Annotated in this window: 105 protein-coding genes; 54 read left to right on the plus strand and 51 right to left on the minus strand. The window is 63.1% G+C overall.

Annotation, left to right across the window (positions count from 1 at the left end; all coding sequences use genetic code 11):
* The first annotated feature begins 110 nt into the window (after positions 1-110).
* From LCH97_RS13235 to LCH97_RS13245, 3 genes are all read left to right on the plus strand, one after another.
* The gene (locus LCH97_RS13235) at positions 111-4241 is read left to right on the plus strand and encodes a DEAD/DEAH box helicase (protein WP_227302103.1); all 4131 of its coding nucleotides are present in this window, start codon (positions 111-113) and stop codon (positions 4239-4241) included.
* Positions 4242-4753: 512 nt separating this feature from the next.
* The gene (locus tag LCH97_RS13240; protein ID WP_227302104.1) at positions 4754-5152 is read left to right on the plus strand and encodes a helix-turn-helix transcriptional regulator; all 399 of its coding nucleotides are present in this window, start codon (positions 4754-4756) and stop codon (positions 5150-5152) included.
* Between the two features lie 235 nt (positions 5153-5387).
* Complete coding sequence (locus tag LCH97_RS13245; RefSeq protein WP_227302105.1) at positions 5388-7025, plus strand: diguanylate cyclase; 1638 nt, start codon at positions 5388-5390, stop codon at positions 7023-7025.
* A gap of 63 nt (positions 7026-7088) precedes the next feature.
* On the opposite strand, the gene LCH97_RS13250 is transcribed toward LCH97_RS13245, so the two are convergent.
* The 6 genes from LCH97_RS13250 to LCH97_RS13275 are packed head-to-tail and all read right to left on the minus strand — an operon-like array spanning position 7089 to position 9733.
* The gene (locus LCH97_RS13250; RefSeq protein ID WP_227302106.1) at positions 7089-7496 is read right to left on the minus strand and encodes a VOC family protein; all 408 of its coding nucleotides are present in this window, start codon (positions 7494-7496) and stop codon (positions 7089-7091) included.
* A gap of 58 nt (positions 7497-7554) precedes the next feature.
* A complete protein-coding gene (locus tag LCH97_RS13255) occupies positions 7555-8277 on the minus strand; it encodes a YafY family protein (RefSeq protein ID WP_227302107.1) in 723 nt (240 codons plus the stop codon).
* Positions 8264-8506, minus strand: coding sequence for a recombinase RecA (locus tag LCH97_RS13260; RefSeq protein ID WP_227302108.1), 243 nt, complete (start codon positions 8504-8506; stop codon positions 8264-8266). The genes LCH97_RS13255 and LCH97_RS13260 overlap by 14 nt, the downstream gene beginning before the upstream one ends.
* Positions 8507-8515: 9 nt before the next feature.
* Positions 8516-8995, minus strand: a complete 480-nt coding sequence (locus tag LCH97_RS13265; RefSeq protein WP_227302109.1) for an EVE domain-containing protein — start codon at positions 8993-8995, stop codon at positions 8516-8518.
* On the minus strand, positions 8992-9354 hold the full coding sequence (locus LCH97_RS13270) for a DUF1801 domain-containing protein (protein WP_227302110.1): 363 nt from the start codon (positions 9352-9354) through the stop codon (positions 8992-8994). The genes LCH97_RS13265 and LCH97_RS13270 overlap by 4 nt, the downstream gene beginning before the upstream one ends.
* A gap of 22 nt (positions 9355-9376) precedes the next feature.
* A complete protein-coding gene (locus LCH97_RS13275; protein WP_227302111.1) occupies positions 9377-9733 on the minus strand; it encodes a VOC family protein in 357 nt (118 codons plus the stop codon).
* Positions 9734-10027: 294 nt separating this feature from the next.
* Here LCH97_RS13275 and LCH97_RS13280 point away from each other — a divergent pair, with 294 nt between their 5' ends.
* Positions 10028-11746 (plus strand): GGDEF domain-containing protein, encoded by a 1719-nt coding sequence (locus LCH97_RS13280; RefSeq protein WP_227302112.1) that lies wholly within the window; start codon positions 10028-10030, stop codon positions 11744-11746.
* A 68-nt stretch (positions 11747-11814) separates the two neighbouring features.
* Here the strand turns inward: LCH97_RS13280 and LCH97_RS13285 are convergent, their stop codons facing one another.
* The 3 genes from LCH97_RS13285 to LCH97_RS13295 are packed head-to-tail and all read right to left on the minus strand — an operon-like array spanning position 11815 to position 14913.
* Complete coding sequence (locus LCH97_RS13285; RefSeq protein ID WP_227302113.1) at positions 11815-12993, minus strand: hypothetical protein; 1179 nt, start codon at positions 12991-12993, stop codon at positions 11815-11817.
* Positions 12938-14107, minus strand: coding sequence for a methanobactin export MATE transporter MbnM (locus LCH97_RS13290; protein WP_227302114.1), 1170 nt, complete (start codon positions 14105-14107; stop codon positions 12938-12940). Before LCH97_RS13290 ends, LCH97_RS13285 begins: the two co-directional genes overlap by 56 nt.
* The gene (locus LCH97_RS13295) at positions 14107-14913 is read right to left on the minus strand and encodes an MbnP family copper-binding protein (RefSeq protein WP_227302115.1); all 807 of its coding nucleotides are present in this window, start codon (positions 14911-14913) and stop codon (positions 14107-14109) included. Before LCH97_RS13295 ends, LCH97_RS13290 begins: the two co-directional genes overlap by 1 nt.
* Between LCH97_RS13295 and LCH97_RS13300 the strand changes: the two genes are divergently transcribed.
* Positions 14900-15229 (plus strand): hypothetical protein, encoded by a 330-nt coding sequence (locus LCH97_RS13300; protein WP_227302116.1) that lies wholly within the window; start codon positions 14900-14902, stop codon positions 15227-15229. The two genes, LCH97_RS13295 and LCH97_RS13300, sit on opposite strands and share 14 nt — an antisense overlap.
* Positions 15230-15244: 15 nt before the next feature.
* Here the strand turns inward: LCH97_RS13300 and LCH97_RS13305 are convergent, their stop codons facing one another.
* On the minus strand, positions 15245-15733 hold the full coding sequence (locus LCH97_RS13305) for a GNAT family N-acetyltransferase (protein ID WP_227302117.1): 489 nt from the start codon (positions 15731-15733) through the stop codon (positions 15245-15247).
* Positions 15730-15846 carry a lipoprotein gene (locus LCH97_RS13310; protein ID WP_227302118.1) on the minus strand — a complete coding sequence of 39 codons (117 nt, stop codon included), beginning with the start codon at positions 15844-15846 and terminating at the stop codon, positions 15730-15732. Before LCH97_RS13310 ends, LCH97_RS13305 begins: the two co-directional genes overlap by 4 nt.
* A 99-nt stretch (positions 15847-15945) precedes the next feature.
* Between LCH97_RS13310 and cyaY the strand changes: the two genes are divergently transcribed.
* The 9 genes from cyaY to LCH97_RS13355 all read left to right on the plus strand — a co-directional run bounded on the left by cyaY (position 15946) and on the right by LCH97_RS13355 (position 23322).
* Entirely contained in the window at positions 15946-16266 is a 321-nt protein-coding gene (cyaY, locus tag LCH97_RS13315) for an iron donor protein CyaY (RefSeq protein WP_227302119.1), read from the plus strand.
* A complete protein-coding gene (locus tag LCH97_RS13320; RefSeq protein ID WP_227302120.1) occupies positions 16267-16674 on the plus strand; it encodes a YqaA family protein in 408 nt (135 codons plus the stop codon).
* A gap of 213 nt (positions 16675-16887) precedes the next feature.
* On the plus strand, positions 16888-17667 hold the full coding sequence (gene rsmA, locus LCH97_RS13325; RefSeq protein WP_147693175.1) for a 16S rRNA (adenine(1518)-N(6)/adenine(1519)-N(6))-dimethyltransferase RsmA: 780 nt from the start codon (positions 16888-16890) through the stop codon (positions 17665-17667).
* 125 nt (positions 17668-17792) lie between these two features.
* Positions 17793-18527: an amino acid ABC transporter ATP-binding protein gene (locus LCH97_RS13330; protein ID WP_227302121.1), complete on the plus strand. Its 735-nt coding sequence runs from the start codon at positions 17793-17795 to the stop codon at positions 18525-18527.
* 72 nt (positions 18528-18599) lie between these two features.
* Positions 18600-19496, plus strand: a complete 897-nt coding sequence (locus LCH97_RS13335) for a glutamate/aspartate ABC transporter substrate-binding protein (protein WP_227302122.1) — start codon at positions 18600-18602, stop codon at positions 19494-19496.
* Positions 19497-19617: 121 nt separating this feature from the next.
* On the plus strand, positions 19618-20361 hold the full coding sequence (locus LCH97_RS13340; protein WP_017507793.1) for an amino acid ABC transporter permease: 744 nt from the start codon (positions 19618-19620) through the stop codon (positions 20359-20361).
* Complete coding sequence (locus LCH97_RS13345) at positions 20361-21026, plus strand: amino acid ABC transporter permease (protein ID WP_370630698.1); 666 nt, start codon at positions 20361-20363, stop codon at positions 21024-21026. Before LCH97_RS13340 ends, LCH97_RS13345 begins: the two co-directional genes overlap by 1 nt.
* Before the next feature lie 2 nt (positions 21027-21028).
* A complete protein-coding gene (locus LCH97_RS13350; RefSeq protein WP_026107760.1) occupies positions 21029-21763 on the plus strand; it encodes an amino acid ABC transporter ATP-binding protein in 735 nt (244 codons plus the stop codon).
* A 347-nt stretch (positions 21764-22110) separates the two neighbouring features.
* Positions 22111-23322: an EAL and HDOD domain-containing protein gene (locus tag LCH97_RS13355; RefSeq protein ID WP_227302123.1), complete on the plus strand. Its 1212-nt coding sequence runs from the start codon at positions 22111-22113 to the stop codon at positions 23320-23322.
* Positions 23323-23390: 68 nt separating this feature from the next.
* Here LCH97_RS13355 and LCH97_RS13360 read toward each other — a convergent pair whose 3' ends face one another.
* Both LCH97_RS13360 and LCH97_RS13365 read right to left on the minus strand, forming a co-directional pair.
* The gene (locus LCH97_RS13360) at positions 23391-24527 is read right to left on the minus strand and encodes a PilT/PilU family type 4a pilus ATPase (RefSeq protein WP_017507797.1); all 1137 of its coding nucleotides are present in this window, start codon (positions 24525-24527) and stop codon (positions 23391-23393) included.
* A 12-nt stretch (positions 24528-24539) separates the two neighbouring features.
* Positions 24540-25577 (minus strand): type IV pilus twitching motility protein PilT, encoded by a 1038-nt coding sequence (locus LCH97_RS13365; RefSeq protein WP_017507798.1) that lies wholly within the window; start codon positions 25575-25577, stop codon positions 24540-24542.
* Positions 25578-25695: 118 nt separating this feature from the next.
* On the opposite strand from LCH97_RS13365, the gene LCH97_RS13370 reads away from it, so the two are divergent.
* From LCH97_RS13370 to aroG, 6 genes are all read left to right on the plus strand, one after another.
* Positions 25696-26388, plus strand: a complete 693-nt coding sequence (locus LCH97_RS13370) for a YggS family pyridoxal phosphate-dependent enzyme (protein ID WP_227302124.1) — start codon at positions 25696-25698, stop codon at positions 26386-26388.
* Positions 26389-26439: 51 nt separating this feature from the next.
* Positions 26440-27240: a pyrroline-5-carboxylate reductase gene (gene proC / locus LCH97_RS13375; RefSeq protein WP_227302125.1), complete on the plus strand. Its 801-nt coding sequence runs from the start codon at positions 26440-26442 to the stop codon at positions 27238-27240.
* 2 nt (positions 27241-27242) lie between these two features.
* Complete coding sequence (locus LCH97_RS13380; protein ID WP_227302126.1) at positions 27243-27824, plus strand: YggT family protein; 582 nt, start codon at positions 27243-27245, stop codon at positions 27822-27824.
* Between the two features lie 66 nt (positions 27825-27890).
* Positions 27891-28196, plus strand: a complete 306-nt coding sequence (locus LCH97_RS13385) for a c-type cytochrome (protein WP_227302127.1) — start codon at positions 27891-27893, stop codon at positions 28194-28196.
* A 215-nt stretch (positions 28197-28411) separates the two neighbouring features.
* Complete coding sequence (dksA, locus tag LCH97_RS13390) at positions 28412-28822, plus strand: RNA polymerase-binding protein DksA (protein WP_026107763.1); 411 nt, start codon at positions 28412-28414, stop codon at positions 28820-28822.
* Positions 28823-28954: 132 nt separating this feature from the next.
* Positions 28955-30028: a 3-deoxy-7-phosphoheptulonate synthase AroG gene (aroG, locus tag LCH97_RS13395; RefSeq protein WP_017507804.1), complete on the plus strand. Its 1074-nt coding sequence runs from the start codon at positions 28955-28957 to the stop codon at positions 30026-30028.
* Between the two features lie 89 nt (positions 30029-30117).
* Here aroG and LCH97_RS13400 read toward each other — a convergent pair whose 3' ends face one another.
* The 7 genes from LCH97_RS13400 to tkt all read right to left on the minus strand — a co-directional run bounded on the left by LCH97_RS13400 (position 30118) and on the right by tkt (position 37705).
* Positions 30118-30912 carry a TIGR00266 family protein gene (locus tag LCH97_RS13400; RefSeq protein WP_227302128.1) on the minus strand — a complete coding sequence of 265 codons (795 nt, stop codon included), beginning with the start codon at positions 30910-30912 and terminating at the stop codon, positions 30118-30120.
* Between the two features lie 56 nt (positions 30913-30968).
* The gene (locus tag LCH97_RS13405; protein ID WP_170253684.1) at positions 30969-31127 is read right to left on the minus strand and encodes a hypothetical protein; all 159 of its coding nucleotides are present in this window, start codon (positions 31125-31127) and stop codon (positions 30969-30971) included.
* Positions 31128-31213: 86 nt separating this feature from the next.
* Complete coding sequence (gene fba, locus LCH97_RS13410; RefSeq protein ID WP_026107765.1) at positions 31214-32278, minus strand: class II fructose-bisphosphate aldolase; 1065 nt, start codon at positions 32276-32278, stop codon at positions 31214-31216.
* Between the two features lie 82 nt (positions 32279-32360).
* Positions 32361-32993, minus strand: coding sequence for a LysE family translocator (locus tag LCH97_RS13415; RefSeq protein WP_227302129.1), 633 nt, complete (start codon positions 32991-32993; stop codon positions 32361-32363).
* A gap of 95 nt (positions 32994-33088) precedes the next feature.
* Positions 33089-34261: a phosphoglycerate kinase gene (locus tag LCH97_RS13420; RefSeq protein WP_227302130.1), complete on the minus strand. Its 1173-nt coding sequence runs from the start codon at positions 34259-34261 to the stop codon at positions 33089-33091.
* 227 nt (positions 34262-34488) lie between these two features.
* Positions 34489-35502 (minus strand): type I glyceraldehyde-3-phosphate dehydrogenase, encoded by a 1014-nt coding sequence (gene gap / locus LCH97_RS13425; RefSeq protein WP_147686332.1) that lies wholly within the window; start codon positions 35500-35502, stop codon positions 34489-34491.
* A 211-nt stretch (positions 35503-35713) separates the two neighbouring features.
* The gene (gene tkt, locus LCH97_RS13430; protein ID WP_227302131.1) at positions 35714-37705 is read right to left on the minus strand and encodes a transketolase; all 1992 of its coding nucleotides are present in this window, start codon (positions 37703-37705) and stop codon (positions 35714-35716) included.
* Positions 37706-38016: 311 nt separating this feature from the next.
* Between tkt and LCH97_RS13435 the strand changes: the two genes are divergently transcribed.
* Positions 38017-38751, plus strand: a complete 735-nt coding sequence (locus LCH97_RS13435; RefSeq protein WP_227302132.1) for a BPSS1780 family membrane protein — start codon at positions 38017-38019, stop codon at positions 38749-38751.
* Positions 38752-38820: 69 nt separating this feature from the next.
* On the opposite strand, the gene LCH97_RS13440 is transcribed toward LCH97_RS13435, so the two are convergent.
* Positions 38821-39279, minus strand: coding sequence for a GNAT family N-acetyltransferase (locus tag LCH97_RS13440; RefSeq protein ID WP_227302133.1), 459 nt, complete (start codon positions 39277-39279; stop codon positions 38821-38823).
* A gap of 130 nt (positions 39280-39409) precedes the next feature.
* Here LCH97_RS13440 and parC point away from each other — a divergent pair, with 130 nt between their 5' ends.
* Genes parC through LCH97_RS13455 form a run of 3 tightly spaced genes read left to right on the plus strand, consistent with a single transcriptional unit; the run spans position 39410 to position 44566 of the window.
* The gene (gene parC / locus LCH97_RS13445) at positions 39410-41704 is read left to right on the plus strand and encodes a DNA topoisomerase IV subunit A (RefSeq protein ID WP_370630735.1); all 2295 of its coding nucleotides are present in this window, start codon (positions 39410-39412) and stop codon (positions 41702-41704) included.
* A gap of 4 nt (positions 41705-41708) precedes the next feature.
* The gene (locus LCH97_RS13450; RefSeq protein ID WP_227302135.1) at positions 41709-43238 is read left to right on the plus strand and encodes a nitrogen regulation protein NR(II); all 1530 of its coding nucleotides are present in this window, start codon (positions 41709-41711) and stop codon (positions 43236-43238) included.
* Positions 43235-44566, plus strand: a complete 1332-nt coding sequence (locus LCH97_RS13455) for a sigma-54 dependent transcriptional regulator (protein WP_227302136.1) — start codon at positions 43235-43237, stop codon at positions 44564-44566. The genes LCH97_RS13450 and LCH97_RS13455 overlap by 4 nt, the downstream gene beginning before the upstream one ends.
* 83 nt (positions 44567-44649) lie before the next feature.
* On the opposite strand, the gene LCH97_RS13460 is transcribed toward LCH97_RS13455, so the two are convergent.
* Both LCH97_RS13460 and LCH97_RS13465 read right to left on the minus strand, forming a co-directional pair.
* Positions 44650-46686, minus strand: a complete 2037-nt coding sequence (locus LCH97_RS13460) for a methyl-accepting chemotaxis protein (RefSeq protein WP_227302137.1) — start codon at positions 46684-46686, stop codon at positions 44650-44652.
* A gap of 204 nt (positions 46687-46890) precedes the next feature.
* A complete protein-coding gene (locus LCH97_RS13465) occupies positions 46891-47745 on the minus strand; it encodes a LysR family transcriptional regulator (RefSeq protein ID WP_227302138.1) in 855 nt (284 codons plus the stop codon).
* A 99-nt stretch (positions 47746-47844) separates the two neighbouring features.
* On the opposite strand from LCH97_RS13465, the gene LCH97_RS13470 reads away from it, so the two are divergent.
* The gene (locus tag LCH97_RS13470) at positions 47845-48759 is read left to right on the plus strand and encodes a DMT family transporter (RefSeq protein ID WP_227302139.1); all 915 of its coding nucleotides are present in this window, start codon (positions 47845-47847) and stop codon (positions 48757-48759) included.
* A gap of 21 nt (positions 48760-48780) precedes the next feature.
* Complete coding sequence (locus LCH97_RS13475) at positions 48781-48984, plus strand: 2-hydroxymuconate tautomerase family protein (protein ID WP_144370732.1); 204 nt, start codon at positions 48781-48783, stop codon at positions 48982-48984.
* Between the two features lie 69 nt (positions 48985-49053).
* Here the strand turns inward: LCH97_RS13475 and LCH97_RS13480 are convergent, their stop codons facing one another.
* From LCH97_RS13480 to LCH97_RS13495, 4 genes are all read right to left on the minus strand, one after another.
* On the minus strand, positions 49054-49314 hold the full coding sequence (locus LCH97_RS13480; protein WP_017507822.1) for a hypothetical protein: 261 nt from the start codon (positions 49312-49314) through the stop codon (positions 49054-49056).
* Positions 49315-49477: 163 nt separating this feature from the next.
* Positions 49478-50860 (minus strand): argininosuccinate lyase, encoded by a 1383-nt coding sequence (gene argH / locus LCH97_RS13485; protein ID WP_227302140.1) that lies wholly within the window; start codon positions 50858-50860, stop codon positions 49478-49480.
* A gap of 120 nt (positions 50861-50980) precedes the next feature.
* Positions 50981-51532 carry a YaeQ family protein gene (locus LCH97_RS13490; protein ID WP_227302141.1) on the minus strand — a complete coding sequence of 184 codons (552 nt, stop codon included), beginning with the start codon at positions 51530-51532 and terminating at the stop codon, positions 50981-50983.
* A gap of 55 nt (positions 51533-51587) precedes the next feature.
* Positions 51588-52211: an FMN-binding negative transcriptional regulator gene (locus tag LCH97_RS13495; RefSeq protein ID WP_227302142.1), complete on the minus strand. Its 624-nt coding sequence runs from the start codon at positions 52209-52211 to the stop codon at positions 51588-51590.
* 128 nt (positions 52212-52339) lie between these two features.
* On the opposite strand from LCH97_RS13495, the gene LCH97_RS13500 reads away from it, so the two are divergent.
* The 3 genes from LCH97_RS13500 (at position 52340) to LCH97_RS13510 (ending at position 55349) form a co-directional block, all read left to right on the plus strand.
* A complete protein-coding gene (locus tag LCH97_RS13500; protein ID WP_227302143.1) occupies positions 52340-53113 on the plus strand; it encodes an ABC transporter substrate-binding protein in 774 nt (257 codons plus the stop codon).
* A 106-nt stretch (positions 53114-53219) separates the two neighbouring features.
* A complete protein-coding gene (locus tag LCH97_RS13505; protein ID WP_227305363.1) occupies positions 53220-53975 on the plus strand; it encodes an ABC transporter substrate-binding protein in 756 nt (251 codons plus the stop codon).
* Positions 53976-54029: 54 nt separating this feature from the next.
* Positions 54030-55349, plus strand: coding sequence for a PLP-dependent aminotransferase family protein (locus LCH97_RS13510; RefSeq protein ID WP_227302144.1), 1320 nt, complete (start codon positions 54030-54032; stop codon positions 55347-55349).
* Between the two features lie 5 nt (positions 55350-55354).
* Here LCH97_RS13510 and ccoG read toward each other — a convergent pair whose 3' ends face one another.
* The 5 genes from ccoG to LCH97_RS13535 all read right to left on the minus strand — a co-directional run bounded on the left by ccoG (position 55355) and on the right by LCH97_RS13535 (position 61966).
* Complete coding sequence (ccoG, locus tag LCH97_RS13515; protein ID WP_227302145.1) at positions 55355-56710, minus strand: cytochrome c oxidase accessory protein CcoG; 1356 nt, start codon at positions 56708-56710, stop codon at positions 55355-55357.
* A 164-nt stretch (positions 56711-56874) separates the two neighbouring features.
* Positions 56875-58710, minus strand: a complete 1836-nt coding sequence (locus LCH97_RS13520; protein ID WP_227302146.1) for a diguanylate cyclase — start codon at positions 58708-58710, stop codon at positions 56875-56877.
* A gap of 125 nt (positions 58711-58835) precedes the next feature.
* Entirely contained in the window at positions 58836-59456 is a 621-nt protein-coding gene (locus LCH97_RS13525; protein ID WP_227302147.1) for a LysE family translocator, read from the minus strand.
* A gap of 38 nt (positions 59457-59494) precedes the next feature.
* Positions 59495-59992, minus strand: coding sequence for a GNAT family N-acetyltransferase (locus tag LCH97_RS13530; RefSeq protein WP_227302148.1), 498 nt, complete (start codon positions 59990-59992; stop codon positions 59495-59497).
* Between the two features lie 366 nt (positions 59993-60358).
* Positions 60359-61966, minus strand: a complete 1608-nt coding sequence (locus LCH97_RS13535) for a response regulator (protein ID WP_227302149.1) — start codon at positions 61964-61966, stop codon at positions 60359-60361.
* Between the two features lie 172 nt (positions 61967-62138).
* Between LCH97_RS13535 and LCH97_RS13540 the strand changes: the two genes are divergently transcribed.
* Positions 62139-62426, plus strand: a complete 288-nt coding sequence (locus LCH97_RS13540; protein WP_017507834.1) for a hypothetical protein — start codon at positions 62139-62141, stop codon at positions 62424-62426.
* A 47-nt stretch (positions 62427-62473) separates the two neighbouring features.
* On the opposite strand, the gene LCH97_RS13545 is transcribed toward LCH97_RS13540, so the two are convergent.
* The 3 genes from LCH97_RS13545 to LCH97_RS13555 all read right to left on the minus strand — a co-directional run bounded on the left by LCH97_RS13545 (position 62474) and on the right by LCH97_RS13555 (position 64135).
* On the minus strand, positions 62474-62935 hold the full coding sequence (locus LCH97_RS13545) for a hypothetical protein (protein WP_227302150.1): 462 nt from the start codon (positions 62933-62935) through the stop codon (positions 62474-62476).
* A gap of 36 nt (positions 62936-62971) precedes the next feature.
* Positions 62972-63325, minus strand: a complete 354-nt coding sequence (locus tag LCH97_RS13550; RefSeq protein ID WP_227302151.1) for a hypothetical protein — start codon at positions 63323-63325, stop codon at positions 62972-62974.
* A gap of 120 nt (positions 63326-63445) precedes the next feature.
* Positions 63446-64135, minus strand: coding sequence for a hypothetical protein (locus tag LCH97_RS13555; protein ID WP_227302152.1), 690 nt, complete (start codon positions 64133-64135; stop codon positions 63446-63448).
* Positions 64136-64351: 216 nt separating this feature from the next.
* Between LCH97_RS13555 and ompR the strand changes: the two genes are divergently transcribed.
* Both ompR and LCH97_RS13565 read left to right on the plus strand, forming a co-directional pair.
* Entirely contained in the window at positions 64352-65083 is a 732-nt protein-coding gene (gene ompR, locus LCH97_RS13560; RefSeq protein ID WP_227302153.1) for a two-component system response regulator OmpR, read from the plus strand.
* Complete coding sequence (locus LCH97_RS13565; RefSeq protein WP_227302154.1) at positions 65080-66387, plus strand: ATP-binding protein; 1308 nt, start codon at positions 65080-65082, stop codon at positions 66385-66387. The genes ompR and LCH97_RS13565 overlap by 4 nt, the downstream gene beginning before the upstream one ends.
* Before the next feature lie 48 nt (positions 66388-66435).
* Here the strand turns inward: LCH97_RS13565 and LCH97_RS13570 are convergent, their stop codons facing one another.
* Both LCH97_RS13570 and yihA read right to left on the minus strand, forming a co-directional pair.
* Positions 66436-67341 (minus strand): methylated-DNA--[protein]-cysteine S-methyltransferase, encoded by a 906-nt coding sequence (locus tag LCH97_RS13570; RefSeq protein ID WP_227302155.1) that lies wholly within the window; start codon positions 67339-67341, stop codon positions 66436-66438.
* Positions 67342-67523: 182 nt separating this feature from the next.
* The gene (yihA, locus tag LCH97_RS13575; RefSeq protein ID WP_147686280.1) at positions 67524-68165 is read right to left on the minus strand and encodes a ribosome biogenesis GTP-binding protein YihA/YsxC; all 642 of its coding nucleotides are present in this window, start codon (positions 68163-68165) and stop codon (positions 67524-67526) included.
* Between the two features lie 91 nt (positions 68166-68256).
* Between yihA and LCH97_RS13580 the strand changes: the two genes are divergently transcribed.
* The 3 genes from LCH97_RS13580 (at position 68257) to ccsB (ending at position 72101) form a co-directional block, all read left to right on the plus strand.
* Positions 68257-68877 carry a cytochrome c gene (locus tag LCH97_RS13580; protein ID WP_227302156.1) on the plus strand — a complete coding sequence of 207 codons (621 nt, stop codon included), beginning with the start codon at positions 68257-68259 and terminating at the stop codon, positions 68875-68877.
* Positions 68878-68946: 69 nt separating this feature from the next.
* Positions 68947-70968 (plus strand): cytochrome c biogenesis protein ResB, encoded by a 2022-nt coding sequence (locus LCH97_RS13585; RefSeq protein WP_227302157.1) that lies wholly within the window; start codon positions 68947-68949, stop codon positions 70966-70968.
* The gene (gene ccsB, locus LCH97_RS13590) at positions 70968-72101 is read left to right on the plus strand and encodes a c-type cytochrome biogenesis protein CcsB (RefSeq protein ID WP_227305366.1); all 1134 of its coding nucleotides are present in this window, start codon (positions 70968-70970) and stop codon (positions 72099-72101) included. The genes LCH97_RS13585 and ccsB overlap by 1 nt, the downstream gene beginning before the upstream one ends.
* A gap of 68 nt (positions 72102-72169) precedes the next feature.
* On the opposite strand, the gene LCH97_RS13595 is transcribed toward ccsB, so the two are convergent.
* Positions 72170-72529 carry a GrlR family regulatory protein gene (locus LCH97_RS13595; protein ID WP_227302158.1) on the minus strand — a complete coding sequence of 120 codons (360 nt, stop codon included), beginning with the start codon at positions 72527-72529 and terminating at the stop codon, positions 72170-72172.
* Positions 72530-72719: 190 nt separating this feature from the next.
* Between LCH97_RS13595 and LCH97_RS13600 the strand changes: the two genes are divergently transcribed.
* The gene (locus LCH97_RS13600; RefSeq protein ID WP_227302159.1) at positions 72720-72944 is read left to right on the plus strand and encodes a YdcH family protein; all 225 of its coding nucleotides are present in this window, start codon (positions 72720-72722) and stop codon (positions 72942-72944) included.
* Positions 72945-73001: 57 nt separating this feature from the next.
* Here the strand turns inward: LCH97_RS13600 and LCH97_RS13605 are convergent, their stop codons facing one another.
* Positions 73002-74153: a GGDEF domain-containing protein gene (locus LCH97_RS13605; protein ID WP_227302160.1), complete on the minus strand. Its 1152-nt coding sequence runs from the start codon at positions 74151-74153 to the stop codon at positions 73002-73004.
* A gap of 144 nt (positions 74154-74297) precedes the next feature.
* On the opposite strand from LCH97_RS13605, the gene LCH97_RS13610 reads away from it, so the two are divergent.
* On the plus strand, positions 74298-75017 hold the full coding sequence (locus LCH97_RS13610) for a pseudouridine synthase (RefSeq protein WP_227302161.1): 720 nt from the start codon (positions 74298-74300) through the stop codon (positions 75015-75017).
* A 68-nt stretch (positions 75018-75085) separates the two neighbouring features.
* On the opposite strand, the gene LCH97_RS13615 is transcribed toward LCH97_RS13610, so the two are convergent.
* From LCH97_RS13615 to LCH97_RS13640, 6 genes are all read right to left on the minus strand, one after another.
* On the minus strand, positions 75086-75454 hold the full coding sequence (locus tag LCH97_RS13615) for a rhodanese-like domain-containing protein (RefSeq protein ID WP_227302162.1): 369 nt from the start codon (positions 75452-75454) through the stop codon (positions 75086-75088).
* A gap of 2 nt (positions 75455-75456) precedes the next feature.
* Entirely contained in the window at positions 75457-76665 is a 1209-nt protein-coding gene (locus LCH97_RS13620) for a heme biosynthesis HemY N-terminal domain-containing protein (RefSeq protein ID WP_227302163.1), read from the minus strand.
* Positions 76666-76668: 3 nt separating this feature from the next.
* A complete protein-coding gene (locus LCH97_RS13625) occupies positions 76669-77694 on the minus strand; it encodes a uroporphyrinogen-III C-methyltransferase (protein WP_227302164.1) in 1026 nt (341 codons plus the stop codon).
* Between the two features lie 117 nt (positions 77695-77811).
* Positions 77812-78540, minus strand: coding sequence for a uroporphyrinogen-III synthase (locus LCH97_RS13630; protein WP_227302165.1), 729 nt, complete (start codon positions 78538-78540; stop codon positions 77812-77814).
* A 3-nt stretch (positions 78541-78543) separates the two neighbouring features.
* Positions 78544-79479 (minus strand): hydroxymethylbilane synthase, encoded by a 936-nt coding sequence (gene hemC, locus LCH97_RS13635; protein WP_227302166.1) that lies wholly within the window; start codon positions 79477-79479, stop codon positions 78544-78546.
* 140 nt (positions 79480-79619) lie between these two features.
* Positions 79620-80513: an AEC family transporter gene (locus LCH97_RS13640; protein WP_227302167.1), complete on the minus strand. Its 894-nt coding sequence runs from the start codon at positions 80511-80513 to the stop codon at positions 79620-79622.
* Positions 80514-80564: 51 nt separating this feature from the next.
* Between LCH97_RS13640 and ppc the strand changes: the two genes are divergently transcribed.
* Together ppc and LCH97_RS13650 are read left to right on the plus strand one after the other, a co-directional pair.
* Positions 80565-83273, plus strand: coding sequence for a phosphoenolpyruvate carboxylase (gene ppc / locus LCH97_RS13645; RefSeq protein WP_227302168.1), 2709 nt, complete (start codon positions 80565-80567; stop codon positions 83271-83273).
* Between the two features lie 162 nt (positions 83274-83435).
* Positions 83436-84035, plus strand: coding sequence for a DUF1003 domain-containing protein (locus LCH97_RS13650; RefSeq protein WP_227302169.1), 600 nt, complete (start codon positions 83436-83438; stop codon positions 84033-84035).
* Here the strand turns inward: LCH97_RS13650 and LCH97_RS13655 are convergent.
* A complete protein-coding gene (locus LCH97_RS13655; protein WP_227302170.1) occupies positions 84032-84367 on the minus strand; it encodes a DOPA 4,5-dioxygenase family protein in 336 nt (111 codons plus the stop codon). The two genes, LCH97_RS13650 and LCH97_RS13655, sit on opposite strands and share 4 nt — an antisense overlap.
* Positions 84368-84537: 170 nt before the next feature.
* On the opposite strand from LCH97_RS13655, the gene rarD reads away from it, so the two are divergent.
* Together rarD and LCH97_RS13665 are read left to right on the plus strand one after the other, a co-directional pair.
* Complete coding sequence (gene rarD / locus LCH97_RS13660; protein ID WP_227302171.1) at positions 84538-85458, plus strand: EamA family transporter RarD; 921 nt, start codon at positions 84538-84540, stop codon at positions 85456-85458.
* Positions 85455-85973, plus strand: a complete 519-nt coding sequence (locus tag LCH97_RS13665) for a hypothetical protein (protein WP_227302172.1) — start codon at positions 85455-85457, stop codon at positions 85971-85973. Before rarD ends, LCH97_RS13665 begins: the two co-directional genes overlap by 4 nt.
* A 48-nt stretch (positions 85974-86021) precedes the next feature.
* On the opposite strand, the gene LCH97_RS13670 is transcribed toward LCH97_RS13665, so the two are convergent.
* Both LCH97_RS13670 and LCH97_RS13675 read right to left on the minus strand, forming a co-directional pair.
* Positions 86022-88196: a TonB-dependent receptor domain-containing protein gene (locus LCH97_RS13670; RefSeq protein ID WP_227302173.1), complete on the minus strand. Its 2175-nt coding sequence runs from the start codon at positions 88194-88196 to the stop codon at positions 86022-86024.
* A gap of 98 nt (positions 88197-88294) precedes the next feature.
* Positions 88295-89494: a winged helix-turn-helix domain-containing protein gene (locus LCH97_RS13675; RefSeq protein WP_227302174.1), complete on the minus strand. Its 1200-nt coding sequence runs from the start codon at positions 89492-89494 to the stop codon at positions 88295-88297.
* A 277-nt stretch (positions 89495-89771) separates the two neighbouring features.
* Between LCH97_RS13675 and LCH97_RS13680 the strand changes: the two genes are divergently transcribed.
* Together LCH97_RS13680 and LCH97_RS13685 are read left to right on the plus strand one after the other, a co-directional pair.
* Positions 89772-91637 (plus strand): ABC transporter ATP-binding protein, encoded by a 1866-nt coding sequence (locus LCH97_RS13680; protein WP_227302175.1) that lies wholly within the window; start codon positions 89772-89774, stop codon positions 91635-91637.
* 318 nt (positions 91638-91955) lie between these two features.
* Positions 91956-93779, plus strand: a complete 1824-nt coding sequence (locus tag LCH97_RS13685) for a phosphoenolpyruvate carboxykinase (GTP) (RefSeq protein ID WP_227302176.1) — start codon at positions 91956-91958, stop codon at positions 93777-93779.
* Between the two features lie 85 nt (positions 93780-93864).
* On the opposite strand, the gene LCH97_RS13690 is transcribed toward LCH97_RS13685, so the two are convergent.
* On the minus strand, positions 93865-94839 hold the full coding sequence (locus LCH97_RS13690) for a quinone oxidoreductase (protein ID WP_227302177.1): 975 nt from the start codon (positions 94837-94839) through the stop codon (positions 93865-93867).
* 112 nt (positions 94840-94951) lie between these two features.
* On the opposite strand from LCH97_RS13690, the gene LCH97_RS13695 reads away from it, so the two are divergent.
* Positions 94952-95497, plus strand: coding sequence for a heme NO-binding domain-containing protein (locus LCH97_RS13695; RefSeq protein ID WP_227302178.1), 546 nt, complete (start codon positions 94952-94954; stop codon positions 95495-95497).
* Positions 95494-96855 carry an ATP-binding protein gene (locus LCH97_RS13700; RefSeq protein ID WP_227302179.1) on the plus strand — a complete coding sequence of 454 codons (1362 nt, stop codon included), beginning with the start codon at positions 95494-95496 and terminating at the stop codon, positions 96853-96855. The genes LCH97_RS13695 and LCH97_RS13700 overlap by 4 nt, the downstream gene beginning before the upstream one ends.
* 35 nt (positions 96856-96890) lie before the next feature.
* Here LCH97_RS13700 and LCH97_RS13705 read toward each other — a convergent pair whose 3' ends face one another.
* On the minus strand, positions 96891-97514 hold the full coding sequence (locus tag LCH97_RS13705) for a YqiA/YcfP family alpha/beta fold hydrolase (RefSeq protein ID WP_227302180.1): 624 nt from the start codon (positions 97512-97514) through the stop codon (positions 96891-96893).
* A gap of 30 nt (positions 97515-97544) precedes the next feature.
* On the minus strand, positions 97545-98300 hold the full coding sequence (locus LCH97_RS13710) for an ABC transporter substrate-binding protein (protein ID WP_227302181.1): 756 nt from the start codon (positions 98298-98300) through the stop codon (positions 97545-97547).
* 124 nt (positions 98301-98424) lie between these two features.
* On the opposite strand from LCH97_RS13710, the gene metH reads away from it, so the two are divergent.
* The 9 genes from metH (at position 98425) to nagE (ending at position 112138) form a co-directional block, all read left to right on the plus strand.
* Positions 98425-102153: a methionine synthase gene (gene metH / locus LCH97_RS13715; protein WP_227302182.1), complete on the plus strand. Its 3729-nt coding sequence runs from the start codon at positions 98425-98427 to the stop codon at positions 102151-102153.
* A gap of 203 nt (positions 102154-102356) precedes the next feature.
* A complete protein-coding gene (locus LCH97_RS13720; RefSeq protein ID WP_227302183.1) occupies positions 102357-102995 on the plus strand; it encodes a glycoside hydrolase family 75 protein in 639 nt (212 codons plus the stop codon).
* 86 nt (positions 102996-103081) lie between these two features.
* Positions 103082-103474 carry a DUF2306 domain-containing protein gene (locus tag LCH97_RS13725; RefSeq protein ID WP_227302184.1) on the plus strand — a complete coding sequence of 131 codons (393 nt, stop codon included), beginning with the start codon at positions 103082-103084 and terminating at the stop codon, positions 103472-103474.
* Between the two features lie 243 nt (positions 103475-103717).
* Positions 103718-104599 carry a drug/metabolite exporter YedA gene (gene yedA, locus LCH97_RS13730; RefSeq protein ID WP_227302185.1) on the plus strand — a complete coding sequence of 294 codons (882 nt, stop codon included), beginning with the start codon at positions 103718-103720 and terminating at the stop codon, positions 104597-104599.
* A gap of 295 nt (positions 104600-104894) precedes the next feature.
* A complete protein-coding gene (locus LCH97_RS13735; RefSeq protein WP_081600575.1) occupies positions 104895-105665 on the plus strand; it encodes a GntR family transcriptional regulator in 771 nt (256 codons plus the stop codon).
* A 26-nt stretch (positions 105666-105691) separates the two neighbouring features.
* Positions 105692-106783 (plus strand): N-acetylglucosamine-6-phosphate deacetylase, encoded by a 1092-nt coding sequence (gene nagA / locus LCH97_RS13740; protein ID WP_227302186.1) that lies wholly within the window; start codon positions 105692-105694, stop codon positions 106781-106783.
* Complete coding sequence (locus tag LCH97_RS13745) at positions 106764-107786, plus strand: SIS domain-containing protein (protein ID WP_227302187.1); 1023 nt, start codon at positions 106764-106766, stop codon at positions 107784-107786. Before nagA ends, LCH97_RS13745 begins: the two co-directional genes overlap by 20 nt.
* 149 nt (positions 107787-107935) lie before the next feature.
* Positions 107936-110437, plus strand: coding sequence for a phosphoenolpyruvate--protein phosphotransferase (gene ptsP, locus LCH97_RS13750; protein ID WP_227302188.1), 2502 nt, complete (start codon positions 107936-107938; stop codon positions 110435-110437).
* Positions 110438-110500: 63 nt separating this feature from the next.
* On the plus strand, positions 110501-112138 hold the full coding sequence (gene nagE / locus LCH97_RS13755) for an N-acetylglucosamine-specific PTS transporter subunit IIBC (protein WP_227302189.1): 1638 nt from the start codon (positions 110501-110503) through the stop codon (positions 112136-112138).
* Positions 112139-112239: the final 101 nt, after the last annotated feature.

The raw sequence follows: 112239 nt of genomic DNA on the forward strand, positions 1-112239 counted from the left end.
CTTGGCCGCCGTGCCTGTTTAATTTGAATAATGGCTGATAAAACAACGCTGCCCGGATACGGCCTTTACGGGCGGGCAGCTGCTTGTCAGCCATTGTTTATCAGGCTTACATGACCGCGCTTTCCATCGACTTTACGCTGGACACCCTGCCCGCCCACACCATGGCCGTGCTGCACGCGCTGGCCCTGCTGCCCTCGGGTGAGTCCAAGGCCGCCCTGCTGGCGCTGCTGCAGCTGAACCTGATCCGCGACGAACACGGCAAGGCCGTGAACGGCGACAAACTGGGTGTGATTCTGGGCGACCTGGAACACCGTGGTGCCATTGTGCGCACCGCCGGCCTGCCCTACCGCATTGCCCCGCCTGCCCGCAACGCCGTATTGCTGCAGCTGATGGGCGAACAGGGCGAGCTGTCTGCCTGGGCCGAGTTGCTGTGCGAACACCTGCCGCTGCCGCGTAACCAGTGGGACGTCCCCGGCGCCACCGCCATCCAGCTGCGCTTGTGGCTGGCCATTTTGCAGGGCAAGGCCGAGCCTACCCAGCAGTGGCTGGCGCAGTACCAGCAGCTGATGCAGGCCGGTGGCGCCACGCCGCAGCCGCCGTTCAAGCGCCTGTTCGCCAACGCCGCCGGCCGCCAGCTGTTCGACCGCCTGGACGACGACATCCAGGTATTGCTGCTGCAAGATTACCTGCCCGATGCCAACTGGCGGCTGGACCACTTTGCCGAAGGCTACCGCTACGCGCTGTCGCGGCTGGACGATGGCTACCGCGACTGGGACGACCTCACCGCCCAGCTGTTGTTGCAAGGTATCTGGCGGGCCGATTTCGAGCTGGTGCGCCAGCCCGGTGCCGAAGGCGACGGCCTGCCGGTAGCGCGGCTGTGCTACCTGCCGGTACTGCAAGGCCGCTTTGCCGAGGCGCTGTCCATGCTGGACGACTGGCTGGCCGACATCCGCGCGCAAACCAAAAAGCGCACGGTAGACCTGCCCGCGCCGCTCAACGCCTTTTACTGCCTGGCGCTGATCGGCAGCCAGGACAAAGCCCGCCAGCCGCAGCTCAAGCAGGCCATCGCCAGCGCCATCAAGCAGCGCTACGGCCATAGCTATTATGTGTTGCAGCACTTGCTGCTGCTGCAGGAGGGAACCGCGCTATCGGCCAAGCTGCAGCTGCCGGATGCCAGCGCCCTGTCGGGCATGGATGGCCTGCTGCTGGCGCTTGCCGCGTTCTGGCTGGACGTGAACCAGGCGCGTACCCCGGCCTGGCAGGCGGCGCTGGCCAGCTTCCGCGACCAGATGTTTGAAGAAGGCTATGTCTGGGTGGCCGAAGAGCTGGCCGCCCTGCTGGAGCGCCAGTTTGCCGAACGCCGCGCCCACCCGCGCTGGCACGCCGAGCGAGGCCTGATCCCGCTGGTAGCCGCCTACCAGCGCCAGGAAGCCTGGCAACACGCGCTCAATGCGCTGAAGCTGCTGGGTGCCGGAAAATCCCCCGAAGGCAAGGCAAACGTGGATAGCAAACAAACCCGGCTGGCGTGGCTGCTCACGCTGGCCCCGCACGGCGCCCTGCTGGAGCCGCGCGAACAGAAGCTGGGTGCCAAGAGCCAGTGGAGCAAAGGCCGTGCCGTGGCGCTGCGCCGCCTGCTGGACGAGCCGGAAAGCTTTGATTACCTGCAAGAGCAGGACCGCCAGCTGCTGCGCTACATCCGCAGCCATCACGACCAGCATCATTACTCCAGCAACAGTGCCTGGGAGCTGGACGCCGAAAAGGCGCTGCCCTTCCTGGTAGGCCACCCGGCCATGTTCTGGGGTGATGCGCCGGATGTGCACATCGACGTGGTGGCCGGCAGCGTGGCGCTGCAGCTGCAAGAGCGCGACGGGCAGATCCGCCTGCGCCTGTCGCCAGCCAAGATCACCGCCGATAGCGAAGTGGTGTGGGAAAAAGACACCCCTACCCGGCTGATGGTGTACAGCGTCAGCCGCGAGGTGCGCCAGATCGCTGCCATTCTGGGGCGCGAGCTTACCGTGCCGGTGGCGGCCAAGGCGCAGCTGGTGGAGGCCGTCACCAGCATCGCCCCGCTGGTGCCCATCCACTCCGACTTGCCCGAGTTGGCCGCCAATGTGGACGCGGTACCGGCCGATGGCACGCTGTACGCCCACCTGCTACCGCTGGCGCAGGGCCTGCGCATGCAGCTGTTGGTACGCCCGCTGCCAGGTGGCAGCTGGAGCCGCCCGGGCCAGGGCCTGGAAACCATCGTGGGCGAGCTGGATGGCCGCACGGTACAGACCCAGCGCCGTCTGAAAGCCGAAAAAGCGGCGCTACAAAAAGTACTGGACGCCTGCCCTGGCCTGGCTGCGGCCGAAAGCGACGGCCAGGAATGGCAGCTGCCGGACCCGCAAAGCGCGCTGCAAGTGCTGTCCGAGCTGCAAGCGCTGGACGCCAGCCTGCTGGCCTGTGTGTGGCCGGAAGGCGAACGCATGCGCATCAAGGGCCGCCGTGGCCTGCCGCAGCTGGCCATGGGCCTGAAACAGCAAGGCGACTGGTTTGTGCTGAATGGCCAGCTCAAGCTGGACGACGGCCGCGTGCTGCAACTCAAGGAGCTGCTGGCGCTGGTGCAAAACCAGCCGGGGCGCTTCCTGCAGCTGGGCGACGAAGACTGGCTGGCGCTGACCGACGTCATGAAAAAGCGCCTGGACGAGCTGGCCCTGTTGGCCGACCACGTGGGCAAGGACGGCGTTTACCTGTCGGCCCTGAACGCCCCGCTGCTGGCCGAGCTGGCCGGCGAGGTGGGCGAATTCGACGCCGACGACGCCTGGCAGCAACAGTTGGCCGCACTGGAAAGCCTGCGTGATTACCAGCCGCAGGTGCCGTCCACGCTGCAAGCCACGCTGCGCGACTACCAGCAGGAAGGCTACGCCTGGATGTCGCGCCTGGCGCGCTGGGGTGTGGGTGCCTGTCTGGCCGACGATATGGGCCTGGGCAAGACCGTGCAAACTCTGGCCCTGTTGCTGGAGCGCGCACCGGATGGCCCGCAGCTGGTGGTGGCACCGACCTCGGTAGCGCTGAACTGGATCGCCGAAGCCGCGCGCTTTGCCCCCACGCTGAAAGTGCGCGCCTACCAGCAGCAGCGCACGCTGGTGGGGCTGGACGCCATGGATCTGGTGATCGTCAGCTACGGCCTGCTGCAGCAAGACGCCGACGCCTTTGCCACCGTGCCGTGGCAAACCGTGGTGCTGGACGAGGCGCAAGCCATCAAGAACGCCGGCACCAAGCGCTCGCAAGCCGCCATGAACCTGCAGGCCGGCTTCCGTCTGGCTGCCAGCGGCACCCCGGTAGAAAACCACCTGGGCGAGCTGTGGAACCTGTTCCGCTTTGTGAACCCCGGCCTGCTGGGCAGCCAGGAACGCTTTGCGCAGCGCTTTGCCACCCCTATCGAGCGCGGCGACAAGAACGCCCGCCGCGCGCTGAAGCAGCTGATCCAGCCGTTTATCCTGCGCCGTACCAAAACCCAGGTGCTGGACGAGTTGCCGCCGCGTACCGAAATCACCCGCAAGGTACCGCTGTCGGCAGACGAGCTGCACCTGTACGAAGCCATGCGCCAGCAAGCGGTAGAAAAGCTGGACGAGCTGCAGGGCGAGGACGGCAAGCAGATGCAGGTACTGGCCGAGATCACCCGCCTGCGCCGCTTCTGTTGCCACCCCAAGCTGGCCTTGCCGGATTCCACGCTGTCCGGCAGCAAGTTGGCGGCCTTTGCCGATATCGCCGACGAGCTGCTGGAAAACGGCCACAAGGCGCTGGTGTTCAGCCAGTTCGTTGACCATCTGGCCATCGTGCGCCAGCTGCTGGACGAGCGCGGCGTGCGCTACCAGTACCTGGACGGTGCCACCCCGGCGCGCGAGCGCAAGGCACGGGTCGACGCGTTCCAGAAAGGTGACGGCGACATTTTCCTGATCAGCCTGAAAGCCGGCGGCACCGGCCTGAACCTGACGGCGGCCGACTACGTGATCCATCTGGACCCGTGGTGGAACCCGGCAGTGGAAGACCAGGCCAGCGACCGCGCTTACCGCATGGGTCAACAGCGCCCGGTGACCATCTACCGCCTGGTGGCCGAGCACACCATCGAAGAACAGATCGTGGAGCTACACCACGCCAAACGTGACCTGGCCGACAGCCTGCTGTCCGGTGGTGACATCAGCGCCAAGCTGGACGCCGAAGCCCTGCTGGCGCTGCTGAAGGGGGACGCCGCGTAGGCGCCCTATCCACACGCCGCGTTCGCAAGCCATACCGCCCCACGCCGGGGCGGTATTTTTTTGTCGGCTGCTTTGGGGTATGAACATACCGGATTGTGCGTCACGAAATGGGCGGCGTGGCGCAATGGCAGGAGTGTGCGCAGGCGCATAGTGTGACGCCATGGCGCGTGCATTGTGGTGGGGATACCGCTGCCAGGCTAGGTCTGCGCGCTCGGATTGCATGTGTTTGATTGTGTGATTTAAGTGTGAATTAATACATGGGCAGTATTAATCCACTTGGTGGGTGTGTGAATTTGTATGTATGATTGTTTTTTTGTATTAATACAGTAATCCGGCGCGAGCCAATGCCTGCTTTGTCATTGTTATATATAGATTAAAAGGGTGGCTTTCCGTCGTGACTGTATGGTTTGTTGTAAATCTAATACATACACGCATACGCCTTGTGTGTATTCGTTGTATTAATACTGCTCCGCCTGTATGATTGCTGTTTTCGCTACCTGCCGGAGCCTGCCATGCCTGTGTTGCCTGACTTTGAAAGTGCCGAATTTGCCCCTGCGCTAAAAGCCATCCGCAAGCAGCTACAGCTGTCCCGCACCGCACTGGCCGCCCAGGTAGGCTTGTCTACTGCTGCCATCCAGCGTTACGAGGCACAGGATGGCAGCAACATCAAACCCAGCCGCGATGCTTACGAACGCCTCAGCAAAGTACTGGCTGAATTACTGCAGAACAGCAGCTCGCCCGCAGCCCCCGCGCCGCGCCCTGTGCCGCAGACTTTGCCTGCCCTTGCTGCCGCGCCAGTACGCAGCGAGCCGGTATTGGCGCCGGGTATTCTGCTTGCCGATGCCACGCTGGAGCAGCTGATCGCACGAGCCAAGTCCATGGGCGCCAAAAAGGTCACCATAGAGTTCTGATAAGCCGTTTGTGTGGTGTGCGCACCAGATAGCCAGCCCATATTATTGCGTGACGCAATGTGTGACATTTGTGTGTTTTCAGTGTCTTGTATGATTTTGTGACGGCCTGTGTCACGAAATAAATCAGCCCCGCCACCGCCTGTTTACCCTGAATGGGCACTCTCACTATGTCTGCCCGAAGCCGGAGGGTAGACTGTCGTACTTCGATAAGCCTGTCTGCACGATACCCTGCCCGATGATTGACCCTTTGCTATCAACTGAAGACTTGATCCAGCGGGCTAACGCGCTGCGTCTGAACGATTTGTTGCAAGCGCAGCAATACGCCGAGCTGGCGGTAGCACGTGCCGAGGGGCAGGTGCAGCTGTTGGCGCAGGCCTTGCAGATACGTGGCCGCATTTATAGTGCGCGCGGTTTGCTGGGGCAGGCGCTGGAGGATGCGCTGGCGGCGCGCCAGCTGTTTGGCCAGCTGGGTGACCACTTCAGCGTAGCAGTACAAGATGCCCTGATTGGCAACGTCTACGTGCACGAGGGCTTGTTTACCGACGCGCTCACGCTCTACCTGCAGGCTTTGCCGCACATCGAGCAGTCACAGTCCAGCGAGTGGTATGCCAGGTTATTGAACAACCTGGGTTACGCCTATGTGCAGATCAAGATGGCGGACAAGGCCGCGCCCTTTATCGAGCGTTGCGTGGCGCTGGCGCGGCAGAATGGCCACAACCACACGCTGGCCATGGCGCTGGACAGCCTGGCGCGGGCGTATATGCAACAGGGCAAATTTGCCGAAGCGCGTCAGCTGCTGGGCGAGGCGCTGTTCCTGTTCAGCGCCACCGATACCAAGGGCTATGAATCCCTGTGCGAGCTGTACCTGAGCTACGCCAGCAGCGAGGCAGGCCTGGGCAACCTGCCCGAGGCATTGCGGCTGCTTGACAAGGTACAGGCGCTGGCGCGCGAACACGGCCGTCTGCGCCAGGAGGCCGACGCGCTATACCGTGCCGGTGCCTTGTACCGCCAGCACGGCCGCTGCGAGGCGGCGCTGGGCAAGCTGATGCAGGCGCTGGCCTTGCTGTCGCTGCACGACATGCGCAGTGCCTTGCACGAGTGCGATTACGAAGCCGCCATGTGTTACCAGGCGCTGGGCGATTACCAGCTGGCGTTCGAGCACTTCCAGCGCTTTCATCAGGGCCGCGAGCGTGTGTTTACCCAGCAGTTCGAGGCACGCATGAAGCACGTGGAGCTGATGTTCCGCCTGCATCAGGCCGAGCGCGAACGCGAGTATTACCGTGAAACCAGCAATAACCTGGCGCGGGAGGTAGAGCGGCGTAGCGCGCGGCTGCAGGCGGCCGAGCAGCAGGCTAATACCGATATGCTCACCGGCCTGCCCAACCGCCACCACTTCTGGCCTCGTGCCGACGCCTTGCTGGGTGTGGACGCGCGCTGGAGCAGCCTGGTGCTGGTGGATGCCGACCACTTCAAGCGGGTCAATGACACCTTTGGCCACCTGGCGGGGGATCAGGTATTGCGCGGCATCGGCGAGCTGTTGGCGGCGCTGGCGCGGCCGCAGGACCTGTACTGCCGTTTTGGCGGCGAAGAGTTTGTGCTGCTGATGCCCGATACCCGTGCGGCAGAGGCTGCATTACTGGCAGAGCAGTTGCTGCAACAGTTGGCCTCAAGCGCATTCAGCCTGCTACCCGGCCATCAGGTGACGCTGAGCGCCGGCGTGGCCGAGTTGTATGCCGATGGTAGCTCGGGTGGCAAGCAGCGTTTGCGTGCCTTGCTGGGTGCAGCCGACCAGGCACTGTACCGTGCCAAGGATGGTGGCCGCCGCCAGGTGTGCCTGGCCAGTGTGCAGGGTGCCGGCTCGGCGCAGGACTAGCCCCGAGCCGGACTAGCCCTGCGCCGGTGGCGCTGCGGCAACGGGGTGGATACCGCCTGGCTGTCAGGCGTGCGGAAAGCCCGGGTTCCACGCCACTTCCCATAAAAAACCGTCCGGGTCGCGAAAATAGCCGCTACGCCCGCCCCAGAACACATCCTGCGCCGGTTTTACGATGCTGGCGCCGCGTGCGGCCAGGCCGGCCAGTACCTCGTCTACTTGGTGCTTTTCACGCACATTGTGCGCTAGCGTAAAGCCCGGAAACGCCGCTGGCGGGCTGTCTGCCACGGTGGCATCCTCGGCCAGCGCCGCGCGCGGGTACAGCGATAACCAGGTTTTGCCCAGCTCGAAAAACGCCACACCGGCGCCGTCCGGCATCGGCACCTGCGGCAGCTGCAGCACGTCGCGATAAAAGGCGGTAGCGCGGGCCAGGTCGGCCACGCCCAGGGTGACAAAGCTCAGTCTTGCTTCCATGAAAAGTCTCCGTTGCGCAGCGCACACCGCTTGGGCGTTCGCCGCTGCGGCTTGGCCATTAGCCCGTATTGCGGCGGTGCCAGGGTTGGTGGGTTTGGCGGTACAGCCGTTCGCGCGCGCTGTCGCCGGCGTCACTTTGTTGCAGGAAGGTGTCCAGCGAGATGGTATCCGGCCAGCTTTGCGCGCTGCTTGCCAGGCTCAGGATGCGGTCGATGCGAAAGTGGCGGTAGTCGCGGCGCAGCAGGCACCAGGCCGCCAGCGTCCAGCGGTCGCCCCAGAAGAACAGCCCCAGCGGTGCCACCTCGCGCTGCGTGGCGTTACCGGCTTCGTCGCGGTAGTGCAGCAGCAGGCAGTGCTGTTGTTCGCAGGCGGCGCGCAGCACGGGCAAGGTGTGCAGCGGGTAGTGGCCGCCGGGCGGGACAAATAGCGGTGCCGGCGTCAGGCCGGCGCTGCCCAGCACGCCGTGGATCTTGCCCACCGCGCTAGCGGCGGCGCCTGCGGTGTCACCGTCTGCCCAGCTGGCCAGCATGCGGGCACCTACTTCCAGTGCGGCCAACTCTTCGGCGCTGAAGCTCAGCGGTGGTGGCGTAAAGCCGGCCTCCAGCCAGTAGCCTTCTCCTGCCTCGCCATTCACCGGCGCACCGCTGGTAAGCAAGTCTGCCATGTCGCGATACACGGTACGCTGCGATACCTCCAGCCACTGCGCCAGCTGCGCGGCGGTAGTACGCCGCCGCCCGCGTAGCAGCAGCAGGATCTGCATCAGGCGGTCAGCCCGGCGCATATTGCTCTGCCAGTGTCAGTATGGCTGCGATGCTGGCGCGCGCTTGCGGGCTGTTCTGCCAGCAGCTGCTACGCAGTAGCCCGGCTATTTGTCGGCAGAGTGTTTGCGCATCGGCCCCGGCCAGCTGTGCCAGCGAGCTATAGCCCAGCTGTTCCAGCCGGCTGATGACGGTGGGGCCGACGCCTTTGAGCGCCAGCATGGCGGCGTGTTCGTGTGCGGGAAACGGCATGGCGGCCTCTTATGTCTCTGTAGTATCCGGCAGTGTCGCGCCCATGGCCCGGGCGATCAAGGCAAAATCACTGGCGCTGATCTCCAGGTGGCCATAGCGGAAAGGGTAGCCCCAGCGTGCCGGGTTCTCTATAAATGAAAGCTGGGGCAGCAAGGGGCGGATGGCCGCCGGCTGGCTGGGTAGCCAGAGGATGTCGCGCCGCCATGGCACAAAGCCTTCGTGCATGGCCACCTGATACGCGTAAGCGTCGGCCACGTAGCCCACGGCGGTGAACTGCTGGCAAGGCTCGCGGCCCTGCAGGGTCAGCACTGGCGAGTAGTACACCAGGCCGTCACCGGGCTGCATGCGCGCCAGCGGCGCTTGTTTGCCGTGGCAGAGCTGGGCAAAGCCGCCAGCAAGGCCGCGGCCAACGTGCTCTTTGCAGGCTACACCCACCCAGTAGCGCGGCGGGCGCGGGGCGATGCCGCCGAGTACGCTCTGGCGGCTCATGTGGCTTGCTGCTGCCACGCAGCTTGCAGGTAGGCCGCTACCTGTTTGCGGCCAACCTCTTCCACGCTGTGCAGTTTGATGTGGCGCCGCAGTTTGCCCTTGCCTTCCAGCACCCGGTGCGGGTCGGCCAGCTGCGCCCCGGCGCTGAACTCCAGCGATACGTGGGCCTGGTAGGCAAACAGCCCGCAAAACGGCGCATTATCGGCAAACAGGATGCCGCCGTATTTGACCTCTTCCTGTATGCCGGGGGCTAGCGCCAGCACGTGCTGGCGTACCGCCTGCAAGATGGCGTGTTGCAGTGGCTGCTGCTGGCTGATATCGAGTAGCCACTGTTGTGTGCGGGCAATCGGGGGCGACATGGCTGATACCTCGCGGTTGTGCTCAGGGTTCGGTGTGCAAGCCGATGATATTGCCTTCGCTGTCGGCAAACAGGCCGATCTGGCCATTGCCGTCCGGCAAGGACATCTCGGGCAATAGTACCTGGCCGCCGTGTTGTGCTGCACGGCTGAGTACCGTGCTGACATTCGGGCTGCCATCCAGATAAATGCGTGTGCCCTGAGCCGCAGGCTGCAGGCGCGGGCTGGCCATGATGCAGCCACTGCTGTCGGGAAATACGGCAATGCGGTCGTCCATAAAGTGCTCCACCTTCAGTTCCACGTGGAACACCTGCTGGTAGAACGCGACGGCACGGTCAAAGTCGGTAGCGGGGATTTCAAACCAGTGAATCATGCTGCTCATGATGTTGTCTCCTGACGGGGTTAGCGGCTTGCTGCTGCCACTATGCCGTCACCCTGCTGACAGCATTCTGTCAGCAGGGGCAGCTTGGCTGTTGTGCAGTGGCAAAACGGCAACAACGCGAGCCACCGTGCTTTGCTATTTACCGGCGTGTTTTTTGCTTTTGTACTAAAGCGCGGCGTACTGGGTATGATCACCCGCTACGCACGGGGCGCTAGCGCCTGTGAGGCGTGCCGCTGGCAGGTAGTGCAAATGGCTGAAAGGAAAACGTTTTCTGAATATGTGCGGTAACCAGACATGCTCACCGAAATGAGTAAACCGGCCCCGACGCGCCCGAATCTGGCGCTAAAACGGCGCATCGCCCTGGCTTTGCGCCGCTCCCGGCGTAGCCAGGACACGGGCCAGCACCAGCTTGGCGTGCAGGCAGCCGAGGAGGCGCTACGGCTCTGCGAGCTGCCGCAGCATCGCCCGCAGTGGCAGCAGGCCATGGCGCAGCTGGCCCTGCATCAGTTTCGCATGGGCCATTTTGCGGATGCGGTGCGTAGCGGGCTGGAAGTGGCGGCCACCCTGGATTTTGGCCCCGATGCCGCCTTGCGTGCCGAAGTCTTGTGCGTGGTGGCGATTGCCTGCAACGAAATGGGCTTGATGCAGGATGGTCTCAAATACGCACTGGAAGCCCTGGCCGCCGCCCGTAGCAGTAATGACCCGGTACAGATCATCAACGCCTTGAACCGCGCCGGCGTGTGCACCTACGGCGCCCTGGGCGATCTGGAGCAAGGCGTGCAGCTCTTGCACCAGGCCGGCGAGCAGGCACGCTTGGCCGGCGAGCGCGTACTGCTGTTTGCGGCCTTGAACAATATCGGCACGCTATACAGCAGCGAGGCCCGCAAGCATCTGAAGCTAGGCCGGCAGGCAGAGGCGCCCGCCCTGCTGCAGCGTGCGCTGGCGCATTACCACGACGCCTGGCAAAGCGCGGGCACCGAGGGCAACCGCCACCAGTGGGCCATGCTGCAAACCAATCTGGCCGAGGCGTATGTCGATCTGGGCGAGTTTGACCATGCACGGGCGGCGCTGGCCGAGCTGCGCCACGTGCTGGCCGGCAGCGACTTTTACTCCTTGCAGCGTAATGCAGACCTGATAGAAGCCACGCTGCTGCAGCGTAGCGGCCTGGTAAGCGAAGCCGTGGCCGCCTTGCAGCAGATGCTGGCATTGCCGGGCCATATGATCGAATTCGAAATGCGCCACTTTGCACAGGAAGAGTTGTACCGCCTGTACAAATCCACCGGGCAGTTCGAGCTGGCCTTGGCCCAGCTGGAGGCGCTACGCCACAGCGAGCAAGAGCAAAACGAGCAGCGCAGCAGCACCCAGGGCTGGGCTATCCGCAAGGAGCTGGAAATCACCAGCGTGCAGTTGGCCGCCGAGCGCGAGCGCCTGTATGCCGAGCGCGAACGCTTGCGTGCAGCCCAGCTGGAGGCGGAAAAAGTGGTGACCGAAGCGCGCATGAGCGAGCTGGAGCAGGCGGTGCTGATCGACCCGTTGACCGGTGTGGGCAACCGCCGTTGCCTGGATCTGGAAGGCCCGGCTAGGTTGGCCGCACTGGGCCAGCAGCTGCACGGCATGGCGGTGGTGGTGGTAGATCTGGATCATTTCAAATCCATTAACGACCGTTTTGGCCATGTGGTTGGCGACGAGGTGCTGAAAAAAGTGGCGCAGCTGATGGCGCTCAGTACCCGTGGCAGCGACCTGACCGTGCGCTTTGGCGGCGAGGAGTTTGTGCTGCTGCTGATGGAGCAGTCGCAGGACAGCGCACTGCGCTGCTGCGAGCGTTTGCGGCTCGCCATCCTGAATTACAGCTGGGCCGAGGTGCACCCGCAGCTGCAGGTCACGGCCAGCTTTGGCATGCATTGGTGCCAGTCGCCGCAGCCGTGGGAGCTCGCTTTACGCCAGGCCGACCTGGCTTTGTATCAGGCCAAGCGTCTGGGGCGTAACCGCTTGCAGTTATCCAGCCCGGGCTAGGTTTGCCGCGCAGTATCAGCAGAAAGCCGCCTGTTGAAGGCGGCTTTCTGTTTTTTACAGCGCAGACATCAGGGCAGCAGGCTGAACTGATGTTGCCAGCGCAGTAACCAGCGCTCGCGCGAGCGCGGGTCGGTCTGGTCTTCTTGCCATTCCAGCGACCACTGCTGGTTTTTGGCCGCTTGCCAGCGCAGGCGCACGCCCAGGACTTCGGGCTGATGCTGGCTGCTGGTGATGCCGGCTTCCTTGGCCAGGATGGCGGCATTGGCACCGGTGAGCGTGTGCTGCAGGCGCAGGCGTTCGTAGCGCACACTGCCATCTACACCCGCGACCAGCGGCGCGCTGGCTTCCAGTGCCAGCCAGTCGGCACGGCCATCGTAGTCTACCTTGCCGGTAGGGCTGCTCAGCTTGCCTTGTTCGCGGCGGCTGCCCGCCGCGCCACGCAGGGTGACGCCGTATAGTTGGCCGCGTGCGGCCAACTCCAGCCACTGGCCATCGCCATTCAGGCAGGCCAGCGTGGTCTGGCAACCGCTGGCACCACCGTGGCTATGGCTGTGGCCGTCGCCAGCCAGCGCATTCTGCCGGGTGACGCGCGGGGTATCGGCCGCGGTCAGGCCTAGTTGCAGCGGGCCGATATCTTGTTCCAGCGCCAGCAGCCACAGGCCGGTTTGTGCGCCGCTACGGCGTGTACCGGGGTTGCTTTCGCCGCGCAGCGCCGACACGGTCAGGCGGCGGCCAGGCTGTTGCAGCTGCAATGCCAGGCCGCTGTCGTGCCAGTGGTCGTGGCCGCCGGTAAGCAGGGTGTCGCGCAGGCTGCTGCGCCCCCACTCGTCGGCAGCCAGGGCTTGCGCCGGGCTGAAGCGGCCTGCTTGCAGCGCAAGCGTGCCGGGGATGGCAGCCCAGCGCAGCCAGGCCTGGTCGTTGGCTAGCTGCTCGCGCTCGCGGTCGTAGCTGAGGGCCCATTGCGTCTGCAGGCCGGGTAGCCAGCGTGCTTGCCAGCCCAGGGTGCTGCGGTCGGCGTTCAGCTCGCGCAGGCTGGCCGCGGCAGGGTGGTCGATCTGCGTGAGTGCCGCCGGCGTGGTGTGGCTGCCGCGGCCCTGGCGCAGGTCCAGGTCCAGCGTGAGCTGCTGTGCCGGGGCGGCGCTGTCGGCATCGTCATCGTGCACAACGCCGTCGTGCGCCCAGCTACCGCTGCTACTGGCCAGCAGGGAAAGGATTGCTAAAGCGCGGGTTGGTAAGAAGTGTGTCATCGGTGAGGGTCTTCAAAAAGGCAATGATGTCCTGCTTGTCCTGCGCGCTCAGGTTGATGCGCGCGATCAGGTCGCTCTTGTACGGGTTCAGGCGGCCGTCACCGGCGTGCGGGCCGCTGGTGATGTTGCGCCCGCCTGCTGCGTAGAAATCCAGTACTTCTTCCAGCGTGGCAATGCTGCCGTCGTGCATATAGGGCGCTGTGTTGGCGATGTTGCGCAGGCTGGAGGCGCGGAAGGCACCCATATCGGCCGGCAGGCTGGTGAACTCGAACAGGCCACGGTTGGGGAAGGGAAAGCCACCCTTGCCATCGATGTTGTACAGGCCGGTGTTGTGGAAGGCACGGTTGACTTCCGGGCTACCCAGGTGATTGGTCTGGTCGTTGAAGTTGAAGCTGCCGTGGCAATGGAAACACTCGGCTTTTTCGCCCATGAAGAGCTGCATGCCGCGCAGCTCTTCGGCGCTGAGGACGGCTTTTTTCTGCTGGTAGCGGTCGTATTTGCTGTCAAAGCTCAACAGGCCACGCTGGAAGGTGGCAATGGCTTTGATGATGTTGCCAAAGGTGATGGTATCCCCTGCACTGCCAAAGACATCGGCAAAGCGCTGGCGGTAATCGGTGTCGGCCTTAATACGCGCCAGCACGATGTCTTTATTGCTGTCGTTGACGCCCATTTCTACCGGGTTTTCGCCGAACAGCGGCACTTCCATCTGTCGCTCCAGCGTAGTGAGCGAGGGGTTGGCCCAGGTATAGGTGCTGTGCCAGGCGCTGTTGGCCAGGTGCTGGGCATTGCGATGGGTCAGCTCGCCGGTACTGCCGGGCGATACCGCCAGGCCGTCGGTAAAAGCTTTGTTCTGGTGGTGGCAGCTGGCGCAGCTTTGCGTGCCATTGCCAGACAAGCGCTTGTCGTAGAACAGCTGGCGGCCCAGCTGGAACTTGGCTTCGCTCATCGGGTTGTCAGCCGGGACCACCGGGGTGGGCACGTCCACTGGCAGGTTCCATTGCCAGCTGCTGGTGCTGCGCGAGGTGTCGACAACGGTGGTGCCGCCGGCACCACCGCCGCCCAGGCAGCCGGCCAGCAGCGCACTGCTGGCCAGGGTGATCAGCAGTGCTCGCATTATTTGCTTTCTACACGGAAGGCCGGCACGTTGCTGCCGTCACCTTTGGCCTGGCCTGCCGGGCTGGTAGCCAGGTTCAGGTCGAGCTTGTCAAAGATAGCCGGGCATTCCGGGTCGGTGGTGCCACTCATGCAGCCGACAGCGCCGCCCGCGTCTTGCGACAGGTTACTGCCGGCCAGCAGCTGCTGGATGTCCAGCACCACTTGCTGGCTGGACGGGTTGAAGGCGGCAAACTTCACCGGCAGGCGGTTCGGGTTGCTGCAGGTCACCCCCAGGCCGGTAAGACTGTCGCCACCCGTGCAGTTGGTGGAGCCCAGGTGGATGTTAAAGGTGGTGGACGTAGACGGTGGCGTGGTGGGGCGGGCGACGCCGCCTACCGGGTTGAGCTCGACTTTCATGAACTTGCGGCCAACCTGCCAGCTCCAGGCCATGGCGGCGATATTCAGCGGGGCCGGGGCGGTGGCATACGGCAGATGGTTCATGCCCACGCTGTTGCCGCTGCTGTTGGTGGCGGTGTAAGGCACGCCTACCTGGAAGCTCAGGCCGACATAATTGCCGCTGTCTATGGTGCCTTGAATCAAACTGTTTGTGGCGGCAGTGCCCGCAGAGCAGGTGCCGCTTGCGTTTTCAAAGTCCAGCAGGGCGGTATTCAGGTATTGCCACTGGTTGTCCTGGGTCAGTTTTACCGGGACAGCATTGCCCTGGGCCGTGATCAGCTTCACGTCGTGAACGTAAAAGCGCGCGTCTTTCAGGTCGGCACTGACGGCACTGGTCCCCAGGCTGCTGACGGTGGTGCCACAGCTCACGCTGTTGCTGCCGGATTTCAACGCAAACTGGATGCTGACGGGGCTGCTGCTAGGGGTATTTGTGGCAGTGCTGGTGCTTGTCGAGCTGGTAGCGGTTGTGGCTGCCGGAGAGGCATTGCCGCCACCGCCGCCACCCAGGCAAGCGGTCAACATGAAGGGCAAGGCGGCCAAAGGCAGGAGTGCAGTGCGCATGGGGTGGTTCTCTCTTGTGTCGGTATTGAAACAAAAGAGAATTATCCAGATGCATGACGTGTTGATAGTGCGGCAAATTGTCGCATTGCTGCGGCGATTTGCCGCAAAAGCAGCCGGTATTTGACAAATATCAGGTGGATTACACCCCGGTAATCCGCTTTTCCATCATCAGGTAGGGGGTGCCACCCAGACCGGACTGGGCAAAGCCTTCACCCTGATACAGGCTGCGGCCAACGTGGTTGTCGGCGCGTACTTCCAGGGTGACTTTGGCGCAGCCTCGCGCTAGCGCCGCGGCCTCTACCGCCTGCATCAGCGCCCTGCCCAGCCCCAGGCCGCGCGCCGCGGGCAGTACCGACAAGTCGTGCAGATTGCACACCGGTGCGGCGTAAAAACTGGAAAAGCCCAGCACACACAGCGCGTGGCCGACCGCTTCGCCGTCACGTTCGGCAATCAGGGCAAACAGGCCAGGGTGCTGCCCCAGCGCGGCGGGCAGGTGTTGCCGGGCGTGTTCGCTTAGCCCCTCGCCACCGCCCATGGCATCGCGGGCGTAGGCGTCGGTCAGCTGCATCAGCAGCTGGCAATCGGCGGGGTCGGCCAGGTTGGCCGCACGGATAGCCAGGGTGCTCATTGGGCGCTGCTGGCGGCAGGCGCGGTGGTATTTTTGGGCAGATACAGCGGGCCTTTGTAGCCGCAGGCTGTCACGGACAGGGATAGCAGGGCAAAGAGGAGTGCGGTACGCATACGGAATCCGGGTGCTATGGCAAAATGGCAGTCTATCAGGCCGCTGCCGTACTGCCCATGCAGTGCTGCCTGCGGCCAACCTTGAGACAGGATGACACCATGACCGAAAGTGATTTTCTGGGCCTGACCGATGGCCTTTTCCGCCGCATTGAAGACGCGCTGGAAGACGCCGGGCTGGATACCGACTGCCTGATCAACGGCAATGTAATGGAAATCGAGTTTGAGGACGGCGCCAAGATCGTGGTGAACCGCCACGTACCGAACCGTGAAATGTGGATTGCTGCCAAAAGTGGCGGCTTCCACTTTGCCCTGCGTGAAGACGGCCAGTGGCTGGCCGCGCGCGATGGCGCCGAGTTTGGCGCCACGTTGTCGCAAGTCGTGAGCGCGGCCAGCGGCGAAGCCTTCCGCTTTGTCGTATAAATGACTGAGCTGGCCCTGCTGGCGGGCCTGGCCGCGTCGGCCTTTCTGTCGGCTACGGTCTTGCCGGGTAATTCCGAGCTGGCCTTGTCTGCCCTGCTCTACCAGCAACCGTCGCTACTGTGGCCTGCTGTGCTGGTCGCCAGCGTGGCCAATACGGCAGGCAGTGCCACCAGCCTGTGGCTGGGGCGGCGCGCACCGGCCAAGGCCTTGCCGGCGCGCACGGCCGGCTGGTTTGCCCGCTTTGGCCCCGCTACCTTGTTGTTAAGCTGGGTACCGTTGCTGGGCGATGCCTTGCCGCTGGCTGCCGGCTGGCTGCGGCTGCCGTGGTGGCCTTGCCTGCTATGGTTGGCCGCAGGCAAAACGCTGCGTTATCTGCTGCTGGTGTGGGGGCTGCAGTGGTGGCGCTAAGCGCTACTGGACGGCATGGCGTACGCCGCCAGCCGCCGTGTACGGAAATCCGGACGCCCGCCGCGGCTGCGACACCGATACAATAGCGTTTTGCTGGCCTGCCCTACCGTGCCGATTACCTGGCGGGTAGTGTGCGGGGCAACACCGATTTTGCAAGCTGCCACACCCTGGCCGGTGCGGGCGGCTTTCGTTTTTTGAAGAACTGAGCGTGCCATGAGCAAACATATTCCGCGCAAGCGTTTCGGGCAGAACTTTCTGCAGGATCAGCGCGTCATCGAAGACATCGTCAATGCCGTTGGCGCCCAGCGCAGTGATGTGGTGGTGGAGATCGGCCCCGGCCTGGGTGCGCTGACACGCCCGCTGTTACAGCGTCTAGACCACCTGCATGTGGTGGAGATCGACCGCGACATCATCAGCCGCCTGCGTGGCGAGATCTCGCCCAAGCGCTTGACCATCCACGAAGGCGACGCGCTGGCGTTTGATTTTGGCAGTGTGTGCGAGGGCCAGTTCAAGCTGGTAGGCAACCTGCCGTACAACATTTCCACCCCGCTGCTGTTCCATCTGGCTTGCTATGGCAACCGTGTGATCGACATGCACTTCATGCTGCAAAAAGAAGTGATCGACCGCATGGTGGCCGAGCCGTCCACCCCGGATTACGGCCGTTTGACGGTCATGTTGCAGTACCGTTTTGATATGGAACAGATCTTGCTGGTACCACCGGGTGCGTTCTACCCGCCACCGAAAGTAGACTCGGCGGTAGTACGTATGATTCCGGATGCGGGCCGTTGTGGCATAGCCGATAACGAAACCCTGCTGGAAGAGTTGGTGGCCCAGGCGTTTGCCCAGCGTCGCAAGACACTGCGCAATAACCTGAAAGGCCTGGTGAGCGACGAGGAGCTGGCGTCGGTAGGCATCGATGCTGGCTGGCGCGCCGAGAATGTCAGCGTGGCACAGTATGTGTCGCTGGCCAACCTGGTAGCCCGTCGCGGCTAAGCCGTGTTGCAGTGCGCCTTGTGCGCGCCGCCCGGCATGGACACAATCCGGAACATACCGGCCTGGCACAAGACTGCGACACGCAGCGGCCGGGCCAACGCCAACTGGTGGAAAAGAGAGAAACCATGATTCGTTTCAGTAATGTACACAAGTGGTTCAAAGACCTGCACGTGCTCAATGGCGTCAATCTGCAGGTGCAGCAAGGTGAAGTCGTGGTGGTGTGCGGGCCGTCCGGCTCGGGCAAGTCCACGCTGATTCGTACCGTGAACCAGCTGGAAAGCATTAACGAAGGGGAAATCTGGGTAGACGGCAAAAACGTGGCCGACCCCAAGACCGACCTGAATGCCCTGCGCGCCGAAGTCGGCTTTGTGTTTCAGCATTTCAATCTCTACCCCCACCTGTCGGTACTGGACAACATCACGCTGTCGCCTATGAAGGTAAAGGGCATGGACCGTGCGGCCGCCGACAAGCTGGCCGTCACGCTGCTGGAGCGTGTTGGCCTGGCGCACAAGAAAGACGCCTTCCCTGCCATGCTGTCCGGTGGCCAGCAACAGCGTGTGGCCATTGCCCGCGGCCTGGCCATGGAACCGCGCGTGATGCTGTTTGACGAACCTACCTCGGCACTGGACCCGGAAATGATCGGCGAAGTGCTGAAGGTGATGAAGGATTTGGCCGAGTCCGGCATGACCATGATGGTGGTCACCCACGAGATGGGCTTTGCCCGCGAAGTGGCCGACCGCGTGGTCTTTGTCGATCACGGCCAGATAATCGAAGAAGCGCACCCCGAGCACTTCTTTACCAACCCTCAGCACGATCGCGCCAAGCAGTTCCTGCGCCAGCTGCTGACACCGATGAACTGAATCGCAGTAAGCCGCACCGGTGTCGGCGCGGCCTGAATAAAAGCAACATCACTTGAGAAAATGGAGAAACATATGCGTTTTACTACCCGTCTGCTGACCACTGCCGTCATCGCTTCCGCTGTTGCCGCCCCGGCCATGGCCGAAGGCACACTGGACAAGATCAAGGAATCCGGCGTGATCGTGCTGGGCCACCGCGATGCATCCATCCCGTTCAGCTACCTGGCTGACGGCCCGAACCCTATCGGCTACTCGCACGACCTGCAGCTGAAAGTGGTAGAAGCCGTGAAAAAACAGCTGAAGCTGCCGAACCTGCAAGTGAAGTACAACCTGGTAACGTCGCAGACCCGTATCCCGCTGGTACAGAACGGTACCGTGGATCTGGAATGTGGTTCCACCACCAACAACCTGGAGCGTCAGAAACAGGTGGCTTTCTCGGTAGGTATCTTTGAAATCGGTACCCGCCTGATGACTGCCAAGACCTCCGGCGTGAAAGACTTCCCGGACCTGAAAGGCAAGAACGTGGTGACCACCGCCGGTACCACTTCCGAGCGCCTGCTCAAAGCCATGAACGCCGAGAAGCAGATGGGCATGAACATCATTTCCGCCAAAGACCACGGCGAATCGTTCCTGATGCTGGAATCCGGCCGTGCCATCGCTTTCATGATGGATGACGCCCTGCTGTACGGCGAAATGGCCAAGGCCAAGAACCCGGCCAACTGGGTAGTTACCGGCAAGCCGCAGTCCTTCGAGATCTACGGTTGCATGCTGCGCAAAGACGACCCGGCCTTCAAGAAAGTGGTAGACGACGCCATCAAGGCCACCTTCAAGTCCGGCGAAGTGAACAAGATCTACAGCAAGTGGTTCATGAGCCCGGTACCGCCAAAAGGCCTGAACCTGAACTTCCCGATGTCCGACGAGTTCAAGGAACTGGTTGCCAAGCCGACCGACAAGTCCGCCGAGCAAATGTAATACCTGCATGAACGCCCAAGCGGGTTTGTTCGGGTTGCGGCCAACGTAACCGGGCCGGGGGCTTGCCCCCACCCGCTTGCGAAGGGGCGCGGCTTGCGCCCCTTTTTCTTTGGAGAAGTGTATGAATTACAACTGGGACTGGAACGTCTTTTTCAAGTCCACCGGTATCGGCAGCGAGATCTATCTGGACTGGTTCGTGTCCGGCCTGGGCTGGACCATTGCCGTGGCGCTGGTAGCCTGGATCGTGGCGCTGATCATCGGTAGCGTGCTGGGCGTGATGCGCACCCTGCCGAACAAGCTGTTGTCCGGCGTGGCCACGGCCTACGTGGAGCTGTTCCGTAACGTGCCGCTGCTGGTACAGCTGTTTATCTGGTATTTCATGGTGCCCGACTACCTGCCCGAATCGACCCAGGTATGGTTCAAGCAGGAGCTGAACCCGGCCACCTCCGCCTATATCTCGGTGGTGGTGTGTCTGGCGCTGTTTACCGCCGCCCGCGTGTGCGAGCAGGTGCGTACCGGTATCCAGGCCTTGCCCAAGGGCCAGAGCGCTGCCGCACTGGCGGTGGGTTTCACCTTGCCGCAAATGTACCGCCATGTGCTGCTGCCACAGGCTTTCCGCATCATCATCCCGCCACTCACCAGCGAATTTTTGAACATCTTCAAAAACTCCTCGGTGGCGTCGCTGATCGGCCTGATGGAGCTGCTGGCGCAAACCAAGCAGACCGCCGAATTTACCGCCAATATGTTTGAAGCCTTTACCCTGGCCACCCTGATCTACTTCGTGCTGAACATGAGCCTGATGACGTTCATGAGCTGGGTAGAGAAGAAAGTGCGTATTCCCGGCATGATGGGAGGAGCGAAATAATGGATTTCAGCCAGATTATTCCTTCGATGCCGGGCCTGGTGGACGGCATGCTGATGACGCTGAAGCTGCTGGCCCTGTCGGTAGTGGGCGGCGTGGCACTGGGTACGGTACTGGCGCTGCTGCGCCTGTCCAGCAACCCGCTGCTGTCCGGCTTTGCCAAAGCCTACGTGAACTATTTCCGTTCCATTCCGCTGCTGCTGGTGATCACCTGGTTCTACCTGGCGGTACCGATGCTGCTGAACTGGATTACCGGTACCTTCGTATCGGTGGGCGCTTTCACGTCTTGCCTGGTGGCCTTCATGATGTTCGAAGCGGCCTACTACTGCGAAATCGTGCGCGCCGGTATCCAGTCCATTTCCAAGGGCCAGGAAAACGCCGCCTACGCGCTGGGTATGAGCTACGGCCAGGCCATGCGCCTGATCATCCTGCCGCAGGCCTTCCGCAAGATGATGCCGCTGCTGCTGCAGCAGTCCATCATCCTGTTCCAGGATACCTCGCTGGTGTACGCCGTGGGTCTGATGGACTTCCTGAACGCTGCCCGCTCCAAGGGCGATATCGTTGGTTTGCCGCATGAGTTCCTGATTTTTGCCGGTGCGGTGTACTTTGTGATCAGTTTCGGCGCGTCCCTGTCGGTGAAGCGCCTGCAAAAGAGGTTTGCGGTATGAGCATGATTTCCATCAAGAACGTCAGCAAATGGTACGGTGACTTCCAGGTGCTCACCGATTGCACCACCGACGTGAAAAAAGGCGAAGTGGTCGTGGTGTGCGGCCCGTCCGGCTCCGGCAAATCCACGCTGATCAAAACCGTTAACGCGCTGGAACCGTTCCAGAAGGGCGAGATCATTGTGGACGGCACCTCGGTTGGCGACGCCAAAACCGACCTGCCCAAACTGCGCAGCCGCGTGGGCATGGTGTTCCAGCATTTCGAGCTGTTCCCGCACCTGTCCATTACCGAAAACCTCACCATCGCGCAGGAGCGCGTGCTGGGCCGCAGCAAAGACGAAGCCATGCAAAAAGGCCTGCACTATCTGGACCGCGTCGGCCTGAAAGCGCACGCGCACAAGTTCCCCGGCCAGCTGTCCGGCGGCCAGCAGCAGCGTGTGGCCATCGCCCGCGCACTGGCGATGGACCCGATCGCCATGCTGTTCGATGAGCCAACCTCCGCGCTGGACCCGGAAATGGTGAACGAAGTACTGGACGTGATGGTAGAGCTGGCGCAGGAAGGCATGACCATGATGTGTGTAACGCACGAAATGGGCTTTGCGCGCAAAGTGGCCAACCGCGTGATCTTCATGGATCGTGGCAGCATCGTGGAAGACTGCGCCAAGGAAGAGTTCTTCGGCAATATCGAAGCCCGTTCCGAGCGCGCCCGCCAGTTCCTGTCCAAGATTCTGCAGCACTAAGCAGCGAAGCTTGGCCGCCAGCGTGCGGCCAACGTTTCACATGAAACGCTGCCCGCTGTCAGCCAACCCAGCCCCCCGCTTTGCGAGGGGCTTTTTTTATAGAATCTTTGAAGCAAGCCGCGGTGCTTCCCCCGCGGCGTTCCGCCCCCAGGGGGCTCTGGTGCGCCCCACCGGGCAATGATGCTGTGATTTTCAAACGGCAAACGCAGTGTTTTTCTATTGAATGCCACAAGAGAGATAAAGCGGTAAAACGATATCGCGAGGGAGTACGATAAATGTGCTACCGGATGGTTTTGTTCGGTCTGGGCTTGGGCTACCATCGACCCGTTATTACCAGAATGCCTGCCATGTATTCCACGATCTATCTTGGCCGCCAGCCTATTGTCGATGCCCAGCAAAAGCGTGTGGCCTATGAACTGCTGTTTCGCTCGGGCCCGGAAAACCGTGCCCTGTTCCAGGACGATGTCAACGCCACCGCATCGGTGATTCGCCACGCCTTTATCGACCTGGGCTTGTCGCGGGTGCTGGAAGGCTGCCCGGGGTTCGTGAATGTCAGCGAGAAGCTCTTGTTCAGCCCGGTGCTGGACTTATTGCCACCGGACACCATCATTCTGGAGATCCTGGAAAGCGTGGAACTGACGCAGTCGGTATACGAGCGCTGCCTCCAGCTGAAAGCGCGGGGCTACCAGTTGGCGCTGGATGATGTGTGCGATATCACGCCGGCGATGCAGAAACTATTGCCGCTGGTGGATTACCTGAAATTCGACCTGCAGCAAGTGCCACTTTCGGCTTTGCCCGCACTACTACAGAAGCTGCAGGGCTTTCGCGGCCAACTGCTGGCCGAAAAAGTGGATACCTTCGAACAATACGAAGCGTGCAAGCAGCTGGGTATCCGGCTGTTCCAGGGCTATTTCTTTGCCCGTCCTACCGTGATGAGCCATAACCGCGCGCACCCGCATCGAGCGCTGCTGCTGCGCCTTTTGGGCCTGGTGATGAAAGACGCCGATGTCGCCGAGCTGGAAAGCGTGTTCAAGGCGGCACCGGACATGGTGGTGGGCTTGCTGAAGCTGGTGAACGCTGCCGAGTCCTACCGCCAGCCGGTGGGTTCGATACGCGAGGCCATCATTACCCTGGGCTCGTCCAAGCTCAAGCGCTGGGCGCTGATCATCCTGTTTGCCGCCGACTGCCGCCCATCGCAGGGCCCCAGCCCGCTACTGGAAATGGCGGTAGTGCGCGGGCGCATGATGGAGTTGCTGGCGGACGATGCCGGCATCGACCCGGACGAGGCGTTCATGACGGGTGTGCTGTCGTTGGCAGATACCTTGCTGGCCACGCCGATGGCGGACCTGGTGAGCGGTCTGGCATTGAGCCAGGACGTTCAGCAGGCGCTACTGGCGCGAAGCGGGCCCTTGGGCCAGCTGCTGGCACTGGTGGCGCTAGGCGAGTGTCAGGAGCAAGCCTCGCCCCTGCCGGATATGGATGCCGAACGTTTCAATGCCTTGCAGCTGTCTGCGCTGGCCTGGGTACGCGAAACCTGGCGTGACGATTTTCTTGGCTGAAGGTTGGCCGCAGGTGGTGATAAACAGAAAAGCCGGCGCTTGCCGGCTTTTTGCATGGGTATCGCGCCTTACACGATGTCCAGATGGTCCAGCCCGTCCAGCGGGTTGTGCTGCTTGGCTTTTTCGCTGTACAGCTTGATCTGCAGGCGCAGGTCGTTGATGGAGTCGGCGTTGCGCAGCGCGTCTTCGTAGCTCACCAGGCCGGCTTCGAACAGCTGGAATAGCGCCTGGTCGAATGTCTGCATACCAGACTCCTTCGAGCGGCCCATGACTTCCTTGATGCCGCTGATTTCGCCTTTGAAGATCATGTCGGAGATCAGCGGGCTGTTCAGCAGGATTTCGATGGCAGCCGTGCGGCCCTTGCTGCCTTTGAGCGGAACCAGGCGCTGCGAGATGATGGCGCGCATGTTCAGCGACAAGTCCATCAGCACTTGCTGGTGACGCTCTTCCGGGAAGAAGTTCAGGATGCGGTCCAGCGCCTGGTTGGCGTTGTTGGCGTGTAGCGTGGCCAGGCACAGGTGGCCGGTTTCGGCAAACTGCAGGCCGTACATCATGGATTCGCGGTCGCGGATTTCGCCCATCAGGATCACGTCCGGCGCCTGGCGCAGCGTGTTTTTCAGCGCTATTTCCCAGCTTTCGGTATCCACGCCGATCTCGCGCTGCGTAATGATGCTCTTCTTGTGGTTGTGGACGTACTCGATCGGGTCTTCGATGGTGATGATGTGGTCGGCTGTGGTGCTGTTGCGCCAGTCCACCAGGGCGGCCAGCGAGGTGGATTTACCCGAGCCGGTACCGCCCACAAAGATCACCAGGCCGCGTTTGATCAGTGCGATGTCTTTCAGCACGTCCGGCAGGCCCAGGCCGTCCAGGGTGGGGATTTCGGTGTTGATCTTGCGCAGCACCATGCCGGCACTGCCTTGCTGCACGTAGGCGCTGACGCGGAAGCGGCCGATACCCGGCGGGCTGATGGCAAAGTTGGCTTCGCGGGTGGATTCAAACTCTTCGGTCTGGCGGTCGTTCATCACCGAGCGCACCAGCTCTTTGGTGTGCTGGGCAGTCAGTGGCTGGGGCGCTACCGGGGTAATCTTGCCGTCTATCTTCATGGCCGGCGGGAAGTCGGCGCTGATGAAAATATCGGAAGCGTTCTTGCTGATGGCGTGCTTCAGCAGGTCGTGAATGAATTTTGATGCCTGGTCTTTTTCCATGGCCTACCCCGCTCAGAAAGCGTCCTTGTTACTGGCTTTGCTTCGTGCTTCCTGCACCGAAACATGGCCGTGGCGTACCAGCTCCTGCAGGCACTGGTCCAGCGTCTGCATGCCGTGCTGCTGGCCGGTCTGGATCATGGAGTTGATCTGCGCGATCTTGTTTTCGCGGATCAGGTTACGGATGGCCGGGGTACCGATCATGATCTCGTGCGCGGCAATACGGGCGCTTTCGTCCTTGGTTTTCAGCAGGCTTTGCGAAATCACCGCGCGCAGGCTTTCCGACAGCATGGAGCGCACCATTTCCTTTTCGCCGGCCGGGAACACGTCCACGATACGGTCAATGGTTTTGGCCGCACTGCTGGTGTGCAGGGTGCCGAATACCAGGTGGCCGGTTTCTGCGGCCGACAGCGCCAGGCGGATGGTTTCCAGGTCGCGCATTTCACCGATCAGGATCACGTCCGGGTCTTCGCGCAGTGCGCTACGCAGCGCCGCCGAAAAGCTGCGCGTCTGCGAGCCCAGTTCACGCTGGTTTACCAGCGACTTCTTGCTCTCGTGCACGAATTCGATCGGGTCTTCTACCGTCAGGATGTGCGAGTAGTGGTTGGCGTTGATGTAGTCGATCATCGCCGCCAGCGTGGTGGATTTACCCGAGCCGGTGGGGCCGGTCACCAGCACGATGCCGCGCGGGTAGTCGGAAATTTCCTTGAAGATGCGCGGCGCGCCCAGGTCTTCCAGCGTCAGTACGCGGGAGGGAATCACGCGGAATACCGCGCCGATACCACGGTTCTGCACGAAGACGTTTACCCGGAAACGCGCCACGCCCGGCACTTCGAAAGAGAAGTCTGCTTCGTAGGTGTCTTCAAAAATCTTGCGCTGGTAGTCGTTCATGATGTCGTACACCATGTCGTGCACATCGTGGTGCGCCAGCGGTGGCAGGTTGATGCGGCGGATATCGCCATGCACGCGTATCATCGGCGGCAGGCCGGCCGATAAATGCAGGTCAGAGGCTTTGTTCTTGACCGTAAAGGCCAGAAGATCAGATATTTCCATATATTTCTCCGGGGGTGTACGGCATCCGCAAGCATGTCGGGCGCATTGTACTCCCACCTATTGCTGCTGCCCACGCGGGCGCTGGCCCGGGCTTGGGCAGCAATGTCGGAAACGCACCATGTCCCAATTGACTCTAGCCTTGCACGCCGTGCAGGCGCAACTGGCCGAGGCCACCGGCCTGTCCGGCCGCGAGGCGGGCGCAGTACAGCTGCTGGCCGTCAGTAAAACCTTCCCCGCCGCTGCCGTGCGCGAGGTTTACGCTGCCGGGCAGCGTGCCTTTGGCGAAAACTATGTGCAGGAGCTGCAAGCCAAGGCGGCCGAGCTGGCTGACCTGGCCATTGCATGGCACTTCATTGGCCCCTTGCAATCCAACAAGACCCGCATCGTGGCAGAAACCGCCCATTGGGTACACTCCATCGAGCGGCTGAAAATCGCCGAGCGCTTGTCCGCACAGCGCCCCGCACACTTGCCACCGCTGAACGTGTGCGTGCAGGTGAATGTATCGGGAGAGGATAGCAAGAGTGGCTGCGCCCCGGCCGAGGCGCCGGCGTTGTTGCGGGCTGTGGCTGCCTTGCCACAGCTACAGCTGCGCGGCTTGATGTGCATCCCGGAGCCGACGCCGGACGCGGCCACGTTGGCCGCACGTTTTGCCGTGCTGCGCCAGCTGCAGGCCCAGATGGCGGCAGAGGGGCTGGTGCTGGATACGCTGTCCATGGGTATGTCGTCCGACATGGCCGCAGCAGTGGCGGCAGGCAGTACCATGGTGCGGGTGGGCACCGCCATTTTCGGGGCCCGCCAGTACCCGGCTTAGGCTAAGATCGTGGCACAGCCTTCGCTGTATACAATCTACAAAGAGAGAAGCATGAACATAACCTTCATCGGCGGCGGCAATATGGCTACCGCCATCATTGGTGGCCTGGCAGGCGGCGCGCACCAGATTCAGGTCGTTGAGCCCGGTAGCGAAAAGCGCGCACAGCTGGCGGCTGATTTTGGTGTGGTTGCCCTGCCCGCCCTGCCTGCAGCGTTTGGCCCGGAAGACATCATCGTTCTGGCGGTAAAACCGCAGGTATTGCGCGAAGTGTGTCTGCAGCTGGCACCGGCGCTGGGCGGTGCCTTGGTGATTTCCATCGCGGCCGGTATCGGCATTGGCGCCATGGCAGGCTGGCTGGGCAGCGAGCGCATTATCCGCGTGATGCCGAACACCCCGGCCATGGTGGGCAAGGGCGTATCCGGCTTGTTCGCTGCGGCCAATGTGGCACAGGCCGACCGTGACAACGCCACCGCCATCATGGCTGCAGTAGGCATCACCACCTGGCTGACTACCGAGAGTGGTATCGACGACATCACCAGCGTGTCGGGCAGTGGCCCGGCTTACGTGTTTTACTTCATCGAAAGTATGATCGAAGGTGCAGTACAGGCCGGCTTCGCCGAAGACGAGGCGCGCCGGCTGGTATTGGCTACCTTCGATGGCGCGGTAGAGCTGGCGCGCCAGAGCCCGCTGCCGGTGGCCACATTGCGCCAGAATGTGATGAGCAAAGGCGGTACGACCGAGCGGGCCATCTTCCGTTTTGAAGCCGACGGCGTGAAAACCGCCATTGTGGCGGGCATGGAAGACTGCCGCGCCCGTTCGGTGGCGCTGGGTATTGAACTTTCCAAGGACTAGGCATGCTGCTGCAGACCCTGCAATTTTTGCTGCAAACCGTAGGCGGGTTGTTCTCGCTGGTGTTGTTGATGCGTTTTTACCTGCAACTGGCACGGGCGCCACACAAGCACCCGCTCACCCAGTTCGTGATGGCCATGACCAACTTTGCGGTCTTGCGCCTGCGCCGCCTGGTGCCGGCATGGCACGGTTACGATAGTGCCTCCTTGCTGGCTGCCTTTCTGGTGACGCTGGTGGTAAGCACGCTGGTGCTGGCCACCAACCTGCTGCCGTACGACTTTGCCCACCCGCAAACCTGGCTGGGTCTGTGCCTGCTGTCCTTGCTGGAGTTGTTCCGCCAGTCGCTGAACCTGCTGGCAGGTGCGGTGATTGTGCAGGCTATCCTGAGCTGGGTAAGCCCTTATAACGCCATTACGCCGATTCTGGACGCGCTGACCCGCCCTTACCTCAAGCCGTTCCGTGCGGCCAACGTAGGCGGTGTGGACTTGTCGCCGCTGATCGTCATCCTGATCATCCAGGTGATACAGATGCTGCCACTACGCGTGCTGGAGCAGCTATTCTTGATGCAACTCAAGATGGCCGTTTAAAAGAGCCAGTATTAACTACCCTGCTTGCCGCCCAGAATGCGGCTTCAACCCTGTGGAGATGCTTCAATGAAAAAAATGCTGTTTGCCGCGCTGGCCATCAGCGCCTTTGCTGCCCCGGCTTTTGCCAACCTGCAGCTGGCACAAAAGAACAACTGCACCGCCTGTCATGCCGTTGACAAAAAGGTAGTTGGCCCGGCTTACAAAGACGTTGCTAAAAAATACGCTGGCGACAAAGGCGCCGAAGCCAAACTGGTTGCCAAAGTGAAAGCCGGTGGGGCTGGTGTATGGGGTGCGGTGCCAATGCCTCCTAACGCCCAAGTGAGCGATGCCGACGTGAAAACGCTGGTGAAATGGGTACTGTCGCTGAAGTAATGCGCCGGATGCCACACAGGCGGCCTGCGGGCCGCTTTTTTGTTTTTTCATCGAATACCGTGGTCATTGCGGCTTTGCTGCTTGTTATCTGTGTCGGCGGGCACTATATACAAACATAAATCTCGCTTTGTGCCGCTGTGGCTGTTGCACTTTCCGTATGCCGTCGGTAATCTCTCACGCCTGTCTGCCACACTACCTTGCTGGAACACATCATCATGGCCAAGCTGACTGAACAAGACATCATCAACTGGTCCGGCGACGACTACATGAACGCCGACCACCTTGAGTTCTTCAAGGAGCGCTTGTTGCAGATGCAGCAGGAGCTGCTGAGCAACGCCACTGCCACCGCCAGCCACCTGCAAGAGCAGGAGGCCACACCGGACCCGGCTGACCGCGCCACACTGGAAGAAGAGTACGCCCTGGAGCTGCGTACCCGAGACCGTGAGCGCAAACTGCTGCAAAAAATCCAGTCCACCCTTCGTCTGATCGAAGATGGTAGCTACGGCTACTGCGAAGACACGGGTGAACCTATCGGCCTGAAACGCCTGCTGGCCCGCCCTACCGCTTCGCTGTCCGTGGAAGCCCAGGAGCGCCGCGAGCGTATGAAGCGCCAGTACGCCGACTGATCCTGGCCGGCTTGCTACACCACAAGGCACCCTGCGGGGTGCCTTTTGTTTTTGCACACAAGGCTTGGCAGGCGGGGTGAGTCAGGTTAATGTTGCTGTGCAAACAAACAGATAAAGTGCAAGGACAAAGCAATGCATCGCCAGACCGACGACGTCAGAATCCGCGGCATCAAGGAACTGCTTCCCCCGATCGCCCACCTGTACGAGCTGCCGATCAACGAATCGGCCGCCGAGCTCATTTACCATACCCGCCGTGATATCGCGCGCCTGCTGCGCTCGGAGGACGACCGCCTGCTGGTGGTGATCGGCCCCTGTTCCATTCACGACCCGGAAGCCGCCGAAGAGTACGCCCGCCGCCTGCTGCCGCTACGCGAAAAATACGCTGGCGAGCTGCTGGTGGTAATGCGTGTGTATTTCGAAAAACCGCGTACCACCGTGGGCTGGAAGGGTCTGATCAACGACCCGCACCTGAACGAAACCTTCGATATCAACACCGGCCTGCGCATGGGCCGCCGCCTGCTGCTGAACCTGAACAGCATGGGCATGCCGGCTGCGACCGAATTCCTGGACATGATCACCCCGCAATACCTGGCCGACCTGATCAGCTGGGGCGCCATCGGCGCGCGGACTACAGAGTCGCAAGTGCACCGCGAGCTGGCTTCCGGCTTGTCTTGCCCGGTAGGCTTCAAGAACGGTACCGACGGTAACCTCAAGATCGCGGTGGATGCCATCCGCTCTGCCAGCGTGTCGCACCATTTCCTGTCGGTGACCAAAACCGGCCATTCCGCTATCGTGGAAACCGGCGGCAACCCGGATTGCCACGTGATCCTGCGCGGTGGCAAAGAGCCGAACTACGAAGCGCGCTTTGTACAAGCTGCTGCCGCCGAGCTGGCTGCCGTGGGCTTGTCGCAAAAACTGATGGTGGACTTCAGCCATGCCAACAGCCGCAAGGACTACCGCCGCCAGATGGAAGTGTGCGACGACGTGGCGCAGCAAATGGCCGCCGGCGACACCCATATCTTTGGCGTGATGGTGGAAAGCCACCTGGTAGAAGGCCGCCAGGACCTGAAACCGGGCTGCGAGCTGACCTACGGCCAGAGCATTACCGACGCCTGCATCAGCTGGAACGACACGGAAAAGCTGCTGGAAACGCTGGCCAATGCCGTGAGCGCCCGCCGCCTGAAACAGGGCAGCGCCGGCAAGTAAGCTTGCCCCCGCGCCATGCAAAACCCCCGCTGCGTAGCGGGGGTTTTTGTTTGCTTGCGGCCAACGTTGGCCGCATGGCGGTAGATGGCTCAGTCCTTGCCGTCCAGGATATTGCCGATGCTGCCCAGAATGGAGCCCTGCTCGCTGCTGCTGCCACCCGCACGCGGGCTGGCTGCCACGATGCGGTCGGCCAGGCGCGACAGCGGCAGCGACTGCAGCCATACCTTGCCAGGGCCGGTCAGGCGGGCAAAGAACACGCCTTCGCCGCCAAACAGTGCGCTCTTGAGTTTGCCCACGTATTCGATATCAAAGTCTACCGTGGGCTGATACGCCACCACGCAGCCGGTATCCACGCGCAGGATTTCACCCGCGTGCAGCTGGCGGCAGGTCAGCGTGCCGCCAGCGTGCAGGAACACGTAGCCGTCGCCTTCCAGCTTTTGCATGATGAAGCCTTCGCCACCAAACAGGCCGGTACCGATTTTCTTTTGCAGCGCCAGCCCTAGGCTCACACCCTTGGCGCCCGCCAGAAAGCTGTCTTTCTGCGCGTACAGCAGGCCGCCCAGCTCCAGCAGGTGTACCGGCACGATCTTGCCAGGGTAGCTGGCTGCAAAGGCGACCTTGCGTTTTACCTGGCTCTGGTTGTAGTACACGGTAGTAAATAGCGACTCGCCAGTCACCAGGCGTTTGCCTGCCCCTAGCAGCTTGCCGAACAGCCCGCCCTGGCTGGCCGAGCCGTCGCCGAAGACGGTATCCATGGTGATGCCGTCTTCCATGTAGTACAGCGCGCCAGCTTCGCCCACGGCCGCTTCGCCCGGGTCCAGCTCCACTTCTACGTACTGCATGTCGTCGCCAAATACTTCGTAATCGATTACGTCCATTGCCATCGTGTGGCTCCTTGGGTTGGGGGTGGGTCAATACCAGCGCGGGTACTCAGACCATGCTAGCGTGGTTTAGTGTCCTGCGTTTGCCCATCACCGCTGTCTTTGGGCGGGCGCAGCAGCATGATCCACAGATGCAGCACGATGCCGGCCAGTGGCACCAGGCCCAGAATGATGACAAACACCCACTCCAGCGGGGTGAACAGCTCGCTTAGCGCCATACATTTCTCCACGCTCGCTTAATAAAAAAGGGCTGCCCGCAGACAGCCCCTTACCATAGGCGGCCAAGCCTGGCCGCCGCGATGTATTACTTCACGATCTGGGCCAGCTGGCCTTTCATGTACAGGTTGGCCATGGCGTCCAGGCTTACCGGCTTGATCTTGCTGGCCATGCCGGCCGCGCCAAAGGCTTCGTAGCGGGCGATCACGATGTCACGCATGGCCACGGTGCTGGCGGCCAGGTATTTGCGCGGGTCGAACTCTTTCGGGTTCTGCGCCATGAAGCGGCGGATGGCACCGGTAGACGCCAGACGCAGGTCGGTGTCGATGTTCACCTTGCGCACGCCGTGCTTGATGCCTTCCACGATTTCTTCTACCGGCACGCCGTAGGTCTCGCCCAGGTCACCGCCGAACTCGTTGATGATGGCCAGCCACTCTTGCGGCACGCTGGACGAACCGTGCATCACCAGGTGGGTGTTAGGAATGCGCGCGTGGATTTCCTTGATGCGGTCGATACGCAGCACGTCGCCGGTAGGCTTCTTGGTGAATTTGTAGGCGCCGTGGCTGGTGCCGATGGCGATGGCCAGTGCGTCCACGCCGGTGTCTTTCACGAACTGGGCGGCTTCTTCCGGGTCGGTCAGCAGCTGGCTGTGGTCCAGCACGCCTTCTGCGCCTACGCCGTCTTCTTCGCCGGCCATGCCGGTTTCCAGGCTACCCAGGCAGCCGATCTCGCCTTCTACCGATACACCGCAGGCGTGGGCAAAGTTCACCACGGTGCGGGTGACGTCTACGTTGTAGGCGTAGTCGGCCGGGGTCTTGCCGTCGGACTTCAGCGAGCCGTCCATCATCACCGAGCTGAAGCCCAGCTGGATGGAGCGCTGGCACACGTCCGGGCTGGTGCCGTGGTCCTGGTGCATCACCACCGGGATATGCGGAAACTCTTCCACGGCGGCCAGGATCAGGTGGCGCAGGAACGGCGCACCAGCGTATTTGCGGGCACCAGCCGACGCTTGCACGATCACCGGGGCGTTGACCTTGTCAGCGGCTTCCATGATGGCGCGCATCTGTTCCAGGTTGTTCACGTTGAAGGCCGGCAGGCCGTAGCTGAATTCTGCTGCGTGGTCCAGCAGTTGACGCATCGAAACGAGTGCCATGTAAAAGTCTCCAGTATTGTGGTGCAGCCAGCTTGTGGCAGGCTGCGGAAAAGGTTGGCCGCAGGGGGCCGTTTTGCGCGCTTTACGCGCGGCTTACCGTGCTCAGCGCTACGCCAGCTGCCATGAACGAGCCGCCGGCAAAGCGGTTCATCAGGCGCAGGCGGCGCGGGCTGGTCAGCCAGTGTTTCAGGCGTGCGCCGCCAAAGGCGTAAACCAGCTGCCAGCTCACCTCAATCACGAAAAACGTGGCAGAGAGCACCACCAGCTGCGGTAGCTGCGGCACGTCGGCGCGCATGAACTGTGGAAACAGCGCGGTAAAAAATACAAAAGCCTTCGGGTTGCTCATGGATACCAGAAAGCCGGTACGGAAACGTTGGCCGCGGCTGCTCTCTCCTGCCGCCACGACGTCGTTGGTTTCTGCCTGCTCTGCCACCGGCGCGCGCCAGGCCTGGTAACCCAGCCACACCAGATACGCCGCACCGGCGTACTTGACGATAGAGAATAGCAGCTCGGAGGTGGCCAGTACCGCACCCAGCCCGGCCACAGAGCCGGCCATGATCAGCGCCAGCGCCACCAGCAGCCCCGCCAGCGTGGGCAGCGCGCCACCCAGGCCATAGCGGATACCGTGGCTCATCGCCAGCAGCATATTGGGGCCCGGCGTGGCCGATACGAAAAACACCGTTACCACGAACAACAGCCAGGTTTGCATCGCCATGGGCACCTCCTTGTGTCTTGCTTGCCGAGTCTAGGCGCTGGGCCTGTACCCGGCAAGTTTCAGCGGGGCAATCATGATCATGCCCCGCAGTACCATCAGGCGCGTTCGCCCAGGATGGCTACGGCTGGCAGGGTTTTGCCTTCCAGGAATTCCAGGAACGCGCCGCCGCCGGTGGAGATGTAGCTGATCTTGTCGGTCAGCTCGTACTTGGCGATAGCGGCCAGCGTGTCACCGCCGCCGGCGATGGAGAAGCCTTCCGCGTTGGCGATGGCTTCGCCCAGTACGCGGGTACCTTCGGCAAACTGGGCAAACTCGAATACGCCTACCGGGCCGTTCCATACCACGGTGCCGGCCTTGGCCACGATGGCGGCCAGTGCCTGGGCAGAATCCGGGCCGATGTCCAGGATCATGTCGTCGGCAGCCACGTCGGCCACGGTTTTCAGCGTAGCCGTGGCGCTTTCGGCAAACTCGGTGGCGCAGACTACATCGCTCGGCAGTGGCACGTCGCCACCACGGGCGCGGATCTTGGCGATAACGCGTTTGGCGTCTTCTACCAGGTCGGCTTCGGCCAGCGATTTGCCGATGGCGTGGCCCTCAGCCAGCAGGAAGGTGTTGGCGATGCCGCCGCCTACGATCAGCTGGTCTACCTTGTCGGCCAGGCTTTCCAGAATGGTGAGCTTGGTAGACACCTTGGAGCCTGCCACGATGGCCACCAGCGGGCGTGCCGGGGCCAGCAGGGCTTTGCCCAGCGCGTCCAGCTCGGCAGCCAGCAGGATGCCGGCGCAGGCTACCGGAGCGTATTGCGCCACGGCGTGGGTAGAGGCTTCGGCGCGGTGGGCAGTACCGAAGGCGTCGTTAACAAACACGTCGCACAGGCTGGCGTAAGCCTGGCCCAGCTCGGCGTTGTTCTTTTTCTCGCCCTTGTTCAGGCGTACGTTTTCCAGCATCACCACATCACCGGCGGCCAGGGTCAGGCCGGCTTGCCAAGTGTCGGTGACGGTGACGGTTTTGCCCAGCAGCTCGGACAGGCGGGCGGCCACCGGGGCCAGGCTGTCTTCCGGCTTCGGTTCGCCTTCGGTGGGGCGGCCCAGGTGGGTCATCAGGATCACGCTGGCGCCGGCTTGCAGGCAGTGCAGGATGGACGGCAGGCTGGCGCGGATACGGGTGTCGTCACCGATCACGCCGTTTTTTACCGGCACGTTCATGTCCACGCGGATCAGCACGCGTTGGCCTGCCAGGGCGAGGTCGGTCAGTTTCTTGAATTGCATGGTTGTGGCCTTCTTGAAAACAAGTAAAGAAACAGGCTGCTTGCTTGTGTGCAGGGCCGCCCGGTGGCAGCTAGGCGCCGGGCTGTGTTGTATTGCCAGGCCCGGTGGAGCGGGCCTGCACGCCTGGATATCGGCGCCATTATGCCACTCGCCTGTGTGGCGGTGGCCGGTGGCGCTACCCGGCAAGCAGCGTGCGGCCAACCTGTGGGGTTGGCCGCAGGGCTTGCTTACTTGGCGGCGAACATTGCACGAGCGGTTTTCAGCATCTGCTGGCAGAAGCCCCACTCGTTGTCGTACCAGGCCAGCACTTTCACCATATTGCCGCCGGTTACCTTGGTGAGGGTGGCGTCGAAGAAAGAGCCTTCGGTGGTGTGGTTAAAGTCGCTGGAAACCAGCGGCAGGGTGTTGTAACCCAGGGTGCCCTTCATGCTGCCTTCGGACGCCTTTTTGACGATTTCGTTGATTTCGTCCTTGGTGGTGTCGCGCATGGCGGTAAAGGTGAGGTCAACCAGCGACACGTTGATGGTCGGTACGCGTACCGCAAAGCCGTCCAGCTTGCCTTTCAGTTCCGGCAGCACCAGGCCGACCGCTTTGGCAGCGCCGGTCTTGGTGGGGATCATGTTGTCGGTGGCGGAGCGGGCGCGGCGCAGGTCTTTGTGACGCACGTCGGTCAGCACCTGGTCGTTGGTGAAGGCGTGGATGGTGGTCATCAGGCCTTTTTTGATGCCGATGGCGTCGTTCAGTGCCTTGGCTACCGGGGCCAGACAGTTGGTGGTGCAGGACGCGTTGGACACGACGGTCATGTCGGCAGTCAGGATGTCGTGGTTCACGCCGTACACGATGGTGGCGTCCACGTCGTCACCACCCGGGGCGGAGATCAGCACCTTCTTGGCGCCGGCGTCCAGGTGCAGCTTGCACTTTTCCTTGGTGGTGAACGAGCCGGTGCATTCCAGCACCAGGTCCACGTTCAGCGCGGCCCATGGCAGCTCGGCCGGGTTGCGGGTGCTGAAGAACGGGATGCGGTCGCCGTTCACGATCAGGGCTTCTTCATCGTGGCTGACATCGGCAGCAAAACGGCCGTGCACGGTATCGAACTTGGTCAGGTGCGCGTTGGTGGCCAGGTCGCCGGAGGCGTTCACGGCAACGATCTCGAAATCGCCACGCAGGTTGTATTCGTAGATGGAACGCAGGGCCTGACGGCCGATACGGCCGTAGCCGTTGATTGCGATGCGGATGGACATGGTTTTCTCTCCCAGAAATGAAAACCCTGCAAGCCGGATGCAGCCTGTTGCGGCCAACGCTAGCGTGGGCGGGCTGTGGAACCCGCCGGGGCCGGACACCCTGCCGTACTTTTGTACTGTTCTGGGTGCGGGCGCATTGTCGTTTCAGGCTGTGCCCTGGCTTGCGGGCGAATAAAAAGCCGCCCCTCGTTGGCACGGGGGCGGCTGCTTGTTATGCGCGGATCACGCTCTTGGTCTTGGCAACCACGTTTTCCACGGTAAAGCCGAATTCCTTGAACAGCACGCCGGCCGGGGCGGATTCGCCAAAGTGGTCGATACCGATCACTTCGCCTTCCAGACCCACGTACTTGCGCCAGCCGTCGGTCACGCCGGCTTCGATCGCCACGCGCGGCAGGCCTGCCGGCAGTACGCTGGCGATGTAGGCCTTGTCTTGCTGGTCGAAGGCGCGGGTGCACGGTACGGAAACCACGCGTACGGCGATGCCTTCTGCCGCCAGGGCTTCCTGGGCTTTCAGCGCCAGCTCCACTTCGGAGCCGGTAGCCATCAGCACAGCCTGGGCGCCAGCGGCGTCACGCAGTACATAGCCACCTTTCTTGATGCCTTCGATCTGCGCAGCGTCACGTGCCACGAACGGCAGGTTCTGGCGGCTGAAGATCAGGCAGGACGGGTGGTCTTTGGCGGCCAGTGCCTCGGCCCAGGCCACCAGCGACTCGACGGTGTCGCACGGGCGCCATACGGCCATGTTCGGGATCAGGCGCAGGGTAGCGATCTGCTCTACCGGCTGGTGAGTCGGGCCATCTTCGCCCAGACCGATGGAGTCGTGGGTGAACACGAATACCGGGTTGATCTTCATCAGCGCGGCCATGCGCAGGGCGTTACGGGCGTATTCGCTGAACATCAGGAAGGTGGCGCCGAACGGTTTTACGCCGCCGTGCAGGGTCAGACCGTTCATGATGGCGGCCATGCCGAACTCGCGTACGCCGTAGTGCACGTAGTTGCCGCCGGTTTCACGTGAAACCGGGGTGCTGCTAGGCCAGTTGGTGAGGTTGGACGGGGTCAGGTCGGCGGAGCCGCCTACCAGTTCCGGCAATACCTCGGCCAGCGCGGCAATGGCGTTTTGCGAGGCCTTGCGGGTGGCGATGGTTTCGCCTTTTTCGTTCACGGCAGCGATCTTGGCGGCTACGTGGGCGTCCCAGTTGGCCGGCAGTTCGCCTGCCATGCGGCGGGTGTACTCTGCGGCCAACTCTGGGTAGGCAGCGGCGTAGCCGGCAAACAGCGCGTCCCAGGCAGACTCGGCGGCGGCGCCTTTGGTTTTGGCGTCCCACGCGTCGTAGATGGTTTGCGGGATCACGAAAGGCTCGTAGCCCCACTGCAGGCTGGCGCGGGCCGCGGCGATTTCGGCAGCGCCCAGCGGCGCGCCGTGTACATCGTGGCCGCCTTGCTTGTTGGGCGCGCCTTTACCGATCACGGTCTTGCAGCAGATCAGTGTCGGGCGGGTGCTTTCTTTCTTGGCGGTATCGATGGCAATCTGCAACTCTTCGGCGTCGTGGCCGTCTACGTTGCGGATTACTTGCCAGCCGTAGGCTTCAAAGCGTGCCGGGGTGTCGTCGGTGAACCAGCCTTCCACATCGCCGTCGATGGAAATGCCGTTGTCGTCGTAGAAGGCGATCAGCTTGGACAGGCCCCAGGTGCCGGCCAGGCTGCAGGCTTCGTGGCTGATGCCTTCCATCATGCAACCGTCGCCCAGGAAGGCGTAGGTGTAGTGGTTGACCACCGGGAAGCCGTCGCGGTTGAATTCGGCAGCCAGGATTTTTTCAGCCAGTGCCATGCCTACCGCGTTGGTAATACCCTGGCCCAGCGGGCCGGTAGTGGTTTCCACGCCAGGTGCGTAGCCGTATTCCGGGTGGCCCGGGGTTTTGCTGTGCAGCTGACGGAAATTTTTCAGGTCGTCGATCGAGAGGTCGTAGCCGGTGAGGTGCAGCAGGCTGTACAGCAGCATGGAACCGTGCCCGTTGGAGAGCACGAAGCGGTCGCGGTTGGACCAGGCCGGGTTGGCGGGATTATGCTGCAGATGATCGCGCCACAGTACTTCGGCGATGTCTGCCATGCCCATCGGGGCGCCGGGGTGACCGGATTTGGCCTTTTCCACGGCATCCATAGACAGGAAACGCACGGCATTGGCTAGCTCGGTTCGGGTGACCATTCGGGGAAAACCTCAACTTGTAGGGAACCGGAACAACGGTTGCACCATCGCTTTTGCCGACGGCCTAACCGTTGCGAAATCATGAAATTATCGCCGATTTTGCCGCACCGCGGCAACCGCGCTGCAATGCCAGGCCTTTGTTTTTACGCGTAATAAAACTACGCACCGCGCTTTGCCCTGCCCTTGTGGCGGCACGGGGCGTGCAGCGTGTCACGGATTCAAACAGATAAGGCTGTGCGCTCAACGACTTAAGCGGGCAGCCAGCGGCGCAGCAAGCTGCCGCCTAACCGATAGCGGAAAGAAGGAATACGATGGAACAGCGACAAACCCACGCCCTCCGGCCACGCAAGGTGCCCGCCGCGCAGGGCTGGCAGTGGATAAGGCAGGCATTTTTTCTGGTGCGCGAGCAGCCGCTGACCTGGGTACTGTTTGCCGTGTGCTACCTGCTGCTGCAAACGCTGCTGGGTAACCTGGGGCAGTTTGGCCAGCTGTTGGGCATGGTGACGGTGCCGGTGTTTGCCGGAAGCTTCGTACTGGCCGCCGTGCGGGCGGCGCGGGGGGAAACCCTGCGCCCGCTGGACGTGTTTGCGGCGTTTGGCAGCCATGCCCGCAAGCTGGTAGGGCTGGGGCTGGCGTATTGTTGCCTGCTGGTGGCGGCCATGCTGGTGGTGGTGCTGCTTTTGCTGGCGCTGGCCGGGGGAAAGGCCGGTAACGAGGCGCTGACGGCCATGCCGCTGGGCAAGCAGATCGTCGGCCTGGTGCTGTTTGCCGCGGGGATGTTCATTGCCTCGCTGCTGTACTGGTTTGCCCCGGCAGCGGTAGTGCTGGGTGGGTGTGACCCCTTGGCGGCCATGCGGCGCAGCCTGGCCGGTGGCTGGCTGAACTGGCCAGCGGTGCTGTTGTGCGGCGTGATGCTGGCGGTGTTGCTGTTTCTGGCGCTGCTGCCCTTTGGCCTGGGGCTGTTGCTGTGGCTGCCGGTGATGTTCGTGTCGGTCTACGTGGCATGGCAGGATGTTTTTGGCGACGGCTTGCCACCGCGCGGCTGAGTCTGGCGGCCAACACGACAAGGCCCGCCGCTATTGCGGCGGGCCTTGTCGTGTTGGCCGCAGGCGTGCCTAGCCGCGGCGCATGTCGACATGCAGGATGCCGCCGTCGTCGTAGGGTGCTGATACCGGCTCAAAGCCGAACAAGGTGTAAAAACCCTGCTTTTCCTGCTGTGCCGACAACATGATGGCGCGGCCGGGAAACAGCTTCTCGCAGTGGCTGACAGCGTGCTGCATCAGCGGTTTGGCCAGGCCGCTGCCGCGCGCATACGGCGGGATCACCACGCGGCCGATGGCGGCGGCGTCGGGGTATTTCACACCCGGTTCGATCAGCCGGGCGTAGGCCATCAGGCGGCCGCCGGCATCGCGTGCCGACAGGTGCCAGCAGTCCAGGTCGACACCATCGATATCGCCGTAGATGGACTGCTGTTCCACCACGAATACCTGGTCGCGCAGTTGCAATACCTGATACAGGCCATGCGGGGTAAAGTCGGTAAAACCGTGGCATTGCCACTGTAGCGGGTTGGGCATAGTACAATCCTTGCAATTTCACTCTTCGTGATCCGAACATAACACGCTGCACGCTCTGTGTAGCGCGTACTACCCCACTATGAGCCAGAACGATTTGTTTGCTGAAAGCGGTACCCCCGCCCAGCCCCCCGTGCCCGTTGCGGCCAACTTGCCCGATCAGGACGACGGCAGCCTGGCGCTGGACCTGTACGCCGAACGCGCCTACCTGGAATACGCCATGAGCGTGGTAAAGGGCCGCGCCCTGCCGGAAGTGGCCGACGGCCAGAAGCCGGTACAGCGCCGCATCCTGTACGCCATGCGCGACATGGGCCTGACCCACGGCGCCAAGCCGGTGAAATCTGCCCGCGTGGTGGGTGAAATCCTGGGTAAATACCACCCGCACGGCGACAGCTCCGCTTACGAGGCGCTGGTGCGCATGGCGCAGGACTTTACCCTGCGCTACCCGCTGATCGACGGCCAGGGCAACTTTGGTAGCCGCGACGGCGACGGCGCCGCCGCCATGCGTTACACCGAAGCACGCCTGACCCCCATCGCCGAGTTGCTGCTGTCCGAAATCGATATGGGCACCGTGGATTTCGTGCCCAACTACGACGGCGCGTTTGACGAGCCGGCGCTGCTGCCGGCGCGCCTGCCCATGGTACTGCTCAATGGCGCCTCCGGTATTGCTGTGGGCATGGCTACCGAGATCCCGCCGCACAACCTGTCCGAAGTGGCCGCCGCCTCGCTGGCGCTGCTGGCCAACCCGGACCTGACCACCGCCGAGCTGATGCAACACGTGCCCGGCCCGGACTTCCCCGGCGGCGGCCAGATCATCACCCCGTACGAAGACATCCTGGCCGCCTACGAAGTTGGCCGCGGCAGCGTGCGCGTGCGTGCCAAATGGGAAGTGGAAAAACTGGCCCGTGGCCAGTGGCGCGTGATCGTGTCCGAGCTGCCACCTGGCTCCAGCGCGCAGAAAGTGCTGGCCGAGATCGAAGAAGCCACCAACCCCAAGGTGAAATCCGGCAAGAAGGCGCTGACGCAAGACCAGCAAAACCTGAAGAGCCTGATGCTGTCGCTGCTGGACCGCGTGCGCGACGAGTCCGACAGCGAGCAGCCGGTACGCCTGGTGTTCGAACCCAAGTCCAGCCGCCAGGACCCGGACGAGTTCATGAACATCCTGCTGGCGCAAACCAGCCTGGAAGGCAACGCCTCGCTCAATCTGGTGATGATAGGCATGGACGGCCGCCCCGGGCAGAAAGGCCTGAAAGCCATCCTGGCCGAATGGCTGGCCTTCCGCCAGCACACCATTACCCGCCGGCTGAACCACCGCCTGGGCCAGGTAGACAAGCGCATCCATATCCTGGAAGGCCGCATGATTGCCTTCATCCACATCGATGAAGTCATCCGTGTTATCCGCGAGTCGGACGAGCCCAAGCCAGACCTGATGCGCGCCTTTGGCCTGTCCGAGGCGCAAGCCGAAGATATTCTGGAAATCCGCCTGCGCCAGTTGGCGCGGCTGGAAGGCTTCAAGCTGGAAAAAGAGCTGGGCGAGCTGCGCAAAGAGCGCGACAACCTGCGCCACCTGCTGTCCAGCGAAGCCGCCCTGCGCGGCAAGATGGCCGAGGAAATCCGCGAGGACGCCGCCAAGTACGGCGACGCCCGCCGCAGCGAGATCAAGGCTGCCGAGCGTGCGGTGCTGACGCAAACCGTGGCCGACGAGCCGGTCACCATCATCCTGTCGCAAAAAGGCTGGGTGCGCGCCCGCGTGGGCCACAACGTGGACCTGTCGGCGCTGGCGTTCAAGGACGGCGACGCGCTGCACACGGTAGTGGAAACGCGCACCGTGTGGTCGCTCATCGTGCTCGATAGCCGTGGCCGCGCCTATACGCTGGACCCGGCCGACGTGCCCACCGGCCGTGGCGACGGCGTGCCGGTGGCATCGCTGGTGGAGCTGCAGGACGGCGCCAAACCGGCGCAGATGATCTCCGGCCGCGACGACGCCCGCTTTGTGGTGGCCGGCAGTGGCGGTTACGGCTTTGTTGCCAAAATCAGCGACATGGCCGGCCGCGTCAAAGCCGGCAAGGCCTTCCTCACGCTGGACGCGGGCGAAACCGTGCTGGCGCCGGTGCCGGCTGCGGCCAACCTTGATGGCGTGCGCCTGGTGGCTGCCAGCGACGGTGGCCGCCTGCTGGCCTTCCCGGCCAGCGAGCTCAAAGACCTGGCCAAGGGCCGTGGCCTGATGCTGATGGCGCTGGACGACGGCGAAGCACTCACCGCCATAGGTCTGGTGGCGGGCGACAAAGCGCTGCTGGCTACGGTGTCGGTACGCGGCAAGGTGGCCGACGAGAAGCTGGCTCTGGCCGAGTTCGACGGCAAGCGTGGCCGCAAAGGCAAGCTGATGCCGAAGAAGTGGACGGTTGGCCGCATCGGTAACCCGGACTAAGCCTGTGTCCAGCCCGGCGCCCTCTACGTCACCGCTCACCCCGCCGCGCGCGCTGCGCTACTACAATATTTTCCGGGTAGCCAGCGTGGCGGCGCTGCTGATCATGACGCAGTGGGCCATGCCGGCGCCGTTTGGCGGCAATGCCTGGCTCAGCGGCTGGCTGCTGATGTACGGCGGGCTGGTGGTGCTGGGCGTGCTGCTGCCACGGCTGCGCATCCCGCTGGAGTGGGGCGTAACCGTGAGCCTGGCGGGCGATATTGCCCTGCTGGTGGTGTACATGCACGAGTACGGTGGCGTGCAAAGCGGCTTTGGCATGTTGCTGCTGCCCTTCCTGGCGGTAGCCGGCATGCTGGTTACCGGCCGTCTGGCGCTGTTTCACGCCGCCATGGCGACGCTGGCCGTGTTTGCCAGCGTGCTGGTGTATGCGCTGAATGGCCTGAGTATTCCGCGCGAGTTGTTCCAGGCCGCGCTGCTGGCTATTGCCTGCTTTGTGACCAGTAGTACCACCTGGCTGCTGGCGCGCAAGGCGCGCGAATCGGAAAGGTTGGCCGCAGAGCGTGGCGGCCAGCTGGCCAGCCTGAACCGCGTCAACGCGCTGGTGCTGCAAGCGCTGCGCGAGGGCGTGGTGGTGCTGGATGGCCACGGTGTGGTGCGCCACTACAATAGCCGCGCCGAGCGCCTGCTGGGCCGCATCCAGCGCGAGGCCACCCTGCCCGAGCTGATGCCGGTGATACAGCGCTGGCGGCGCGGTGGCTGCCAGCCCTACGCCCAGACCATAGAAAGCAATGTGCGTGGCCAGCAGCTGATCGGCCGCATGGTGCCGCTGGAGGAAAACGGCGCCCCCTTGCTGGTGCTGTTCCTGCAAAACGTGGCCGAGCTGGCCGCCGAGGCGCAGCAGCTCAAACTCACCGCGCTGGGCCGCCTTACTGCCAATATTGCCCATGAAATCCGCAACCCGCTGGCCGCCATCAGCCACGCCAGCGAGCTGTTGGCCGAAGACGCCGCCGACCCGGCCACCCAGCGCCTGGCCGCCATGGTGCAAGACAATACCCGCCGCATCAACCGGTTGGTAGAGGAAGTACTGCAGCTAAACCGCCGCGACCGTGTGCGCAGCGAAACACTGGAGCTGAGCCGCTTTTTGCCCGAGCTCATCGACAGCTTTGTGCTGGCCCACCCCGACACTGCCGGGCGCATCCTGACCCGCTATCTGGCGCCGGCAAGCGTGCGCTTTGACCGTGGCCACCTGCAGCAAATACTGGGCAACCTGCTCAGCAATGGCTGGCGTCACAGCAGCCGCACTACCGGCGCACTACGCATGGAAATCGACCACGATTGCATCCGCGTGATCGACGATGGCCCCGGTATCGCCCCCGATACGCAGAGCCACTTGTTCGAACCCTTTTTCACCACTGAAAGCAGCGGTACCGGCCTGGGCTTGTACATCGCCCGCGAGCTGGCCGAGGCCAACGGTGCCCGGCTGGACTACCAGCCGCCCGGTGGCTGCTTTCGCCTGAGCCTGCCCAAGGAACCATGAGCCGCGTACTGATCGTTGACGACGAACCCGATATCCGCGAACTGCTGCAACTGACCCTGTTGAAGATGGGGCTGGAAGTAGACAGCGCCGCCTCGGTAGGCGACGCCTGCAGCAAGCTGGCCCGCCAGCGTTTCGAGCTGGTACTCACCGATATGCGTCTGCCCGACGGCGAAGGCCTGCAGGTGGTGCAGTACATTGCCGAACAGCAGCTGGATATTCCGGTGGCGGTGATTACCGCTTTTGGCAGTACCGAAAACGCCGTAGCCGCCATGAAGGCCGGCGCGTTTGACTACCTGGCCAAGCCGCTGAGCCTGGCCGCGCTGCGCGCCCTGGTGAAGTCGGCCATCCGCCTGCCTGCCGCTGCGGCCAACCCTGCCATGGCGGGTGAACGCCTGCTGGGCGAGGCCCCGGCCATGCAAGAGGTACGCAAGCTGATTGCCAAGCTGGCGCGCAGCCAGGCGGCGGTGCATATCAGCGGTGAATCGGGTACCGGTAAAGAGCAGGCTGCCCGCCAGATACACGAACAAAGCCCCCGCGCCGGCAAACCCTTTGTGGCGGTGAACTGCGGTGCCATTCCGGAAAACCTGATGGAGAGCGAGTTTTTCGGCAGCAAGAAAGGCGCGTATACCGGTGCGGATGCCGACCGAGAAGGCTTCTTTCAGCAGGCACACGGCGGTACGCTGTTTCTGGACGAGGTGGCCGACCTGCCGCTGGCCATGCAGGTCAAGCTGCTGCGCGTGATCCAGGAAAAAACCGTGCGTCGCCTGGGGGCCACGCAAGAAGAAGCCATCGATGTACGCATCCTGTCGGCCACGCACCGCAACCTGCCCCAGGCAGTAAGCGATGGCTTGTTCCGCCAGGATCTGTTCTACCGGCTGAACGTCATCAGCCTGGCCATGCCGGCGCTGCGCGAGCTGCGCGACGATATTCCGCGCTTTGTCGGCGCCCTGCTCGACCGCTTTGCCGGCAGCAGCGAGGTGCGCCCGCGCCTGACCCCCGACGCGGTAAAAGCCCTGCTGGCCTACCATTACCCGGGCAATTTCCGCGAGCTGGAAAACATTCTGGAACGCGCGGTGGCGTTGTGTAGCGACGATCGTATCGAGCCGGAAGACCTGCAGCTGGGTGCCTGCCCGGATAGCCTGGCCGAGGGTGACACGCTGGTGCCGGGCAGCAGCGAAACCCTGCAAGACTACCTGGACCGCGTGGAGCGGGTGGCGATAGAAGCGGCTTTGCAGCAAAGCGAGGGCAACCGTACCCAGGCGGCCAAGCTGCTGGGGGTAAGCTTCCGCTCGCTGCGCTACCGGCTGGAGAGGCTGGGGATGAAGTAAGCCCTGGCGGGCGGAGGGTGGTACCCGCATAAAACAAAACCCCGGTCTGCAGCAGGCCGGGGTTTTGTGTCACTGGCGGGTCGTCAGATCTTGAAGCGCGATACCGACTGGCGCAGCTGCTGCGCCATGGCAGTCATTTCGCAGGCAGCCAGCGAGGCGTCGTGCGCCTTGTGGTGGTTCTGGTCGGCTTGCTGCGCCACTCGTTCCACGTTGTGGGCGATGTCCATGCTGGCAGTGCTTTGTTCGCGCAGTGCGTCGGCAATGCCGACGACCGATTCTTCTACCTTGCGCGCGCCGTCGCGGATGCTTTGCAGGCTGTCGCCGGCTTCGCTGGCCGATTTCACGCCGGCTTCTACCTGCAGCACGCCGCTATTCATGCTCTCTACCGCTTCGCGCGATTCGGACTGGATGCGGCCAACCGTCTCGCTGATTTCCAGCGTGGATTGCGTGGTGCGCTCGGCCAGCTTGCGTACTTCGTCGGCCACCACGGCAAAACCGCGGCCCATTTCACCGGCGCGGGCGGCTTCGATGGCAGCGTTCAGCGCCAGCAGGTTGGTCTGGTCGGCAATGTCGCGGATCACGGTGACCACGCGGCTGATCTGCTCGGAGCGCTCGCCCAGCTGGGTGACGGTGGCGGCGGTGCTGCCGCTGGCGGCAGCGATTTCGCGCATGGTCTGCACGGTGCGGCCAACAATCACTTCGCCGGTTTTGGACACCTGGTCGGACTGGATGGCCAGCTCGCGCGCGTCGCTGGCGTACTGGCTGACCTGGCTGATGCTTTGTGTCATCTCCTCGACACAGGCGGCCATGGCGGCCACGGCCCGGCTTTGCTCCTGCGAGCTGCCGGACACGTCTTCCGACAGCGCGGCCAGGCCCTGCGCGTTGCGTGCCAGGCCATCCACGCTCTGGTTCACTTCGCTGATCAGCTGGCGCAGCTCTTTGCACATCAGGTTATTGGCTTGCAGCACTTCGCCGATTTCATCGTGGCGGTCTACGGCAATACTCACGGTCAGGTCGCCAGCGGCCACGCGGCGGGTGGTGTCTACCAGGCGTGCCAGCGGGGCGCTGACCCAACGGCGCATGGCCACGAAGACCAGCGCTACCAGCAGTACGATGACCAGCAGGGTGCCCAGCAGCATCTTGACCTGCATTTCGTGCGGCTCACGCACCAGCTCGTCCTGGTAGGCGCTGGTGGCAACCAGCCAGCCCCACTGCGGGTAAGGCACGAAGGTAGCCAGTTTCAGACGTGGCTTGGTGGCGCCGGCGTCCAGCCAGTTGTAACGGATTTGCCCTTGCTGCTGCGAGATCATGGTCTTGATAAAAGGCTGGCCGTCGGCATCGGTGCTGTCCAGCAGGTTTTTGCCTTCTTTATTGGGGTGGATGACCAGCTCGCCCGGGCGTGTTTTGGCGTCCAGCACGTATACGTAGCCGCTATCACCGATCTTGAGCGACAGGATCTTCTGCTTCAGTGCTTTCAGCCCGTCGGTGTAATCGATACCGGCAAAGACCACGGCAACAACCTGGCCGGCGGCATCCTTCAGCGGTATGTAGTGTGTCATGTAGTCACGGCCAAACAGGTTGGCCGGGCCGGTATAGCGCTCGCCGCTTTTCAGCAGGCTATACGCCGGGTGGGCGTGGTCCAGCGAGGTGCCCACGGCGCGGGTGCCGTCTTCTTTTTTCAGCGACGATGCAATGCGGATGAAATCATCGCCCTGGCGTACAAACAGGGTGGCTACGCCGCGGGTCGCCTGGGTAAAACGGTCTACCTGGATTTCGTTGCCGTTCAGCAGTGTGTCGCCGCTATACAGTGCCGGGGCACTGTTGCCGCTGATAGTGACAGGGTTGGCCGCATCCACGCGTAGCGCCCCCGGCAGGCTGGCGGCCAGCTGTGCGGCACTATTGTGGGCGCTGCTTTCCAGCACGCTGGCGTAGGCAGCAATACTGTCTACGACTTGCTGGTTGGTTTGTTGCATGGTGTCGACCGCGCGCTGTTCTACGCGGTTGCCCAGCCACTGGCTAACAACCAGGCCGGCAATACCCAGAATGATAAACAGCGCGATGCTGAGCACCAGGCTGAGTTTTTGCGCCAATGACAGGCGCGAGATGGTGAGTTTGGACATGGCTCTTTTTACGCATAGGTGGGTGGTTTTGCGCGTGTTTAATTTATATATTTATTAAATGAAAATGATTTTTTATATAAAATCACGCGTAGATATCGTATGTCCTAATGCGCACCACGCTGTTGATAATGGTCAAATCCTGTTGGCTAGGTGGCTGATTTTTAAAAACTTTCTACATTATATCTGCGGAATACCTTTGGCATTTTATTGCTGAAATGCAAACAAACTTGCAGCAAATGCATCAATAGCCGGGGCGCGTACGCCGCGACGGCGAATCAACACGGTAGGGGCGAGCGCGAGCTGCGCGGGTAGCGGGTGGGTAGCCACATGGCCGGCGGCCGGGGTCAGCGCCAGCAGCGCTTCGGGCACCAGCGCAATACCCATGCCGCTGGCGGCGCAGCTGATCATGGCATGGTAGGAGTCCAGCTCTACCAGCCGGTCCACCACGCAGCCGCTTTCATCCAGCCAGCGCTCCAGCCGCTGCCGGTAGGCGCAGCCGTGGTCGAAAGCCAGCAGGGTGAGCGGCCCGTGTTCCGGCCCTACCCTGGCGCCCAGTGCGCTGATCAGCAGCAGGTTTTCCTGGCAAAACGGCTGGCTTTCCAGCCTGGGTTCGTTTACCGGCCCGCATACCAGCGCGCAGTCCAGCTCCCCTGCCAGTACGGCGCCGATCATGCTGGCGGTAGGGCCGGTGCGCAGCTCCAGCCGCACATCCGGGTGTTGCTGATGAAAGTGGGCCAGCAAGGGTGGCAGGCGCACGGCGGCAGTGTTTTCCATGGCGCCCAGGCGCAGCGTGCCGCGTGGCGTATCGCTGGCCACCGCGGCGCGTGCTTCGTCGGCCAGCGCCAGCAAGCGCGCGCTATAGTCGGCCAGCACGTGGGCGGCTGCGGTTGGCCGCACGCCGCGGCCGTCGCGTTCGAACAGCGCGACACCCAGGCTGTCTTCCAGCTGCTTGATGCGGGTGGTGATGTTGGATTGCACGCGGTGCAGGCGGCGCGCGGCGGCGGTAATGCCGCCTTCCTTGAGTACCGCCTGAAAGATAGCCAGGTCGCCTAGGTCCATATTGTTCTCCATATGGGATGCTTTTCATCATATTAATTCATTTTTCAGGATGAAAAACGGCGCGCATAGTGACAGCCTGTTTCCCTGCCGAGATCTGTCATGTCCCAACGCGCCAGCCGTCACGGCTACCTGTACCTGTTTGCCTGCCTGTTGCTGTGGAGCAGCTTCATGTTGATGGCGCGCCTGGGTGGCAAGACGCCGCTCACCGCCTACGACCTGCTGGCGCTGCGGCTGGGCACCGCCAGCCTAGTGCTACTGTGTTTGCCGCGCCCGCCGTTGGCCGCGTGGCGCGATGCGCGGCTGTGGTTGCTAGCGCTGATAGGCTGCATCGGTTTCTGCCTGCTGTGCTACAGCGCGGTACGCTGGGTGCCGGCCGCGCACCTGGCCTTGCTGGTGGCCGGCATCCAGCCTTTCCTGATGGCGCTGCTGCTGTTGCTGCTGGGCCAGGGTTGGCCGCAGCGTGCCGCCCGCCCCGGTTATGCGGTGATGGCGCTGGGGCTGGGTTTGCTGGCTTGGCCGCTGTTTGCCGGTCAGGCGCTGCCGGGGCAATGGCTGGGCGATGGCATGCTGCTGACCGCTGGTGTGCTGTGGGCGCTCTATGCCTTGCTGGCCAAACGCTGGGGCTACGCGCCGTGGCTGCTCACCAGCTTTGTGACACTGGCGTCCACCCTGCTCTACCTGCCTGTTTATCTGTTGTGGCTGCCCAAAGGCCTGGCGGCAACGCCGTGGCCGATGATCGTGAGCCAGGCGCTGTTTCACGGCATCAGCCCGGCCATCGTCGCCATGCTGTGTTACCTGCGGGCTGTCGATTTACTAGGCCCGTCACGCGTGGCGGCGCTGATGGCGCTGATCCCGGTGCTGACCGGTATCGCCGCCGTACCGCTATTGCACGAGCCGCTCACTGCCACGCTGGCGTCGGCGCTGTTGTGTGTATCGCTGGGTGCCTGGTGGGTGTCGCGCCCGGCGCCGGCACCGGCCCAGCTCCGCCCGGCGGCGGCTTGCGGCCAACCCTGAACCTGAAACCCTGGAGTCATCATGCCCTACGTCAATATCAAGATTACCCGTGAAGGCGCGACCGCCGAGCAAAAAGCCGAGCTGATTGCCGGTGTGACACAGCTGCTGCAGACAGTGCTGAACAAGAACCCGGCCACCACCGTGGTGGTGATCGACGAGGTGGACACCGATAACTGGGGCATCGGCGGCGAGAGCGTCACCGTGCGCCGCGCGCGCGGCAGCTAGGCGCTGCAGTCTGTTGTAGCCAGCAAAAAGCCCCGCTCAGGCGGGGCTTTGTGTTGAGGCAGGAGCGGATCAGGCGGCGCCGGCGTCTTTCACGCATTTCTTCACAAAGCTGTTTTTGGCTGCGCCGGCCAGTTTCTTCTCGGCGGCTTTGGCGTCGCAGCTGGCTTGCGCACCAGCGGCTTTGCTGTCTTTTTCACACTTCTTCACGAAGCTGTTCTTGGCGGCGCCGGCCAGTTTTTTCTCGGTGGCTTTGGCTTCGCAGCTGGCGTCAGCGGCAAAGGTGGCGGTAGAAACACAGGCCAGCAGGGCCAGGGCAAGCAGTTTGCGCATGGTAGTCGTCCTTTGGGTTGGCGATAAGGCGTCATCAGTATTGCCCTGCCTGATGGTGGCTGGCAAGGTTGGCCGCAGGGCAAACGGTAACAGTGTGTCATGCGTGGATGACAATATAAAAACCCCCGGTAGATACCGGGGGTTTTCTATGGAAATTGCTTGCCTAACCGGCCAGGCGGGCGCGGTGGCGGGCAATCTGGAAGCGTACCTGGTTCGGTGCGGTGCCGCCCACGTGGTCGCGTTGCGCCAGGCTGCCTTCCGGGGTCAGTACGCTGTACACGTCTTGCTCGATCAGGGTACTGAACTGGCGCAGCGTGTCCAGGCTCAGCTCGGCAATGTCCACGCCCTGCTGCTCGGCGTGGCGTACGGTCAGCGCCACCACTTCGTGGCTGTCGCGGAATGGCATGCCCTTTTTCACCAGGTAGTCGGCCAGGTCGGTGGCGGTGGCAAAGCCCTGCAGCACGGCAGCACGCATGGCGTCCGGCTTCACGGTGATGCCGCGCATCATGTCGGCGTAGATGCGCAGGGTGTCGATCAGGGTGTCGGCGGTGTCAAACAGCGGCTCTTTGTCTTCCTGATTGTCCTTGTTGTAGGCCAGTGGCTGCGCCTTCATCAGGGTGACCAGGGCGATCAGGTGGCCAACAACACGGCCGGATTTGCCGCGTACCAGCTCCGGTACGTCCGGGTTTTTCTTTTGCGGCATGATGGAGCTGCCGGTGCAGAAGCGGTCGGCGATATCGATAAAGCCGACGCGCGGGCTCATCCACAGGATCAGCTCTTCGGACAGGCGGCTCAGGTGCACCATCACCAGGCTGGCGGCGGCGGTGAATTCGATGGCGAAGTCACGGTCGGACACGGCGTCCAGCGAGTTGTGGCACACGTCGTCAAAGCCCAGCAGCTGCGCGGTGTAGTGGCGGTCGATGGGGAAGGTGGTGCCGGCCAGTGCGGCGGCGCCCAGCGGCAGGCGGTTCACGCGCTTGCGGCAGTCGCTCATGCGCTCGGCGTCGCGGCCCAGCATTTCCACGTAGGCCAGCATGTGGTGGCCAAAGGTTACCGGCTGTGCCACCTGCAGGTGGGTGAAGCCCGGCATCACGGTGTCGGCGTGCTGTTCGGCCAGGTCCAGCAGGCTGGTTTGCAGCTCGGCGATCAGCACCACGATGGCGTCGATCTGCGCGCGCAGCCACAGGCGGATGTCGGTGGCGACCTGGTCGTTACGGCTGCGGCCGGTGTGCAGGCGCTTGCCGGCGTCGCCGATCTTGTCGGTGAGGCGGCGCTCCACGTTCATGTGCACGTCTTCCAGGTCCACGCTCCAGTCGAAGTTACCGGCGCGGATGTCGGCGATGATCTGCGCCATGCCGTCGCGGATGGCGGCCAGGTCGGCGTCGGACAGCACGCCGGACTTGTTCAGCATGGCGGCGTGCGCCAGCGAGCCTTCGATGTCGAACTCGGCCAGGCGGTTATCGAAAGTGACCGAAGCGGTGTATTTTTTAACCAGTTCGGAAACGGGTTCGGAGAAGCGGCCGGACCAGGCGTGCGTATCTTGCATGGTGAAAATGTCCCAAGTCTGTAAATGTATGGCGATTATGGGCAAGGATTATATGCCAGCCCATCACCATAAAGGGATAGACCGGCTGATTTTTCACCCGGCAGGCGCGCGCCGCTGCGCTTAGCGCTCGGCGCTGCCGTACAGGCGGTGCGGGCTGACGGCCACGCTGCCTTGCTCGGACGACAGCCACAGCACGCCGTCCTGCACTGTGGCGTTCAGCTGCATGCTGCGCTCGCACAGCGCGGCCAGCTCGGCCAGGGTGTCGGTGGCGATGCTGAAGATGTTCAGGTGGTCGAAGCGGCCAACCTTGCCGGCCATGCCTTCCCACCAGATATCCGCCGAACGGCCACCGTAGTTGTACAGCCATACCTGGCCGGCGCGGCCGCAGGCTTTGCGCAGGCGCTTTTCGTCCGGCTCGCCCAGCTCGATCCACTGCTCGATTTCCTCACTGAAATTCTTCTGCCACAGGTCCGGTTCCTCGTCGTCGCTGATACCGCGGGTAAAGGCCATGTATTCGCCGGCGTGCAGGGCAAATACGGCAATGCGCAGCATCATGCGCTCGATGGTTTCGGACGGGTGCTGGGCGATGGTCAGGCTGTGGCTGTCGTAATAGCCACGGTCCATATCGGAAATCGTGAGGTCGGCTTTGTAAATGGTGGCTTTCAGTGCCATTGCAGGGCTTTCGCGTGGGGTACGTAAAGCCCTGCAGTGTAACGGGTTTTGCCCGCTAGCTGGCGGGTTCGCTGTCGAGCACTGCCTGCATGCAGGCAGCCAGCTGTTGCTCGTCAGGCTGGCCACTGGCCAGGGCGGCGATCACGCTGTGGCGGTCGGCCAGGCTACGGTTCTGGCTGAGTTTTTCCTTGCATTGCCACTGGATCACGGGCAGGCGAAAGCCCACGATGGCGCGCTGCATGGCGGCCATGGCCTGGGCTGGTACGGCTTCGGGCGACCAGCCGTCCGGCCCTTCGAAGCGGGCACTGAGCTGCGCCAGCAGCGTGTAGAGCTCGTCGCCGCTCACCTGCTGCGCCACGGCGCATTGGGCGTGCGCTACACGGTAGTTCCAGGTAGGTACCATGCCGCTGCTTTGGTACCAGCGTGGCGAGATATAACCGTGCTCCCCCTGAAACACGGCAACGCTGGGCGCCTGTAGCAAAGCCTGGCTATGGCCATTGGCGGCGGCCAGGTGGCCTAGCAGGCAGTCTGGCCGGCTGGGGTCGGGTAGCAACACCAGGTGGCTGATCCACGGTGTGTCGCTAGCGGGGGTGATCAGCGTGGCAAAGGGGTGCCGGGCAGCCAGTGCGCTGGCCGCGCTGGCAGGGCTGGCAAAAGCGGGTGGTTGGTAGAGTGGCATGGCGTTCTCCTTTGTCTGGATTGTGTCGTCGCATGGCTGGCTAGCCCAGAGCCAGTTTGCCCGGCGAGGACAGGGCCACTGTCCTGTCGTGTGTGCACTACACTGGCAGGGTAAAAAGGAGAATATCGATGCGGCGATGGTTTATAGCGGTGTGCCTGCTGTGGTTGGCCGGCGGGGTATGGGCTGCCGAGCCGCCACTACAGGTGCGCTTTTCCAACCAGGAGTACCCGCCCTACGCCGGTAGCCGGCTGCCGGATGGCGGCATGCTGACGCGGCTGGTTACCGAGGTGTTTCGCCGTGGCAATGTGTCGGTCAGCTATGTGTGGTACCCCAATAACCGCGCCATCCAGCTGGCGCGTAACGGCGATGTGGATGGCAGTGTGGGCTGGACGCCCAGCCCGGATCGCGAGCGTGATTTGCTGTTCAGCCAGGAGGTGCTGCCGTTTCGCATGGTGCTGTTCCAGCGCAAGGCGCAGCGTTACCGCTGGAAAGTGTTATCAGACCTGGCACCCTATCGTTTTGGCGTCACGCTGGGGAATTTCTATTCGCCCGAGTTTGACCTGCTGTTGAAGCAGGGGGTACTGCACGCCGACGAATCCCCCGACGACCTGAGCAATATGCGCAAACTGGTCGCCCGGCGGGTAGACCTGGTGCCCATGGAGCTGGAAAGCGGGCAGTTCCTGATCCAGCAGCAGCTGCCACCGGCGCAGGCGCAGCTGCTGGTGGCGCAGCCCCGTGCCTACTGGCATGCCCCCATGTGCATGGTCGTGTGGCGCGGCCACCCGCAGGCTGCAGAACTGGTGCGGCGCTTTAACCGCGAACTGGCGGCCATGAAGCGCAGTGGCGAGCTGGCGCGCTTGCTGGCCGATAGCCGACGCCGGGTATTTTTGCCGCAGCCGTGAAAAGTTTTTTCTTCGATAAATTGCTTGGTGTATGACACGCCGCTGCCTAGGCTGAAATGGTCAGCTTGGGGGGTATGTTATGTGGCGACAATGGATAAGCTTGGCTGTGCTATGGCTGCCGCTGGTGGCACAGGGGGCGGAACCGGCGCTGAAAGTGCGCTTTTCCAACCAGGAATACGCGCCGTATATGGCAGAAACCCTGCCATTCGGCGGCATCCTGACGCGGGTGGTGACCGAGGTGTTCCGGCGCGGCAACGTCAGCGTGCGCTATGGCTGGTACCCCAATAACCGTGCTATCCAGATGGCGCGCAATGGCGATGTGGATGGCAGCCTGGGCTGGACGCCCAACGAAGATCGCCAGAAAGACCTGCTGTTCAGCGAAGAAGTCCTGCCGTTTCGCATGGTGCTGTTTCAGCGCCTGGGTGAAACCTACGCCTGGAAAACGCTGGAAGACCTGGCGCCCTACCGCTTTGGCATTACCGCCGGCAATTTTTATTCCGATACCTTTACCCGCTTGCAGCACAGCGGCGTGCTGAAGGTGGATGTGACAACCGACGATGTCAGCAATCTGCGCAAGTTGGCCGCAGGCCGTATCGACCTGTTCCCCATGGAAGGCGAGGCGGGCCAGCTCACCACCCGCTTGCAGCTGCCGCCTTCCATGGCGGCGCGCATTGTGCCGCAGGCGCGCGAATACTGGAGCACCCCGCTGTGCGTGGTGATATGGCGCGGCCACCCGCAGGCGGCCGAGCTGGTGCGGCGCTTTAACCGCGAGCTGCGCAAAATGAAAGACACCGGCGAGCTGGAGCTGCTCATCAACCAGACCCGCCACGCCATTTTTGCCCATATCGACAAGAAGCGCTGATCTTTGCCGCCACAGTGGGCATAATCGCCCTTTTCCCCTTACAGGCGGCCCGGCGTGAGCAAGTACGGCGAACTGGTTCAGCGCATCATCAGCAGTATCCGGCACGGTGATTATCAGCGTGGTGACACTTTGCCATCGCTGCGCCAGCTGGTGCAGCAATACGGTGTGGGCCTGAATACGGCGCGGCGTACCTATTACGAGCTGGAAAAGCTGGGCTATGTGGTGGCCCAGCCTCGCCGCGGCTACGTGGTGGCCGCCGATGCCGGTGGCGGCAGCGATAGCCTGGCCGCACCCTTGGGCGCGCCGTTCATCCACCCTGCCCTGTACGATACCCGCCCGCTGACCCACGCTTTTATCGGCGCCATGCGCCACTACGCCCAGGCGTTGGCCGAGCCGGCGCTGGCCGGCATGCCGGCACTGCGCCGACAGATCGCCCAGCAAGCTTACGCCGAGGGCTGGGAGGTACACGCCGACGAAGTGCTGATCACCTGTGGCGGCATGGAGGCCTTATCGCTGGCGGTGGCCGCCGTTACGCATGGCGTGGCACAGCCACAGGTAGCGGTGCTGCAGCCGGCGTTCCCCGGCCTGCTGGGTGGCTTGGCCGAGCAAGGCGTGGCCATCTTGCCGCTGGTGTTGGCCGCAGACGGCAGCGTGGCCACGGCCGAGCTGGAGCAGGCTTTGTCGCAGCGCCGGGTGCAAGCCATTGCCCTGATGAGTGCCTACTGCCACCCGCATGGGCGCAGTTTGCTACCGGCTACCCGCCAGCTATTGCTGGGGCTGGCGCAGCGCTACGATGTGCCGATTATCGAAGATGATGCCTACCGTTTGCTGGGGTTTGACGGCACGGTGCCCTTGCCCATGAAGGCCGACGACCGGGATGGCCGCATCTTGCTGTGCGGTACGTTTTCCAAATCGATGGCACCGGGCTACCGCGTGGGCTGGCTATTGCCCGGGCGCTATGGCGAGCTGGTGCGTCGCCTGAAACTGGCGCAGACGCTGGCGTCGCCGCTGCCCAACCAGCTGGCGCTGGCCGAGCTGCTGTCCGGCGGGCGCTACCTGCCGGGCTTGCGTCGTTTGCGCCAGCAGCTGGCCGACAAGGTAGGTCAGCTGGAAACCCTGTTGCGGCCAACCCTGCCCGACGGTGCCAGCCTGCAGCCTGCCGAGGGCGGCTATTTTGTCTGGCTGCGCGATGTGCCGGCGGACTGTGTGCAGCTGGCCGCTACCGCCCAGCGCCACGCCATCCAGCTGGCACCCGGTACGCTGTGCCAGCCGGACGCCGCAGGGCGGCACGCCCTGCGCCTTAATGCCAGCTACTTTGCCCCCGACCAGCAGCCGGCGCTGGACTGGCTGGCGCGTGCCATGCGCCGCGTATAGCCCGCTCAGGGCATCAGGATGCGCGAGGTTTCGGTGACTTTATCCTCGGGCGTGTGGCGGTCTTGCAGGGCAATGCTGATAGGGTGGCTGCCCTTGGCCAGCACGGCCGGGTCTGCCATCACATTAATGGTAAAGCTCAGCTCGCCATCGCCTGGCACCTGCAACAGCTTGGGCAGGCGCTGCCCCACCACCCCGTCACCGGCTGCCGTCAGCGTATAGGTGCGGGCGTCTGGCCGGGTGTTGAAGATGCGCACGGTGTAGGCGTTTTCGATATAGCCGTCTGCTGTTTCGCGCGCCATCACGGCGCGGTCGCGCAGGACTTCTACCCGGAACGGTTCGCGTTGCCACAGGCCGGCGGCCATCAGCAAGACGGTGGTGCCAATCAGGCTGGCGTACACCACCGCCCGAGGGCGCTGCCAGAATGATGGCGGCGCGGCGCCCTGTTCCATGGCATTTTGCGTGGACAGGCGAATCAGGCCACGTGGTGCGGCCAACTTGTCCATGACTTCGTCGCAGGCGTCGATGCACACCCCGCAGCCAATGCACTCGTATTGCAGGCCCTGGCGGATATCAATGCCGGCCGGGCATACCTGCACGCACAAGCCGCAATCCACGCAGCTGCCTTGCGCCTGGCTGCCGTCTTTGCGGCGTGCACCACGCGGCTCGCCACGCTGTTCGTCGTAGGCCACGATCAGGGTGTCACGGTCGAACATCACGCCCTGAAAACGGGCATAAGGGCACATGTGCTTGCACACCTGCTCGCGCAGGTGGCCAGCCAGCAGCCAGGTAAACCCGGCGTAGCTCAGGGCGAAAAAGGCTTCCCAAAAGCCGGTTTGCCCGGCCGGCAGCCCGGCTACCAGCTGGCGCATCGGGCTGAAGTAGCCCACCAGGGTCAGGCCGGTCCACAGCGAAAACAGCAGCATGCTGGCCTGGCTGGCGCCTTTGCGCAGCAGCTTGTCGGGCCCCCACTGTGCGGCATCGCGTTTGCGCCGTGCATTGGGCGGCCCTTCAAACAGGCGCTCTATCCACAGCATGATTTCGGTGTACACGGTTTGCGGACAGGAAAAACCGCACCACAGCCGCCCGGCAATCATGGTCCACAGAAACAGCCCCAGCGCGCTGATGATGAGCATGGCTGCCAGGTAGATGAAGTCTTGTGGCAGCAAGGTCAGGCCGAACAGGTAGAGGCGCATCGAGTCGAAGTCGAAGCGTACGGCCTGCTGGCCGTGCCAGTTGACCCAGGGCGTCAGCAAGAACAGCAGCTGGGTAACGATGACAAAACCGGTGCGCCAGTGGCTGAAGCGGCCACGGGTGAGCTTGGGGTAAAGCTTGTTGGATACAAAATGGATGGGTGTGGCCATGGTGTGCTGCCCTTGCAATAATGCGATGCCGCAGCTTAGGCAGGGTGCCGGCGGGCAGACAGGCACAGATGCCAAGCATCGGCAGGGCACAGCGGGCGGGTTGGCCGCAGGTTTGATTTGCATCAGCCGGCTGCGGCCGGCCAATGCAAAAATCGGGCGGCGTGTTAGCCGGCGCGCACCTGGTTGCGGCCTTCCTGTTTGGCCAGATACAGGGCGGCGTCGGCGCGGGCCATCATCGGGGTGGCGGTAGCGTCGCCGGGGTAAAGTTCGCTGATGCCGATGCTGACGGTAAAGTACACCGGCTCGCCACCTTGCGGGTTGTCCAGCTGCAGAGCCGCCACGGCCTGGCGTACGCGCTCCATGATCTGGGTGGCGGTGTAGCGGTCGGTATCCGGTAGCAGGATGGCGAACTCCTCGCCGCCCAGCCGGCCGCAGACATCTTCTATGCGCACGCTGGCCTGGCAGCAGCTGGCGAAGGTGCGCAGAACCTCGTCGCCAAAGGCGTGGCCGTAGCGATCGTTCAGCAGTTTGAAGTGGTCCAGGTCCAGCATGGCCAGCGACAGCGGGCGCTCCCAGCGTTGGCCGCGGGCGATTTCCTCTGTGCAGCGCTGCATGAACTGGCGGCGGTTATACAGGCTGGTGAGCTCGTCGGTATTGGCCAGCCGGATCAGGTCGGCCTGCAGTTTCTTGGCGTCGCTCACGTCGTGTTTGATGGCCACCATGCGCAGCAAACGCCCTTCTGCAGACATGACCGGCGCTACCGAAATGGTTTCAAAATACAGCTGCCCGGCACGATTGTGGCTGGACAGCTCGCCGCGCCAGATCTCGCCGCCCAGGATGGTGCTTTGCAAAACAGGCTTGAATTGCGGGTGTTCCGCCAGCAGCACGTCTTCCAGCTTGCGTTGGCCGCAGATTTCCTCGCTACGGTAGCCGGTCATTTCCACAAAGGCCGGGTTCACGTATTCAACCTGCCCTTTACCGTTGGCAATGATGATGGCTTCGGCGGCGTGGTCGATGGCGACACTGCGGGTTGCGAGTGCGTCGTTGAGCTCGGTGTTGCGCTGGTAGCGCCGCACGCCCCAGGCCAGCAGCAGGGTGCAGATCAGCCAGCCACCCAGCATCAGCCAGGCTTTATTGCGCCAGGGTGCCAGCAGGGTTTCTTTATCGATACCTACCGTTACCAGCAAGGGAAGGCGTTCTACCTTGCGCATGGAGTGCAGGCGGGTGCGTTTGTCCAGGTTGGACGTGTACTCATAGCTGGCTTCGACATCGCCCCGCTGCAGCATGCTGCGCGCTTCCGGGTCGTTCACCGGTTCGACAGGCATCGGGGATAGCAGCGGTTGGCGCGCCAGTAGCTGCATGCGGGTGTCGGCGAAGGCCATCACGTCGTGGTGGCCGCCTACCAGCGTGCGGTCTATCAGTTGCTGAAAGTGACTGGTGCGGATAACGGTGCCCAGCAGGCCGATGACGCGGCCATCGACGCCGCGCACTCTCTGTGTCGCCATCACCACCAGGTCCCCGCTGGCACCCTTGAAGCGCTCGCTGACAAAGCGGTCTTCCTTGCTGGGCGACAGCATGGCTTTGCAATAGCTGCGCTCGCGCGCGTCAAAACCGGGAGACACCTTGAATGACAGTACCAGCTGGCAGTTGCGATCTACCAGAATCATGTCGTAAGCCTGTGGTACGCCGCGCATGGCACGCACCAGGCGGCTTTCCAGTGCAGTGCGCTCGGCCACGGGCTGGTCCGCCTGGAAGTCGTTTTCTTCCAGCTGCTCGGCCACCATGTTTTGCAGTAGCTCGACCTCGCGGAAGTCTTGCCGCATCCATTCGGAAAATAGCAGGCTTTCCATGCGTGCCTGGGCATGGCCTTGCGCGATAGTCGTTTGGTACGAAGACCATAATTCGGCAACGCCGCTGAGCAGCAACAGCAGGCTGATCAGTGCGCCGTATGTCAGGGCTTTGAAACGGCTAGGCGAGGCGAGGTGCGAGACGTGGGGCATGATCCGCAAGTCAATCAGGAATAGGCTGTCATTCTTGCATGAAGCGAAGGCTTTTGCAGGTATCGATGGCGGAAGTATCTGGCTGGCGTTCTATAAATGTGGTGTCTTTCTTATTGCCACCCCACTTAGTGACTCAGTATCAGTTTCAGGCCCAGCAAGGCAAACAGGGTGCCGGCGATACGGTCCAGCAGCATGCTGCGCCGGCGCGATGTGTTAAGCCACTGCCCTGCGTGGCCGGCAAAGTAGCCCATCAAGCCAAATACTACCGCCGCCTGAGCGGTAAACAGCAGCCCTAGCTGTGCGGTTTGCCAGGCAATCTGCCCGTGCTGGCTGATCACGAACTGTGGCAGGAAGGCAAGAAAGAACAGCACTACCTTGGGATTGATCGCGTTGGCTAGCAAGCCCTTGGCAAAGAGTTTGCCCGCACTGTCACGCGTGTCTTGGCCATGGTGCTTGTCCATCAGGCTGCCCGGGCTGTGCCATGCTTGCCAGCCCAGCCAGATCAGGTACCCCCCCCCTGCCATCTTGAGTGCCGAAAAGGCCAGCGGTGATGCGGCCAGCAGCGCGCTGATGCCTAACGCTGCCAGCAGGGTATGGCTCAGGCAGCCGGCGGCACAGCCTAGCCCGAAGGCAATGCCGTGGCGGCGCCCCTTCGCCATGCCGAGGCTCAATACCATCAGGTTGTCCGGGCCGGGTGACAGGGTCACCAGAACGGCTGCCGCCAGAAAGCCTAATGCCTGCTCCATGCCCAATAGCATTGTTATCCCCTTGCTTGTGTTGTGGTTTACAGCCGGCGACCAAGGATGACCAGATCGCGCTCGGTTTCGTCCAGCAGCGCGACCTGTGGCAAGTGTGCCCAGCGGTCAAAGCCGAAGCGGCGGAACAGCAGCAAGCTGGGTTCGTTATGGCCAAAAATGAAACCCAGCAATGTCTTCACGCCGTATTGCGGTGCGGTATCGATAACATACTGCAGCAGTATCTTCCCCAGGCCTTGGCCACGCGCGCACTCGTCCAGATAAATGCTGACTTCGGCCGTGCCGTTGTAGGCAGGGCGGCCATAGAAGTCTGACAGGCTGACCCAACCCACAATCCGGCCGGCTATTTCGGCAACCCAGAGCGGGCGGCGTGCTGGCTGGTGGGCATGGAACCACGGCAGGCGGCTTTCCACGCTGACGGGTTCCAGGTCGGCGGTCACCATGCGCCCGGCAATGGTGCTGTTGTAGATCTCGACGATGGTGGGTAGATCCGCCAGCTGAGCCAGGCGAATTTCGGGGCGTGACATGCGTTCTCCTTTTATCGGTTTGGAGAACATTGTGGCGATATTGCGGTTATTTGGGAACGGACAGTAGAGCGCCTGGTATGAACAGTGTTTTCTGGACAGGGCAGTTGGCGATGATGCTATGGGCAAGTCGGAGTTGGCGTGATAAATCGTAATTTATTAATGAATTACATAAAATTATTACGTAATTAAAGGAGTGGGGCGCAACTGTACTAATGCCTGTGCTTGTGGATAAGGTTGTCCACAGGTAGGTCAGTCACCGCAGGTGTTTTTATTGTGTGACACCAATTATTGTCACGCAATATTTAATTGTTTGATTTTAAATGTTATTGCTGAATTGCTGGTGTGCGGGTAGGGGTAGTGGTGGGCTTAGTCGGGCAGGATTTCCTGCTGGGCGGCGGCGTGACGCAGTTTTTGCAAGGTGGCGACCAGGCCATGTACGCGTTCGTGTTCGGCTGGCAGCCAGCCCAGCAGCTCTTGAGCCAGGCCAATGCTGTTTTCGTCGGCTAGTTGCAATAGCAGCGCACAGGCGTTCATGCCCAGGCGATCGTTGAGTGTGGCGCTGGCGGTGTCGTACAGCAGCTTGGCGGCGGCGTCTTTTTTCTTGTCCTTGGTTAGCGAGACTGCCTCATCGTTGGTGTTTTGCAAGAAACCATAGGCATCGTGTACGGCACGGATCAGGACGATACTTTTTTTGGCCATGGCGGCCAGCTGTTCCACATCCTGGTGGGTGCGTACCAGGCGCAAGGACAGTTGTTTTACCCAGTCGTAACCCTGATAGCCGTCGATATCGTCCGGCAGGCGCGCTACCGCTTCCAGAAAACGCACCCCGCTACGCCAGCTAAGCTGCCTTTGAAGTAGCAAGGCAGCGGCTTGCTTGAGCGATTCCTGTGCATCCATCCACGACTTGCGCCCCAGCAGGGTCATGGCGCGGCAAACGTGCAGCAAAAACACATTGTGCTCGCCCTTGAGCATGCCGTTGAGCTCGTTGGCGACCTGGTCCATCTTTTCGGCGTTACCCGCTTCGCTGTGCGCTTGTAGCAGGTCGATCAGTACGTCAGGGCCAAAGGCGCTGTTATTGCGGCCGATGCGTACGGCCTTTTCCAGATATAGCGCCGCTTTGGCCGGGTCGCCGGCGTTCAGCGCACTTTCCCCGGTCAGGCATAGGCGGCGGAAGTTGCGCGGCGATAGCGCCACCGCTTTTTCCAGTACTTCAAGCGATTCGGCAAACTGGCCACAGCGAGCCAGATTGTGCGCCAGTGTGTCGTAGGCGTCGGTGTAGTGCGGGGCTTCGTTGATGATGTCTTGCAGCAGCTCGCTGCTTTCAGCCACTTTATCCTGTGCCTTGAAGATGCGCGCCAGCCCCATCTTGGCCCACGGGATGACACGCAGATCCAGAATCTCCGAATAGCACTTGCTGGCTTCGTTGTAGTGTTCCAGTGCCAGGTGGGTTTCGGCGAGCAGCCGAAGCACATCCAGTTTTTGTACCGGGGTGGTGGCCTTGCCTACCAGCTCGTCCATGGTGGCGATGGCCAGGTCTTCGCGGCCATTCATCAGGTGCAAATGCGCCGGCTTCAGGAAGCGCTTGCGGGTAAAGGCCGACTGCATGCGGTCAAACAGCGCCTGGCTGGAAAACGGCTTGAGAATGTAATCGTCCGGGGCGACTTCGGCGGCGGCCACCACGCGTTCGTAGCTACGCTCGCCGGTAATCATGATCCATACCGAGGTAAGCGGGTAGCTGCCGGTGCTGCGCAGCTGTTCCAGCATCTCCTGGCCATTCATGCCCTCGCCCAGGTTGTAGTCGCACAGCACTACGTCGAAGCTGCGCTTTTGCAGGCGCATCAGGCCATCAGCTGCGTTGGCTGCCGTTTCCGAGCGGGTCACGCCCACATTGCTGAGCATGGCTCGCAACGACTGTCGCACGGTAAGCGAGTCGTCAATGATCAGTACGGTGGTGGTGTCGCTGAATACGTTCACGCCAGGGTTCTCTTGTCGTAGTCGTTATTGGAAGCAGGCTGTGCGCTGGTGGCTCTTAATATAATCCAGCTTGCTTGAAAATCCGAATATAGAAACGGCATGTCATGTTGAAAGTGGCAAAAGTGAGTGCAATAAGCTTAGATAAGAAAACCACCTTAAGCGGAGCGTTGCCATGCAATACGAAGAAGTCGTATCCCAGCATTTCCTGACCCTGCGGCGCACGCCGTTTCCCCATGTGCTGATCGAGCAGGCCTTGCTGGAAATGGGCGGTGGCGGGCCTGCCGGCATGAGCTACCGCAAGAAGGTGCTGGCTGCCGCAGGTTGGCCGCACGATGGCCTGGTGCCATTTGCCAAATACCCGGATCAGGCGGCTGGCGCTTTTAACCGTGTGCGCCTGGCTTTGGCGTCGGCTCCCGACGCGGAAGGTTTGCTGGCGGCATTGGGCGTCAAGCCGGCCTAGTGGTGGGGGCCGCCTTGCGTCGTCTAGCGATGCGCCTGTGCGCAAGGTTAGCGCAAGGCTGAGCCATCGTCCTGGCGTTTGCGCATTTCCAGGTGCAGGCATTGCCGGCGCTGGCTGCCAAACAGTGCGCCGCATTGTTGCAGGGCGGCCTGGCGCGCCTGGCAGTGCGCATTGCCATTGCCCGGTGGGCAGGCTGGCGGGGGGAGCTGGCTGGCTACACACTGGCGGCGGGCTGCCCCGCTGGTGCCATGACAGGCTTGTTGTGCCGCCGCCAGCTGTTCGCAGGCGCTGCGGTCGCGCTCGCGCCGGCACAGCGCGGGCGGGGTGAACTGCTGCAGACAGGCGGGCAGGTTGGCCGCAGTTTGATCCTGGCAGCTGGCCAGGCCGGCTTGCTGGTGCTGGCAAGCCGCTTCGGTGCTATCCGCGGTGCAGCGCGCCGGGGTGCCCGCCCAGCTGGTGTGGCCGGCAAGCAGTCCCATAATCAACAGGCAACGCCGTATGTTGTTCATGTGTCTCCCCTTTGGCCTGCCATGGCGGGCGTTAAGCTAGCTGTCCGGGCCACCCTCCGGCGGTGGCGCGTTAAGGCGATCCTGCTTTTTGCGCCAGCGCTGCCAGGCTTTGGGTGGTGCCTCCCCCGCCGGCATGCTGGCCAGCCGGTCTGGTGGCAGATGCAGGCGTATCGCATCGTGACGGCGGTAGAACTGGCGCAGGCGACGGGCTTCTTCTTCGCTGATTTCTCCGCGCACCACGGCTTCACGCAGGCGTAGCTCCCGCAGGCGTAGAGCGTCAGCCCGCTCTAGCGGGGGGGCGTTGTTACCCGGGGGCGGCGGGTTGGCGAGGGCGGTGTTGCCTGCGCTGAATACTAGCCAGCACAGCAACATCGATAGCAGCGACTTCATGATCTGATTCTATCCTGCGCTGTTTCGGGGCGCCATGGTGTTGCATTGTGGGTTTTGCTCACGGCACAAAGCCTGCCAGATGGGGCCTGGCAGGCTTGGGTGGTATCAAGCAGCGTGAGTTTAGTGGCCACGCCCGTCGGCCCACGGTGCCAGATCATCGGGCCAGCTGGTGCGTGCCGGGCCACGGTCCTGGTTGCTGATCAGGGTTTTGGTCAGTGCCTGCAGCTGGGTCATGTTCGGGCGCTGTTTGTTCTGGCGTGCGCTGTCCATCAGCTTGCTGCGTTCCTGTTTCAGCGTGGCCAGCTCGGCATCGGTGAGGGCGCCGGAAATCACGGCGTCGCGGAACTGTTTCATGTCTTCGTGCGGCATGCCATGCGCGCCCTTGTGCTGCTCGTGCCCGGGTTTGCCCTCACGCATGCCTTTGTACATGCCATCGTGCATGCCGCCCTTCATGTGCATCTGGGCCAGCTCTGGCGGCAGTTTGTCGCGCTTCTGGGTGCGGTCGGCATTGTCGATCAGCGCCTTGGTCTTGTCTTGCAGTGCCTGGTGCAGCTTTTTGGCCTGCTCGCGGTCGGCGCTGCTGAAATTGCCGTCGTCACGCAGCTTCTTGATGGCTGCCATGGTGGTGTCACGCTCTTTTTTCAGCGTGGCCAGTTCGGCGTCGGTCAGCGCGCCGGACATGACCGCTTCGTGGAATGCCTTGTGGTCAGCGCGCGGCATCTTGTCACCGTGGCCGAAGGCCAGGGCAGAGGCCGACAGCGCAGCCAGCAGGGAGAGAACCAGTGCGGTAGGGGCGAAACGTGTTTTCATTGCAAACTCCTTATGCCGTGTGGCCTTGGTTGATGCTGTCACTTTAGCGCCGGGGTTTTGCCAGAGTATGTGCCGCAGGGTGGGGAGTGTTAACGGGTGTTAAGGTTGGCCGCAGGCTTAACCTCTGTTCACACCGGGGCTGACGCTGTGCCAGCCACGCGGTAGGCTTGCAGCATTGACAGGCAGGTAGCCCTGCCCGCACGGAGACTGGGTGTTATGGAAAACCGCAAAATACTGGTAGTGGATGATGACGCGCGCCTGCGCGAGCTATTGCAGCGCTACCTGACGCAGCAAGGCTATACGGTGGAAAGCTTGCCCGACGCCCGCGACCTGGACCGCAAGCTGGCGCGTAACCGGCCGGATCTGCTGGTGCTGGACGTGATGATGCCGGGTGAAGACGGCCTGGCGGTGGTGCGCCGTTTGCGCGCGCAGGGCGAGCCGATACCGGTGGTGATGCTGACGGCGCGAGGCGAGGATATCGACCGCATTCTTGGCCTGGAAATGGGCGCGGACGATTACCTGGCTAAACCCTTCAACCCGCGCGAGCTGCTGGCGCGCATCAACGCCGTATTGCGTCGCTACGAGCAGACGCCGGCGGTTACTGCCAGCCATCAGGAGGCCGAAGCGCTGCATTTTGGCGCCTGCACGCTGAACCCTGCGCGCCGCGAGCTGCTGCGTGACGGCCAGCCGGTGACGCTGACCACGGCTGAATACGCCGTATTGCTGGCGCTGGCGACCCATCCGCGCCGGCCGCTAACCCGCGAGCAGCTAATGACGCTGGCCATGGGCAAGGGTGGGGGCGAGTCGCAGGATCGCAGCATTGATGTGCATATTTCCCGCCTGCGCAAAGCTATTGAGGACGCAGACGGCCCGCCGCGCTATCTGCAAACGGTGTGGGGTTACGGCTACGTGTTTGTGCCTGATGGCCGCGACAAGGACGCGCCATGAAGCTGCCCGTGCTGCGCGGCACGCTGTTCATCCGCCTGGCTGCCCTGGTGGTGATGGCGGTATTGGCCAGCCAGGTCTTTACCCTGTGGCTGGGGGTCAAGCAAAAAAACAGTTTGCTGGCCGGCCAGCTGTACGCCCAGGTGGTGGATACGCTGGCAGATTACGAAGGGGCGCTGGCGCGCTTGCCCGAGGCGCAGCGCGGGCCATTCCTGCTGGCCAATAATCATGCCGGTTTGCCACGCTTGCTGCCCTTGGATGCCGCCACGCAGGTGCATTCCAGAGTGCCGCCGATGGGGCGTGACCTGGCCAGCCAGCTTTCCGAAGCCCTGGGCGAGCCGGTGCATGTGCAATTCAGCCGCGGCGAGCGGCAAGAGCTATGGCTGCGCGTGCCGGTACTGGACAAACACTATTGGCTGGTAATGCCGCTGACGCGTTTCTTGCCACCTTCCTTGCGGCCAACCTTGCAGGCCGCGGGCCTGGTGGCCTTGCTATCGCTCTTGGCCGCTTTTGCGCTGGCGTGGCGCACCACCCGCCCTCTGTCGCAGCTGGTAGCCGCTACCCGCGAGCTGGAAGCCGGCCGTACGCCCCCCCCTGTGGTGGCCAGCGGCCCGCGCGAGGTGCGCATGCTGATAGAGCGGTTTAACGGCATGGCGCAGGCGCTGGACAAAGCCGCCAGCGAGCGGCGCCTGATGCTGGCCGGGCTGTCGCATGATTTACGCACGCCGCTTACCCGCCTGAAGCTGGCGGTGGAGATGCTGCCCTCTGATGAAGATAGTGCCGGTATGTTGTCCGATATCGACGAGTTGTCGCATATTGTCAGCCAGTTCATCGATTTTGCCCGCAGCGAAGAAGTCCGCCCCATGCAGGACGTGGCGCTCGGTGCGCTGATAGATAGTGTGCTGGCACGCTTTGCCCGGGATGGCATGGTCGTGCACTGGCAGCGTGAGGATGCCACCTTGCAGGGCGATGCCTTGAGCCTGCAACGTCTGTTGTCCAATTTGCTGGAAAATGCGCGCCGCTATGGCCGGTCGCCATTTGCCGTCAGCCTGCAGCCCGGCGCCGGCGAGTTGGTGCTGCGGGTAAGGGACGGCGGCGAGGGCATCGCGCCGGCATTGCAACAGGCGGCCCTGGCACCGTTCGAAAGGTTGGCCGCACACCGTGGTACCGATGGCGGTAGCGGGCTGGGGCTGGCTATTGTGCAGCGTATTGTGCAGCAGCATCGTGGGCGTTTGCAGTTTGCCCACCCGCCGGGTGGCGGCTTCGAGGTGGACATCTGGCTGCCGGTAGTCCCTTCTCCCGATTAAGCGTGGGCGCGCGCGAGTCCGATTTTTGCCGGCTTGGACGGCGGCTTGTCAGGCCATGGCGTCTGTGCCAATGCCGTGTCGTGCTTGCGCGGTACTTCCTTCATCTGTCTCTGCGGCTTGCTGTGCTGCCTCCCAGCCCAATAGCGACAGTTTGCAGTTTTCTCCCCAGCGGTAGCCCCCCAATGCCCCGCTGGCGCGGATTACACGGTGGCAGGGGATAAGCCAGGCGATCGGATTGGCGCCCACCGCACTGCCCACGGCTCGCGCAGCACCGGGCTTGCCTAGCGCTTGGGCCAGCTGGCCGTAGCTGCACAGGCTGCCGTAAGGAATGGTCAGCAGCGCCCGCCACACCTGGATCTGGAAATTGCTGCCGTGTACATGCAGCCGCAGTGGCGCGCTATCGTGCTGGCCCGGCGGCTGAAACAGCCGCGCTACCAGCGCCTGGTGGCTGCCAGGCTGGTGTTGCAGCCGGGCTTGCGGCCAACGTAGCTGGAGTTTCTGGCGTGCTTGCTCTATATCGGGTTGTGGCAGGAAGTGCAGCATGCACAGCCCGCGCGGCGTACTGGCCGCCAGCAGGGGGCCAAAGCGGCTGGGCTCTATGCTCCAGTGCAGCGGTAAGCTGGCACCGCCGGCGCGCCACTCGCCCGGGGTCATGGCCTCCAGCGTGACAAACAGGTCGTGCAGGCGGCTGCTGCCGGACAAACCCAGCTCGTGGGCCAAAGGCAGCAGCGCCGTACCTTGCTGCAAGCCGGTTTTGGCGGCTTCCAGCGTAATCTGTTGTAAAAAACGTTTGGGGCTGATGCCGGCCCACTGTGTGAACAGCCGCTGCAGGTGGTATTCCGACAGGTTCAGCGTGCCGGCCAGCTGTGCCAGCGTGGGCTGGCTGTGGGCGTGCTGTATCAGGTAGCGGATAGCCTGGGTGATACGGTCTTCATCTCGGGGTGCGCTGTGCATGCCTGCCTCCAGGGTCATGCTGGCAGTGTAGGGCGCTGCGTCACCCCGGGCGACCCGATTCTTGCCATGTTGGCCGCAGGCAAGAAAAAACCCCGGTTCGCAAACCGGGGCCAATGCCTTGGCAGGCTCCCGCTCAGGGAGGTGAAGCGGGAAGGAGCGTGGCTCCTGTTTGCTTTGACGCCTTAGTCGGGGAAAGTTTCATCGATATCGTCAAATTGTTCCTCTTGCGGCATCGGGCAGGCGGCAAACCAGCTTTCCACAATGCCTGCTACCTCTTCGGTGCCGGTTTTTTTCGAGCTGGAGAACAGCTGCAGGGTGATATTGGGGTAGTCAGCCAGCTGTTTCTTGACCGAGGACAGAACCTTCTGTTGTTCCTGGCGCGACAATTTGTCGGCTTTGGACAACAGAATGTGTACTGGGCGCTGCGTCACGGTAAAGAACTCGATCATCTTCCAGTCCAGCTCTTTGAGCGGGTGGCGCGAGTCCATGATCAGCAGCAGGCCCACGATGCTGTCGCGGGTTTGCAAGTACTGGCCCAGCAAGGCTACCCAGTGTACGCGGATGGCCTCAGGCACTTCGGCGTAGCCGTAGCCTGGCAGATCCACCAGGAAACGCTCCTGGCCCAGGTCGAAAAAGTTGATGTGCTGCGTGCGGCCCGGGGTTTTGGAAACATAGGCCAGGCGGGTACGATTGCACAGGGTATTGATAGCGCTGGACTTGCCAGCGTTTGAGCGGCCAACAAAGGCCACCTCGCAACGCGTAGGTGGCAAATCCTTGAGGTGGTTTACGGTTGTAAAAAACCGTGCATTCTGAAAGATCGACATAGTAGTAAGGGCAAAGTCAATTGATATAGAATAGCAGGTTTGAAATTGCCACCTTTACAGATATTTACGCTATCTCTCATTAGGAGCGACCATGAAACGTAACATGCTGTTGGCTATCGCTGCTGCTACCTTTGCAGCCAGTGCTATGGCCTCCACCCCGGCAGCGCCTGCCAAAGGCGACCCGGTCAAGGGCAAAGCCATCGTTGACCAGGTATGTGCTGCCTGTCACGGTGCGGACGGCAACAGCGTGGCTTCTGCCAACCCGACGCTGGCCGGCCAGCACGCCAAATATATCGAAAGCCAGCTGAAGGCTTTCAAATCCGGCGAGCGCAAGAACCCGATCATGATGGGTATGGCCACACCGCTGACCCCTGCTGATATGGCCAACGTGGCCGCGTATTTCAGCAGCCAGAAAGTAAAACCGCGTGAAGCGGCCGACAAGAGCCAGATGCCGCTGGGCAAAAAGATCTACACTGCAGGCAACCCGGCTACCAAAGTACCGGCCTGTATGGCTTGCCACGGCCCGGCAGGTAAAGGCTACCCGGATCAGTACCCGGCAGTAGGCAGCCAGCACGCAGCGTATATCGCCAAGCAGCTGGCCGACTTCAAGGCAGGCACCGATCGCAAGAACGCCGTGATGCACGATATCGCGATGCGTTTGACCGATGCCGAAGTGAAGGCCGTATCCGAATACATGTCCGGTCTCCGTTAAGCGCAACTTTTTCGCGCAGATACGTTCCAAAGGGGGCTTTGCGCCCCCTTTGTCGCGTTTGAAACCAAAATGAAAAGCCAAAAAAAACCTGCCTCACCCGGCTACCGCTTGTACGAGCTGCTGAGCTCCATGCGTTTTGCCATTGGTCTGCTGACCATTCTCTCCATCGCATCGGTTATCGGCACCGTCCTCAAGCAGAACGAAGCCTACCCCAACTACGCCTTCGAGTTTGGCCAGTTCTGGTTCAAGGCCTTCGAGTATCTGGGTTTGTACGACGTTTACCATTCGGCCTGGTTTCTGACCATCCTGGCCTTTCTGGTGATCTCTACCACGCTGTGTATCGTGCGCAATGGGCCTGCTTTCCTGCGCGATATGAAGGGGTTCCGCGAGAAGGCGGCAGAAGGCTCGCTCAAGGCCATGAAGCACAGCCGCGAGTTGGCCGTATCGCTGGACGAGGCCCAGGCGGTAGCGCTGATCCAGCAGCGGGGCATGCGTTACAAGCGTAGCGAGCGTGACGACGGCAGTATCGTACTGGCCGCGAAAAAGGGCAGTGGCAGCAAGCTGGGTTACTTTTTTGCCCATATCGCCATGGTGGTGATCTGTATTGGCGGCCTGATGGATGGCAACCTGCCGCTGAAAATCGGCGAGCTTACCGGCAGCATCGTGCCCGAAACGCGTGAGCTGCCGCAGGGGCAGATCCCGCAGCAGAGCCGCCTGGGTGCCAATAACCTGTCCTTCCGTGGCAGCGTGACCGTGGTGGAAAACAAAAGCGCCGACGTGATCTTCATGAACAGCGGCAAGGGCTACCTGGTACAGGAGCTGCCCTTTATCGTGACGCTGAAAAAATTCCATGTGGACTACTACAGCAACGGCATGCCCAAGCTGTTTGCCAGCGATATCGTGGTGACCGACAAGGCCAGCGGCAAGGAAACCCCTGCCACGGTAAAAGTGAACCACCCGCTGATCGTGGACGGTGTGGCCATCTACCAGGCCAGCTTTGGCGACGGCGGTTCGCCGCTGCAGCTCAAAGCATGGAACCTCGCCCAGCCGCAAAGCCCTGCCAGCGAGATCAAAGGTGTGTCGCTGAATAGCCAGCCTTTGCGCGTGAATGGCCAGGATTACCAGCTGGAGTTCGGTGACCTGCGCGTGTTCAACATCGAAAACATGGGCAAGCGCGAGGCAGATGGCAAAACCCTGCAACAGCGCATGCACGACGTGCGCGAAGTCAAACAAGACACCAAGAACCTGAAAAACGTCGGCCCGTCCATTACCTACAAGCTGCGTGACAGCCATGGCCAGGCGCGTGAATTCCACCATTACATGGCGCCGATGGAGCAAGAAGGCGCGCTGTACCAGATTGCCGGTGTGCGCAGCGAAGTGGCCCAGCCTTTCCAGTACCTGCGTATTCCGCTGGATGACGAACTGAAAATCGACAGCTTCATGCGCCTGCAGGCCGCGCTGAAAAACCCGGCGCTGTACGACGAAATTGCCCGCCGCACCACGGCCAAAGCCATGAAGGGTGCGGCCATCAGCCCGGCCATGGAAAAGCAGTTTGGCGATAGCGTGAAGTGGATTCTGGCGCGCTTTGGCGAGGGCGGTTTTGTGGCGCTGGAGAAATTCCTGGATGCCCGCGTACCGGCCGACAAGCGCCAGGCGATTGCGCAGACCTATATCAAGATCCTGCAAGGCGCCGTGATCGACGTGATGGCCGTGGCGCAGGAGAAAGCCGGCCTCAAACCATGGCCGCAAGATGAAAAGCACTACCGCTTCTTGCTGGATGGTCTGGTGACGGTCAGCGCCTTTAACGACTACGCCGCGCCGCTCTATCTGGAGCTGCAGGGTTTTGACCAGATACAGTCGTCCGGCCTGCAGATGACGCGCTCGCCGGGGAAGAACCTGGTGTATCTGGGCTCGTTGATGCTGGTGATTGGCATCATCCTGATGTTCTATGTGCGCGAAGTGCGGCTGTGGCTGGTACTGCGTGCCGGTAGCGTACGCGTGGCCATGAGCTCCAACCGCCACAACCGCGACCTCGACGAAGATTTCGATAAAATTGTGGGTGCTTTGAGCCCACGAGCAGGAGACGCATGATGGAACTGCTAATGCAACAACCGTTCTACAAGCGCTTGAACCTGGGGGACTGGCTGTTTGCCCTGTTCATCGCCGTAGTGACCGGCTATACCTTCAGCCTGTACGGCAGCCGGATGGATATCTACGAAGACCTGATCCTGCTGGGTAGCGGCGCCGGTATCGTGGCACTGGGCTGGTTCTGGGGCAGCTGGCGCTGGTTCTTCCCGCTGGCTGGTGTCATGTCGCTGCTGGCCATCGAGCTGTATGACCACAACCTGGCGCGCGCTAGCGAGAGCTTCGGCCTGAAGTTCCTGCTGTCCAGTCAGTCGTCGTTCATGTGGATGTGCACGCTGTTCTTCCTGGCCACCGCCGTGTACTGGGCAGGTTTGCTGTCGCGCTCTGCCTTGCTGAACCGCATCGGTAGCGGCCTGACCTGGGCGGCGTCGGCATTTGCCCTGGCCGGCCTGTTTACCCGCTGGTACGAGAGCTACCTGATTGCGCCCGACGTTGGCCGCATCCCGGTTTCCAACCTGTACGAAGTGTTCATCCTGTTCTGTCTGATCACCGCGCTGATGTACCTGTACTACGAGGCCAAGTTTGCCGCGCGCCAGCTGGGAGCTTTCGTGTTGCTGGTGATCACGGCGGCGGTGGGCTTCATCCTGTGGTACACCTTCGACCGCCAGGCACATACCATCCAGCCGCTGATCCCGGCGTTGCAGTCGTGGTGGATGAAGATTCACGTACCGGCCAACTTTGTCGGCTACGGTGCTTTTGCGCTGTCGGCCATGCTGGGTGTGGCGCAGCTGCTGTCGCGCCGTGGCATCCTGACCGACAAGCTGCCCAAGGCCGAAGTGATCGATGAAATGATGTACAAGGCCATCTCGGTGGGCTTCCTGTTCTTCACCATTGCCACCATCCTGGGTGCAATGTGGGCGGCGGATGCCTGGGGCGGCTACTGGAGCTGGGACCCGAAAGAAACCTGGGCGCTGATCGTGTGGCTGAACTACGCCGCCTGGCTGCACGTGCGGCTGGTAAAAGGCTGGCGCGGCGAGCCGCTGGCGTGGTGGGCGGTGATCGGCCTGCTGGTCACTACCTTTGCCTTTATCGGCGTGAACATGTTCCTGTCCGGCCTGCACTCCTACGGTTCGCTGTAAGCCTGTTGCGGCCAACCTTCCTGCCAGCCCTGCCACCCTGTGGCAGGGCTTTTTCATGCCGTGATGCCTCAGGCCAGCAAGTCGGCAATGCGCACGGCAACAATGTTCAGTGTAATGCCGGGCATGGCCGCGGTTTGCCCCGAGAGCTGCAGGGTATCGTGCAGCGGGTCGTACTGGCCGCTGACATCCAGCGTGTACTTATTCAGGCCGGGGATCAGCGACAGGATAGACGGGTTCCATTTCTGTACATGCATCTGCATGCTGACAGTGATGCAGTCGTTTTGCGCGCGGGTTTCCAGCAACTGCCCCTGGTAGGCAAAGCCGGTATCGCCGCCGTTAATGATGCCTTGGCGCAGGGATACCACGCCGGAGCCGAAATCTTCGCCGTTATTCTGGAAATGCAAACCGTACAAACCGTCCCGCACCATGGCCTTTGCCCTTATGTCATAGATGAGGCGGCCAGTATCCAGCAGAATGACAAGCCTGCCCAGCCTGTGAACAATGCACGGTATGAAGAATTTATGTGCCCTAGATCAAGAAACCCCGGCCGGTGCAGGCATAGCATGGTGTTAAAGCCACAGCGCAAGGTGTGGCGCCTACCCCACCAAGGAGAAAGCCATGTTCCCGGAATTTCGTGATCTGATCAGCAAACTGAAAACCGAAGACGCCCATTTCACCCGTCTTTTCGACAAGCACAACGAGCTGGACCAGCAAATCAAGAATATCGAAAACCGCATCGAGTCGGGCTCGGCGGTAGATATCGAAAACCTGAAGAAAGAAAAGCTGAAGCTCAAAGACGAGCTGTACGTGATTCTGAAAGCCAAAGCAGCCGAAGTGCTGTAGTACCGGCTGCCAAAAAAAAGCCCGCTGGCGATGCCTGCGGGCTTTTTGCTTTTCTGGCTAGCCTATCCAGACCAGCTGGTTACGCCCGGCCGATTTGGCGCGGTATAGCCGGCTATCGGCCAGCTCGAACAGCTCGCGCCAGTCTTCCACGCTTTGCGGTACCAGGCTGGCCACGCCAATGCTGGCGCTTAGCGCACTGCTCATCTTGCCGGGCTCCAGCAAGATGGTATTGATTTGCTGACACAGCTTGCTGGCCACCTCGCGTGCGCCCTGCACATTGGTGTCCGGCAGCAGCAGGCAAAACTCCTCGCCACCAAAGCGGCCAAAAATGTCGGCGGTGCGCACGTGCTCGGGAATCAGCTCGGCCAGCGCTTTCAGTGCCATATCGCCCCGGCTGTGGCCGTAGGTATCGTTAATGCGCTTGAAGTGGTCCAGGTCAATCATCAGCAGCGCCAGCGGGCGCTGCTGGCGGGCGTGCTGCGAGCAAGCCTTGCGCGCCAGCTCTTCGAAGCTGCGGCGGTTGAAAATGCCGGTGAGCGGGTCCAGCGTGGCTAGGGTGCGCAGCAGCGCCAGTTCCTGTTCCTTGCCGATCGCCATGAAGCACAGCGCCAGCAGTGGTGTGGCGATCAGCACCGGTAGCAGCAGCAGGGTGCCGATCTCGTACACGATGAAAGCCGGGTCGCTGGCACCCAGGTGCAGCGCGTACAGCAGCATGTACGTGGTGGCGAGCGTGCACAGGCCACCGGCCAGTTTGATGGGGAAAGGGCGTTCGGCTTGCAGTAACAGCAGCCAGGCGAGGCTGCCCAGATAGAGTGCGGCGACGCCTAGCGCCATGGCCAGATGCACGTAATAAACATGCGGTGGCATGGCCAGCAGGATGCCGGACAGTAATAGCAACAGGCCCGCGCCAAAACGCCGCTGGCCCGGTAGTGGAATAGGGGTACGCAGCAGGCGTGCAAAGCTGCCCAGCAACCAGCTACCCTTCAGCAGCAGCAGTACGCAGGCCAGTAGCGCCGTGTATAACGACGGCAGATAAGGCGAGTACAGCAGCGTCAGATAAAGCCCGGCCCCGGCAAGGTGTGCCCCTGCCCAGCGGTCGTAGATACCTTTGCGGCTACGTTGGCCGCGCAGCAGCCAGACGGTGACACCACAAACCAGGTAAATCAGCAGCAGGCACAGCTGAAGCGTGGCTGAATGAACGATTTCCATCGAGTGCTAAGTTGTTTAAGAAATGCTTACTAATAGGCGGGCTGAATAGTAACACGCTCTGCAGGATAAATGTTACGGGGGGTGTATGCCATGTTGTTGAATTTCAAGGAAAGTCTGCCGGGCTGGCAGTGATAGAATACGGGCATGGAACTCTATCGCTTACTGCAACAACAAGGCTTTGGCAGTCGCAAGGAATGCCGCAAGCTGATCGAATACGGCCTGGTCGACCTGAACGGGGACGCCGAATACGACTGGCGCCGCGATGTCGCCCCTGCCGACATCCACTCGCTACAGGTAGATGGCGAGCCGTGGACACTGCTGCCCGAGCCGTTTTACCTGCTGCTGCACAAGCCGGCAGGCTATGAAACCTCGCACAAACCCATCCACAACCCCAGTGTGTACCGCCTGCTGCCCCAGCAGATGGTGAACCTGGGTGTCTCGGCAGTCGGCCGCCTGGACGTGGATACCACCGGGCTGCTGCTATTTTCTACCGATGGCCAGTTTGTGCATGCGCTGACCTCGCCCAAGAAAGACGTCCCCAAACTGTATCGTGTCACCACCAAGCACCCGGTGAGCGCCGAGCTGCTGCAGCGCTTGCGCGAGGGGGTGCTGCTGCATGACGAGCAGGAAACCTTGGCCGCAGACAGCGCCGAGCAGGTGGGTGAGAATCTTCTGGACATGGCCATTACCCAGGGAAAATACCACCAGGTAAAACGCATGGTGGCCGCCGCAGGCAACCGCGTAGAGCAGCTGCATCGCCTGGCGCTGGGTAACCTGGCGCTGGGGAATTTGCCCGAAGGCGAATGGCGTCTGCTGTCGGCCACAGAGTTGGCCGCATTGGGGTTCGCCAGCCCGCAGACTTGAACCTGCATCCCTTTTGTCTGCAATAAAAAACCGCCTCATGGCGGTTTTTTCATAGGCTGGTGCGGGGCCTAACGCACGATGGGGCGCTGGCTGCTACGGCTGGCGTCTTCCAGCCCGCCCAGGTTTTGCAGGCGGGTGTAGCCCATTGCTTTCAGCGTTTCCAGCGCCAGTGCCGAGCGGCGGCCGCTACGGCAATACAGCTGGATGGGCGTGTCTTTGGCCGGTACCCGTGCGGCAATGGTCTGCGCAATGCTGTCTAGTGGTAGCAGCTGCGCGCCCTGCAGGTGGCCGTCGGCAAACTCCTCTGCCGTGCGCACGTCGATCAGCACCAACTTCTGGCTGGCTGCCGCCTGCGTGGCCGGCCCCGCCGGGCTGGCGGCGTAAACGTTGGCCGCAGCGGCCAGCGCCAGTGTGGTGGCAACAAGCAGGGTTTTCATGGCTAGCAGCCTTGTTGCAGGGCGATTTTCAGCGCAAGCGCCTGGTGCTGGGCGGCTTTGTCATCCTTGCCCAGCGTGGCAAACAGCTTGGACAGCTCGGCGTGGGCACACAGGGTGGGCTGCATGGAAACACTGGCTTCCAGGTAGCTTTGCGCCTTGCCCCATAGCTGCTCGGCCAGCGCCAGGCGGCCCAGTGCCAGCAGCAGCATGTGGTCACGCGGGCGCGATTTCAGCCAGTTTTCCGCGTCGCGCATCAGCGTCAGGCGACGCTGGCTGTCGATGTGCTCGGCCAGCATGCCCAGCTCGCGTGCCAGTTCCGGTGTGGCTTGTTCTTCGTCCGACAGCGCGGTGGCAATCAGCTCGGCGGCCAGCGGGTAGGTATCCAGTGCGATCAGGTGGCGGGAAATATCCACCACCAGGTCCGGGTTCTGCTTTTCTACGCCCGGGATACGTTTGAGCCAGTCGCGTACCTCGCGTTCGCTACCCAGCCCCAGCAGTTGTTGGCGATAGGCGGCCAGGCGGTAGCGGCGGGCTTGCTCGGCTTCCAGCGCGTCGGCTTTCAGCAGCTTTTCGGTGATCTGCAGCACTTGTTCCGGCTGCTTCAGCAGCATGCGGATTTTCAGTTCCAGGCGCAGGGCCGAGGTCAGGTTGCTGCTGATGGCACGCGCACGTTCGATGGCGGCCAACGCCTCCAGCGGCTGTTTGGCGTCCATGCGGATTTGCGCTTCCACCATATGGCGTGCCAGCTGGATGCGCTGGGGCATGTTTTCCAGGCGGCTGAGGTAACCGTCGCGCTTGGCGTTGTCGCCCACACTGGCGGCAGAGCGGGCGGCAATCATCAGCGCCAGGGCGCGGTTTTCATCCGAGTACTCGTCGTCTATGGATTTCAGCGCTTCGCGCTCGGCACGCTGGTAGCGGCCCTCGAACAGCGAAATCGAGGCTTCACGCAGCGCGTGGCGGGCGGCGCGCAGTTTTTTCTGGCGCTGGAAAGCACGTACTTCCTGCGGCAGGTTGGCCGCCAGGCCCAGCAGGCGCAGCACGGCGTACGCTACCAGCACCAGCACCACCACGGTGATGATCAGCAGGTTGAACGACACTTCCATGCGGTACGGCGGCACAAACAGGATGGCGTAGCCGGTATTCAGGGTAGAGGCCAGGCCAATCAGTACCGCCAGGGCAAACAGCCCGACAATCCAGAACACAAATCTCACGGCTTACTCCACGGTATTGCCCTGCGCATCGCGCACGGCTTTCAGGCTGGCAGACAGATCGGGCAGGGTCACGTTCAGGCGGGCGGCGGCCAGCTCGGCCAGTGTGGCCTGCCATTTCTGTGTGGCCGGGGCGTCGCGGTCGAAATAGCGTGCACCGTACTGGGCGGCAGCGGCCAGGTCGGCCTGGTAGGTGGCGCCGTCGCGCTGGGTCAGTGCCAGGCGGGCGTCCAGCAGGCGCAGCTTGATGTTCTCACGCAGGAAGAACGCTTGCTCTGGCGACAGCAGCAGTGCCTCGGGTTTGTCCATGCGGCGTATGCGTACCATCTCGCCCAGGCTTTGCGTGACGTCGGCCAGCAGGCGTTCCCACCATGGTGCGTCATGCGGCAGTGCCGGGCGGGCGGTGGTGGTAGCCAGGCGGTGGTGGTCGATCACCAGCGGCAGGGTTTCCGCGCCCAGCATCAGGGTATCCAGCTTCACGGTCAGGCCTACGCTATCCAGGTAGGGCAGCGCCTTGAGCGTTTCCAGGTCTTTGGAAACGGCTTTTTTCACCGGAATCAGCGCCGGGTTGTCGAAGCGGGCCAGGCGGTTGTCCACCATTTCCAGTGCGGTAATGGCGCCGCTGACGTTACCGGCCAGCTGCAGCTGCTGGCTGGCAATGCCCAGCGTGTGTTCTACCTCGGACAGCAGCCAGTCGCTGCGGTTTTTGGTTAGCTCCTGGTACATGGCGCCCAGGGTGGCGTACTGGCCGGCCGATTCGTTGACGCGGGCTTCCAGCAGCACCAGCTTGGCTTCGGCGGCGCGCGTGGCGGCCAGGGCTTGCTCGGTTTGGGTCTGGATGGCTTTGGTGTTGCCGCCGCTCTCGGCCAGGCGGCTGGCCAGGGCTTGCTTGGCTTCGTTCAGCTGCTGGCGGCTGTCCAGGTATTGCCAGCCGGTAACACCCAGCGCAATCAGGGAAACAATCAGCGCGAGGTTGACGGTTTTCTTGGCTGGCAGCGCGCTGCCGGTTTCTACTGGGGTGGCTTCGCTCATGGGATCTCGTGGTGACCGCAAGGTTGCCGCGCTAGGCGGCAGGGTTGCTGGATCCGGCGCGGGGCGCCGTATGACTGCAGGGCATTGTAACGCCGCCTTGGTGGGGCTGCCAGCCGCTTAACGCGCCAGCATGGCGGCCAGGGCGCTGGCGCTGCCGTCGCAAAGTGATATATCGGCCACACCGTACTGGCGCAAACGCAGGGCGATGCGCGGGTGCAGGGTGTAAAACGGCAGCGTGCACAGCAGGGCGCGCTGCGCCGCCTGCGCTTGGCCGAACAGCGCATCGGCAATCTCGCTGGAGGTCACCAGCAGGCCGGCCAGCTGGCCCGCGGTGTGCAATGCGGCCAACCCTGCCCAGTCCGGCGGGCTGACCTCGCGCTGGTAGATGTCGGCGTGGCGCACCAGCGCACCGCGTGCGGCAAGGGTTTCCCCGAGCTGGGCGCGCCCGCCGTGGCCACGCACAATCAGGACACGCTGGCCGGCCAGCTGCTGCAGGGCAGGGTGGGCCAGCAGGGCGTCGCTGTCGTTGCCGGTTTCGGGGTATAGCACCGGGCGCTGGCTTTGCTGCATCAGCTTGTCGGCGCTGGCGCGGCCAACGCAGGCCAGCTGTACCGTGGCGGGCAGTGTGCCTGCCAGTACCGGCCAGCCGATATCGATGGCTGACGGGCTGACAAAAACCAGCCAGTGGCTGACGCGTGCCAGCGCCGGTAGCGTGGCCAGCGCGCTGTCGTCCGCTACCGTGTCCAGCACGCTAAAAGGCTGCGCCGCCACACCCAGCGAGGCCAGCGCAGCCTGCAGGCGGGCAGCCTGAGCCGGGGGGCGCACCAGCAGCAGCGTACCGGCCATGGCTTATTTGGCGGCCTGTTCGGCGATAACAGCCTCGATCAGCGGTGCCGCGTCCTGATCCAGCAGTTTTTTGGCTACGGCGCGGCCCAGGGCGTCGGCGTAGTCACGCGGGGCGCTGGCGCTGGCGGTGAGCATCACCGAGCCGTCCGGGTGCGCCACGAAGCCGCCCAGGGTGATGAGGTCGTCGGTAATGGTGGCAAAGCCGCCGATAGGGATCTGGCAGCTACCGCCCAGCACGCGCGAGAAGGCGCGTTCGGCGCTGACGCAGGCGTGGGTATCGGCATGGTTCAGCGGCGCCAGCAGGGCGACGAGGTCGTCGCGGTCGGCGCGGATCTCGATACCCAGCGCGCCCTGGCCCACAGCGGGCAGGCTTTCCGACGGTGCCAGCTCCTGGCGGATGCGCTCGCTCAGCTCCAGGCGCTTCAGGCCGGCGGCGGCCAGGATGATGGCGTCGAATTCGCCGTCGTCCAGCTTGCGCAGGCGGGTTTGCACATTACCGCGCAGCGGCTTGATGACCAGATGCGGGAAGCGGGCGCGCAGCTGCGATTCGCGGCGCAGGCTGGAGGTGCCCACCACGGCGCCGTGCGGCAGCTCGTGCAGGCTGGTGTAACGGTTGGAAACCAGCGCGTCGCGCGGGTCTTCGCGCTCGCAGATGGCGGCCAGAGTAAAGCCTTCCGGCAGGTTCATCGGCACGTCCTTGATGGAGTGCACGGCGATATCGGCGCGGCCTTCTTGCAGGGCCAGCTCCAGCTCTTTCACAAACAGGCCCTTGCCACCGATCTTGGACAGGGTTTTGTCCAGGATCTGGTCGCCCTGGGTGGTCATGCCCAGAATCTCTACCGTGAGCTGCGGGTACAGCGCCTCAAGGCGGGCTTTGATGTGTTCGGCCTGCCACATGGCGAGTTTGCTTTCGCGGCTGGCGATGACGAGCTTGTTCATGAACGGCGGTCCTGCGCTAAGAAAAGGATGGCCGGCATTCTAGCACGCACACGGCGGCCAACCTTGATGCAGGGCAGGGTGTGTGTAGCTGCAACAGTACTTGTAGTTTAACTACACGCTACGCCGCTTTTGCGGCAGGATTACAGCAGTAAGGCCAGCATCAGCGGCATGGTGAGCATGGCAGCCAGTGTCGAGGAGGTGACCACCGCCGCCGCCAGCTCGCCATCGCCCTGCATGCGTACGGCCAGGATATAGGCCGAGGTGGCGGTGGGCAGCATGCTCATCACCAGCGCCGCCTGGCGGTACAGGCCGCTAACGCCCAAGAGCCCGGTGGCCAGTACGGCGATGGCAGGTAGCAACAGCAGCTTGATGGCGTTCCAGTACAGTAGCGGGCTGCTATGGCGGCGCAGTGCGGCAAAGCGCAGCCCGGCGCCCACGGTAATCAGCCCCAGTGGCAGCGCGGCGGCCGCCAGGTGGTCGATGGCGGCAAACAGCGGCGCCGGGACGTGCAGGCCGGCCAGGTTGGCCGCCAGCCCGCTGCTGATGCCCCAGATAATGGGGTTGCGCAGCAGCTCGTACAGCATGCCGCGTTCGCTGCCGTGCGCCAGCTGGCCCACCGCCATCACGTTGACCACCGGCACCATGCTGCCGCACAGCAGCGCGATGGTGGCAATGCCGGGCTCGCCGGCCAGCGAGCCCATCACGGCAAAGCCGACGTAGGTGTTGAAGCGGTACGCGCCCTGGTTGCCGGCGGCAAAGCTGGCCTGCGGCAGCCGGAACAGCGGCTTGGCCGTGCTGCCCAGCACAAAGGCGCTGGCGGTAAACAGCAGGCCTGCGGCCAACATCGGCAGGCTGGCAGCCAGGTCCAGCTGCGCCCGCGCCAGCGCGCGGAACAGCAGCGGCGGGAACAGCACGAAGTAAACGAATTTCTCGGCCTCCGCCCAGAACGCAGGCGCCAGCCAGCCGCTGCGCCGCAGGGCGAAGCCGAACAGGATAAGCAGGAAATCGGGAATGAGGATCAGGGCGGTGTCCATGCCGGCCATCTTCGCAATGTTTGTCACAATAAAATATCAGGGAAATAGAGTATGAACGATCAGGACAAGGATTTACCGCTACGCGAAGACCTGGCACGGCTGAACCGCCTGCTGGAAGCGCTGCTGCTGGAGCAGGAAGGCGCCGAAGTGGTGGACGAGATCCGTGCCATCCCGGGCGGCGCGCAGCGCCACGACGCCGAGGCCGACGCGCTGGTAGAGCGCCTGTCGCCCGCCACCACCACCGCGCTGGTGCGCGCCTGTGGTTTGTATTCGCAGCTGTTCAATATTGCCGAAGACTTGCACCACGCCCGCCGCCGCCGTGCCCACCAGCGCGCTGGCAGCGCGCCGCAACGCGGCAGCTTGTCGCGTGCGCTGGCCTGCCTGCACGAAAGCGGCGTGGACTTTGCCAGCCTGAACGCCGCGCTGCAGGACGCCAGCGTCAGCGCCGTGCTGACCGCCCACCCTACCGAAGTACAGCGCCAGAGCGTGCTGGACGGCCACCGCGCCGTGCGCAAGTTCTTGCAGCAGCTGTCGTCTTCCGACATCACCCCGGAAGAAGAAGCCGAAGTCGAGGCCAAGCTGCAGCGCGTCATCCACACGCTGTGGCAAACCACCGAGATCCGCCCGTTCAAGATGACGGTGGCCGACGAGATCGAAAACGGCGTGGCCTACCACCCGCTGTCGTTCTTCCAGGCCATTCCCGCGCTGTACGAGCGCCTGGGCCGCCAGATGCGCGAGCTGTGGGGCCAGGACGCGGCGATACCGTCCTTCCTGCGCGTGGGCAGCTGGATCGGCGGCGACCGCGACGGCAACCCCAATGTGGACGCCGGCGTGCTGCGCCACGCCATTACCCGCCAGGCCGAGGTGGCGTTCAAGCACTACTTCTACGAGCTGGCCGGCCTGTACCGCGAGCTGTCGCTGTCGTCGCGCCACATCCGGGTGTCACCTGCTGTGGCCGCGTTGGCCGCCGCCTCGCCCGATAGCGCCATCAGCCGCCGCGAAGAGCCGTACCGGCTGGCGCTGGCCACCATCGAAGGCCGCCTGTCGGCTACTGCGGCCAACCTGGGCCTGCCGCTGCGCGGCCGCTGGACCGCCGGCGACGCCTACCCCGATACCGACGCGCTGCAGGCCGACCTGGCTGCGCTGCGCGACTCGCTGGCCGCCAACGGCAGCGCCTTGCTGGTGTACGGCCGGCTGGGCAAGCTGGCGCGCGCGGTGGACGTGTTCGGCTTCTATCTGATGCCGCTGGACCTGCGCCAGCACGCCGAAAAGCACGCTGGTGTCGTAGGCGAGCTGTTTGCCCACGCCAATCTGGAACACTACGCCGCGCTGGATGAAGCCGCCCGCGTGCGCGTACTGCTGCGCGAGCTGGCCACGCCGCGCCTGCTGTACTCGCCCTTCCTCAACTATAGCGCCGACAGCGAAAAAGAGCTGGCCATCTTCCGCGAAGCGGCGCTGGTGCAGCAGCAGTTCGGCCAGGGCGCCATCGCCCAGTGCATTATTTCCAACTGCGCCAGCGTGTCCGACATCCTGGCGCTGGCGCTGCTGGCCAAGGAAAGCGGCCTGCTGCGGCTGGATGGCGGCGTGCCGGCCATCAGCCTGAACCTGGTGCCGCTGTTTGAAACCATTGCCGACCTGGACGCCTCGGCCGCCATCATGCAGCAGCTGTTTGCGCTGCCGTGGTACCAGCAGCTGCTGAAGAGCCGCGGCAGCGTGCAGGAAGTGATGCTGGGCTACTCCGACAGCAACAAGGACGGCGGCTATCTCACCAGCCAGTGGGAGCTGTACCAGGCCGAGCAGCGCCTGGTGCGCGTGTTCGACGCCGCCGGTATCAAGATGCGCCTGTTCCACGGCCGTGGCGGTTCGGTTGGCCGCGGCGGTGGCCCGTCGTACGAGGCCATCATGGCGCAGCCGGCCGGTACCGTGGTTGGCCGCATCCGCATTACCGAGCAGGGCGAGATCATTACCGCCAAGTTTGCCGACCCGGACAACGCCACCCGCAACCTGGAGGCGCTGGTAGCGGCCACGCTGGAGGCCACGCTGAGCCAGGGTAGCCAGCAGGATACCGACGAAAGCGTGCTGGCCGAGCTGTCCGGCCACGCCTACCGCACCTACCGCGCGCTAGTGGAATCGGACGGCTTCATGCAGTACTTCATGGAAGCCACGCCGATCAGCGCCATCGCCAAACTCAACATCGGCAGCCGCCCGGCCTCGCGCAAGGCGCTGGCCAGCATCAAGGACCTGCGCGCCATTCCGTGGGTGTTCTCGTGGTCGCAATCGAGGGTGATGCTGCCGGGCTGGTACGGTTTCGGTAGCGCGGTGAAAGCGTTCCTGGCCGCGCACGGTAACGACGCCGGCCTGGCGCAGCTGCAAGCGCTGTACCGCCAGTCGCCGTTCTTCCAGGTGATGCTGTCCAATATGGAGCAGGTACTGGCCAAGGCCGACCTGCAGATCGCCCGCCGCTACGCCGCGCTGGTGGGCGACGATGCGCTGGCCGACCGCCTGTTTGGCGGCCTGCAGGCCGAGTTCGACAAGACGCTGGCGGCGTTCTTTGCCATCACCGGCCAGGACAAGCTGCTGCAGGGCAACCCCACGCTGGCACGCAGCCTGGATACCCGCCTGCCCTACCTGGACGCGCTGAACCTGCTGCAGGTAAAACTGCTGCAGCGCCTGCGCCAGGAGCCGGACGACGAGGCCGCGCTGTACGCCATCCACCTCACCATCAACGGCATCTCCGCCGGCCTGCGCAACAGCGGCTAAGGTTGGCCGCAGGGCAAGACCAAGCCGGTCCGCGTGTGCGGGCCGGCTTTTTTCATGGCTACAAGGTGGGGCTACGGCGCGTTACACAGCGTGACATTTGGCGCCTGTCGGCAGCTGGCCATGCTGTGGATAATCGTTGCTTACACAGCGGAGGGCGCGGCGATGAGCGATCACGGCAAGGACATCCAATACCTGGCAGAACACCTGCTGCATACCGGCGTGGGCGGGCTGGCCAACCGCGAATTACAAGCCTTGATGCGCATCTCGCGCAAGCTGCAGTCGGTGCGGCCGGAGCAGGCGCTGCCCGACCACGGCCCCACGCTGGGCGAGCGGCTGGCCGACCGCGTGGCCGAGTTCGGCGGCTCGTGGACCTTCATCATGATTTTCGGCAGCTTCCTGTTTGGCTGGGCGTTCATCAACAGCGAACTGCTGGGCACCAAGGCGTTCGACCCCTATCCGTATATCTTCCTGAACCTGATGCTGTCGATGCTGGCCGCCATCCAGGCGCCCATCATCATGATGTCGCAGAACCGCCAGGCCGCGCGCGACCGCATGACGATGATCCGCGACTTCGAGGTGAACCTGAAGGCCGAGGCGGCGATCGACAGCCTGCACAAGCGCATGGACCACCTGACCTGGGAAGTGCTGTCCGACCTGGACCTGATCAAACAGGCGCAGCGCGAGCAGCTGCGCCATGTTGCCGCCGCCGTACCGGTAGCGCCCGACAGCGCGCCGGGTCGCCCCGACGCCAGCGCCAGTTAGGCGCCGCGCAAGGTATGCAGCTTCAGCGGCAGCGGCTCGCCCAGCCAGCGCGCCGCCGTGGTGTGGCCAATCACTTCGTTGTCCAGCTCCGGGTGCAGCAGCACCGGCAGGCCGTCGCGGTATTGTTCCAGCAGGGCGGTAACGGCCGGTAGCAGCGTCTCGGCAAAGTCGATCTCGAACATCGGCCGCGTGTGCGGGCCTACTTCGCGCTCGATCAGCCGCCCTAGCCAGCAGCCGGCCGGCAGGCGCGGCGCCAGCGTGGCGTGCAGGGTGGCTGCTTGTGTGGTTTGTTCTGGCAGAAAATAAACATGGGCGTGATAAATAGTGGTCATTGTGTGCGTGTGATGTGGTTTTGGCGCCATGTTATCGCACGTGGCGGGGTTTTTGTAGCGGGTGGGTGCCGGTGGCGACATGGTGTGCCGTGGGGTGGTGCTAGCACTGGCTAGCTGGCCGCCAGCCGCCATTTGCGGCACTATCACCGGGTATTCACTCGGGATTCGATATGACCACCCCTCAGGCGCCGTCCGGGCGCGGCATTGCGCTGTCGATCAGCGCCTCGCTGCTGTTTTCGCTGTTGCCGGCTTACGTTACCCAGTTGCGGCCGCTGGATGGTCTGGGCATTTTTGCCTGGCGCATCCTGTGCACACTGCCCGGTGTGTTGCTGATCGTGCTGCTCACTGGCAAGCGCCAGGCGTTTGCCGATAGCTGGCAGCGCATGTGGCGGCAACCGGCGCTGCTGGGGGCGGTGGCCGGTATGGCCGCGCTGATGGGGGTGCAGCTGTGGCTGTTCCTGTGGGCACCGCTGCACGGCCAGGTGATGGCGGTGTCGATGGGCTACTTTCTGGCGCCGCTGGTGATGGTGCTGGTGGGGCGGCTGTTGTACGGCGAGCGGCTGTACCGGCTGCAGGCTATCGCCGTCGGCTTGGCGCTGCTGGGCGTGCTGCACGAGCTATGGCTGACGCGTGCCATTGCCTGGCCCACGCTGCTGGTGGTGCTGGGCTACCCGCCGTATTTTGTGTTGCGTCGCAAGAGCGGGCTGGACCCGGTGTGCGGCTTTGCGCTGGAAATGGCGCTGATGTTCCCGGTGGCGCTGGCCATGCTGTTGTGGCTGGGGCCGGCCGGCTGGGGCGTGCTGGACGAAGCGCGTTTCTGGTGGCTGCTGCCGGGGCTGGGCATCCTCAGCTCCATCGCGCTGCTGTGCAATATCGCCGCCAGCCACCTGCTGCCGATGGGGCTGTGGGGGCTGCTGGGTTATGTGGAGCCGGCGCTGCTGTTCGTGCTGGCCATCGCCTTTCTGGGCGAACCGCTGGGCGCCGACGGTTTGCTGACCTATGGCCCGATCTGGGGCGCGATTATCCTGGTTGCCATCCATACCCTGCGTCAGCAACGCAAGCTGGCGCTGTCTGTGAGGACGTCACCATGAAAAAGATTTTGCTGGCGCTGACCATGGCGGCCACGACCTTGGCTGCAGCAGCGCAAACCACGCTGGCGGTACCGGTGCGCCAGGGTTGGTTTGACGGCCAGCCGGTGTGGTACCTCACTACCGACGCCTCGCGCGCCGACGCCGCCATCGACAATGCGGCCAACCTGGTGCCACGGCTCGCCAACGCCTTGCCGCTAAGCCGCCACGAGCCCAACCCGCGCTCGGTGCTGGACCGCATCTACAAGTTTGCCGCCCAGCCCAGCGTGCTGCCGTCCATTCCGCAGCCTTTGGGTGCGGCCAACCGTGACCGCGCCTACTCGCCGCTGTGGGACGTGATCATGGTGCACTGGCAGCCCGGCCGTACCGTGCGCGAGCTGCGTTCGGTGGACGAGGTGCTGGCGGCGGAGGATGCCGGCGATATCCGGCTGCAGCCGCTGGACCTGGTGGTGAACTGCCCGGTGCTGCAGGTTGGCCGCCAGGCGCTGCCCGGCATAACGCCACTGCCCTGGCCATAAAAAAGCCCGGCGCAAGGCCGGGCGGGTGTTGTCGGGTGGGCGCTGCGGCTAGAAGCGGTGTCCCACGCTGAGCTTGAGGTTGCGCCCCGGCGCGTATACGGCCTCGCTCATATAAGGCTGGTAGCTGCGGTTGAACACGTTGTCGATGCTGATGTCGGCAAAGTTGTCTTTCAAGGCACCTTGCCCCTGCCAGCGCGCAAACACGCTGTGCACGCTGTAACCCAGCGCGGTGGGCAGGGCATAGCTGGCGACCTGGTCGTTCGGCTCGCGGTCCTGCTTGCGCACGAACTTGCCCTGCCAGCCGATGGCCAGCCCCAGCGCCGGTAGCTTGCCGCCGACGGTCAGCACCGCTTTGCGCGGGCTGACGTCACTGACTGGCTGGTTCTGGCCCCACGGGTTGCGCACCGAGCCGGTGTGCTGGCCGCGCATCCAGCTCAGCGCGGCGCTGGCAAACAGGCTGCGGCTGTCGTAATGCAGCTCCAGCTCCAGCCCTTCGGTACGGTAGCCGGGCAGGTTGCGGTAGAACGATTGCTTGCCGGGGTTGGGGGTGCCGGGTTCGTACATGACGCCAAAGCGCTTGTGGATATTGTCGTGCACGATGTTGCGGTAGGCGGTAACGGTGCCGACCAGGCTGTCGTCGCGGCTGAACAGGCCTTGTTCTTCCAGTTTCAGGCCGCCACGCAGGGCGGTCAGCCGTTCTTTGCGTAGCCCGCGGCTGCTCTTGGGCGCGCTGCTGGCGGTGCTTTGCACTTCGTACTGCTCGTCGATGACCGGGGCACGCCAGGTGTGGCCTGCGTCGGCAAACAGGTTGAGGTTGCGTAGTGCTTGCAGGCTCAGGGCCAGGTGCTTGCTCCAGCCGCTGTAGCTGACTGCGCGGTAATCGTGGCCGGCCTGCGGGTCGTTGTAGCGCGGTGCCAGGTTGGGCACGCCTTCGTTGTCTACCTTGTCGTAGCGCAGGCCGGGGGTGACGCTGAGCGGGCCGTACTGCAGCTGGTATTCGGCGTAGCCGCCCAGCGTGTCCTGGAAGCCGGACGGCATGTAGTAGGGCTGCATCCAGCCGTAGTTGTAGCTGGCGTCGCTACTGCGGTTGCGCAGGTACATCAGCGTGTCGCGGCGCTGACGGTGGCTTTGCACGCCGATGGCCAGTTGCTGCGGCAGCGTGTCGCTGCCCAGCTGGGCGGTATTGCTCAACTCGAACTGCTCGTCGCGGTAGGCGGTGTGGCTCTGGTGACCCAGGCTGGCGGCAAAGTCGCTGCTGACGCTATCGGGGCGGCGGTCATCCTGCCGGCTGGCCGAGCGGCTATAGCGCAGGTTCAGCGCTAGCCACGGCAGTTCGGCCGGCGCGTACTGCCATTGTGCCACCCGCGTTTCGTCGCGCTGCTCGCGCCATAGCACCTTGCGGCGCCAGGCTTCTTCCAGGCCGTAGCGCTTGATGTCGGCCTGCGTCGGCGCCGGGATGTCGTCGCGCTTGGCGGCAAACGGCGACCATTCGGCGCTGTTGCTGTCTATCATCGACAGCGTCAAGCGGCTTTCGCCCAGCGGCAGCGCCAGTTTCAGCAGTGTGGATTCGCTGTTGGTGGCGGAAAACGGGTAGGCGGTGCCGTCGGCGCGGCGCTGGTTGTTGCCATCGCGGCGGGTCAGCGAGGCTAGCAGCTCGACAGGGAGTGCTTGTTGGCCGCGGGCAAACACTGTGGCGCTGCCCACGTGCTGGCCGTCGTTGTTGTGGCGGCCGAATTTCAGCAGGCCGCCGATGTGTTCTCCGGGGCGCAGCAGGTCGCGTGCGTCCTTGCTCTCGACGCGGATGGTACCGCCAAAGCCGCCATTGCCGTAGCGCACCGAGTGCGCACCCTTGTCCACGCTGACCTGTTTGATCAGTTCCGGCTCGATGAACAGCGAGCCCTGCCGGTATTTCTCGAAGCCCTTGTTGGCGCCATCCAGCTGTACCCGCACGTCTTCGGTATCGCCAAAACCCCAGATGTTCAGCGACTGCCCACCTGGGCGCGAATTGCCGTTCAGGTCCACGCCGGGCAGGTTATCCAGCAGGTGCGGTACGCTGATCGCTTGCTGGCTGTCGATTTCATCCGGTGTGATGCTGGTCTTTCCTGGTGCAATTGGCCGCACTGCGGTGACGGTGACGGTTGGTAGTGTGATTTCTTCAGCGTTTGCCGGTATGAAAATGGCTTGTATGGCCAGTAGTGTTGGCAGAGTGTGTCGCATGCGCATGATTTGTTGTGATTGTTTTGTTATTGATAATCATTATTATTATAAAGTCAAAACAAAGCAGCAATCAAACTGTCATGTCGCCAGGGTGTGGCCTGCGCTCAGGCCTGCCAGCCGTCCGGCACGCGGCCAAAGCGCAATTGCGGCGTGCAGTGCCAGTCGGCGCACTGCTGTAGCGCTTTCAGGATGTCCTGCTGCAGGCGCTTGCCCGGCTTGATGCCGGGCTCCAGGTACAGCGCTTTCACCTCGAACACGCCCTGCGCGCGGTGCGCCTTGGCGTCCAGCCGCCCCACCAGTTGGCCGCGTACCAACAGCGGCAGCACAAAGTAGCCGTACTGGCGCTTGGGCGCCGGGGTATAGCACTCGATGCGGTAGTCAAAGCCGAACAGCTGGCTGGCGCGCGCGCGGTGCCACACCACCGGGTCGAACGGCGACAGCACGGTGCAGGCGCTGGCTTTCAGCTGGCCGTCTGCGGCCAACCTTAATGTGTCTTGCAGGCTGTGGTGCACGTAGCTGTCGCCTTTCAGACCTGCTACCTGTACCGGCAGCAGTTCGCCGCTGTCGACCAGCGGCGCCAGCTCGGCGGCGCTGACCTTGCCGCGCAGACGGAAGTAGTCGCCCACCCAGCCGGCTTGCACCAGGCCCAGCGCACGGCAGCTGGCGCGGATCATGTCGTGGCGGGCGCTGGCTGGCGTGGGCAGGTGCTGCGCGTCGTCCCAATGCGGCAGCACGCGCTCGGCCAGGTCGTACACGCGCTGGAAGTTCTCGCGCTGGCGCACCATCAGTTGGCCGCTGGTGAACAGCACTTCCAGGTGGCGTTTTTCCGGCTTCCAGTCCCACCAGCCATTGCCCTTGCCGCCCTGGCGCGCAAAGTCGCGCGAGCGTACCGGGCCGTGCTGGCGGATGTGCGCCAGCAGCTGGTCGATGTCGGCGCGGTGTTTGTCCATCCAGCTGACCGAGTACTTCCAGCCCATGGCCGCCGGGTCCAGCATGCGGTGGCGCAGCAGGCGGTAGTCTTCTACCGGTACAAAGCAGGCCTCGTGCGCCCAGTACTCGAACAGCGCGCCGTCGGCCAGCAGGCTGTCCAGCCAGGCCGGGTCGTAGTGCCCCAGGCGGCTGTACAGCACCAGGTAGGGGCTGCGCGCCACTACGCTGATGGTGTCGATCTGCAGCAGTGCCATGCGGCGGATGGCGGCCAGTACATCGTCGCGGCTGGCTTTGCGCCGTGGCGGGGTGAGCAGGCCCTGGGCGGCCAGGTGCAACGCGCGGGCGTCGGCAAGCGACAGGTGGGTGGTGGTCATGGCAATAAAATGACAGCGTGAACAGTGTGTACAGCATAGCCGTTCGCCAGTGCTGCCGGTCAACGGTAGAATGCTGTCGGCCTGTCACGACGGGCAGTTTCTTGTATGGCATTTTCATGCCATGGTGTACCGCCCGGCCAGTATTGGCAGGGCGTCTTGTTCTTTAAGTGCGCCAGCGCAGCGGCAGCCATTGCCGGGTGCGGCGCCACGTGGGCCCATGGCCTTTATACCAACCTGAACCGCGGCGGCGATCCCGCTACGGCAAGGAGCGATCTTTATGTTGTTTTCCTGGTTTGAACGCCGGGTAGATGCCTACCCGGATACCCCCCCGCCACAACCCCCGAAAGGGTTTTTCCCGTTTGTCTGGTCGGCCACCGCCGGCATGCGCGGCCTGATTCTGGGCATGGCGCTGCTGACGGCCACCATCGGTGCGTTCGAGGCGCTGCTGTTTTCCATGCTGGGCTCGATTGTGGACTGGCTCAGCCACGTGCCACCAGCGCAGCTATGGGACAAGGAGCGCGACAACCTGCTGCTCTTGGCCGCCATCCTGCTGGCCAGCCCGCTGCTGATTGCGCTGCAGGCCATGGCCAAGTACCAGGGCCTGTTCGGTAATTTCCCTATGCGTTTGCGCTGGCATTTTCACCGCCACCTGCTGAACCAGAGCATGGCCTTTTACCAGGACGAGTTTGCCGGCCGCGTGTCGGCCAAGGTGATGCAGACCGCACTGGCAGTGCGCGACACGGTGCTGATCATTACCGACATCATGGTGTTTGTGGTGATCTACTTCATCACCATGGTGGCGGTGGTGGGCAGCTTCGACGCGGTGTTGCTGTGGCCCTTCCTGGCGTGGCTGGCGCTGTACGCGGTTACGCTGCGCTTCTTTGTGCCACGCCTCGGCCGTGCCGCCAGCCAGCAGGCCGACGCGCGCAGCCTGATGACCGGCCGCATTACCGACGCCTACACCAATATCGCCACCGTCAAACTGTTCTCGCAGGGTAACCACGAGGCGCGTTTTGCCAAGGGCGCGATGCAGGAGTTCATGCAGACCGCCTACCGCCAGATGCGCTTGGTCAGCGGTTTCGAGATTGTTAACCACATTCTCAGCATGGGCCTGATTGCCAGCACCGCCGGCGCCACGCTGTGGCTGTGGAGCCGCGGCGAGGTGGGCGTGGGCGCAGTGGCGGCGGCTACGGCCATGGCGCTGCGCCTGAACGGTGTGTCGCACTGGATCATGTGGGAGATGTCCAGCCTGTTCGAGAACATCGGCACGGTGCAGGACGGCATTACCACGCTGTCGCGCCCGATTGCCATCCACGACGCGCCGGACGCCCGGCCGCTACAGGTTGGCCGCGGCGAGCTGCGTTTCGACAACGTGCGCTTCAGCTACGGCGGCGAAAAAGTGGTGATCGATGGCCTCAACCTCACCATCCGCCCCGGCGAGAAAATCGGCCTGGTTGGCCGCAGCGGCGCCGGCAAGTCCACCATCGTCAACCTGCTGCTGCGCTTTTACGAGCTGGAAAGCGGCCGCATCCTGATCGACGGCCAGGACATCCGCCAGGTCACGCAGGACAGCCTGCGCGCGCAGGTGGGCATGGTGACGCAGGACACCTCGCTGCTGCACCGCTCGGTGCGCGACAACCTGTGTTACGGCCGTATGCAGGCCAGCGACGAGGAAATGATCGCCGCCGCGCAAAAGGCCGAGGCGCACGAGTTCATCCTGCAGCTGACCGACCCCAAGGGCCGTACCGGCTACGACGCCCACGTGGGCGAGCGCGGCGTGAAGCTATCCGGCGGCCAGCGCCAGCGCGTGGCCATCGCCCGCGTGATGCTGAAGGACGCGCCCATCCTGCTGCTGGACGAAGCCACCAGCGCGCTGGATTCTGAGGTAGAAGCGGCCATCCAGAGCAGCCTGTACCGGCTGATGGAAGGCAAAACCGTGGTGGCCATCGCGCACCGCTTGTCCACCATCGCCGCCATGGACCGGCTGATCGTGCTGGACAAGGGCCGGGTGGTGGAAGAGGGCAGCCACGAGCAACTGCTGGCCAAGGGCGGCTTGTACGCCCGGCTGTGGGCGCACCAGAGCGGCGGTTTCCTCGGTGAGGAGATCGACCCGGAAGAAGAAGCCGCGCTGGCTGCCGGCTAAGGTTGGCCGCAGGCTGACAAAAGCCCCCTTCTGCGGAAGGGGGCTTTTTCTAGTGGCGGGGCGGGCGCAATAAAGTAGTTTTTACACTACGCCTTGCCGCCGATCAGCCAGCTGTTTGCGCTTTTTACGCAACAAAAAGGCGGATATCAATATCAAATTTTGATGGCAGTTGAGTTAAAGCAGACAGGGTTGTACCTAGTTGACTACAGCTGCGCGATAATGCCGCAGCCCCCTCAGGGCGGCCTACCAGACCCGCCCGGCCTTCGGGAAGGGGGCGGGTTTTGTCGGCTGCTCTGCCCAACTCATGACGAGGTAGACATGACCCTGCAAGCCCCGAGCTTTGTTCGCCACCAGAAACTGATCGACTGGGTAGCCGAAGTGGCCGCCCTCACCAAACCGGCTGCCATCCACTGGGTAGACGGCTCCGAAGCGGAAAACCAGCAGCTGCTGGCCAAGATGGTGGCCGCCGGCACCCTTACCGCGCTGAACCCGGAAAAACGCCCCAACTCCTACGCCGCCTTCTCCGACCCGTCCGATGTGGCCCGCGTGGAAGACCGCACCTTTGTGTGCAGCGCCCGCCGCGAAGACGCCGGCCCTAACAATAACTGGATGGACCCGGCCCAGATGCGCAGCACGCTGCACGGCCTGTTCGACGGCTGCATGGCCGGCCGCACCCTGTACGTGATTCCGTTCAGCATGGGCCCGCTGGGCTCGCCGATTGCGCATGTGGGCATCGAGCTGACCGACTCGCCGTACGTGGTGGCCTCGATGCGCATCATGACCCGCATGGGCCGTAACGTGTACGAAGTGCTGGGTGAAGACGGCCCGTTCGTGCCCTGCGTGCACTCGGTGGGCGCACCGTTGGCCGCAGGCGAGGCCGACAAGCCGTGGCCGTGCAACCCGGACACCAAGTACATCGTGCATTACCCGGAAACCCGCGAAATCTGGTCGTACGGCTCCGGCTACGGCGGCAACGCGCTGCTGGGCAAGAAGTGCTTCGCGCTGCGCATTGCCTCCACCATGGGCCGCGACCAGGGCTGGCTGGCCGAACACATGCTGATCCTGGGCGTGGAAAGCCCGCAAGGCGACAAGCGCTACGTGGCCGCCGCCTTCCCTAGCGCCTGTGGCAAGACCAACTTCGCCATGCTGATTCCGCCGAAAACCTACGACGGCTGGAAAGTCACCACCGTGGGCGACGACATTGCCTGGATCAAGCCGGCGGCGGATGGCCAGCTGTACGCCATCAACCCGGAAAACGGCTATTTCGGCGTGGCACCGGGTACCTCGGTGAAGTCCAACCCCAACGCTATGGCGATGCTGAACGAAGGCGTGATCTTTACCAACGTGGCGCTGACCGACGACGGCGACGTGTGGTGGGAAGGCATGAGCAAGGACATCCCGGCGCACCTGACCGACTGGCAGGGCAAGGACTGGACGCCGGAAATCGCCAAGGAAACCGGCCGCAAGGCCGCGCACCCGAACGCGCGCTTTACCGTACCAGCCGCCAAGTGCCCGTCGCTGGACCCGGCCTGGAACGACCCGGCCGGCGTGCCGATCTCGGCCTTCATCTTTGGTGGTCGCCGCTCGTCCACCGTGCCGCTGGTGTTTGAAGCCGCCAGCTGGGAAGACGGCGTGTACATGGCCGCCACTATGGGCTCGGAAACCACCGCTGCCGCGTTTGGCGCGCAGGGCGTTACCCGCCGCGACCCGTTTGCCATGCTGCCGTTCTGCGGCTACCACATGGGCGACTACTTCCAGCACTGGCTGGATATGGCGGGCAAAGTCAGCAAACTGCCGCGCATCTTCTGCGTGAACTGGTTCCGCACCGACGCCGACGGCAAGTTCATCTGGCCAGGCTTTGGCGACAATATGCGCGTGCTGGAATGGATAGTTGGCCGCGTGCAGGGCACTGCCCAGGCCGAAGATAGCCCGCTGGGCAAGGTGCCGGCTTACGCGCACCTGAACTGGACTGGCCTGGACGGCTTTACCGAGCAGCACTTCCAGCAGCTGATGGTGCTGGACGAAGCCGCCTGGCGCCACGAGCTGGCCGCCCACGACGAGTGGTTTGCCAAACTGGCCGACGCGCTGCCGGCCAGCCTGGCCGCCCGCCGCAGCACACTGGCGGCAGCACTGGGCGTGTAAAACGGGTGTCTGGCTAAGATAAAGCCTGCCGCATGGCAGGCTTTTTTCATGCTGCGGCCAACCTTGCCGGCTTGGCCGCATGTTTTTACGGCAGCAGGATCAGCGAGCCGGTGGTGCGGCGCGCTTCCAGGTCGCGGTGCGCTTGCGCGGCGTCGGCCAGCGCGTAGCGCGCCGACGGCTGCACCTTCACGGTGCCGTTAGCGACTTGCCCGAACACCGCGCCGGCCAGCGCTTCCAGCTCGGCGCGGGTGGCAATGTAGTCGTGCAGGCGCGGGCGGGTGAAGAATAGCGAGCCTTTCTGCGCCAGCAGTAGCGGCGAGAATTCCGGCACTGCCCCGCTGGCGTTGCCGAAGCTGACAAACATGCCGCGCGGCGCCAGACTGTTCAGCGACATCTCGAAGGTATCCTTGCCCACGCTGTCGTACACCACCGGCACACCGGCGCCACCGGTGAGCTCGCGCACGCGTGCCGGTACATCTTCCTCGCGGTAGTTGATGACGTGGGCGCAGCCCAGCGCGTGCGCCAGCGCGGCTTTGTCGGCGCTGCCGACGGTGCCGATCACCGTCACGCCCATGGCCGATAGCCATTGCACTGCAATCTGGCCCACACCACCGGCAGCGGCGTGCCACAGCACGGTTTGCCCCGGCTGTACGCGGTAGGTGTGCAGGATCAGGTAGGCCACGGTCATGCCTTGCAGCATCAGGCAGGCGGCGGTGTCGTCGCTGACGCTGTCCGGCAGCTTCACCAGATGCTGTGCCGGCATCACGCGCTGCTGGCTGTAGGCACCCAGCGGGCCACCGGCGTAGGCCACACGGTCGCCTGCGGCAAGATGGTTTACCCCTTCGCCTACCGCCAAGACGATACCGGCGGCTTCACTGCCCAAACCCGAGGGTAGCGGGAGTGGATACAGGCCGCTACGATGGTAGGTGTCGATAAAATTTACCCCGATAGCCGTGTGTTGCAATAGCACCTCGCCCTGGCCTGGCTGGCCGGGGATGACATGCTCGGTTTGCAATACGTCGGGGCCGCCGCTAATGTCAAAACGGATACGCTGGCTCATGGGCTTCCTTATCGAATAGAGTGGGTGGCTACGCGGTAGTGCAGATAGTGCACGAAAGCATGACTTGGCAGGTTAAACAGATTGTTCAGCGCGGTTCCTGGAAGGGGGGCGTATGAAGGGCGTGGTGTTTACCGAATTTCTGGGTTTGGTGGAGCAGAAATTTTCTGCGGATATGGTGGACGACATCATCGACGATGCCGACCTGCCGCACGGCGGTGCCTATACCGCGGTGGGTACGTATCCTTTCCCCGAGATGGTGGCGTTGATCGTGGCGCTATCCAAGCGTACCGGGCTGGCGGTGCCGGTATTGATTCATACCTTTGGCCAGTACCTGTTCGGGCGCTTTTTCGTGCTGTACCCGGCTTTTATCAATGCCTGCGATAGCACTATCGAGCTGGTAAGCCATATCGAACAGGTGATTCATACCGAGGTGCGCAAACTGTACCCCGATGCCGAGCTGCCGTCGTTTGAGGTGGAATCGCACACCGCGCAGCGTTTGAGCGTGGTGTACCGTTCGCCGCGCTGCCTGGCGGATCTGGCGGTGGGTCTGATTGACGGGGCGGTAGCGCATTACGGTGAGCAGGGCCATCTGCATCTGACACGGGAGGCGCTGGATGCCGAGGGCACCGCGGTGAGATTCATCCTGGAAAAAACATGAGCGACGCGGACATTATCCAGCGGCTGGAAAAACGGCTGGCTCGCGAGCACGCGGCCCGTCAGGAGGCCGAACGCCTGCTGGAGGCCAAAAGCCTGGAGCTCTATACCACCAACTGCGAGCTGGCCGATGCCAAGCATCAGCTGGAAGAAAAGGTGGCTGAGCGCACGCTGGAGCTGAGCCAGGCACTGGCACTGGCCGAGGCGGGCGTGCGCGCCAAGACCGAGTTCCTGGCAGTGATGAGCCACGAGCTGCGCACGCCGATGAATGGTGTGATGGGTATGGCCGAGCTGCTGGCCGCCACGCCCTTGTCGCCGGCGCAGCGCGAGCTGCTGCATACCCTGCAGGAAAGTGCAGAAGCGCAAATGGTGCTGATCAGCGACATTCTGGATTTGTCGTCTATCGAGAATGGCAACCTTACCTTGCGGCGTGACCCGGTAGACATGGTGGCGCTGCTGGATGGCTTGCTGGCGCAGTACCGTATCAGCGCCAATGCCAAAGGTCTAAGCCTGTGGCTGGAGCGCCCGGATAACCTGCCCTGGCTGAAAGGGGACGCCGACCGTTTGCGCCAGGTGCTGGGCAACCTGCTATCCAATGCATTGAAATTTACGGCCGAGGGGCAAATCAGCTTGCGGGTCACGCTGGACAAGCAGGCCGATGGCCACGGCCACTGGCACGTGGCGGTCAGTGATACCGGTATCGGCATGAGCCCGCAGCTGATTGGCCGCCTGTTTCGTACTTTCGAAATGGCCGATAGCTCACCTACCCGGCGCTACGGTGGCACGGGCGTGGGCTTGGCGATCAGCCGCCGTCTGGCGCAGGCCATGCAGGGCGATATCAGCGTAAGCAGCCAGGTGGGCGAAGGGAGCTGCTTTACCTTTAGCTGGCGGGCCGAGACGGTGGCAGCGCCGGTGCTGGCGCCCAGCAGTACGCTATCGGCCATCGAGCTGCCAGGCCCTGCCCGCGAGCTGCGGGTGCTGGTGGCCGAGGACAACGCGATCAACCAGAAACTGATCGTGAAAATGCTGGAGCGGCTGGGCTTAAGCCGGATTACCCTGGCAGATGACGGCGTACAGGCGGTGGCCGTGATGCAAACCGGCAGTGTCGATTTGGTACTAATGGATATGCAGATGCCCAATATGACAGGGGTAGAGGCCACGCAAACCATACGCCGCCAGGATTTGCCGGTACAGCCGGATATCGTGGCGCTCACCGCCAATGCCTTCGAAGAAGACCGCCAGGCGTGCATGCAGGCAGGGATGGATGATTTTCTGACCAAGCCGCTGAAGCTGGACTTGCTGGCCAGCGTGCTGTGCCATGCCGCCCGTGGCGACTACGCCAACCAGCGCGATAGTCACTGAAACACGGCCATGCCAGCTTCGCCTGGCCGTACCGCTTAAATGCCGGCTTGGCGCTGCGCCAGCTTGCCTGCTACGCCTAGCAGGCCAGGTAGGCATTGCGGCCAACCTTGCAGGCGATGATCATCGCCATTCAACACCGTGGTGCGGGCGCCGGCGTAGTGCCGTACCGCCTCGCGCCAGTCCAGTACCTCGTCTGCCGTGCCCAGTACCAGCCAGTAGTTGGCCGCATGCAGCCGGGCCGGGCGTAGGGCAATCAGCTCGTCCATATGTTGCGGCCCCAGCGTGTAGTGTTCGCCGGTGTAGGGGTTGTGCAGCGGGCCCATGAAGCGTGCCAGGTCGGCTTCCGGGCGAATGGCCGGGTTGATCAGTACGGCGGGCAGGCCGAAGCGTTCGGCCAGGCAGGTAGCGTAATAGCCGCCCAGCGAGCTGCCTATCAGCACCAGTGGTTGCTTGATGCTATCGATCAGGGCCTCGACTTGCGCGATGGCCTGCGCCGGGTAGGGCGACAGCTGCGGGCTGCTGAAGCTGGCCTCGGGGGCGATGGCGTGCAGGTAAGCTTGCGTTTCGCGTGCCTTGAGCGATTGCGGGCCAGACTGGAAGCCGTGCAGGTACAGGTAATGGGTCATGGTAGGTAGCGACAGGTAGCAAGCCGTCAGCATAGCGGGCTCGTGGCTGGCGTCAACCGCGTGCTAGCTGGTTTTCCAGCTGTAGTTTTGCAGGATGCGTCTGGTTTTACCCTGTTTTTCCAGCAGGCTGATTGCCTGGTTCAGCTGCGCTACCGAATAGTGGCTGAGCGGGGCAACAGCGCAGCGTGTCTGCAGCACCGACACCACCCAGGGCTGCATGCGTAACTGCTGGCCTGGCTGCGGGTTGCGCTTTACCCATGCGGCCAACTCCAGCTCCGAGCTGATAACGGCATCGATCATCCCCAACTGTAATGCCTTCAGGCCAGAGTCCAGATGCGGGTGGTCTACCCGGATGCCGCCGCTGTTTTGCCATAGCGGTATCAGCGCCGGGTAGTGGTAGCCGCGTATCACGCCCACCCGTTGCGCGGCCAGGTCCTGGCTGCCATGTACGGTACGCAGGTGGCTGGCGAGGGTCACCACCCGCTCGATCTGGGGGTAGAAGTCCTGCGTCCAGCCAAGCTTGGCGGCGTTGCTGAACCAGGCCGGGTTGGCATTGCACACCACATCTACCTTGCTTTGCTCCAGCGCCGGTTCGATACGGTTGCGTGACAGCACGCTGAAGCGGGCACTACTACCCAGTGCCTGGGCCAGTGCCAGGCCCAGGTCTTTTGACAGGCCGCTTTCCAGCTGGCGCTGTGCATCCAGCACGACAATGGGGGCAGCGTCTGACTCCGCTACGCCAATGTGCAGGGGCGGGGCGGCCTGGGCTGTGCTGGCAGCCAGCAGTAGCCAGCCCGGGCGGCAGAAAGGCGTAGACATATACAGCTCCCTTGGCATTGTTATGCTCTCTTGTTCTATAGGATGACCCGCTCGGGCCAAAATGCGATGATAAGATTAAGCTCTTGTGTCTACGTAGTTTTACTTAATTAAAGCCGCCTTTGCCATGTCAAAACAGTTATCGCACCCCGCTTACGACCTGCTTTCCCGCCGCATCCTGATTCTGGACGGTGGTATGGGCACCATGATTCAGCAGTACAAGCTGACCGAGGCCCAGTATCGCGGGGAGCGGTTTGCCGACTGGCCCGTAGACGTAAAAGGCAATAACGATCTGCTGGTGCTGACCCAGCCGCAGATCATCGCCGAGATTCACCAGGCTTACCTGGATGCCGGCGCGGACATTATCGAAACCAACAGCTTCAACGCCACGGCCATCGCCATGGCCGACTACGACATGCAGTCGCTGGTGTGGGAGCTGAACTTTGCCGCCGCCAAGCTGGTAAAAGACCTGTGCGTGGCACAAACCGCCGCCACTCCCGACAAGCCGCGCTTCTGCGCCGGCGTGCTGGGGCCGACCAGCCGCACCTGTAGCATCAGCCCGGACGTGAACGACCCCGGCTACCGCAACGTCACCTTTGACGAGCTGGTAGACACCTACACCACCGCCATCGACGGCCTGGTAAAAGGCGGTGCCGATTTCCTGCTGGTGGAAACCATCTTTGACACCCTGAACGCCAAGGCGGCGGTGTTTGCCATCCACAAGTACTTCGACGACCACCCCGACGTCACGCGCCTGCCCATCATGATTTCGGGCACCATTACCGACCAGTCCGGCCGCACGCTGACCGGCCAGACCACCGAAGCCTTTTACAACAGCCTGTCGCACGCTGACGCCCTGAGCTTCGGCCTGAACTGTGCGCTGGGGCCGGACCTGCTGCGCCCGTATGTAGAAGAAATGTCGCGCATCGCCAACACCTTCGTGTCGGTGCACGCCAACGCCGGCCTGCCCAACCCGCTGGCGCCCACCGGCTACGACCTGTTGCCGGAAGACATGGCACCGCAGATCCGCGAGTGGGCCGAATCGGGCCTGGTGAACATCATCGGCGGCTGTTGCGGTACTACGCCTGGCCACATCAAGGCCATTTACGAGGCGGTGAAAGACCTGCCGCCGCGCCCGCTGCCGCAGATCGAGCCCAAGTGCCGCCTGTCCGGCCTGGAGCCGTTCAATATCGGCGACAAAGACCTGTTCGTGAACGTGGGCGAGCGCACCAACGTGACCGGCTCCAAAGCCTTTGCCAAGCTCATCCTCAACGGTGACTACGCCACGGCGCTGGACGTGGCGCGCCAGCAGGTGGAAAACGGCGCCCAGGTCATCGACATCAATATGGACGAGGGCATGCTGGACGCCCACGCCGCCATGGTGCGCTTTCTGAACCTGATTGCCGCCGAGCCGGACATCGCCCGCGTGCCCATCATGATCGACAGCTCCAAGTGGGACGTGATCGAAGCCGGCCTCAAGTGCATACAGGGCAAGGGCATCGTCAACTCCATCTCGCTGAAAGAGGGCAAGGACAAGTTTGTCGAGCAGGCGCGCCTCTTGCGCCGTTACGGCGCGGCGGTGATCGTGATGGCGTTTGACGAAGCCGGTCAGGCCGACACCTACGCCCGCAAGGTGGAGATCTGCGAAAAGAGCTACCGCATTCTGGTGGACGAGGTGGGCTTCCCGCCGGAAGACATCATCTTCGACCCCAACATCTTTGCCGTGGCCACCGGTATCGAAGAACACGCCCGCTACGGCCTGGACTTTATCGAGGCCACCGGCTGGATCAAGCAGAACCTGCCGCACGCCAAGATCTCCGGCGGCGTGTCCAACGTGTCGTTCAGCTTCCGCGGCAATAACAAGGTACGCGAGGCCATACACGCCGTATTCCTGTACCACGCCATCCAGCGCGGCATGACCATGGGTATCGTTAACGCCGGCGCGCTGGAGGTGTACGACGAAGTAGACCCGGTGCTGCGCGAGCGCATCGAGGACGTGGTGCTGATGCGCGGTGACGACATCATGGCGGTAACCGAGGCGCTGATCGCGCTGGCGGAAAGCTTCCGTGGCGACGCCAAAGAGGCCAAGGGCGAAGACCTGGCCTGGCGAAACCAGCCGGTAGAAAAGCGCCTGGAACACGCACTGATAAAGGGTATTACCACCTATATCGTGGAAGATACCGAGGAAGTACGCCTGAAGTGCGAGCGCCCGATCCACGTGATCGAAGGCCCGCTGATGGACGGCATGAACGTGGTGGGCGACCTGTTTGGCGCCGGCAAGATGTTCCTGCCGCAGGTGGTGAAGTCGGCGCGCGTGATGAAGGCCGCCGTGGCGCACCTGGAGCCGTTCATCGAGGAAGAAAAAATCCGCATGGGCCTGCAGGACGCGCCGGCCAAGGGCGTGATCATCATGGCCACGGTGAAGGGCGACGTGCACGATATCGGCAAGAACATCGTGGGCGTGGTGCTGCGTTGTAACAACTACAAGGTGATCGACCTGGGCGTGATGGTGCCGTGCCAGACCATTCTGGACGCCGCGCGCGAACACAAGGCCGACATCATTGGTTTGTCCGGCCTGATTACCCCCAGCCTGGAAGAAATGGCGCACGTGGCCAAAGAAATGCAGCGCCAGGGCTTCGATGTCCCGCTGCTGATCGGTGGCGCCACCACCAGCCGCGTGCATACCGCAGTGAAAATCGCGCCGCACTACAGCGGGCCGGTGATCTATGTGCCGGACGCCAGCCGTGCAGTGGGCGTGTGTTCCAACCTGCTGTCCGACACCCTGCGCGACGGTTTCGTGCAGGAAGTGGCCGACGACTACGCCAAGGCGCGCGCCATTTTCGAAGGCCGGGGCGATACCAAACTGCTGCCGCTGGCGCAGGCACGCGAGGCACGCCACCGCATCGATTGGGCGGGTTATGTGCCGCCTGCACCAAAATGGCTGGGTGTGCGCCGCTTCGAGCGCTACGACTTGGCCGAAATCGCACGCTTTATCGACTGGACGCCGTTCTTCCAGAGCTGGGAGCTGGCTGGCCGCTTCCCCGCTATCCTGGACGACGAGATCGTGGGTGAATCTGCCCGTGGCTTGTGGGCCGATGCCCAAGCCATGCTGCAGCAGATCATCAGCGAGCAATGGCTGCAGGCCAACGCGGTGGTCGGCCTGTTCCCGGCGCGCAGCGTAGACGTGGACGATATCGAAATCCTCGACCCCGATACCCGTGCGCCGCTGATGACCTGGGTGGGCCTGCGCCAGCAGCTGGCCAAAGCCACCAAGGACGGTTCTGCGGCCAACCCGGACTGGGCGCTGGCCGACTTTATCGCCCCGGCGGAGAGCGGCGTGCAGGACTACATCGGTACCTTTGCCGTTACCGGCGGCCTGGGCATCGACCCGCACGTGGCGCGCTTTGAAGCGGCCAACGACGACTACAGCGCCATCCTGCTCAAAGCCCTGGCCGACCGCTTTGCCGAAGCCTTTGCCGAGCTGATGCACCACCGCGTACGTACCGAGTTCTGGGGCTACGCGGCAGGTGAAAGCCTGGATAACGACGCGCTGATCGACGAGAAGTACGTGGGTATCCGCCCGGCACCGGGTTACCCGGCCTGCCCGGATCACACGGTGAAGCGCGAGCTGTTCGAGCTGCTGAACGCGCCGGCCATCGGCATGACACTGACCGAAGGCTACGCCATGCTGCCTACGGCGGCGGTGTCCGGCTTCTACTTTAGCCACCCTGACAGCCGCTACTTTGGCGTGGGCAAGATCGCCCGCGACCAGGTGGAAAGCTACGCCACCCGCCGTGGCGTGAGCGTGGCGCAGGCCGAGCGCGATCTGGCGCCCAACCTGGGCTACAACGCATAAAACGTGCGGCCAACGTTGGCCGCGCCAGCGCCAAGGGCAAGCCTGCGGGCTTGCCCTTTTTATATGGTTATTAAAGCGGGTGGCGATCTGATAGCGGATGCCGGTTTTTTCCAGCAAGTCGTGCTTTCCGTTATATAGAAACCGCAGCTACGTGCCATTCCGAAAGCAGCGGCCTCGTCGGGGCCGCCTGGCAAGGGGAGGGCATGATGGACGAACTACTGGGCGTGATTACGGGTGAAGGCTACGAGTGCAAGATCTGGCAAGACGCCAGCCTGCGCGTGTATTTCATGGCGGATGCCGATATCGATGCCGATGGCGCCAATGGCCAGCACGGGGCGCCGGCGGCCTACCGCGAAGATGACCAGGGGCTGGAGTGGCTGGCCAACGGTGGCATGCGGCGGGTGAATGGCAAGGTGGTGTGCCTGCACGATTGGGCGCGGCAGATTGTATTGCTGGATACCGATAACGAGCCACGGGTGTTTCCCGGCGGCATCATTGCGTCCACTACCTGGTACCGCCACCCCGGCATGGCCGCGGATGACCCCGCAGCGTACGTCGATTCCGCTACCGAGCCCTATATCGTGGTACCGCCGTTGGTGATCCAGCGCACGCAGGGCATTGTGCGTGGTTGCATGGCACGCGTGAGTTATCAGGGGAAAAGCGTGGATTGCGTGGTGGCAGACCGTGGCCCGAAAAACCTGGCGGGCGAGCTGAGCATTGCTGCGGCCACGCAGCTGGGCATACCCGCCAGCCCCAGGCATGGCGGGGTAGACACGCCACAGGTGCTGTACGAGCTGTGGCCCGGTATCCCGGCCCCGGGCTACGAGTTGCAGCCGGCATAGTGGCCTGACCTGTCGAACAGGCAGCCCGGCCTGTTATTTGCTGCGGGCTTGCGGCAAGATGGCTAGCCACACTTTCGGGCCCCACCATGTTCGACTATACCCTGCTAGCTTATTTGCACCTGGCAACGGTGCTACCTGCTTTTGTACTGGGCACAGCCCTGCTTTGCTGGCGCCAGAAAGGCTCGCCGGCGCATCGGCGCTGGGGGCGGTGCTATATGGTGCTGATGCTGTTGACGGCTTTGCTGTCGCTGGCCATGCCGGCACGGGTGGGGCCGGCGCTGTTCGGGCATTTCGGCTTTATCCATCTGCTAAGTGTGCTGGTGCTCTATAGCGTACCGCAGGCTTGGCAGGCTGCCAGACAGGGCAGGGTTCGGGCCCACCGTTCTGCCATGGTGAGTTTGTACGTGGGCGGCTTGCTGGTGGCCGGTGCGCTGGCCTGGATGCCTGGGCGCATGCTGCACGGCTGGCTGTTTGGCTAGCCCCTGGCTGGCCTGGGGCTTGTTAGCACTATTTCTTGCTAAGTCGCAGGCTCGAGAGGTTTGCCAGCGCAAGCCCGACAACGGCGCAGTGGGAAGCTTGTCGGGCCTGCCCTTCGGGGCGCTTGCCATGCGCCGCTGCAGCAGAAAGAGCGTTAACAGGCCCTAGAACAGGCTTTTCAGTTTTCCCCTCTTGTATTCGTCATTTACAGCAGGCATGTTGCGGGTCTACACAGGAAACCCGCCATGACGCTCAGTACCCACCAGCTCAAGCTGCTCGCCGCTTTTTTTGCCCTGTATGTGATCTGGGGCTCGACCTACTTTGCCATCCGTGTCGGGGTAGAGTACTGGCCGCCCTTCATGATGGCCGGCGTGCGTTTTACTGTGGCCGGTGCCCTGATGTATGCCTGGCTGCGCTGGCGCGGCGATGCCAACCCTAGCTGGCAGGAGTGGCGCGGCGGCGCGATTCTTGGCGTGCTGATGCCGGCTATCGGTAACGGCTTCGTCACCTTGGCCGAAAAAGACGTGTCGTCCGGTGTAGCGGCGCTGGTCGTGGCCACCGTGCCGCTGTTTGCCACCCTGTTTGCCCGCTTTTTTGGCCATGTGCCGCGCAAGATGGAAGTGGCCGGCATTTTGCTGGGTATCGTCGGCATGGTGGTATTGAATATGGGCGCTAACTTGCAGGCCTCGCCTGCCGGTGCGGCGGCCTTGCTGTTTGCCTCGGCTGGCTGGGCGTTTGGTTCGGCGTGGAGCAAGCATCTTGTGCAGCCCAAGGGGCTGATGTCCAGCGCGGTGATGATGCTTTCCGGCGGGGTGGCGCTACTGCTCGGCAGTACCGCCGTGGGCGAGCAGCTGGTGGCCACGCCGCCCCTTGCCGGCTGGCTGGCGGTCGCTTATCTGGCGTTTTTTGGCTCTATGGTGGCCTATACCGCGTATCTGTTTCTGCTGAAAAACGTCAGCGCGGCGGCAGCTACCAGCTATGCCTATGTGAACCCGGTGATTGCCGTCTTGCTGGGGGTATGGCTGCTGGGCGAGCACGTCGGTATTCACGAAATGGGGGCCATGGGCATTATTGTATTGGCCGTTGTATTGATCGGCTGGCGCCCCAAACCACGCGCCGGCGGCTGATATCTGTCGCGCTTCTGCCAAAGCCCGCGTATTGCGGGCTTTTTTTATTGTCTTTTTAATGAGCCAGATTAATACCACTTTATGGTCATAAAAATGCCAATTTTTAACAGTCTTATGGCATTTTGCACTGCGGCAAATCTGGAGGCTGCGGAAAGCAATACATTTCAGGGTGTTGCATTTATTGCAAATGCGCAGCGAACAAGTAAATTGGTATTGACGTGGTTTTGTAGTGGTATTACTTTTGCGGCTGTGGCGTGTCGTGTTGTGCTTCGGCAGGAAAAGACAGGGTTCTACAATGGCGCCTTTGAATGACCACTTGCAGGGTAGCCATATGGATAGCCGCTGGAACGCATTAAAGCCGGAAGAGACTTCCACTACACCTTTGTACTTGCAGTTTTCACGCAAGCTGGCCGAGGCAATACACGCTGGCTGGTGGCAGGCCGATGAAGCACTGCCTTCGGAACGTACCTTTTCCGAAGAGCTGGGCATCTCGCGGGTGACCGCGCGCAAGGCACTGGATGTGCTGCTGGAGCAAGGCCTGATTCGCCGCCGTCACGGCTCGGGTACCTTTATTACCCCGCGCCTGGAGCAGCCGCTATCGCGCCTGACCAGTTTTACCGAAATGTTGAAGATGAAGGGCTTCGAGCCTTCATCGGTGTGGTTGTCGCGTGGTATCGCCACGCCCACCCACGAAGAAGTGATCAAGCTGGGTTTGTCGCCCAATGCCCAGGTGGCCAGGCTGAAACGCCAGCGCCTGGCAGACGGGGTGGTGATGGCTATCGAGCAAAGCTCGTTGCCGCTCACCTACCTGCCAGACCCGCAGGCGGTGGGCAGCTCCTTGTACGCCTACCTGGATACGATGGGCCACCCGATTGTGCGGGCACTGCAGCATATCCGCGCGGTGAATGCGAACCCGGATATTGCCGCCATTGCCGGTATCAAGCCTGGCGAAGCCATGCTGCTGATAACCCGTATCGGCTACACGGCAGATAACGTGGCCATCGAGCTGACTGACACCTGGTGTCGTAACGATTACTACGACTTTGTCGCTGAACTGAGACGATGAACGCAACACGAGTTTTGCAAGGCCGCATGCTGACCAGCGCAGGCTGGATGGACGGCGAGCTGCAGATAGGTGACGACGGCAAGATTGCCGCCATACAAGGCAGGTTGGCCGCAGCCGGCGACGCCGAGCGCTATATCCTGCCCGGCTTTATCGACCTGCACGTCCATGGCGGCGGCGGTGTAGACATCATGGAAGCGGGCCGCGCAGCCCAGCATGTGGCCAGTACGCATGCCCGCTTTGGTACCACCTCGCTGCTGGCCACCACCATGACGGCCCCGCGCGAGGCGCTGCAAGCCGTACTGGCCGCCCTGGGCGACGCCAGCCGCAGCCGGCAGCCTGGCAGCGCACGCATTCTCGGTGTGCATCTGGAAGGCCCTTACATCAATAAGGGCAAGCTGGGTGCGCAGCCGGACAACGCGGTGGAAGCCGCGATGGCAGAAATCAACCACTACCGGTCGCTTGCCCCGATCAGCCTGGTTACCCTCGCGCCCGAAGTGGCCGGTCACATGGAAGTGATCCGCGAGCTAAGCCGGCAGGGCGTACGCGTACAGCTGGGCCACACGCTGGGCAGCTACGAAGACGGTGTAACGGCGCTGGAAAACGGCGCCAGCGGGTTTACCCATTTGTTTAACGCGATGACCGGCTTGCACCACCGCGAGCCGGGCATGGTAGGGGCGGCACTGGCTCACGCCGAGTACGCCGAGCTGATACCTGACCTGCTGCACGTGCACCCCGGTGCCATGCGCGCCGCCATGCGCGCCATCCCCCGACTGTTCTGTGTCACCGATTCCACGGCTGCCGCCGGGATGCCGGACGGCCAGTACAAGCTGGGCTCGCAGACAGTGACCAAGTGCCTGGGCGGTGTGCGCCTGGCCGACGGTACGCTGGCAGGCAGCACCCTTACCATGGATCAGGCCCTGCGCAACCTGGTAGAGATCGGCGTGCCGCTGGCCAGCGCCAGCAACCGCCTGTCGCTGTACCCCGCCGACTATCTGGGCGTACACGACCGAGGCAGGCTGGAAGAGGGCGCGTGGGCTGACATCGTGGTGATGGATTCAAACCTGCAGTTGCAACGCGTATTCGTAGAAGGAGAGTGTCTTGAGCTCGTTAATGCTTGATGAAGCCCTGTTTGCCGCCCAGGCGGTAGCCGCCCAGCATATGTATGCCGATGAAGGGCTGGCTGTCCTGGCGCGCGAACTGGCCAAAGCGCCGCCACAGTTGGCCCTGACTGTGGCGCGCGGCAGCTCGGATCATGCGGCCAACTATTTCGCCTACCTGGCGATGCAGCGCACCGGCACGCCGGTGGTATCGCTGCCCATGTCGCTGCTCACGCTGCATCAAGCACCGCTCAATGTAAAAGGCCAGCTGGCCGTGGCCCTGTCGCAATCCGGCCGCAGCCCTGACCTGATCGACACCATGACCGCCCTGGGCGCAGCCGGTGCCCGCACCGTGGCGCTGGTGAACAAACCCGACTCCCCGCTGGCTGCTGCCTGCGAATGGTCGGTACCGCTGTGTGCCGGCGAAGAAAAAAGTGTCGCCGCCACCAAAAGCTATATCGCCACCCTGTCCGCGGTAGCCCGCCTGGTGGCGCACTGGCAGCAGGACACCGCCCTGCTGGCCGCCCTGAACGACCTGCCGGATCACCTGACCGAAGCCACCCGCCAGGACTGGAGCAGCGCGCTGGACGTGCTGGTACCGGCCGAGCGCATCATGGTGGTAGGCCGTGGCCTGGGCTTTGCCGTGGCGCTGGAAGCCGCGCTGAAGTTCAAGGAAACCTGCGTGATCCAGGCAGAAGCTTTCTCCGGCGCCGAAATCAAACACGGCCCGATGGCACTGGTGGACGATGGCTACCCGCTGCTGATTTTCGCCCCGCGTGGCCCGGAACAAGCCGGCCTGGTAGCCCTGGCCGACGAAATGCGTGGCCGTGGTGCCAACGTACTGTTGGCCGCACCGGCCGACGTGGCCAGCCGCAACCTTACCCTGGCTACCGCCGGTGACGAAGCGCTGGACCCGCTGCTGGCGATCCAGAGCTTCTACCTGATGGCCGCCCGCCTGTCGGTAGCGCGTGGCCTGAACCCTGACACGCCGCGCCACCTGAAAAAAGAAACACTCACGGTATAAACCGTGGCTGCCGGGCGGCCGCCCGGCAGTGTTGGCAACACCCATAAAACGATCCCGATGCCGGGGCCATGACCCACGGCACGTATCCAGCATGACTTACGCGCATGGCTGCGGGGCAGCGTGCGCGCTTTCAGAGAGAAGGAAACCCGATGTCTGCAACCGTTACCCTGCAAGCGCCGCTGTCCGGCGTGGTATTGCCGCTGTCTGCCGTACCCGACCCGGTATTTTCCGGCGGTCTGATGGGCCAGGGTCTGGCTATTGAGCCGCTGTCTTCCACCCTGCTGTCCCCTTGCGATGGCCAGGTAAGCCAGGTGTCCAGTACCGGCCACGCCGTGACCGTGCGTGCGGCCAACGGTGCCGAGATCCTGATGCACATCGGCATCGACACCGTAAAGCTGGGTGGCAGCGGCTTTGCTACCCGCGTACAGAAAGGCCAGCAGGTCAGCGCGGGCCAGCCGCTGGTGGATATCGATATCGATAGCGTGGCCCGCCGCGCGCCTTCTCTCATTACCGTCGTTGTGGTGACCAACAGCGACGACATGGCTCTCTCCCTCGATGCATCCGGACTTGTGGAAGCCGGTGCGTCGTGTTTTCTGACCGTGACGGCTCAGGGTGCTATCTCCCTCCCTGACGCCGTCCACGGCGCAGAACTGTCCGTTACCGCCGTTGTGGCGCACGAAGGCGGCTTGCACGCCCGCCCCAGCGCGCTGGTGCAGTCGGTAGCCCGCCGCTATCAAAGCCACATCGACATCGGCTTTGCCGGCCAGCGCGCCAATGCACGCAGCGTGGTCAGCATGATGGGCCTGGGCGTGGGCGAAAACGACACGGTTACCCTGTATGCCAAAGGTGAAGACGCCGACGCCGCGCTGGCCGCGTTGGTAGAAGCACTGCAAACCCATACCCACGCCGGCCATGCGCCAGCGCCTGCTGCGGTCGTAGCAAGCCGCGACGATGGCAAGCTGGGCGGCGTGTGCGCGGCCCCCGGCCTGGCAGTGGGGACGCTGGTATTGCTGGCCGAGCAGGTGCGTGCGGTGCCTGAGCGCGGCCATGGCGTAGAGCCGGAGTTGGCCGCACTGCATGGCGCCCTGAAAAAAGTGCGCGAGACGGTGGCCGCCGACGTGGCGCAGGCCGACAAGCGCGGCGCGCACGCCGAAAGCGAGATCTTTGGCGCCCACCTGGCGCTGCTGGACGACCCCGAGCTGGCGCAAGCCGCCGAGCGCTACATTCTGGATGGCCGCAGCGCCGCCTACGCCTACCGCAGCGCCATCAGCGCGCAGAGCGAGGTGTTGCTGGGCCTGGGCAATGCGTTGCTGGCCGAACGCGTAGCCGACCTGAAAGACCTGGAACGCCGCGTGCTGGACGTGCTGCTGGGCGGCGAAGAAGCTGCCCCCGAGCTGCCGGCACAAGCCATCGTGGTGGCCGACGACCTGACCCCATCGCAGCTGACCCGCCTGCCGCGCGAACAGCTGGCCGGCGTGGTGCTGGCGCGTGGCGGTGCCACCAACCACGTGGCCATCCTGTGCCGTGCGTTGGCTATTCCGGCGCTGGTGGCGTGTGGCCCGGCTGCGCTGGCACTGGCTGCCGGCCGTGACGCGCTGCTGAACGCTGGCGAGGGCTGGCTGGATAGCGATGCGGATGCCGCCGCGCTAGACGCCGCGCGTCAGGACATTGCCCAGCGTGAACAGCGCCGCCGCACGCTGCGCGAGCAGTCTGCCGGCCAGGCGCGTACCCGCGATGGCCTGGCTATCGAGGTGGCGGCCAACATTGCCAACGCCGCCGAGGCGCGCGACGCGGTGCTGAACGGCGCCGATGGCGTGGGCCTGCTGCGTACCGAATTCCTCTTCATTGACCGTCACGACTCCCCTAGCGAAGACGAACAGCGCGCCGCCTGCCAGGACGTGCTGGACGCGCTGGAAGGCCGCACCGCCATCATCCGTACGCTGGACGCCGGTGGCGACAAGGACGTGCCTTACCTGCCGCTGCCTGCCGAAGACAACCCGGCGCTGGGCCTGCGCGGTATCCGCACCGGCTTTGCCATGCCGGCGGTGCTGGACGCGCAGCTGCGTGCGCTGCTGCAAGTGAAGCCGCTGTCGCGCCTGCGCATCCTGCTGCCCATGGTGGCCGACGTGGCCGACCTGCAGCGCGTGCGCCAGCGCCTGGACGAGCTGGCCGCCGAGCTGGGCGTAGCCGAGCGCCCGCAGCTGGGCGTGATGATCGAAGTGCCGTCGGCCGCGCTGTTGGCCGACCAGCTGGCCGAGTACGCCGACTTCCTGTCCATCGGTACCAACGATCTTACCCAGTACACGCTGGCGATGGACCGCTGCCACCCGGCGCTGGCTGCCAGGCTGGACGCGCTGCACCCGTCGCTGTTGCGCCTGATCGCGCTGACCGTGCACGGCGCGGCCAAGCACGGCAAGTGGGTAGGGGTGTGCGGCGCGCTGGCGTCCGACCCGCAAGCCACGCCGGTGCTGGTGGGCCTGGGCGTCACCGAGCTGTCCGTGAGCCCGTCGCTTGTGCCGGAAATCAAGGACACCGTGCGCCGCCTGGATAGCACGGCCTGCCAGCAGCTGGCGCTGGACCTGCAGTCGCTGAATTCGGCGCAACAAGTGCGGGCGCGGTTACAAGCCGACGCCGCGGCCTTGCTGCGCTGACCTGGTCAGGCCGCCGCATCCTCCCAACTGGCGGCCTGCATTAAAACGAAGAGGAGAAACACAGTGAGTACTTCAAGCAAGTTCGCCGGCGTACAGCAGCTGGGCCGTGCCCTGATGCTGCCTATCGCCGTCCTGCCAGTGGCAGGCCTGCTACTGCGCCTGGGTCAGCCCGACCTGATGGGCATTCCGGTCATGGCGCAAGCCGGGGATGCCATTTTCGGCAACCTGGCACTGCTGTTTGCCATCGGTGTCGCCGTGGGTTTTGCCAAGGATAACAACGGTGCTTCCGGCCTGGCCGGTGCCATCGGTTACTTGGTGCTGACCGCGGTGCTGAAAGTGATCGACGCCAAGATCAATATGGGCGTACTGGCCGGCATTACCGCCGGTATCAGCGCCGGCCTGCTGTACAACCGCTACAAGGACATCGCACTGCCGTCCTACCTGGCCTTCTTTGGTGGCCGCCGTTTTGTGCCTATCGTTACCGGCTTTGCCATGCTGCTGGCCGGCGTGGTGCTGGGCTATATCTGGCCGCCTATCCAGCAGGGTATCGACGCGGTAGGCCACTGGGTCATCGGCGCGGGCGAGTTCGGCCTGTTCGTGTACGGCGTGCTCAACCGTATCCTGATCGTCACCGGCCTGCACCACATCATCAACACCTTTGCCTGGTTCCAGCTGGGTGACTTTACCGACGCCGCCGGCAAGGTGGTGCACGGTGACCTGACCCGCTTCTTTGCCGGCGACAAGACCGCAGGCATGTTCATGTCCGGCTTCTTCCCGGTGATGATGTTCGGCCTGCCGGCTGCCTGCCTGGCCATGTACCGCGCCGCGCGTCCGGAAAACAAGGCTGCTGTGGGTGGCGTGCTGCTGTCCATGGGCCTGACCGCCGCGCTGACCGGCGTGACCGAGCCGGTAGAGTTCGCCTTCATGTTCCTGGCCCCGGCGCTGTACGCCATCCACGCGGTGCTCACCGGCATCTCGATGGCGCTGATGCACACCCTGGGCGTGAAGCTGGGCTTTGGCTTCTCCGCTGGCCTGTTCGACTACGTGCTGAACTTTGGTATCGCGCAGAAACCGCTGCTGCTGATCCCTATCGGCCTGGCCTACTTTGCCGTGTACTACGTGCTGTTCACCTTCTTCATCAAGAAATTCAACCTGATGACCATGGGCCGCGAAGAAGTGGCCGCCGGTAGCAGCGCGGCTGCCAGCCTGGGTGGCAAAGGTAGCGACCGTGCGCGTGGCTTCATCGGGGCGCTGGGCGGTGCGGCCAACCTGAAAAGCGTAGACGCGTGCACCACCCGCCTGCGCCTGCAGGTTGTCAGCAACGATGCAGTAGATGAAGCCGCGCTGAAAGCACTGGGTTCGCGCGGCATGATCAAGCCGGCAGCCGGTAGCGTACAAGTGGTACTCGGCCCCGAGGCCGAGCTGGTAGCCGACGAAATCCGCGCTGCGTTGGCGAACCCGCAAGCTGCCGCCGCCGATAGCGGTGCACTGAAAGACGCGCTGGGTGGTGCAGCCAACATCCGCGCCGTGGAAGTGGTCGCCGGTAGCCGCCTGCGTGTAGAGCTGGCCGACGCCAGCCGCGTGAACGAAGGCAGCCTGAAGGCCCTGGGCGTGAGCGGCATCATGGCCATGCCTGGCAACCTGGTGCATCTGGTCGTGGAAGGCGGCGACCCCGCTGCCCTGGCCAGCCAGCTGCAATAAGCATGGCGCTTTCACCCCGCTGCCCCAGGTAGCGGGGCAAGACAAGGCCTGCGCGTGTCGTTTGGCGGCACGCGCAGCCAGTGGTAAGCCAGGGTGACCTG

This window comes from Vogesella sp. XCS3 (assembly GCF_020616155.1).
In the GTDB taxonomy this organism is placed as follows: domain Bacteria; phylum Pseudomonadota; class Gammaproteobacteria; order Burkholderiales; family Chromobacteriaceae; genus Vogesella.

What these genes read in the sequence shown, in the direction of transcription:
- argH (WP_227302140.1), bottom strand. Translation starts at nt 50,860, where the DNA reads ATGCAAGATACGCACGCCTGGTCCGGCCGCTTCTCCGAACCCGTTTCC.
- LCH97_RS13345 (WP_370630698.1), top strand. Translation starts at nt 20,361, where the DNA reads ATGGATTTCAGCCAGATTATTCCTTCGATGCCGGGCCTGGTGGACGGC.
- LCH97_RS13630 (WP_227302165.1), bottom strand. Translation starts at nt 78,540, where the DNA reads ATGGCCGGTACGCTGCTGCTGGTGCGCCCCCCGGCTCAGGCTGCCCGC.
- LCH97_RS13415 (WP_227302129.1), bottom strand. Translation starts at nt 32,993, where the DNA reads ATGGCGATGCAAACCTGGCTGTTGTTCGTGGTAACGGTGTTTTTCGTA.
- yedA (WP_227302185.1), top strand. Translation starts at nt 103,718, where the DNA reads ATGACGCTCAGTACCCACCAGCTCAAGCTGCTCGCCGCTTTTTTTGCC.
- ppc (WP_227302168.1), top strand. Translation starts at nt 80,565, where the DNA reads ATGAACGATCAGGACAAGGATTTACCGCTACGCGAAGACCTGGCACGG.
- rsmA (WP_147693175.1), top strand. Translation starts at nt 16,888, where the DNA reads ATGAGCAAACATATTCCGCGCAAGCGTTTCGGGCAGAACTTTCTGCAG.
- LCH97_RS13370 (WP_227302124.1), top strand. Translation starts at nt 25,696, where the DNA reads ATGTCCCAATTGACTCTAGCCTTGCACGCCGTGCAGGCGCAACTGGCC.
- LCH97_RS13385 (WP_227302127.1), top strand. Translation starts at nt 27,891, where the DNA reads ATGAAAAAAATGCTGTTTGCCGCGCTGGCCATCAGCGCCTTTGCTGCC.
- LCH97_RS13500 (WP_227302143.1), top strand. Translation starts at nt 52,340, where the DNA reads ATGCGGCGATGGTTTATAGCGGTGTGCCTGCTGTGGTTGGCCGGCGGG.
- LCH97_RS13400 (WP_227302128.1), bottom strand. Translation starts at nt 30,912, where the DNA reads ATGGCAATGGACGTAATCGATTACGAAGTATTTGGCGACGACATGCAG.
- LCH97_RS13245 (WP_227302105.1), top strand. Translation starts at nt 5,388, where the DNA reads ATGATTGACCCTTTGCTATCAACTGAAGACTTGATCCAGCGGGCTAAC.
- LCH97_RS13570 (WP_227302155.1), bottom strand. Translation starts at nt 67,341, where the DNA reads ATGCACAGCGCACCCCGAGATGAAGACCGTATCACCCAGGCTATCCGC.
- fba (WP_026107765.1), bottom strand. Translation starts at nt 32,278, where the DNA reads ATGGCACTCGTTTCGATGCGTCAACTGCTGGACCACGCAGCAGAATTC.
- LCH97_RS13700 (WP_227302179.1), top strand. Translation starts at nt 95,494, where the DNA reads ATGAGCGACGCGGACATTATCCAGCGGCTGGAAAAACGGCTGGCTCGC.
- LCH97_RS13685 (WP_227302176.1), top strand. Translation starts at nt 91,956, where the DNA reads ATGACCCTGCAAGCCCCGAGCTTTGTTCGCCACCAGAAACTGATCGAC.
- LCH97_RS13435 (WP_227302132.1), top strand. Translation starts at nt 38,017, where the DNA reads ATGGAACAGCGACAAACCCACGCCCTCCGGCCACGCAAGGTGCCCGCC.
- ccoG (WP_227302145.1), bottom strand. Translation starts at nt 56,710, where the DNA reads ATGGCCACACCCATCCATTTTGTATCCAACAAGCTTTACCCCAAGCTC.
- proC (WP_227302125.1), top strand. Translation starts at nt 26,440, where the DNA reads ATGAACATAACCTTCATCGGCGGCGGCAATATGGCTACCGCCATCATT.
- LCH97_RS13310 (WP_227302118.1), bottom strand. Translation starts at nt 15,846, where the DNA reads ATGCGTACCGCACTCCTCTTTGCCCTGCTATCCCTGTCCGTGACAGCC.
- LCH97_RS13725 (WP_227302184.1), top strand. Translation starts at nt 103,082, where the DNA reads ATGTTCGACTATACCCTGCTAGCTTATTTGCACCTGGCAACGGTGCTA.
- LCH97_RS13285 (WP_227302113.1), bottom strand. Translation starts at nt 12,993, where the DNA reads ATGACACACTTCTTACCAACCCGCGCTTTAGCAATCCTTTCCCTGCTG.
- LCH97_RS13360 (WP_017507797.1), bottom strand. Translation starts at nt 24,527, where the DNA reads ATGGAAAAAGACCAGGCATCAAAATTCATTCACGACCTGCTGAAGCAC.
- LCH97_RS13600 (WP_227302159.1), top strand. Translation starts at nt 72,720, where the DNA reads ATGTTCCCGGAATTTCGTGATCTGATCAGCAAACTGAAAACCGAAGAC.
- LCH97_RS13365 (WP_017507798.1), bottom strand. Translation starts at nt 25,577, where the DNA reads ATGGAAATATCTGATCTTCTGGCCTTTACGGTCAAGAACAAAGCCTCT.
- hemC (WP_227302166.1), bottom strand. Translation starts at nt 79,479, where the DNA reads ATGAACAAGCTCGTCATCGCCAGCCGCGAAAGCAAACTCGCCATGTGG.
- LCH97_RS13335 (WP_227302122.1), top strand. Translation starts at nt 18,600, where the DNA reads ATGCGTTTTACTACCCGTCTGCTGACCACTGCCGTCATCGCTTCCGCT.
- LCH97_RS13690 (WP_227302177.1), bottom strand. Translation starts at nt 94,839, where the DNA reads ATGAGCCAGCGTATCCGTTTTGACATTAGCGGCGGCCCCGACGTATTG.
- LCH97_RS13480 (WP_017507822.1), bottom strand. Translation starts at nt 49,314, where the DNA reads ATGCGCAAACTGCTTGCCCTGGCCCTGCTGGCCTGTGTTTCTACCGCC.
- LCH97_RS13290 (WP_227302114.1), bottom strand. Translation starts at nt 14,107, where the DNA reads ATGCGAGCACTGCTGATCACCCTGGCCAGCAGTGCGCTGCTGGCCGGC.
- metH (WP_227302182.1), top strand. Translation starts at nt 98,425, where the DNA reads ATGTCAAAACAGTTATCGCACCCCGCTTACGACCTGCTTTCCCGCCGC.
- rarD (WP_227302171.1), top strand. Translation starts at nt 84,538, where the DNA reads ATGACCACCCCTCAGGCGCCGTCCGGGCGCGGCATTGCGCTGTCGATC.
- LCH97_RS13470 (WP_227302139.1), top strand. Translation starts at nt 47,845, where the DNA reads ATGTCCCAACGCGCCAGCCGTCACGGCTACCTGTACCTGTTTGCCTGC.
- LCH97_RS13705 (WP_227302180.1), bottom strand. Translation starts at nt 97,514, where the DNA reads ATGCTGACGGCTTGCTACCTGTCGCTACCTACCATGACCCATTACCTG.
- LCH97_RS13440 (WP_227302133.1), bottom strand. Translation starts at nt 39,279, where the DNA reads ATGCCCAACCCGCTACAGTGGCAATGCCACGGTTTTACCGACTTTACC.
- LCH97_RS13675 (WP_227302174.1), bottom strand. Translation starts at nt 89,494, where the DNA reads ATGACCACCACCCACCTGTCGCTTGCCGACGCCCGCGCGTTGCACCTG.
- LCH97_RS13545 (WP_227302150.1), bottom strand. Translation starts at nt 62,935, where the DNA reads ATGAACAACATACGGCGTTGCCTGTTGATTATGGGACTGCTTGCCGGC.
- LCH97_RS13625 (WP_227302164.1), bottom strand. Translation starts at nt 77,694, where the DNA reads ATGAGCGAAGCCACCCCAGTAGAAACCGGCAGCGCGCTGCCAGCCAAG.
- LCH97_RS13595 (WP_227302158.1), bottom strand. Translation starts at nt 72,529, where the DNA reads ATGGTGCGGGACGGTTTGTACGGTTTGCATTTCCAGAATAACGGCGAA.
- LCH97_RS13735 (WP_081600575.1), top strand. Translation starts at nt 104,895, where the DNA reads ATGGCGCCTTTGAATGACCACTTGCAGGGTAGCCATATGGATAGCCGC.
- LCH97_RS13490 (WP_227302141.1), bottom strand. Translation starts at nt 51,532, where the DNA reads ATGGCACTGAAAGCCACCATTTACAAAGCCGACCTCACGATTTCCGAT.
- ompR (WP_227302153.1), top strand. Translation starts at nt 64,352, where the DNA reads ATGGAAAACCGCAAAATACTGGTAGTGGATGATGACGCGCGCCTGCGC.
- LCH97_RS13495 (WP_227302142.1), bottom strand. Translation starts at nt 52,211, where the DNA reads ATGCCACTCTACCAACCACCCGCTTTTGCCAGCCCTGCCAGCGCGGCC.
- LCH97_RS13420 (WP_227302130.1), bottom strand. Translation starts at nt 34,261, where the DNA reads ATGCAATTCAAGAAACTGACCGACCTCGCCCTGGCAGGCCAACGCGTG.
- LCH97_RS13305 (WP_227302117.1), bottom strand. Translation starts at nt 15,733, where the DNA reads ATGAGCACCCTGGCTATCCGTGCGGCCAACCTGGCCGACCCCGCCGAT.
- dksA (WP_026107763.1), top strand. Translation starts at nt 28,412, where the DNA reads ATGGCCAAGCTGACTGAACAAGACATCATCAACTGGTCCGGCGACGAC.
- LCH97_RS13320 (WP_227302120.1), top strand. Translation starts at nt 16,267, where the DNA reads ATGACTGAGCTGGCCCTGCTGGCGGGCCTGGCCGCGTCGGCCTTTCTG.
- LCH97_RS13610 (WP_227302161.1), top strand. Translation starts at nt 74,298, where the DNA reads ATGGAACTCTATCGCTTACTGCAACAACAAGGCTTTGGCAGTCGCAAG.
- tkt (WP_227302131.1), bottom strand. Translation starts at nt 37,705, where the DNA reads ATGGTCACCCGAACCGAGCTAGCCAATGCCGTGCGTTTCCTGTCTATG.
- aroG (WP_017507804.1), top strand. Translation starts at nt 28,955, where the DNA reads ATGCATCGCCAGACCGACGACGTCAGAATCCGCGGCATCAAGGAACTG.
- cyaY (WP_227302119.1), top strand. Translation starts at nt 15,946, where the DNA reads ATGACCGAAAGTGATTTTCTGGGCCTGACCGATGGCCTTTTCCGCCGC.
- LCH97_RS13240 (WP_227302104.1), top strand. Translation starts at nt 4,754, where the DNA reads ATGCCTGTGTTGCCTGACTTTGAAAGTGCCGAATTTGCCCCTGCGCTA.
- LCH97_RS13405 (WP_170253684.1), bottom strand. Translation starts at nt 31,127, where the DNA reads ATGGCGCTAAGCGAGCTGTTCACCCCGCTGGAGTGGGTGTTTGTCATC.
- LCH97_RS13270 (WP_227302110.1), bottom strand. Translation starts at nt 9,354, where the DNA reads ATGTCGCCCCCGATTGCCCGCACACAACAGTGGCTACTCGATATCAGC.
- LCH97_RS13250 (WP_227302106.1), bottom strand. Translation starts at nt 7,496, where the DNA reads ATGGAAGCAAGACTGAGCTTTGTCACCCTGGGCGTGGCCGACCTGGCC.
- LCH97_RS13550 (WP_227302151.1), bottom strand. Translation starts at nt 63,325, where the DNA reads ATGAAGTCGCTGCTATCGATGTTGCTGTGCTGGCTAGTATTCAGCGCA.
- yihA (WP_147686280.1), bottom strand. Translation starts at nt 68,165, where the DNA reads ATGTCGATCTTTCAGAATGCACGGTTTTTTACAACCGTAAACCACCTC.
- LCH97_RS13255 (WP_227302107.1), bottom strand. Translation starts at nt 8,277, where the DNA reads ATGCGCCGGGCTGACCGCCTGATGCAGATCCTGCTGCTGCTACGCGGG.
- LCH97_RS13265 (WP_227302109.1), bottom strand. Translation starts at nt 8,995, where the DNA reads ATGAGCCGCCAGAGCGTACTCGGCGGCATCGCCCCGCGCCCGCCGCGC.
- LCH97_RS13670 (WP_227302173.1), bottom strand. Translation starts at nt 88,196, where the DNA reads ATGCGCATGCGACACACTCTGCCAACACTACTGGCCATACAAGCCATT.
- LCH97_RS13350 (WP_026107760.1), top strand. Translation starts at nt 21,029, where the DNA reads ATGATTTCCATCAAGAACGTCAGCAAATGGTACGGTGACTTCCAGGTG.
- LCH97_RS13720 (WP_227302183.1), top strand. Translation starts at nt 102,357, where the DNA reads ATGATGGACGAACTACTGGGCGTGATTACGGGTGAAGGCTACGAGTGC.
- gap (WP_147686332.1), bottom strand. Translation starts at nt 35,502, where the DNA reads ATGTCCATCCGCATCGCAATCAACGGCTACGGCCGTATCGGCCGTCAG.
- LCH97_RS13580 (WP_227302156.1), top strand. Translation starts at nt 68,257, where the DNA reads ATGAAACGTAACATGCTGTTGGCTATCGCTGCTGCTACCTTTGCAGCC.
- LCH97_RS13680 (WP_227302175.1), top strand. Translation starts at nt 89,772, where the DNA reads ATGTTGTTTTCCTGGTTTGAACGCCGGGTAGATGCCTACCCGGATACC.
- LCH97_RS13540 (WP_017507834.1), top strand. Translation starts at nt 62,139, where the DNA reads ATGCAATACGAAGAAGTCGTATCCCAGCATTTCCTGACCCTGCGGCGC.
- ccsB (WP_227305366.1), top strand. Translation starts at nt 70,968, where the DNA reads ATGGAACTGCTAATGCAACAACCGTTCTACAAGCGCTTGAACCTGGGG.
- LCH97_RS13525 (WP_227302147.1), bottom strand. Translation starts at nt 59,456, where the DNA reads ATGGAGCAGGCATTAGGCTTTCTGGCGGCAGCCGTTCTGGTGACCCTG.
- LCH97_RS13605 (WP_227302160.1), bottom strand. Translation starts at nt 74,153, where the DNA reads ATGGAAATCGTTCATTCAGCCACGCTTCAGCTGTGCCTGCTGCTGATT.
- LCH97_RS13640 (WP_227302167.1), bottom strand. Translation starts at nt 80,513, where the DNA reads ATGGACACCGCCCTGATCCTCATTCCCGATTTCCTGCTTATCCTGTTC.
- LCH97_RS13455 (WP_227302136.1), top strand. Translation starts at nt 43,235, where the DNA reads ATGAGCCGCGTACTGATCGTTGACGACGAACCCGATATCCGCGAACTG.
- LCH97_RS13465 (WP_227302138.1), bottom strand. Translation starts at nt 47,745, where the DNA reads ATGGACCTAGGCGACCTGGCTATCTTTCAGGCGGTACTCAAGGAAGGC.
- LCH97_RS13260 (WP_227302108.1), bottom strand. Translation starts at nt 8,506, where the DNA reads ATGCCGTTTCCCGCACACGAACACGCCGCCATGCTGGCGCTCAAAGGC.
- nagA (WP_227302186.1), top strand. Translation starts at nt 105,692, where the DNA reads ATGCTGACCAGCGCAGGCTGGATGGACGGCGAGCTGCAGATAGGTGAC.
- ptsP (WP_227302188.1), top strand. Translation starts at nt 107,936, where the DNA reads ATGTCTGCAACCGTTACCCTGCAAGCGCCGCTGTCCGGCGTGGTATTG.
- LCH97_RS13235 (WP_227302103.1), top strand. Translation starts at nt 111, where the DNA reads ATGACCGCGCTTTCCATCGACTTTACGCTGGACACCCTGCCCGCCCAC.
- LCH97_RS13665 (WP_227302172.1), top strand. Translation starts at nt 85,455, where the DNA reads ATGAAAAAGATTTTGCTGGCGCTGACCATGGCGGCCACGACCTTGGCT.
- LCH97_RS13280 (WP_227302112.1), top strand. Translation starts at nt 10,028, where the DNA reads ATGCTCACCGAAATGAGTAAACCGGCCCCGACGCGCCCGAATCTGGCG.
- LCH97_RS13275 (WP_227302111.1), bottom strand. Translation starts at nt 9,733, where the DNA reads ATGAGCAGCATGATTCACTGGTTTGAAATCCCCGCTACCGACTTTGAC.
- LCH97_RS13585 (WP_227302157.1), top strand. Translation starts at nt 68,947, where the DNA reads ATGAAAAGCCAAAAAAAACCTGCCTCACCCGGCTACCGCTTGTACGAG.
- LCH97_RS13530 (WP_227302148.1), bottom strand. Translation starts at nt 59,992, where the DNA reads ATGTCACGCCCCGAAATTCGCCTGGCTCAGCTGGCGGATCTACCCACC.
- LCH97_RS13695 (WP_227302178.1), top strand. Translation starts at nt 94,952, where the DNA reads ATGAAGGGCGTGGTGTTTACCGAATTTCTGGGTTTGGTGGAGCAGAAA.
- LCH97_RS13460 (WP_227302137.1), bottom strand. Translation starts at nt 46,686, where the DNA reads ATGTCCAAACTCACCATCTCGCGCCTGTCATTGGCGCAAAAACTCAGC.
- LCH97_RS13330 (WP_227302121.1), top strand. Translation starts at nt 17,793, where the DNA reads ATGATTCGTTTCAGTAATGTACACAAGTGGTTCAAAGACCTGCACGTG.
- LCH97_RS13710 (WP_227302181.1), bottom strand. Translation starts at nt 98,300, where the DNA reads ATGTCTACGCCTTTCTGCCGCCCGGGCTGGCTACTGCTGGCTGCCAGC.
- LCH97_RS13520 (WP_227302146.1), bottom strand. Translation starts at nt 58,710, where the DNA reads ATGCCCCACGTCTCGCACCTCGCCTCGCCTAGCCGTTTCAAAGCCCTG.
- LCH97_RS13340 (WP_017507793.1), top strand. Translation starts at nt 19,618, where the DNA reads ATGAATTACAACTGGGACTGGAACGTCTTTTTCAAGTCCACCGGTATC.
- LCH97_RS13355 (WP_227302123.1), top strand. Translation starts at nt 22,111, where the DNA reads ATGTATTCCACGATCTATCTTGGCCGCCAGCCTATTGTCGATGCCCAG.
- LCH97_RS13475 (WP_144370732.1), top strand. Translation starts at nt 48,781, where the DNA reads ATGCCCTACGTCAATATCAAGATTACCCGTGAAGGCGCGACCGCCGAG.
- LCH97_RS13555 (WP_227302152.1), bottom strand. Translation starts at nt 64,135, where the DNA reads ATGAAAACACGTTTCGCCCCTACCGCACTGGTTCTCTCCCTGCTGGCT.
- LCH97_RS13655 (WP_227302170.1), bottom strand. Translation starts at nt 84,367, where the DNA reads ATGACCACTATTTATCACGCCCATGTTTATTTTCTGCCAGAACAAACC.
- LCH97_RS13615 (WP_227302162.1), bottom strand. Translation starts at nt 75,454, where the DNA reads ATGAAAACCCTGCTTGTTGCCACCACACTGGCGCTGGCCGCTGCGGCC.
- LCH97_RS13380 (WP_227302126.1), top strand. Translation starts at nt 27,243, where the DNA reads ATGCTGCTGCAGACCCTGCAATTTTTGCTGCAAACCGTAGGCGGGTTG.
- LCH97_RS13650 (WP_227302169.1), top strand. Translation starts at nt 83,436, where the DNA reads ATGAGCGATCACGGCAAGGACATCCAATACCTGGCAGAACACCTGCTG.
- LCH97_RS13565 (WP_227302154.1), top strand. Translation starts at nt 65,080, where the DNA reads ATGAAGCTGCCCGTGCTGCGCGGCACGCTGTTCATCCGCCTGGCTGCC.